The following is a 114,918-nucleotide window of genomic DNA, read 5'->3' on the forward strand; positions in this document are numbered from 1 at the left end:
ATTTAAAGAAAGCGTAACAGCTCACTGGTCTAAATAAGGGTCTTTGCGCCGAAAATGTAACGGGGCTGAAGCCATGCACCGAAGCTGAGGATTCCTCTTTGAGGAGTGGTAGCGGAGCGTTCCGTAAGCTGATGAAGGGAGACCCGTGAGGGCTCCTGGAGGTATCGGAAGTGCGAATGTTGACATGAGTAACGATAAAGAGGGTGAGAGACCCTCTCGCCGAAAGACCAAGGGTTCCTGCTTAAAGTTAATCTGAGCAGGGTTAGCCGGCCCCTAAGACGAGGCGGACACGCGTAGTCGATGGGAACCACGTTAATATTCGTGGGCCTGGTGGAAGTGACGGATCGCACAAGTTGTTCATTCTGATTGGATTGGATGGGCAGCGGAGCGGTTCCAGGAAATAGCTCCACCGTATAGACCGTACCCGAAACCGACACAGGTGGTCAGGTAGAGTATACCAAGGCGCTTGAGAGAACTATGTTGAAGGAACTCGGCAAATTGCACGCGTAACTTCGGAAGAAGCGTGACCCCATTTTACGCAAGTATGATGGGGTGGCACAGACCAGGGGGTAGCGACTGTTTATCAAAAACACAGGGCTCTGCGAAGTCGCAAGACGACGTATAGGGTCTGACGCCTGCCCGGTGCTGGAAGGTTAAGAGGAGAGGTGCAAGCTTTGAATCGAAGCCCCAGTAAACGGCGGCCGTAACTATAACGGTCCTAAGGTAGCGAAATTCCTTGTCGGGTAAGTTCCGACCTGCACGAATGGCGTAACGACTTCCCCGCTGTCTCCAACATAGACTCAGTGAAATTGAATTCCCCGTGAAGATGCGGGGTTCCTGCGGTCAGACGGAAAGACCCCGTGCACCTTTACTATAGCTTTACACTGGCATTCGTGTCGGCATGTGTAGGATAGGTGGTAGGCTTTGAAGCAGGGACGCCAGTTTCTGTGGAGCCATCCTTGAAATACCACCCTTATCGTCATGGATGTCTAACCGCGGCCCGTTATCCGGGTCCGGGACAGTGTATGGTGGGTAGTTTGACTGGGGCGGTCGCCTCCGAAAGAGTAACGGAGGCGCGCGATGGTGGGCTCAGACCGGTCGGAAATCGGTCGTCGAGTGCAATGGCATAAGCCCGCCTGACTGCGAGACTGACAAGTCGAGCAGAGACGAAAGTCGGTCATAGTGATCCGGTGGTCCCGCGTGGAAGGGCCATCGCTCAACGGATAAAAGGTACGCCGGGGATAACAGGCTGATGACCCCCAAGAGTCCATATCGACGGGGTTGTTTGGCACCTCGATGTCGGCTCATCGCATCCTGGGGCTGGAGCAGGTCCCAAGGGTTTGGCTGTTCGCCAATTAAAGCGGTACGTGAGCTGGGTTCAGAACGTCGTGAGACAGTTCGGTCCCTATCTGCCGTGGGTGTAGGAATATTGACAGGATCTGTCCCTAGTACGAGAGGACCGGGATGGACATATCTCTGGTGGACCTGTTGTCCTGCCAAGGGCATAGCAGGGTAGCTATATATGGACGGGATAACCGCTGAAGGCATCTAAGCGGGAAACCCACCTGGAAACGAGTGTTCCCTATCAGAGCCGTGGAAGACGACCACGTTGATAGGCCGGGTGTGGAAGTGCGGCAACGCATGAAGCTTACCGGTACTAATAGCTCGATTGGCTTGATCGTTCTCATTGACTATGCTCATCGCCCGGCGAATGCACCGCATTCGCCCGGTAGTTCGATGAGCCTGACCTTCTGTCCTCACGCGCCATAGGCGCTGCGGACGGCGCGCCGGACAACCGGCGACGCGCTTTGCGCTTGCGGAGCTTTGCTCCGACGGTGCCTCGCGAAAGGTAAGACGTGTTCAAAACCAATCACTGACGACTACTTATTAGTCGCTCAGTGAACCAGCTTCTCACACAAGTTGCGCTTCGCTGACCTGGTGGTTATGGCGGGGTGGCTGCACCCGTTCCCTTTCCGAACACGGCCGTGAAACGCCCCAGCGCCTATGGTACTTCGTCTTAAGACGCGGGAGAGTCGGTCGCTGCCAGGTCTGCTAAACGCAACTCGTGAAAACGCATGTGCCCGAAGCTGAACAAGCTTCGGAAAGCGACATGCGCAAAATCGACAACAATCTTCTCTGAACGAAACCAACGGCCCAAAGCCGATACAAAGGGCCGCTCACAAAGCGGCCTTTCGTCTTTAGCGCCCTATATCATGAACACGAGACAAATTGCTTCGCAATTTGCTCGGCAACAATCCGCAAAGCGCAAGCGCTTTGCGTAGCCGCGACAAATCCTACGGATTTGCGCAATCGGTCTTTTGCCAACAGGCAAAAGACCTGGACGGACGACACAAGTGTCGCCTGGATAACGCGGGGTGGAGCAGCCCGTTCGGCCTAAGATCGATCCACCGGATCGATCTCTTAACGGCCTCACCTCGTCAGGCTACGCCTGACATCGCTCCCGGGCACAACGTCCGGAATGAAATATCGCGGGGTGGAGCAGCCCGGTAGCTCGTCAGGCTCATAACCTGAAGGCCGCAGGTTCAAATCCTGCCCCCGCAACCAAGCTTTCCATGCGATCCCAAAGAGTCCCCACCGCGGGGCTTTTTGCGTTTCTGGGCTTCACCGCTGGCTGCCTGTCACAGGCCCTCGGAAAAATCGCAGCCAGACGGAATAAGTCGGCAGCTCTGTTGTCTACGTTCGTGAAACCGCTCTGCACAACAAGGAGCCCGCATGAACGTCTTTCCTCGAAAAAGATTCCTTCCGCTGTCAGCGTCGATCTTCGTGATCCTGTCCGTTTCCGCGTTGGCCGACGATTCGGCATCGCATCAACACATCACCTCCGCGGTGACCGACGAGACGCCGTTCCTGGCGGAAAACGATGCCGCCATGACGAAGATGATGAACGACATGGCGGTCAGGCCGACAGGTGACGTCAGCAGGGATTTCGTCGAGATGATGATCCCCCATCATCAGGGCGCGATCGATATGGCGCAGGCCTATCTGCGTTATGGCAGCAATGAGCAGCTCAAGCGCATTGCCCAGGAAATCATCGTCGATCAGCAGCAGGAAATCGCCGCGATGCGGCTGGCTCTCGGCGATCCGCTTCCGCCTTCGGAGCCGGCGCCGACACAAGTTTCCCCGCAGAACTCCGTCTCGTCCGGCGTCGGCATGTCGATGACGCCAACGATGGATCCGAACATGAGAATGGGTAACTGAAAGGACCCCGTCATGAAGTCTAGCTTTCTCGCCCTCAGCCTGTTTGCCGGCGCCATGCTGGCACCTTTAACAAGCTCTGCCGGCCAGGCGCCGGGTTCCGCCTCCGATCCGGATATCCCCGTCAGCAGCAAGGATCGCGTCTATGCGGCCGAACAATTCTCCAACACGGTGTCGGTCACCGATCCATCCACCAATAAACTGCTCGGCGTCATCCGTCTCGGGGATCCGCAACCCGGCAATCTGAGCCCGCTCTATCGGGGGCAGGTCCTGGTTCACGGTATGGGCTTTTCGCCTGATCACAAAACACTGGCTGTCGTTTCGATCGGCTCGAATTCGGTGACTTTCATCGACACAGCAACCAATGCCGTAAGGCATACCACCTATGTAGGCCGCTCGCCGCATGAAGCATTCTTTACGCCCGATGGCAACGAAGTCTGGGTCACGGTTCGCGGCGAGGATTACATTTCCGTCATCGATGCGCATACCTATGAAGAGAAGCTGCAGATCAAGGTGCCGGCCGGCCCGGGCATGCAGATTTTCTCACCGGATGGCAAATACGGCTACATCTGCTCCTCGTTCAACCCCGAGACCGTTGTCGTTTCCGTCGCCGATCACCAGATCGTCGGTCACATCAAGCAGGAAAGTCCCTTCTGCCCGAACATTGCGGCGACGCCTGATGGCAGGCAAGTCTGGCTCACTCTGAAGGATATCGGCAAGACGCAGGTCTTCGACGCGAAGGCACCCTTTGATCTCATCAAGACGATCGATACCGGGCCGATTACCAATCACGTCAACATCGTGCACAACGCCAATGGCGACTTTGCCTATGTCACCGTTGGTGGCCTCAACCAAGTGAAGGTATACCGCACGGACAATTTCGAACAGGTCGCAACGATATCAGTCGGCAATCTTCCGCACGGCGTCTGGCCGTCCGGCGATGGCACGCGCGTCTATGTAGGCCTCGAAAACGCCGATGCGCTCGCAGCGATCGACACGCTGACGAACAAGGTGATCGCCACGATACCGATCGGCCAGGCGCCGCAGGCCGTCAACTATGTCCCCAACGCAGTCCCCGAGGGCGATGGCATGCAGAACCTCCAACCGCTCGGCGTTGCCGGCCAGGCGGCGCATCTTGCCCTGCGCGCGCTCAAGGCAAAGCAGGGTGGTGTTGCTCCGACCAGTATCTCTCTCTTCGATCAGGGCCTGTCGCAAGTGCTGCAGGCATCGGTGACGGGGCTGGAGCCCAGGAAGCCTTACATTCTTGCGCTCTCCACGCGGGCTGATGGTTCGGGCGATCTTCAGCCGCTGGCTTCGTTCATGACGAACCCGGCCGGTTCGGCGATCGTCAACGCCGTCGGTCCCATCCGGCAGATCGTCCAGAGCAACGAGAAGGCCGAGCGCCGCTATCTTGTTGTCGCCGCAACGGACGAAAAGGGACCCGGTGAAGTCGTCCAGATCGAAGCGAAGTAAATCCCTTCCGCCCGCTGCCTGTGATAGGGTGGCGGGCGAAAGCTCCTGAAGGTAAGCCTCTCATGGGTGACATTCTGCAGCTTGTCGAACCGATGATACCGGCGCTCCGCCGCTATGCCCGCGGATTGCTGAAAGATGCGACGGCGGCAGACGATCTCGTCCAGGATTGTCTGGAGCGGGTTATCGCTCATTGGCACCATCGACGAAACGACGATCCGCGCACCTGGGTCTTCGCGATTCTTCATAATCTGGCTGTCAACCGGTTGAAACAGATGTCGCGTCGTGGCGAGCATCTGCCCTTTGAAAAGCTGGACGAAAGTGCCTTTGCCAGGCAGCCGACGCAGGAAGATAATCTGATGCGCCGCGATATAATTCAGGCGCTGGAGCAGCTTCCGGAAGAGCAGCGCAGCGTCCTGCTGCTGGTATCCGTTGAGGATCTGTCCTATTCGCAGACAGCGGCAGTCCTGGCGATCCCGATCGGCACCGTCATGTCGCGCCTGTCGCGGGCGCGCGAGCGGCTGCGGCAGATATTGGAGAATCCGGGGCAGACGGCACAGGGGCCAGTCTCCCATCTTCGGAGAGTAAAATGAGCGTAAAACCGATCACCGAGGATGATCTTCACGGTTTTGTGGACGGTGCGCTCGACGAGACGCGAGAAGTCGAGGTTTCGGTCTATCTCGAAACCCATCCCGAAATCGCCGCGCGAATCGACAGCTACGGCAGACAGCGGCTCGATTTAAGGGCCGTACTCAACCCCGTGGCAGAAGAACCGGTTCCAAGCCGCCTGAACCTGAGCCATCTGGTGGAGATGCGTAAGCAAAGCCGGCCACCCTTCTGGCGCATGGCCGCCGCTGCCGTCGTTCTTCTCGCCGCCGGCGGTTCGGGCGGCTGGATGCTGCATGGCATGTATAGGCAATCGAGTGAGGGCATGGTGGCGCTGGCCGATGAGGCAGTGGACAGCTTCGCGACCTATGCGCCCGACAGGACAAGACCCGTCGAGCTTCGCGCCGACAATACGGCCGAGCTCGTCGACTGGGCGACCGAGCGCATGGGCCGCAAACCGGTGCTGCCGGATCTTTCCAAGTCGGGCTATCGCCTGATGGGCGGCCGAATGATTTCGACATCACATGGCGCTGGGCTGATGCTGATGTATGACGATGACAGCGGCACACGTCTTGTCATGCTGACACGCCCGATGGTCGCCGATCAGAACAAACCCATGGCACCGCATGCGCAGGGCAAAGTCGAGGGGTGGAGCTGGGCATCCGGCGGCATGGGCTACAGCCTCGTCGGCGCCCTGCCGGCCGATACCTTGCATCCGTTAGCCGACGATATCAGACATCAGACCGAAACCGGTGCCTGAGTTCTGTCATGCCTGAAGCAGATCGCGAGAAAGTGCGCAGCGGTTGTCTAATCGCGTTTGGTTTTGCGATAACGACATGTGTCAAACAAAGACTTAGTGCATGCGTGGGCGGCGTTTCTCGCCGCCGCGCTTTAGAGGCAATCCCATCATGCCTTCGGGTATCTGTTCATCGGCTGCCGACGCTGCATTATGCAGGCGTAGACGCTCGAGCGCCATGCGAGCAAGCTGGGCATAGGGGATGGCGGCCGGATCGTCAGTGTGGATATCCTGGATCGCGGTCAGAACTGTCTCGGCTTCGGCGAGGCGGCGTGCGGCGATAAGGGCGACACCCTCCTTGTAACGGGCCTGCGCCACATGGGGCGCCTGGTCGCCGATGCGGCGGAAGGTCACGACTGCATTCTCATAAAGTTTCAGCGCCAGTTGTGTATCTCCAAGGCGAAGTGCAATCGGCAGCGGCTCGGCGGTGCGCTCCAGCAATGCCTGATAGGCGGTAAGGGCTTCGGTCAGCTTTCCCCGGTCGAAGAGCAGGTTGGCAAGGCCGAATTCGGCGCCGACATGACCCGGCGAGGATTGCAGGATCTGCGTGAAGACCGTTTCCGCTTTTGCCTTTTCGCCGTTTCGATACATTTCGAGCGCCCGCTCATAAACATATTTGACGCTGCGCGGATGCAGCACGCCGCCCAGATTGCGCCCGTCGCGTGTCCGGAAAAGTGTATAGCTGATCCGCCGCTCGTCAGCGCCGAAGACATATTTGTAGGGTTCGTTTCCGCGCAGGAAATCATAGAACTTGAAGCCGTCCTTGATCGCTCGGCGAATGCAATATCCATGCAGAACGAGGCCTGGAGACGGTGTCTTCCAGTTCTCGTCCCGGCCGGTTATATAGAAGAGGATCGTCTTTTTGGGCCGATCTACCATGTTGGCGAGAGCGCCGAGCGGCTGTTCGCGGAACCAGAAGACCGGGACATCGAGCGTGCCGCTCCTGAAGCAGTCCATCAGCATGTCACGCGTGGAATTGATCAGCCGCTCCGTCCGCTCCGGCCCTTTGCGCTTCGTCCATCGCGTGCGCCAGAAATCGAAGAGAATGGTGAGGTCCCGGTCAATAGTCTCGGGCGTTGCCATGGTCATCCGGTAGCCCTCATCGCCATCGAGCTTGCGCAGGAAGCGGCGCAGCTTCTGGCGTGTCTGGCTGCCCATCTTGCCGTCCAGATAGTCGTCCCAGCTTGCAGGCAGCGAGACGACCGGGCAGATCGTATTGTCGATATTGTCATGGCTGCTCGGCGCGTTGTCGCGAAACATGACGAGCGGCCCCTGCAGCGCCAGGATCATCTTCTCCCGCCGTTCCGGTGGCCCGCTGAAATGCTCCAGCCTGAGATGCGTCCAGTTCTGCTGTTTGAGGTAAGCGGCGAAGCCGGCGATAGCTTTTTGCTCGTAACCCGGCATGACGATGAGGCCTGTATAATCGGCCGAATAATTCCCGCCCATGACGATTTCATCGTAGAAAAGCCCGCTCTGCTCATCGAGTTTTGTGAGCAACCTCAGTGGCAAAAAGGCGACATAGGGAGCATCCGTCTCCCGCTGGCGCAGTGCGAGGACGAACCACCGGCCGCGGTGCCGCAGAAAGTCTCTCAGCCATGTCCAGGAAAGGAAATGTTGGGCGTCCGGATCGTCTCGATAGACTTGATCCCAGTTGTCGCGAACGGCGTCAAAACCGGCGACGGTATCAATGACATCGATGCGCATGCCCCCTCCCAATACGCCATACCTAATTCGGGAGATTCCAGTCTAATGAGAAACATGGATCTTCAAATAAACCGTCCGGGTGATTCCTTGAGACGAAATGGGATTAGCCCAAGGCAGCCGCTTTAGACAGGCAATGTTAGAGCGCTACAATGCGTGGGCTGGCATGGATGAAGGCCCACAGCGCCTTGCTGATATTGACGATCTCGGCAATCGATTTCTCCAGAAGCTCCATCTCTCGGTCATCCATCTGTTCGATCTTGCCGTAGCGGATTTCCTTGTCGTCCTCGACGAGGCGCATGAGTTGCGTGCTGGAGATTTCGCCCTTCTCGTCGAAGGAATAGATGCAGTGATTGTATTTGTTGCGCATCTTCGATTCCTTCTTCAGCCTGGACATGGCAGACAGAACCGCCTTGCGATCCGTGGCAGGCGTCGAAGAGAGCTTTGCGAGGCGCTCGACGAGATCTATGCGGGCGCGCGTCGTGTTGAGTGTCAGGAAGACCACGATCGCCGCCTCCTTCTCCACATTGAGAAGATGGGCGATAATATAGATCAGCAGGCTTTCTGTATTCGTCCAGACATAGTTTAACCGGCCAACACTCAATAAGACATCTGACATAGCCGGCATGCTAAAATCCCTCGGCTGAACGCTTATTATACATAGATCATATCAGATCATTTCTCTAAGTGCTTCGACCATTTGTACGCTTAACGCTCCTTGAATGCGCGTGACATGCTGTCGGCGATCGGCTTGCTCAGATATTCGAAGAAGGTGCGCTCCGAGGTCTGGAGCAGTACCTCCGCCGGCATGCCGGGAACCGGATGGAAGTTGTGAACGCGGGCAATTTCCGAGTCCGGGATCTGTACGCGCACGATGTACACGTCCTTCACGGACATGCCGGCATTTTCCTCAATGGAGTCGGCCGAAACATAGAAGACCTTGCCTTCCAGAACCGGCGTAGTGCGCCTGTTGAGGGCGGTCAGGCGGATTGCCGCCGTCTGCCCTTCGTGAAGCTGATCGATGGAGGTACGCAATACCTGCGCCTCCAGGATCAGCGGCACATGGGCCGGCAGGATTTCCATGATCGGTTTTCCGGTGGTGATGACGCCGCCGGCGGTGTGGTAGTAGGAGCGCACAACCGTACCAGTCACCGGCGAACGGATGACCGTACGCTCCAGAACGCCGGCAGCTTCGTGCAGCTGTTGACGCACGCTGTCGAGGTCGGATTCGGCGGTCTCCAGCGCGTCAAGCGCTGCCTGCTTGTTGGAGTTGACAGCGATGACCGCTTCCTGACGGAATTTGGCGATTTCCGCCTCGCTCTCGTTGAGCTCTCCGTTCAGGCGCGAAATATCGCCCATCGCATCGGCAATGGCGCGCTCGATGGCCAGAAGGTCGGTCTTGCGCATATAGCCGACCTTGACGAGCCGTGCCTTGGAATCCCGCTCGTCCGAGAGCAGCGCCAGTTGCCGTTCGAAGGACTCGCGCTGGCCCTTGTAGCCTTCGAAGCGGTATTCCAGCGATTTGATGTTCTTCTCGATGAGGTTGAGCTGCTCCTCGAGCTTGACCTGCTTGCTGTGGAAGACGACGTTTTGGCTCTGGATGATGGCGTTGATATCGGGGTCGCTCGCCTTTGCCATGACGATGTCAGGAAGCTTGAACTCACGCGATCCCTGTGCTTCGGCCCTGAGGCGTCCAACAACTGCCTCCAGACGCAGCCGCCTCAGCGTCAGCATTCGCTCGTTGGTCAAGGCGGCTGTTTGGTCGAGAGTCACCAGGACGTCGCCCTCCTTGACGATTTCACCTTCGCTGACGAGCATTTCCTTGATGATACCGCCTTCAAGGTGCTGGACGACCTTGTTGTTGCCGGTCGCCACGAAGCTGCCCTGGGCGATGATGGCGGAGGCAAGTGGCGCGGTTGCCCCCCAGTATCCGAAACCGCCGAACGAGCAGAAAAGGACCGTCAGGCCGACAAAGCTGTGCAAACGGATGGAGCGCGGCACGTCGCCATACCATTCGAGCTGCACCGGGCCGGTGGATTCCTGCTTCTTATTTCCCATGGCCGTTACCCTTCGACACGCGGTGTCTGCTGGCCGTTGCGGCCATTGCCCTTGGAGAGTGCCTGCAGGACTTCCATGCGTTCGCCGAACATGGCGACGGTGCCGTCCTTGAGGACCATGATCTTGTCCACGCATTGCAGAAGTGCCGGGCGCTGCGTGATCGTAACTGTCGTGATGCCCTGTTTCTTGGCGTGGATCAGCGCCTTTGCGAGAGCCGCTTCACCCTGTGCGTCAAGGTTGGAGTTGGGCTCGTCGAGCACCACGAATTTGGGATCCCCGAAGAACGCGCGCGCCAGCGCGATGCGCTGCTTCTGGCCACCCGAAAGCGGCGCACCATCGGCGGCGACGACGGTCTCATAACCCTGTGGGAAGCCGGCGATCAGCTCGTGCACGTCGGCAAGGACGGCTGCCTCATAGATCTGCCGGTCTTCGATGTCATCGCGCATGCGGCAGATATTGGCCTTGATCGTTCCGGGGAAGAGCTGAACGTCCTGCGGCAGATAGCCGATGCTTTCGCCGAACTGTCGCTGGTCCCAGTTGCGCAGATCCATGAGGTCGAGGCGCACATTGCCTGAGGTCGGCAGGATTGAGCCTACCAGCATCTTGCCGAGCGTCGTCTTGCCGGAACCGGAATTGCCGATGATCGCCAGCGATTCGCCTTTCCTCAGGGAGAAGGAGATGCCGTTCAGGATCACCTTCTTCTGTGGCGGCGGAACGAAGAGGATACGCTCCACATCGAGCCGACCTTCCGGATTGGGGAGGCGCAGGCGCGGGAAGTTGAGCGGCGAGGTGAGCAGCAGGTTCTTGATACGGCCATAGGCGGCAGCCGATCGGTTGAACTGGTGCCAGCCTTCGATTGCCCCTTCGATCGGCGCCAGCGCACGGCCGGAAATGATCGAAGCTGCAATGACCATGCCGCCGGTCAACTCTCCTGACAGCGACAGATGCGCGCCCCAGCCGAGAAGTCCGACCTGCGTGATCATACGGCAAGCCTTGGAAACGCCGGTGAAGATGATGTTTCGATCCTGCGCTTCGACGTGGGATTTCAGCGAGCCGGCGGTTTCCCGGCCCCACATCTTCACCGCCTCGGGGATCATCGCGAGCGCGTTGATGATCTGCGAATTGCGCGACATGGAATCGAGGTGGAAATTCGCGCGGCTGAGATAGCTGTTGGATTCGGCGAACTGTTTTGCCGTGAATTTCTGGTTCAGGTAGGCGATCAGGAACAGCACGGCGCAGCAGACCATGATGATGATGCCGAGATGCGGATGCACCAGATAGACGACGATCACGAAGAGCGGCATCAGCGGCGCATCGAGGAAGGCAATCAGCGTTCCTGACGTCAGGAAGCTGCGCAGAAGCTGAAGGTCCTGCAGGATCTGGTAATCCTTGCCGTTTCCATGCAGCGAGGCGCGGGCGGCCGCACTGAGGATCGGCGCGCCCAACTGGACTTCCAGTTCCACGGCAGTCCGCATCAGGATGAAGCGCCGGACGGAGTCCAGGAAAGCCTGTATGAGGACGGCTCCCAACACCACGATCGAAAGCATCACCAATGTGTCGATGGAACGGCTTGTCAGCACGCGGTCGGAAATCTGGAAGAGGTAGAGCGGTATCGCCAGCAGGAGCACGTTGATGGCGACGGTGAAGACCATCACGATTGCCAGGTTGCGCCTGATGACCGCGATGCCGCGCGCAAGGCTCAAGGCGAAATTTACCGGCTCGCTGCGTTTGTGGAAACCGTTGTTTCCGCCGCCGCCACTACCACCACCGCCGCCGAAATCCGGGTTCTTGCCGCCCCCGCCGCTGCCGGCACGCAGCCGGCGCTCATTTTCTTTCACCGGCCCAGTGTTGCCATCGATCGTCTTGGCGAAGGGAATATCCGGCTTGGCCTTGAACTCGTCGGTTTCACCGGGTGCACGCCGCGCCTCGATACCGGACGTTGCCCGCAGTTCTTCAGCCGGCTGCGGCTTTGTTTCCCGCCCTACGGCATGGACGGATATGTCGTCGCCGGAAAGCCGCCTCTCAGATCGTTCGGTCGGCATCACGGCTTGCACTTCATCCACTTTCTCTTCGGCAAAAGTCTCGCCAACCTCGACTTCATGGAGGTAGGAAGGCGCCTCCTGAGTCAGCTTGCGAAGATGGTCCACTGCATCGTCGATCGCTGAAACGCAGGCCTTGGTCAGAAAATCCTGCGGATTTGCGGCTGTCGAGGATGGCTTGTCGCCACGCAGGTCGAGCGCGCTGCCATTGGCGAAAATCTGTTTTGAGATTTGATTCATCGCGGTCTCTCCCAGGATACGCAGGTCACGCGACCACGGCTTGCATTACATCTGAGGGCTGGGTGGAGGACCATGAAAGGTCATGCCCGCCGATGATGCCATCGCCGCTGTCCGCGCCTTGGGGGCTATCGTCATCGAGAAAGGCGATGACCTCATTGGCAAGTCTCTCGCCAACCGTCTCGGGCTGGGTGGCATCGTGTTCTATGATCCCGCCCTGAATGAGAATGGCGTCGGAATAGAGCTGACCAGCAACATAGGTGGTACCACCAAAGCTGTCATAATCGACGATTTCAGCGATATTGGCGACGGTATTGCTGCCCGTATCGATCGTGACTACGGCGTCCTGGTTGTTCTTCAGAAGCTCGGCTGCGGCCCGGGTCACATCGTCGGAATCTCCAAGCACCGCGACCTGCTTGATGATCGTCATGTCGAAGAGATTGCCGGTGATGTAGAGAACATTCAGGCCGATATAGCCCTGGAAATTGGGATCGAAGGACAAGCCCTCGGGCATTGTCGGATCACGTTCCTGAATCCCCCTCTCCGCCTCGTGCATATAGTCGGGCATGGTCTCGAAACGATCATTGGCGCCGACATTATGGATCGCCGCAAGATTCCAGATGAGATTGTTGCCGGACTGGACAGTGGCACCATCGTCTACGTCGTCCTCGGCGCGGACCCAGTCGTTGTCGTAGAGAAGCGAAATCTGCGTGATGCTGTTGATATCGTAGACATTTCCGCCGACGATCACCAGATCGTACTGCAGCCCCATTTGGAAGAAGGACGAAAAATTCAGCGTCGTATTGCCGCCCGTCAGAACCGTCGTTTCCGAGCCGCTCGTCATGACGGTCATGTTGTCGTTGTCGCTGACGAAATGATACTGTTCGATCCAGTTTACAAAGGAGACGTCGCCCTCGATGACGCTGACCCGCCAGGCGTTCGGAAAGATGGGATCGCCGTCTGCATCGACCGCCGGTTGCGGCTGGTCGTGTTGGAAAGTGCTGCGTTCGAAGCCTGCAATATTGTAGGCGGCGACACCGGCACTCTCGGCCGCATCGGCTGAGGGATGGAATACCGAGGCGATGTCATCATTGTCGCTGTAGGCATAGACTTGGGTGATAGCGTCGATCTGGTGGTGGTCGCCCATGACGGCCGTCACGGAAGAGATCACCGTGGTGTTGATGACGGAAACGATGTTCGCGACGAGATTAGCGCCCGCGGTAACCTCCAGGCTGCTTGAGGCAGGATCGTGCTGCTCAACAGATGTCTGGGTTTCGTCGGGTGCTTCCGGTAGTTTGGCCAGCCCCCGGTCCGGCAGCAGATCAACCAGCGCCGGGACCTCGGAAACGAGCTTGCTGTTCATATAGGTTCCGGTGATCTCGTCACTCGCCAGCACGAAATTATGTGCCTGATCATTGGAGTTATCTGCGGGACTGTCTGCCGGCGTTTCGCCCGCTCCGACCGACGTCTGGCCGGAATCCTTCACCGCCCGGATATAGGCCTCCATATCATCGGCGATTTGCTTGACACCCTCGAAGCTGTCTGTCCGTTGCAGGCTGGCAAAGGGAGTGAAGATTTCTGTCTGGGCGCTGAACTCGGCCAGCCGTTCGGTGACGAAGCTCGTATCGCGCGGGGCGTGGTTGCCATCCGTCATGTCGAGATAATCGTCGTCAAAAAGAACGTTGATCTGCGTGGCATATCCGACCGCCGATCCGGGACCATTGAAAACGTCCAGCTTTTCCTCGGTCTCGACATCAATGTCCTGCGGACTGCCGAACCTCGGCAAAGGCACGTCGCGATGGGCGATTTCGGAGAGCTTCTCGATGCTCTCCTCGAAGGGGCGGCCAAACCGGCGGCCCCCGCCATAGACGATCTCATAGCTGACGCTTCTGTAATTGACGTCGGGATCGTAGTCTTTGAGCATGAGATCGGAGGCGAAGGTGGGCGTGGCGGCGACCAGATCGTCAAGCGTCGGATCATTTTCGGCAGGGCCTGTACCCTCCGTCAGTTCCGCGCGCAGCCTCATCTCTTCGGTCGTCGTTTCGAATATGCCGATGAAATGGGCGATGATCTCTGAGAATTTCTCAATTTGCATTGCCTTGGCCCTCCCTATCGAAGAGACGACCGGCCGCGCGGGATCTTTCTGTTAGAGCCGCACTGTTCGTCAATTCGCACGCAAGCATTCAAACTGCACCGACCAAAGCCGGTGCAGTCTTTTCTTGGCTTGGAGGTTAGTTTCCGCTGGTATCTTCGCCGACATCGGAGACATGCGAGTTGCCGCCAATGACGCTGGAGTCCACAGCATTGCTGAGCATGTTCGCGCCCTGGACGAGTTCCAGATGGAAGCCCGAGTTGGCGAGGATTGCGGAAGCATCTGCCGTCGAAGTGCCTGCGACGTCGTCGCCGGTCTTGAGGTCCCAGCCCTTGCCGTCCATATCGACACCGTCAGCACCATGGGCAGTGCCGGCATCCGCACTCAGGTGGTTCTGAGCATCGCTGTTGTTCTGCGCGATGTTCCAGGCCTGATCCTGGTCTGCGAGGTGGTTTGCCTGGACAGTGCTGAACACGGAGTCGGCGCCTCCGCCGGACAGTGAACCGTTGAGGATATTGTCGATATTGAGGGTGAAGGAGAAGTCATCCCCGATGTCAAAGGTAAGATCATGGCCGGCAACGCCGAGGTTTCCGAAGTCCTTGACATCATCGATGACGGCAAAATCCGTATCCGTCTTGTTGAAGCTGTCACTGGTGTTGAGGCTGTCGGTGGTCGTCTTGGTGTCGGTATCCGTGATCGTCTTGATATCAGTTTCGATATCCGTCTTCGTGTCGTTGTCGCTAATCGTTGTCGTATCGTTATCGCTGTAAGACTTGGAATCGTAGCTCCAGTCGTAGTCCGACTTCGTGGTAGTGGTTGTGTCATTGTCGTTGATAGTGGTCGTCTTGGTGTTCGTGTCGTCGTCGGACTTGTAGGACCAGTCGTATTCGTTGTCGCGGTTGTCGCCGTTGTCGGTCTTCACGTCGACGTCAGCCTTGACGTTGATATCTGTGCTGTTGTCGGTGTTGTCGCGATTGCCGCCGTTAGCGATTCCGCCGACGTAACCCGTTGAATCGTCGTCGATTTCTGTCGAGTTAATGGCGCTGGAAAGGCCGTCGGCCAAGGCGCCCACCTTCACGGTGTCGTCGTCGGAGCCCTGACCGGGCTTCGGATCATAGGGCATTTCAGTTCCTCCAGGAAAAAAACCGGAGCAGCTTTCGAAATCCCTCTCATCTCAAATGGGATTTTGCTCGCGCTTGCTCCGAGCGTTAACATCGGCAGATGTACTCGATACCTTGTCACCTGCAGTTTCATCGCGATTTGTTGGCCAAATTCTGTATTGGGATCGTGCCTATTCAGTACAAAGACGCACAGATCCATTCCCGGACTCGATGTGAGCGCGAGCAATGCAGTCGAACTTCTTTTTGAGTCCCCTCGGAAGAAGACCAAGTATCAAAAACACATGCCGATACTTGATTTTCACGTCGCCGCTTTGGCAACCATCAGAGATTGATGGAAAAAAATGGGTCCCGATAGATATCAATTCGGGCTAAGGCATCTGAAGCCGGTTCATTACTCCAGCTAAGCCAGTGCCGGATCGCAGGCCCGGTGAAAGCCATGTGCGTATTCGGGACAGCGCCCCATACCTCGGAATCGGGCGGGTTCGACTGATTGGGATAATCCAAAGTTAAGCTCGAAAGGTTCTCCGTCTTATTTTGAAATATCGTCTGCCCATTACCGCTTTGCTTTCGTATGTCTCGAACTAATACATGGTGCTTTATACCGTGATCTAGTTGAAATACCGCCCACTAGTATGTTTCTTGTCTGAAATGCAACCATAAAGTGGCAAAAATAAATATAACTTCGTGGCAACTAACCCATTTGGGCCATTTCTTTCCTTTGAAATCCATATTACCATAATTAAGAAATGCCTAAAAGATAAGGCGGCTACATGCCTAGGGGCAATGTTCGTCGGCATGTAATACCCGCCATCGCGCCAATGGGAGTAGATGCTCCGAGTTTGAGTATAGTGTAGCGCTAGGGGAGGCGTATATGTTCATGGTTGGGTCGGAAGTAGGAGATTCGGATCAGGCAAGAAGACTGGGTCCGAATGGAGAGACAATTCTGGTAATCGCCAAGGCGGACTTGTTCTCCGAATGCATGGTTGAAGCACTGGCGAAGAAATTCCCGAATTTCGATGTCATAAGCATACAAAGCGCGCAGTCCATATCCGAGAAGGATATTCACGACATGCGGCTTGTCCTGTTCTATCATGTCGCCGGCGCCGAGTTGCACGATGCGATGCAGACCGTTCGAGAAAACCGTCCGGACGCATCCATCGGCCTTGTCGTTGAAGCCATCGACATGATGGAGCCCTATATCAGCCGCCTTGTCGAGGCGCGCGTCATCGATGGCGTCCTGCCGCTCAATCTGCGCCTGGACGTTTTCATGGCGGCAATCGATCTGCTGATGAAGGGTGGCGAGCATTTTCCGTCCGCGCTTCTTGGCCGTCTGTCCAACCGGGCAACGACACAGCTCGAACCCTCGTTGTATCAGACGAAGTCCGTCGACGCAGCGCGTGCCAATGCGCTGAAGCTTCGCCGTAACAGCATGGCGACTCTGACGACGCGCGAGGTGCAGATTCTCGACCTGATCTGCAAGGGTACGCAGAACAAGATCATCGCCGATAAGCTTCACCTGTCCGAAAACACGGTGAAGGTCCACGTTCGTAATATCTATAAGAAGATGAATGTGAGAAATCGCACGGAAGCGGCCTCACGTTTCTTCAACGACACTTCGGACGGCGGTGATATCTCTGGCAAGTGGCCGCACTAGTACTACAGTTGCGGTTTACCGGAAATCATGATTCACTTCCCGCATTTGGCGGGAGGGAAGTTCAATGTCGGTTGCGGGTTGGTCCGGGTCGGTTCTGGCGTGGCATCGTGAGCTCGATGCCTTGAAGGTGCGGTTGGGCTCGGTCTTTGGTCGCCGAGAATTGCGCGCATCGTGCGGTGCCTTTCTGGATGGGTTGTTGTCGGGAGTAGAGCGCAAGACTGGCTGGCTGATGGCGGAACAGGCAGGACTGGAGCGCCCTTATCGGATGCAATCGCTGCTGGGGCGCAGCCATTGGGATGCTGACGCATTGCGCGATACGGTTCGCGCTTATGCAATAGAGTCTCTCGGTGACGCGGACGGCGTTCTTGTGGTCGATGAGACCGGCTTCCTGAAGAAAGGCGCCCATTCAGTCGGTGTCGCACGACAATATTCCGGCACGGCCGGCCGGATCGAGAACTGTCAGATCGGTGTTTTCCTTGCCTATGCAAGCCGCTACGGTCAGACCCTGATCGATCGGCAACTTTATCTACCGAAGGAGTGGGCCGAGGATGAAGCCCGCCGTGCTTCGGCTCATGTCCCCCAGTCCCAAGCCTTCGCGACCAAACCGGCCATTGCAGCCAAGCTCATTGCCGATGCGCTGGATGCCGGCGTGCCTTGTGCCTGGGTATTGGCGGATGCGCTTTATGGTTCGGATTCCAAGCTGCGCCGGATGCTGGAAAGCCGTGGCCAGCCTTATGTTCTGGCAGTGCGCTCCAATCATTGCCTGCGCTTTGTGCGTGAGCAAGGGATCGAGCAGACCGATCCCGAAACGATGGCTGATGAGTTGAAACCGGAGGTTTGGCAGAGCCATGCAGCAGGCGAAGGTGCCAAGGGTCTTCGGCTTTATGATTGGGCCCGTATTCCTCTCAGCTCTCGCCCGGATCCACAATGGGAGCGCTGGCTTCTGATCCGGCGCAGCCGACGCGAACCCGATGCGCGCGCCTATTACTTTGTCTTTGCGCCCGCCGGTACCGAATTGAGCGAATTGGCGGGCGCTGCCGGGCTGCGTTGGACCGTGGAAGAATGCTTCCAGCGTGCGAAGGACGATCTCGGCCTGGATCATTGCGAAGCGCGATCCTGGCATGCTTGGAAGCGGCACATGACGCTCGTCATGGCAGCCGCTGCATTCCTCGCCAAACTCGGCGCCGATCTACGCCGCACCGCTGCTGGCAAACCGAACGAAACGAGTCCAAACCCGCCAATCGCCGCCTGACCAACACCATGGCCTTCGTGCCCAGCGTCGCAGAGATCCGCTATCTGATCAAACGCCTCCTGCTACAGCCCCCGATTAGAGTTCGCCTCATCTTGGCATGGTCACTCTGGCGACGCAGGCATCAAGCATCCGCAATGCTTTCTCACTACAAAGCAAGGCATCAAACGCAACTGTAGTACTAGAGCGCCGTGCGTCCATTCGGACTCACAAAGAATACTCTAACTCTTTGAATCTACGCATCAGGCTTCCGAAAATCGATTCCGATTTTCGGGCCGATGCTGTAGGCCATCAATCCATCAGGGATGAGCGGGCGAAGCAACGCGATTTCTGGCCGAAGCCGCTCGGTGAGCAGATGTAGGGTGCAGAGCCGGGATATTCTCCGGCTTCGGCCCTTGTCGGAGCGGTAATCTTCGGTTTGGCACTATAGGCGAAGGCCTTCATCGCGTGCGGAACCCGCGCCACTACGACATTCTTCTCCGTACTTCCGACTGTGGTCGCATCGACGACCGCACAGGACATAGGCCCGATAGCCGCCAGAATAATCGTTGCTGCCAAAGCCAACGAATTAAGTCTGCATGGCGATGTGGCATGCACTTGGTCATGAGCTGTCATTAGGCACCCCCTTGGGCAATAGTGACGCGCCCTTACAAACCAGTAGCTGGCGGCTCCTTTGTATCAGCTCCGTGGCTGAGGTTAGGGCAGCCGAATGAAAAGCTTCGTAGAATAGTCCTTTAAAAAGGATTAATCAAAGGAACTCCAGGGTTTTCTATAGTAGCTATTTGGAATTGTACCTATGTTTTTAAATTGACCTTGGTTGATATTCTCCTATCATTTTGAACATGGCTGCAATATTCTGAAGAATAACCGGCATATTTATTCAATGGATACTACTTTATGTTGAAGATATCGAGACGGAAGAGAGAAAGCTAAAATATAGAAGGGTCTAGAAAGGCCACACCGCATGGGAAGGAGTTTGTAGTGCGTAGTTTCATTCCCACCGAAGCTTATCATGAACCTGCATCCGCATCGACATCATCACGGCCAAAGGCGGTACTGGTCAATGGAGGTGCTGGTTTCCTGGGGTCCCATCTTTGCGAACGGCTTCTCGAGCGTGGTCATCAGGTCATCTGTCTCGACAATTTCTACACTGGCCGCCGCGTCAATATCGAGCATCTGCAGCAGAACACCCATTTCCGGCTTCTCGAACATGACGTGCGGCAGCCCTATGATGTGGAAGCGTCCGTCATCTTCAACTTTGCTTCGCCAGCTTCGCCGCCGGATTATCAGCGCGATCCCGTCGGCACCTTGCTGACGAACGTGCTTGGAGCCGTCAATACGCTGGATGCGGCCCGCCGCATCGGTGCAACGGTCGTCCAGTCCTCGACGTCGGAAGTCTACGGGGATCCGCATCAGAATCCGCAACGCGAAACCTATTTCGGCAACGTCAACCCGATCGGTCCGCGCGGCTGCTACGACGAGGGCAAGCGGTCCGCCGAGACCCTGTTTTTCGATTATCACCGCAAGTATGGCGTCGATATCAAGGTTGGCCGGATCTTCAATACTTATGGTCCGCGCATGCGTCTCGATGACGGACGGGTCGTGTCCAACTTCATCGTTCAGGCGCTCTCCAACACCGACATAACGATCTACGGTGATGGCCGGCAGACCCGTTCCTTCTGCTATGTCGATGATCTCATCGACGGTTTCCTGCGTTTCGCCGATGCTGGCGAAAACTGCGTCGGTCCGATCAATCTCGGCAACCCAGCGGAGATCACCGTGCGGGATCTTGCCGAGATCATTCTCGATCTGACCAATTCACGCTCACGCCTCGTTTACCTGCCGGCCGTCGCGGACGATCCGCAGCAGCGCCGGCCGGATATTGCCCGAGCCACGGAAGATCTGAACTGGTGGCCGACGACGGAGCTGAAGACCGGGCTGAAGCGTACGATAGCCTATTTCGATGCGCTGCTCACCCACAGGCAAGTGGTGGAGGCCGTATGAGATGCCCCGCTACATCCTGGTTACGGGTGGCGCCGGCTTCATCGGCAGCCACATCTGCAAGGCACTTGCGCGCGCCGGTATGGTTCCGGTCACCTATGACAATCTCTCGACCGGACACATTGATAGTGTCCGGTGGGGGCCGCTGATCCAGGCGGATATCGCCGATGGTGCAAGGCTGCGACAGGTCATAGCGGAGTACGCGCCGGATTGTGTCATCCATTGCGGTGCCAACGCCTATGTCGGTGAATCCGTCGAAAAGCCGAGCATCTATTATCGCAACAACGTCATCGGCAGCCTGACGCTGCTGGACGCCTGCCTCGATCGCAATATCGACAGGATTGTTTTTTCCAGAAGTTGCGCGACCTACGGCATACCGGAGCTGCTGCCAATCAGCGAGAAAACGCCGCAACATCCGGTCAATCCCTATGGCAGAACCAAGCTGATCTTCGAAATGGCGCTGGAGGATTATGCCGCAGCCTACGGCATCCGCTTTGTCGCCCTTCGTTACTTCAATGCCGCCGGCGCCGATCCGGAGGGCCAGCTTGCTGAACGGCACTATCCCGAAACTCATCTGATCCCGCGTGCTCTTCTCGCTGCCAGCGGCCGGATCGGCAACCTCGACATTTTCGGCACGGATTATGAGACCGAAGACGGCACCTGCGTCAGGGATTACATCCATGTCAGCGATCTCTCGGAGGCGCATCTCGCCGCCGTTCGCCATCTCCTGGCCGGCGGCAACTCGCTGAGCATCAATCTGGGCTCCGGCCGCGGTACGTCGATCGGCGAGATCCTCGATGCCGTCAAACGAAAGACCGGCCACAAGGTGCCGGTGCGCTATCAGCCGCGCCGTGCAGGCGATCCGCCGGCTCTTTTTGCTGATACGAAAAAGGCCCGCTTGGCGCTGGATTTCACACCGGCGCCTTCGGATATCGATACGATCATCCGCACGGCCGGCCCGACTTTCGGACTGGAGGTGATCGCGTGAGCATCAGAGCCGAAACAGACCGCGTATATCGGTCTTCTGCCGCCAAGGCCGAGATGTTCGAGCCTGTCTTTTCCGGCTGGAATCGTGCTGCTTATGGGCTTGGCATCCTCTGCTGGCTGGCGGCGCTCGGCTATTTCTGGCTTTGGTGGGCTCAGCCCATCCACATCGTATCGTGGCCTACATTCCTCCTCGTCACTCTCATTCTTGCATGGGTCACGCTGCTGTCGGCCTACTTCATCCTGATCTTCCTGGATGCAAGACAGGTCAGATCATCTGCAGGCCTGCCGAAGGCCGCGTCGCGATGGTCGTCACCAAAGCGCCATCGGAACCTTTCACCGTCGTGCGCAAGTCGCTCCTTGCCATGCTCGATCAGAAAGACGTCGAGTTCGATGTCTGGCTCGCCGATGAAGATCCATCCGAAGAGACGAAGAGGTGGTGCGGGCAGCATGGCGTCATGATCTCCACACGCAAGAGCGTGAGCGAGTATCACCGCCCCGTCTGGCCGCGCCGCACGCGCTGCAAGGAAGGCAATCTCGCCTATTTCTATGATCACTTCGGCTATGAGCGCTATGACTTCGTCGCTCAGTTCGATGCCGATCATGTGCCTACGCCGACCTATCTTCGTGAAGTTTTGCGGCCTTTCCGCGATCCCGAAGTCGGCTATGTCTCGGCACCCAGCATCTGCGATGCCAATGCGTCCGAGAGCTGGGCTGCCCGCGGCGGGCTTTATGCGGAAGCGAGCCTGCATGGCTCGTTGCAGATAGGATATAACAATGGCTGGGCGCCGCTCTGCATCGGCTCCCATTATGCCGTGCGCACCGCCGCACTGCGGGAGCAAGCCGTGGATGGATACGGCTACGATGAAACAGAGCGATTTTCCGGAGTTTCAGGACGTCGTCTATTTCAATGACCGTGATGTACATGCCTGGCCGTTCGAGCTCGGGCGGCCCGATTGGAGGGTTATCGACGACGCAAGCAACTAGGCTTAGGTTACCGAAAAAGACAAGCCCGCCGATGGCGGGCCTCTGCTCCTTCATATGGGTTAGGGTTAACCCTTGATCGTTGCCTTACCCTCTTCGACGAGCTTGGCCGCGGCGTCGGCTACCGAAATGCGCTCGAAGGCGAGCTCGTCGCAAGTTGGACGAAGGACACGCTGGTCGAATTGGGTTGCGCCCATCGGCACCGGCGGCGGATATTCACCGACCTGATCCTTGAGCAGATTCACGTACTTGACCGTTTCCTGCTCGGTCGGATTGAGTTGTGGCAGGATGGCTTCGCGAACCGCCGGCGACATCGGCACCCCGCGTTCCACGCCGAGGATCTTGCCGGCTTCGAGATCGTTGACGAAGAAGCTGATGAACTTCGCGGCAGCTTCGCCCTGCTTGGTCGTGGCGCCCACGCTCCAGATCAGAGCCGGACGGTAGTAATGGCCTGATGGACCGCCCTTCTTCTCGCGCGGCAGCATGGTGATGCCGAGCTTGTTCTTGATGATCAGCTGGTAGCCGATCATCTGGTTGGAATAAGCCATGCCGATGACCGATTTGCCGAGGCCGAGGCAGTTGGTGTCGATGGTGTTCTGGTCGAGCGTCTGCACATCGGCGGCGACGGTACCGCCAGCCTTGCGCAGCTTTTCCCAATAATCGAACCATTCCTTGGCATCGTCGACCGTGAAGCCGAGGCCGACACCTTCCTTGGCGAAAACGCTTTTGCCGCGCTGGCGCAGCCAGGCATCGAACACGTAGTTGTAGCGTGCCGCATAGGGGCCGCCGCCCTTGCCCGAGGACTTGGCGAGTTCAACGGCGAGCTTGGCATACTCATCCCAGGTAAGATCGGGAGTCGGCAGAGGAATGCCTGCCTTTTCGAATTCGACAGTGTCGAAGAACATCGAGAAGGAGTTCAGGCCAAGGCCGACGCCATAAAGCTTGCCATCCACGGTGGTCAGTTTCAGCATGTCGGCGCCGAAGCTGTCGACCTTCAGTGCCGAGGGAACGAATTCATCGAGCGGCAGGCAGGCGCCGCGCTTGGAATAGTCGGAGATCGTACCCGGCTCGAGCTGGAAAACGTCGGCAATCGCGCGGCCGGCCATCTGCGTTGCAAGCTTCGTCCAGTAACCGTCGCCCGAAAGCGATTCACCGACGATGGTGACGCCAGGCGTCTTCGACTGATAGAGCTTGGCGACGTCGAGCGTGCGCTTGGCACGGTCGTTGGAGCCCCACCACATGGTGCGCAGCGAAGCGTCCTCGGCGAATGCGGGGATCGAGCTGCCGGCGCCGAAGGCGAGGCCGGCCGCGGCACCTGCGGTTCCCATCAAGAATGAACGGCGATTGACCTGCATGATTTCCTCCTAATGTCCAATGCCCGGTGCCATCCTCCAATGGTCTTTCCGAGCGCTCCGGCCGGTAGAGTACGCAAAAAATTTCTCTTTGCAAGAAATTATGATTATCTTGCAAATTTGCGTAATTTGCATAATCTCTGCCGCTATGAATGAGATCAAAATGACCGAGAGCAAAACCAGACGGCCGCGCCAGGCCGATATTGCCAGCCTGGCCGGGGTTTCCGTTTCCACGGTATCGCGGGTGCTCGCCAATGAGCCCGGTATCAGCGAAAGTGTGCGGCGGCACATATTGAAGGTCGCTGCCGAGCATGGCTATCCCGTGAAAGCCGCTTCGGAAAGTACTCCCGGCGGACTTGCTCTGATTGCAAGCGATGGGGCGACCGGCGGCCTCAGTGTCTTCTACGAGTCGATCGTCGAGGGCCTTCGTGCGGGTGCTGCCGATGCCGGCATGTCCTTCGAGGTGCGTCTCGTGCGGGAGGACCGCACGACTCCTGACGTGGTCGGCGAATATCTGCAGACGGCAGAAGCAGAAGGGCTTTTCCTCGTCGGCATCGATCCTAGTGATACGCTGCGGGCTTGGCTCGAAGCGACTGGGGTACCAACTGTTCTCGTCAACGGCACCGATCCGCGTCTGCGCCTCGATGGCGTGTCGCCCTCCAATTTCTTCGGTGCTTTCGAGGCGACAAGCCGGCTCACGAAAGCCGGCCATCGTCGCATTCTGCATCTGACCGGCTCGCATCGTCACACGATCCGCGAACGTGTGCGCGGCTTTGAAGCGGCGATTGCTGCGGTTCCTGGTGCCGAAGGCCGGCTCGTGCCGCTAACCTTCCAGGGTAGCGCCAGCCGCGAGGCGCATGAACGCACGGTCGCGATACTTGCGGAAGATCCAGGTTATACGGCCGCTTTCTGCATGAATGATTTCATCGCTGTCGGCGTTCTTGAAGCTGTCACCGAAGCAGGGCTTCGTGTTCCCGAGGATTTCGCGATCGTCGGTTTCGATGATCTTCCCTGCGCTGTGATGACCAATCCGCAGCTCTCGACCATGCGCGTCGATCGCGCCGCCCTCGGCCGCGAGGCCGTGTCCCTGATGATTTCCCGCTACCGCGACAGGACCGCGCCGGCCCGCCATATCTGCCAGGCGGTCGTTCCCGTTGCCGGAGGCACCGTTCCCGATACCGACAAGCTGTGAGTGATGCCGATGACCTATGATCCCGCCAGCGCCAACCCGCTTGCAGGCAACCCGCTGAAGACACGTACCGACATGATCCGTGCCGTCAACGATCTCTTCGATCCACTGCTGCCCTTCTTCTCCAATGGCAATGCTCGCGTCCGCCTCGATGGCACCGGCGCTCATTTCGACCGAGCCGCTGCCGACCTCGAAGGCTTCGCCCGTCCGCTCTGGGGGCTTGCTCCGCTTGGTGCCGGCAAGAATGATTTCGCCCATTGGCAGCGCTTTGCCGAAGGCTTGGCGAATGGCTGCGATCCCGCCCATCCCGAATATTGGGGCACGGTCAATGCCCGTGACCAGCGCATGGTGGAATTGGCCGCCCTTGGTTTTGCTCTGGCGCTGGTTCCCGAGAAGATCTGGGAGCCGCTCGACAAGCGCGCCCGCGACAATATCATCGCCTATTTCAAGCATGTCCGGCAGTTCGACTATGCCGACAACAACTGGAAATTCTTCCGCATCTTCGTCGATATCGCCCTCGATCGCCTCGGCGCCGATTTCGACCGCAGCCTGACGAAGCAATATCTTGAAGAACTGGAAGGTTTCTATATCGGCGATGGGTGGTATCGCGACGGCAATATCCGCCGCATCGACCATTACATTCCCTTCGCCATGCATTTCTACGGCCTGATCTATTCCAAGCTGGTCGATGACGACTATGCCAAGCGCTACCGCGAACGCGCCGTACTCTTCGCGAAAGATTTCCGCCACTGGTTTGCACCTGACGGTGCGACCATTCCCTTCGGCCGCAGCCTGACCTATCGTTTCGCCTGCGCCGGCTTCTGGTCGGCGCTTGCCTTTGCCGATCTCGAGGCTCTGCCGTGGGGCGAGGTCAAGCATCTCTGCCTCGAACATCTGCGCTGGTGGCGGGACAAGCCGATCACCGGCCACGATGGCGTGCTGACCATCGGCTTCGGTTATCCGAACTTGTTGATGTCGGAAAGTTACAACTCCGCCGGCTCGCCCTATTGGGCCTTCAAGGCCTTCTTGCCGCTCGCTATTCCGGAGGATCACCCCTTCTGGACCGCGGAAGAAAAGGTGCCCGATCAGGCGCCGGAAGTGGTTCCGCAGCGTCATCCGGGCATGGTGATGATGCGTGCCGGCAATGATGTCGTGGCGCTCTCTTCCGGCCAGGAAAACTTGCAGATGCGTTTCGGCACGGAGAAATACGCAAAATTTGCCTATTCGGCCCGCTACGGCTTCAGCGTCGAGGCCGACGAGCGCGCCTTCGCACTTGCTGCGTTCGACTCCGCACTCGCCACCAGCGACGACGGCCTGCACTACCGGGTCCGCGAAACGAATGAAGAGGCAAGGATCGCCGGCGATGTTCTCTATTCCCGCTGGTCGGCCTTCAAGGACGTTACGGTCGAAACCTGGCTCGTGCCGTCGGCTCCGTGGCATATCCGCGTTCACCGCATCAGGACGCCGCGCCCGCTGCAGACGGCCGAAGGCGGCTTCGCGATTGCCAGGCGCGATCTCGATGCCGATACGCTTTCTGCCGCGCAGGGCTCGGCCTACGCGATCGGCGAGGCGGATTTTTCCGGCATCGTTGACCTTGGTTCATCGATCAAGCGAAGCGGCCTTGCCCAGAAGGCGCTGCCGAATACCAACATGATCGTTTCCAAGACGCTCGTGCCGCAGCTGCGTGGTGAAATCCCTGCTGGGGAAACAGTCCTGATGACGGCTGTGGTCGCGCTGAACGATCCGGCGGCTGTTTCCGGCGCATGGACCGCGCCGCCGAAAGCGCCCGATATCGCCGTTCTGGAAAAGCTGGTCAAAGACAAGGGTGTCACCGTCAGCGCCATCGAAGCGCCGGGACATATGGCATGAACAAGCCAGCCATCGTCCTTGCCATGCAGCCCTCCCGCACGGAACATATCCTGCCGGAAAAGACCCTTCGCCGGCTGGATCGCATGGGACGTCTGCTCGATGCCGAACCGCTCCAGCGCTTCGATGATGAACGGGCAAAACGCCTGCTGTCCGAGGCGGAAATCCTGATCACCGGTTGGGGTGCGCCCTATGTCGGTCGCGAGGTTCTGGCACTTGCTCCAAAGCTGAAGCTCGTCGTTCATGCGGCAGGAACGGTAAAAGGCATCGTCGACCCCTGCATTTTTGAAGCCGGCATCGCGGTCAGCCATGCGGCCGAGGCCAATGCGGTGCCGGTCGCCGAATTCACGCTGGCCGCGATCATTTTCGCCGGCAAACATGTCTTCCGCTTTCGCGACCTCTATGTTGCCGACCGGCATCGCGACCGGACCTATCCCATGCAGCGCGAGGCCATCGGCAATTACTGCCGCACGGTCGGCATCATCGGTGCTTCACGTATCGGTCGCCGCGTCATCGATCTGTTGAAGCCTTTCGATTATCAGGTGCTGCTATCAGATCCGACCATCGACGCCGATCAGGCGCGCGGGATGGACGTTCAGAAGGTCGAGCTCGACGATCTCATGCGCCGGTCGGATATCGTTTCCGTCCATGCGCCTTCGCTGCCCTCCACCCATCATATGATCAATGCCACGAAGCTGGCGCTGATGAAGGACGGCGCCACGCTGATCAATACCGCGCGCGGTGCGTTGATCGATGAGGTTGCCTTGCTGGCTGTGCTGAAAACCGGTCGTATCGACGCCGTCATCGACGTGACCGATCCCGAAATACCGGGACCGAATTCGGCTTTCTATGATCTGCCCAACGTCTTCCTGACGCCGCATATTGCCGGTGCGGTCGGCCTGGAGCGCGCCCGTCTCGGTGAAATGGCAGCGGATGAGGCTGAACGCTTCGTCAAGGGCGAGCCACTGCTTCACGGGCTCACCCTCGAAAGCCTGGAAAATACTGCCTGAGGCCTCTTACGACGCCTTCAGGGAGTTCGGCGAACCGTCATTGGCAAGCTCCGGCATAAGGTCGGAAATGTTGACGACCTTGCCGCTGCGCGAGCTCGTCAGCGCTGCGATGCCGCAAAGCACGGACATGGCGCCGGCGCGCGTACCGGCCCGCTGCGCGAGTTTGTCCTGCATGTCGGGCTTGAAGATCATGTTGCGCATCCGGTCGTCGCCGCCATAGTGGCCGCCCGAGGAATGCGGCACCTTGATGCGTTCGACCGCTTCCTTGCCATGCGGGAAGTTGCGAATCAGCAGGATCGTGTCTTCCCTCGGCTCTTCCCAGGGCTGCGCCTCATACTGGCGGATCTCGATGCGACCTTTGGTGCCGTTGAAAGCCAGATGATGACCTTCGATCGGCTGGAACGTGTTCAGAGAATAGGAAACATGGACATTGTTGCGATAGCGGATGGAAACGGCCATCGTATCGGGAATGTCGATGTCTTCGCGGAAAACGCAGCCATCGCGGAAATAGCCATCGATCTTCGAGGGATCTTCATAGAGCGTGTCGAGGAAGGGATCCCCTTCGAGATCGAGATAGTAGTCGCAGTCCTGCGTGTGCGAACAGAGCTTGCAGCGCGGGCCGCGGAAGGGTCCCTTGCGGCCGTAATTCTGCAAGTCGGCAAAGGAGGTCACGGCGTCAGGATCGCTATCGAGGTACCAGTTCAAAAGGTCGAAATGATGCGTCGCCTTGTGAACGAAGAGACTGCCGGAATTTTCCGTATAGGCATGCCAGCGGCGGAAATAATCGGCGCCATGCTTGGTGTTGAGGTACCAATGGAAATCGACCGAGGTGACGCGGCCAATCTCGCCGGAATTCAGGAGTTCCTTGATCTTGGCTGCCGTTGGCGCATAGCGATAGTTGAAGGAAACGTCGACCCGGCGGCCGGTACGCTTTTCGGCATCCAGGATTCGGCGAATCTTTTCGACCGTAGTGGTCATCGGCTTCTCGGTGATCACGTCGATACCGGATTCCAAGGCACGCACGATGATATCGTCATGCGTGTGGTCGGGCGTGCAGACGATCACCAGATCCGGCTTCTGCTCCGTCAGCATCGCATCGATGTTTTCATAAAGCGGCGCATTGCTGCCGATCATGGTGCGGGCACGCTCGCCGCGCAGCGAATTCTTCTCGACGATCGCAGTCAGGTCGACATGCTCGCGCCAGCCAGCCAAGAGGTCCTTGCCCCACATTGTGGTGCCACGGTTACCGGTGCCGATCAGGGCAAAACGGCGCTTCTCCATCGAATGATTCCTCCTTCATACGTGATGAAACGGATTGGATTTAAAACTAGATCTGGCAGCAGTTCCTGAAGCGCTCGACGCAGGTGGCGATCACCTCGTCGGCGGGACGCTTCCACCAGTTCTCGGCAGAGAAGATTTCGACCTCCTGCGCGCCGAAGAAGCCGGCGGCCTCCACCATCCGTCTTATGCCTTTGAGATCGATCACGCCATCGCCCATCATGCCGCGGTCGAGCAGCATGTCCTTGGTCGGTGCCAGCCAGTCGCAGATATGGTGGGCAAAGATGCGGTTCATGCGTCCGGCGCGGGCCATCTGGTTGGCAAGATCGGGATCCCACCAGACGTGGTAGACATCGACGGCAACGCCGACATCCTCGCCGAGTTGCTCGCACATGTCGAGGGCCTGGCCAAGCGTGTTCACGCAGGCGCGATCGGCGGCATACATCGGATGCAGCGGCTCGATTGCGAGTTTCACGCCCGCAGCCTGTGCATGCGGCAGCACGGCAGCGATGCCGTCAAACACCATCTGTCGGGCAGCGGCGATATCCTTCGAACTGCCTGGCAGGCCGCCGACGACGAGCACCAGGCAATCAGCTGAAAACGCTGCCGCCTCATCGATGGCGCGCCTGTTGTCGTCGAGGTTCTTCTGCCAGTCGGCCTCGTTCGCGGCCGGAAAGAAACCGCCACGGCAAAACCCGGTCAGCCTGATGCCGTTCGACTTGACGATCCTCACTGCCTCGTCGAGACCGGCCTTGGCGACCTGATCGCGCCATGGCGCGATCGAGGTGATGCCATGTTTCAGGCAAATATCGACGGCTTCGGCAAAACCGCATTGCTCACGGATCGTCGCAAGGTTGATCGAAAGTCCTTCGACCTGCATGTCATTCTCCTCCCATTGCCGTGCCGGCGATCAGTGAACGCCGTTGACAGCAAGCACGTGTTTCATGCGCGCGGTTGCCATTTCCGGATCGGCGAGAACGCGGGCCTTGTCGGCCAGGCGGAAAAGCTCCGCCAGATGCGTCATAGAACGCGTGCTCTGCTGGCCGCCGATCATCGTGAAATGATCCTGCAGGCCGTTGAGATAGGCGAGGAAGACGACGCCGGTCTTGTAGAAGCGGGTGGGGGTCTTGAAGATGTGGCGCGACAGCGGAACGGTCGGCTCGAGCAGGTCGAAGAACTCGTGGTTGCTCTTGCGGCCGAGTGCCTCGAGCGCAGCGGAAGCCGCCGGTGCGATGGCGTCGAAAATGCCGAGCAGCGCGTCCGAATGTCCCTGCTCGTCGCCGGCGATCAGTTCGGCGTAGTTGAAGTCGTCGCCGGTATACATGCGCACGCCCTTCGGCAGTTGCCGGCGCATCGTCACTTCCTTCTCCTTGGAAAGAAGCGAGATTTTGATGCCGTCGACTTTGGCGGCATTGGCCTCAATCACCTGCAGGCAGGTTTCCATCGCCTTCAGGTGGTCGCCATTGCCCCAATAGCCGGCCAGTGCCGGGTCGAACATTTCGCCGAGCCAGTGGATGACGACGGGTTCCTTTACCTGGCGAAGGATGCGGTCATAGACCTTGATATAATCGTCCGGCCCCTTGGCTGCTGCAGCCAGGGCACGGCTTGCCATGAGGATGATGCGACCACCAGCGGCTTCCACCGTCTCGATCTGTTCCTCGTAAGCCCGGATGATCGTGTCGATCGTCACGCCGGGGCCGGGCGTCAGATGGTCGGTACCGGCGCCGCAGGCAATCAGCGCGTCCTTGCGGGAGGCGGCTTCACCAAGTGCGTGGCGGATAAGCTCGCGGGCCTCCGGCCAGCCAAGCCCCATGCCGCGCTGCGCCGTATCCATCGCTTCGGCAACGCCGAGACCGAGGTCCCAGAGGCGATGGCGGAAAGCGAGCGTGCGTTCCCAGTCGATCGCCGGGGTCAGCCAGGGATCGTTGTCGGCCAGCGGATCGGCGACGACATGGGCGGCGGCAAAGGCGATGCGCGGGAAGCTCTTAGCGTCCCGCTTCTTGAGTTCGATCGGCGTGCCGGTCGGCGTATAGGGGACGATCTTGCCGTCCAGGGGAAGATTGATCGTCGTCACGGCTCAGAACTCCAGCGTGGGAACGTCGAGCCAGCGGCGCTCGGCCCAGGATTTCAGGCCGAGTTCTGCAAGCTGTACGCCCTTGGCGCCGGCTTCCAGGCCATAGGGCCACGGAGCATCTTCGACGACGTGGCGAATGAACATTTCCCACTGTGCCTTGAAGCCATTGTCGAAGACCTGTGTTTCCGGCACTTCGTCCCAGGTCCTGTAGAAATCGATCGTCTGCGGTTGGTCGGGGTTCCAGACCGGCTTCGGCGTATTGACGCGATGCTGGCTCCAACACTTCGTCAGGCCGGCAACCGCCGAGCCATGCGTGCCGTCCACCTGGAAGGTCACGAGGTCGTCGCGGCGAACGCGTACGGCCCAAGATGAATTGACCTGCGCGATTGCGCCGCCTTCCAGCTCGAAGGTCGCATAGGCCGCATCATCGGTGTCGCAGTTGTAGGGCTTGCCCTGTTCATCGATACGGGTGGGAATATGGGTTGCACCCAGGCAGGAAACGGCCTTCACCTCACCGAAGAGATTATCGAGCACATAGCGCCAGTGGCACAGCATATCGAGGATGATGCCACCGCCATCGGCCTTGCGGTAGTTCCAGGACGGACGCTGGGCCGGAACGCCCCAGTCGCCTTCGAAGACCCAGTAGCCGAATTCTCCGCGCACCGAGAGGATCTTGCCGAAGAAGCCGGAATCACGCAGCAGCGCCAGCTTGCGCAGGCCGGGCAGGAAGAGCTTGTCCTGTACCACGCCGTGCTTGAGGCCGGAGGCGCGCGCCTTACGGGCTAGGTCGATCGCAACCTGCAGATCGTCGGAGATAGGCTTTTCGCAATAGACGTGCTTGCCGGCATCGAGCGCCTTGGAGAGCAGCTCTGCGCGCATCAGCGTCGTTCCGGCATCGAAGAAAATGGCGTCATCGGGATTGGCGAGTGCCGCGTCGAGATCGGTCGACCAGCGCTTGATGTTATGCTTGCGGGCAAGCTCCTCCATCTTTCCGCCGTTGCGGCCGACGATGATCGGATCGATTTCCAGTTTCTCGCCTGATTTCAGGGTAATGCCACCTTGATCGCGAAAGGCGAGGATCGAGCGAACGAGGTGCTGGTTGTAGCCCATACGGCCGGTAACGCCGTGCAAAATGATCCCCAAACGTGCCACTTTTTCCTCCCTGGAAGTTTTTATGCGTCGGGAGCGGGCAGTCAGGCCCGGTCCTCCCGAGCCGGTAACTAAACAGTTACTTGATGACAGAAGAGGAATATTGCTGTCAATAGCCAATTCGGTTTTTTGAAAATCAGCGCTTTATCGAAGCGAGCGTGACGTGAACGATATGTCGTTCCCATGCTTCGAGATTGGCAGGCGTGATGAGATCGCGGCCGAAGATCGTCGAGAGCGTGTACTGGTTGGACAGGTAGAAATAGCCGAGCGAGGCGATTGTCAGATAGACCTGCAGCGGGTCGGCGGTCTCTATGAAGACACCCGCTTTCTTACCTTCTTCCAGTACCTGCGAAAGCTCGCCGATCAGATGCGAATGCAATTCCTTGAGCCGCACAGACTGGCGCAGCCAGCGGGCGCGATGCAGGTTTTCCGTACCGAGCAGGCTGAGGAACTCCGGATGCTGCAGGAAGTAGCGCCAAGTGAAGAGGGCAAGTTCCCCAATGCCTTCCTCGGGGCTGCGAGTACCGATATTCAGCGCGCGCTCTGCGGTGCGGATGCTGACATAGGCCTCCTCCAGCACGCGCAGGTAGAGCTGCTCCTTGTCGCCGAAATAGTGGTAGAGCATGCGTTTGTTGGTACCGGCGCGCTCTGCGATGGAATCGACTCGCGCGCCGCCCATGCCGTTTTCGGCAAATTCCCGTGTGGCGGCCTCAAGAATGGCTGCGCGGGTGCGCTCCGGATCGCGTTGGGCGATTCGCTCAGCGGACGGACGCTTGGTCTTCTTTTTTGCGCTCTCCCCAGTGTCGTTCATGCGATTTCCTCTACTTCCCATGTTGCGCTCATAAGGCTTAAGCGGAAGAATGTAAAAAGCCGATTTGGTCAGAGAAACCGGGCCAGCAACACCGCTTGACAGCCCGGATGCTTTGAACATAACTTGTAACCAATTAGTTATTTGTTGCAAGGTGGCTAATTCGGAAGCGTGTGGAGGCGCTTCCTGTTGGGAGGAGGAAACCAATATGTCTTTTCGTGTAAGCAGACGTAATTTCATGGCGGGCGGAGCAACGCTCCTTTCGCTTTCGGCGCTTGGAAACAGCGCTTTTGCCCAGGAAAACCGCCTGCGCCTCATCTGGTGGGGCTCCCAGCCGCGCGCTGACCGCACCAACAAGGTCTCCGACCTTTTCAAGGCGCAGCACAGCGGCGTTTCGATCACCGGTGAATTCCTCGGATGGGCCGATTACTGGCCGCGCCTTGCCACACAGGTGGCCGGACGCAACGCCCCCGACGTCATTCAGATGGATTATCGCTACATCGTCGAATATGCCCGGCGTGGCGCTCTCGCTCCGCTGGAATCCTATATGCCCTCGAAGCTGCAGCTCGATGATTTCGACCCGGCGCAGATCGAAGGTGGTAAGGTCGATGGTCATTTCTATGGTGTCAGCCTCGGCGCAAACTCGGCGGCGACCGTCATCAACACAGTCGCCTTCAAGGAAGCCGGCATCGACGTGCCGACGAACAAGACGACCTGGGAAGAATTCGGCAAGATCGGCGCCGAAATCACCAAAGCCGGCAAGCGCAAGGGCTATTTCGGCTTTGCCGATGGCAGCGGCGGCGAGCCGCTCTTCGAAAACTATCTGCGCCAGCGCGGCAAGGCGCTGTACACGGCGGATTCGAAGATTGCTTTCACTGCCGAGGACGCTTCGGAATGGTTCGACATGTGGGCCAAATTCCGTGAAGCCGGCGCCTGCGTAACGCCCGACATTCAGGCGCTCTACAAGGATACGATCGATACCAGCCCGCTCACCGTCGGAAAGGCTGCCTGCGATTACGCCCACTCCAACCAGTTCGTTGGCTATCAGGCGATAGTCAAGGACAAACTGATGCTCAGCAACTACATGAGGATCAAGCCGGACTCGAAGGGTGGCCACTACCGCAAGCCTTCGATGTTCTTCTCGGTCTCCGCCCAGTCAAAGGTGATCGATCAGGCTGTCGATTACGTCAACTTCTTCGTCAAGAATCCCGATGCTGCCAAGATCCTCGACGTCGAACGCGGCATTCCGGAATCCAAGGCGATGCGTGAGGTCGTTGCCGGCACGCTCGACGAAACCGGTAAGGTCCCGCTCGAATATGTCAGCGGCCTTGGCGATCTCGCCGGCCCGCTTCCGCCCCCGCCGCCGACCGGCGCCGGCGAAGGCCAGGTCGTGCTGCGCACCATCTCTGAACAGGTCGCCTTTGGCCAGCTCAAGCCTGCCGATGCCGGCAAGCAACTCGTGGATGAAATCACGCGAATTCTCGCGCGGGGTTGATCTTATATGACAAATGCGATGCGCACGTCCGCAGGGACGGTAACAGTGGAAAGATATCAGGGAGTACGGGCTGACGGACGCTTCCGGCGCCTCTGGAATGCCAATGCTCCCGGCTATCTCTTTCTGCTTCCCTGGCTCATAGGTTTTTTTGGCCTGACACTCGGCCCGGCCCTGATTTCGCTCTATCTGTCCTTCACCGACTTCGACATGCTGAGGGCGCCGGGTTGGGTAGGAGCGGCAAATTATGTGCGCATCGCCACAGCCGATCCGAAATTCGCATCGGCCATGTCCGTCACATTGACCTATGTCGTGCTGTCGGTTCCCTTCAAGCTGACCTTCGCGCTGCTCGTCGCACTGGCCCTGAACCGAGGCCTGCGCGGCCTGCCGATCTACCGCGCGATCTTCTACCTTCCGTCGCTTCTCGGCGGCAGCGTGGCGATCGCCGTGCTGTGGCGCCAGCTTTTCGCCAGCGATGGCCTCGTCAACGCCGCACTCTCGCATTTCGGCATTGTCGGCCCGAGCTGGATTTCGCATCCGAGCTATTCGATCTATACGCTGGTAGCGCTCTCCGTCTGGCAGTTCGGCTCGCCGATGATCATTTTCCTGGCCGGTCTGCGCCAGATCCCTCAGGACATGTATGAGGCCGCAAGCCTCGACGGCGCCTCGAAACTCCGCCAGTTCTACAAGATCACGCTGCCGCTTCTGACACCGGTGATCTTCTTCAACGCCGTCGTCCAGACGATCGATGCCTTCAAGGCCTTTACGCCGGCTTTCATCATCTCCGGCGGCACAGGCGGCCCGATCAATTCGACGCTCTTCTACACGCTCTATCTCTATCAGGAAGCCTTCGGCAATTTCCGCATGGGCTATGCCTCGGCGCTCGCCTGGATCCTCGTGGTGATCATCGCGATCTTCACCGCCTTCTCCTTCCTGACCTCGCGCTACTGGGTGCATTACGATGACTGAGATGAACGCTTCCGTCACCGCGGCCCGGCCGCCATCGGACATCGCCAAACGCAGCCTGCCGGCTTCGATCATCATCCATGCGCTGCTGATCGCCGCCTCTCTGCTGATGCTCTATCCGCTGCTGTGGATGGTGTCCGCCTCGGTCAGGCCGGAAAACGAGATCTTCTCATCGACCTCGCTCATCCCGTCGGCCGTCGATTTCTCCTCCTATGTGCGCGGCTGGACCGGTCTCGACATCACCTTCGGCCGTTTCTTCTGGAATTCGCTCGTCATCTCGCTGCTGGTCGTGGCTGGCAATGTCATCGCCTGTTCGCTGACCGCCTTTGCCTTCGCGCGGCTGCGTTTTGCCGGCCGGAACTTCTGGTTCGCGATCATGCTCGGCACGCTGATGATCCCCTATCACGTGACGCTGATCCCGCAATATGTGCTCTTCCTCGATCTCGGCTGGGTCAACACCATCCTGCCGCTGGTCGTGCCGAAGTTCCTGGCAAGCGACGCCTTCTTCATCTTCCTCATGGTGCAGTTCTTCCGCGGCATCCCGCGTGAACTCGATGAGGCCGCGATGATGGACGGCTGCAGCGCCTGGCGCATCTATTGGAAGATCATGCTGCCGCTGTCGCTGCCGGTTCTGGCGACAGCCGCGATCTTCTCCTTCATCTGGACCTGGGACGATTTCTTCGGTCCGCTGATCTACCTCAACGACATGAACACCTACACGATCCAGCTCGGCCTGCGCACTTTCGTGGACTCCACCAGCGCATCGGATTGGGGCGGACTGTTCGCCATGTCGACGCTGACCCTGGTGCCCGTGTTCTTCTTCTTCCTGTTCTTCCAGCGCCTGCTGATCGAAGGCATCGCCACGACCGGCATGAAGCGTTGATGGATCGAGCAGGAAAGCCAGACAGGAAAGAATGACATGAGCATCAAGACAGTCGCGATCATCGGCTGCGGTATCGGCCGCTCCCATATCGTCGAGGGTTATCTGCCGCATCCGGACAAATTCAAGGTCACAGCGATCTGCGACCTGAACGAAGACCGCCTGAAGACGATTGGCGACGAATTCGGCATCGAACGGCGCACGACCTCTTTCGATGAGCTGCTTGCAGACGACAGCATCGACATCATCGATATCTGCACGCCGCCCGGCATCCATAAGGAGCAGGTGATCGCAGCACTTGCTGCCGGCAAGCATGTGGTCTGCGAGAAGCCGCTCACCGGTTCGCTCGCCGGAGCCGACGAAATCATCGGGGCCGAGAAGACCGCCAAGGGCACGTTGATGCCGATCTTCCAATATCGCTATGGCGACGGCGTCGAAAAGGCCAAGCGCATCATCGATGCCGGTCTTGCCGGCAGGTTCTACATGGGTTCGGTCGAAACTTTCTGGCGCCGCAAGCCGGAATATTATGCCGTTCCCTGGCGCGGCAAATGGGCAACCGAACTCGGCGGCGTGCTCGTCACTCACGCGCTCCATCTGCATGACATGCTCTTCTATCTCGCCGGCCCTGCCGTCCGCGTTTTCGGCCGCGTGGCGACCCGCGTCAACGAGATCGAGGTCGAAGACTGCGCCTCCGTCAGCCTGCAGATGCAGAACGGCGCCTTCGTCTCGCTGTCCTGCACGCTCGGTTCGCAGAACGAAATCAGCCGGCTCAGGCTGCATTTCGAGAACATCACCTTCGAAAGCAATCACGAGGCCTATGCGCCCGGCCAGGATCCCTGGCAGATCATCGCTGCCGACGATGAAGTACAGGCGAAGATCGATGCCGTCATCGCCGACTGGCAGCCCGTGCCGCTGCGTTTCAACACGCAGATGCTGCGCTTCCATGATTACCTGATGGGCACGGGTTCGCTTCCGGTGACAAGCGCAGATGCCCGGCGCGCGCTGGAACTGGTGACAGCCATCTACCAATCTTCCGATAGCGGCGCTGATGTCGCCTTGCCGATCGGTCCAGACAGCCCGAAATACGCCGATTGGCGTGCAAGAACCAGATAAGAGGGGATTTCGGAACATGGCAACGAGTGTCGTTCTTCAGAAAGTCGAGAAGCGCTATGGCCAGCTCGACGTCATCCACGGCATCGACCTGACGATCGATCCCGGCGAATTCGCCGTCTTCGTCGGCCCTTCGGGCTGTGGCAAGTCCACGCTGCTGCGCATGATCGCCGGCCTTGAGGAAATCTCCGGCGGCGCGCTGCTGCTCGACAATGAGCGCATGAACGAGGTGACGCCGGCCAAGCGCGGCATCGCCATGGTCTTCCAGTCCTACGCGCTCTATCCGCATATGTCGGTCTACAAGAACCTCGCCTTCGGCCTTGAAACCGCAGGTTACAAAAGGGCCGAGATCGAGCCGAAAGTGCGCCGCGCTGCGCAGATCCTGCAGATCGAGAAGCTGCTCGAGCGCAAGCCGAAGGCACTATCGGGTGGTCAGCGCCAGCGCGTTGCGATCGGCCGCGCCATCGTGCGCGAGCCGCGCATCTTCCTCTTCGACGAGCCTCTGTCCAATCTCGATGCCGAACTGCGCGTGCAGATGCGTGTCGAGATTTCCCGCCTGCACCGCAGCCTCGGCAACACGATGATCTACGTGACCCACGATCAGGTGGAGGCCATGACCATGGCCGACAAGATCGTCGTGCTGAATTCCGGCCGCATCGAACAGGTCGGCGCTCCGCTCGATCTCTACAACAATCCCGCCAACCGCTTCGTCGCCGGTTTTATCGGCAGCCCGAAGATGAACTTCCTTAATGCCAGGATCGAGAGCGTCACCGACACCGGCTCGACGCTCAATGTCTGCGGCAATTCCGTTCAGCTCGGCCGCCGGCTTGCTGGTCAGGCGGGTCAGGACGTTACTTTCGGTATTCGTCCCGAACATCTCTCTTTGGCGGAAGGCGGCACTGGGCTTTCGACCGTCAATGTCGATCTCGTCGAGAACCTCGGCGGCGCCACGATGCTTTACACCACGACGCCGGATAACCAGACGCTGACCATCGCGCTCGATGGTCAGCAGAAGGTCGAGCGCGGCACCAACGTGAAAGCCTCCTTCGATCCGGCCCGCTGTCATGTTTTTGATGCCGCTGGCAAGACAATCTGAATTGGCCGCAACTTGACAGCCGATCCCTCTCAAGCCCATCATTTCCCTGAGGGCTACGAGGGGGTTACGTGTGACGCCTGAAGAGAGGATTCATGCGCTTGGCATCTGGCAAGGCCCGATTGACATAGCCCCGATCACCGGCGGCATTACCAACCGCAATTATCTCGTGAAGGATGGCGCGCTTAGGCGGGTCGTTCGCCTCGGCGATGATATTCCGGTTCATCACATCAACAGGCAGAATGAGCTCGCGGCAAGCCGCGCTGCCCACGCGGCCGGGATTTCGCCCGCCGTGATCCATCACGTGCCGGGCGTGCTGGTTCTGGATTTTATAGATGCCGCGCCGCTTTCGCCTGACGATGTCAGAAAGCCGGAAACGCTTGTCCGTCTCATTCCGCTGATCCGCCGCTGCCACTACGATATGGCCCGCCATTTCCGTGGTCAGGCGATGATCTTCTGGGTTTTCCATGTAATCCGCGACTACATCGCGAACCTGAAGGCCGCAAACAGCCCGCACACACCTTTGCTGGACGATCTCCTGGAGAAAGCCGAGCGTCTCGAAGCAGCGGCCGGTCCCTTCGAAATCGCCTTCGGCCACAACGACCTGCTCGCTGCCAATTTCCTCGACGACGGCCGGCGGCTCTGGCTGATCGACTGGGATTACGCGGGCTTCAATACGCCGCTCTTCGATCTCGGCGGTCTCGCCTCCAACAACGAGTTTTCAGAGGAGGCGGAGCGCCTCATGCTGGAGACCTACTTCGACCAGCCCCTGACGGATGATCTCAGCGGCCGCTACCGGGCCATGAAATGCGCCTCGTTGCTGCGCGAGACCCTATGGAGCATGATTTCCGAGATCCATTCGACCATCGATTTCAACTACGCCGCCTACACGGCCGAAAACCTCGCCCGCTTCGAGCGCGCCTATCGGGCATTTGAACAGGATCATTGAATGACGAAGGAATTACCGAAGACGGCGAAAGCCGTGGTCATCGGCGGCGGCATCATCGGCTGCTCGACCGCCTATCATCTGGCGAAACTCGGCTGGACAGATACGGTGCTCCTGGAGCGCAAGAAATTGACGTCGGGCACCACATTCCATGCCGCTGGCCTCGTCGGCCAATTGCGCACCAGCGCCAACATCACCCAGCTTCTGGGATATTCCGTCGATCTCTACAAGAAGCTCGAAGCCGAAACCGGCCTCGGCACCGGCTGGAAGATGAATGGCGGTTTGCGGCTTGCCTGCAATGAGGAGCGCTGGACTGAGGTCAAGCGCCAGGCGACGACAGCCCAGTCCTTCGGCCTCGAAATGCATCTCCTGAACCCGCAGGAGGCCTTCGATCTCTGGCCTCTGATGACCACAGACGATCTCGTTGGTGCTGCCTTCCTTCCGACGGATGGGCAAGCCAATCCTTCTGACATCACTCAAGCGCTGGCAAAAGGCGCGCGCATGGCCGGCGTCTCGATCTTCGAAGATAGGGAAGTTCTCGATCTCGAAATCGACAAGGGCAGGATTCGCGCCGTCGTCACGGCGCAGGGCCGTATCGAATGCGAGCGCGTGGTGGTCTGCGCGGGACAGTGGACCCGCAGCTTCGCTGCCCGCTTTGGCGTCAACGTGCCGCTCGTCTCGGTCGAACACCAGTATATCATCACCGATTCCTTCGGTGTGCCGTCCAACCTTCCGACGCTGCGCGATCCCGATCGCCTCACCTACTACAAGGAAGAGGTCGGCGGCATGGTCATGGGCGGTTACGAGCCGAATCCAATTGCCTGGGCTCTGGACGGCATTCCCGATGGTTTTCACTACACGCTGCTCGACAGCAATTTCGACCATTTCGAGCAGATCATGGAACAGGCGCTCGGCCGCGTGCCGGCGCTGGAAAATGTCGGTATCAAACAGCTTCTGAACGGGCCGGAGAGTTTTACGCCCGACGGCAATTTCATCCTTGGTGAGGCACCGGAACTGAAGAATTTCTTCGTCGGCGCCGGTTTCAATGCTTTCGGCATTGCCTCGGCCGGCGGCGCCGGCATGGCGCTCGCTGAATGGGTGACCAAGGGCGAACCGCCCTATGATCTCTGGCCGGTCGATATCCGCCGGTTCGGCCGGCCGCATTTCGATACGGACTGGGTCCGTACTCGCACGCTGGAGGCCTATGGCAAGCATTACACCCTGGCCTTCCCCTTTGAGGAATATACAAGCGGCCGCCCGTGCCGGAAATCACCGCTCTATGACCGGCTGAAGGCGCAGGGTGCCTGTTTCGGCGAAAAGCTCGGCTGGGAGCGGCCGAACTGGTTTGCCGATCTCTTCGCCAATGAAGAGCCGAAGGACATTTATACCTATGCTCGCCAGAACTGGTTCGATGCCGTCGGCCGGGAACACAAGGCGGTGCGCGAAGCAGCCGTCATCTTCGATCAGACATCCTTCGCCAAATTCGTGCTGAAGGGCAGGGATGCTGAAACAGCCCTATCCTGGATTGCCGCCAACGATGTTGCAAAGCCCGTCGGTTCGCTGATCTACACGCAGATGCTCAACGACAAGGGCGGCATCGAATGCGACCTCACCTGCGCCCGCATCGCCGAAAACGAATATTACATCGTCACCGGCACCGGTTTTGCCACGCATGATTTCGACTGGATTTCGCGCAACATCCCCGATGGCCTCCACGCCGAACTCGTTGACGTTACCTCGGCCTATACCGTGCTCTCGCTGATGGGACCGAATTCCCGCGCGATCCTGCAAGAGGTCACGACCAGCGACGTCTCCAATGCCGCCTTCCCCTTCGGCCGGGTCAAAACCATCGGTATTGCCGGTTGCCCCGTGCGGGCTCTGCGTATCACCTATGTCGGCGAACTCGGCTATGAACTGCATGTGCCGATCGAATATGCCACCACCGTCTATGACGCGCTGATGGCGACGGACGGACGGTTCGGCCTTGTCAATGCCGGCTACCGCGCCATCGAAAGCTGCCGCCTGGAAAAAGGCTATCGCGCCTGGGGTTCCGATATCGGCCCGGACCATACGCCGGTTGAAGCCGGCCTTAGCTGGGCCGTGAAGATGCGGAAGAACACGCCTTTCAAGGGCCGTGAGGTGATCGAACGCCAGCTTGAAGGCGGCGTGAAGAAGATGCTCGTCTGCCTCGTGCCTGAAAATCCCGATATCGTGCTGCTGGGCCGCGAAACCATCTACCGCGACGGCAAGCGCGTCGGCTGGCTTTCCAGCGGCGGCTTCGGCTACACCATCGGCAAGCCGATTGGCTATGGCTATGTTCGTAACCCAGACGGCGTGACGGAGGATTTCGTTCTCTCCGGCACCTATGAGCTCGATGTTGCCTGTGAGCGTGTGCCTTGCAAGGTCAGCCTCAAGCCGCTTTACGATCCCGAGATGAAGCGGGTGAGAGCCTGAGCCTCGCGGCAGCCAAGGATGGATCAAGTCCAACGAAAGTGTGCGGCGGTTTTACGTCCGAAATTGCAGGCCCAGGGACTTGGACCTGATGAACCCCGCGACAAGCACGGGGATCATGACGAAAGGCATCAAAACAGCGGCAGCCTGTCGTCCTGGATCAGAATTTCCAGCTTGTTGGCCACGTCCTCAGTCCAGGCGATATTCCCGGTCAGTGCCTTTGGAAACAGCCCCGGAAGTTTGAACAGCGCTGCTGAAACAGCCCCGCCGTTGCGCGGCACATCCGCGATCAGTGCTGCAATCTCTCCCGCCCGTGGGTCGCGCAATTCGTAGCGTTCGCCATTGCGGTCGACGCCCGTTGCGTAACGCATCCAGGCGGCGACAGCGATCGCGTAGGTCTCCGCCTTGCCACCCTTTGCGAGCGCTTCGGTTGCCGGCTCCAGCAAGCGCTGCGGCAGTTTCTGTGTGCCATCCATGGCGATCTGATAGGTCCGGTGGGCGATCGCCTTGTTTGCAAAGCGTGCTATCAGCTCGTCCGCATAGGCGTCGAGATCGATACCGGGAACCGGGTCGAGCGTTGCCGCCGCCGCGTTCATATGCCGGCGGGCCAGCGCGGCAAGTCCGGCATCGTCCATCACGTCGCGGATAAATTCATAGCCTGCTGTATAGCCAAGATAGGCGAGCAGAGAATGCGCACCATTCAGCATCCGCAGCTTCATCTTTTCATAGGCAGAGACTTCCTCGACCATCAGCGCGCCACGCACCTTTTCCCAGGCTGGCCGCCCATTGGCGAAATGATCTTCGATCACCCATTGCGTGAAAGGCTCTGTCTCGATCGCCGCGAGGTCGGTGCGGCCCGTCAGCCGCTTGGCATCGGCATAGGTCGCATCGGTGCTTGCCGGCGTGATACGGTCGACCATCGTGGACGGGAAGGGCACGTTCGCTTCAATCCAGTCATGCAGGTCGGTATCGATGCGAGAGGTGAATTCCAGTACGAGACGCTTCAGTACTGCGCCGTTGCTCGGCAGGTTATCGCAGCTGAGCGGCGTAAAGGGTGCAATACCCTTCTGGCGCCGCCGCGCAAGGCCTTCCACCAGATAGCCGATAACGCCGCGCGGCGCGTGCCGGTTGGCAAGGTCGGCGACGATATCGGGATGCTTGAGGTCGAGCCCGCCCGTTGCCGGATCGAAACCGTAAGCTTTTTCGGTCACGGTCATGCTGACGATGCGGATATCAGGGTCTTCTAGCCGTGCCAGCAGGCCGGTCGGATCGCGTGGCGCCACATGCGCCCCAAGGATCGAGCCGATGACCTGCGCCGTTGTCCCCGACGTGTCGCGGATTAGCACCGTATAGAGCCCGTTCTGAGCGCTCAGATTGTCCGCAACATCAGGCGTGCGCAGGCTTGCCACCTCAATGCCCCAGTCGCCACCTGCAGCTGCGAGCGCGCCATCCGTGAAGGGCGCGAAATGAGCACGGAAGAAGGCGCCGGGGCCAAGATGCAGGATGCCGGCCTTCAGTGCATTCCGGTCATAGGCAGGAAGCTTCGCTGTCGGCGCAAGGCCGGTTATGGTCTGTAGTCTGTCGCTCACAGCTTGTAGGCCTTCTTCGCATTGTCATAGGAGAGTTCGCGCGTCACGATTTCGGCTTCCTTTTTGGAAATCCGGTGCTCGGCCGCAAGCTGCGCCAGGAAGCGGCAAATCTCGCGACGCCAGACATCGTGGCGGGCGGGGATCGACAGGAGCGCGCGCGTATCGTCGTTGAAGCCGGCGAGATTGGCGAAACCGGCTGTCTCCACCACTTGGTCGAGATAGCGGCGGATACCAAGCGGGCTGTCGTGAAACCACCAGGGCGGCCCGATCATCAGGCAGGCCCAATGGCCGGCCATCGGCGCAAGCTCGCGGGCATAGGTCGTCTCGTCGAGCGTGAAGAGCAGGATGCGCAGGCCAGGCGCATGGCCGTATTTCGACAGCAGGGCATTGAGGCCGCCGACCCAGTCGGTGCGCGTCGGAATATCGGCGCCCATATTCGGTCCACGGGTTTCGAAAAGCCCGCGGTCGGTGTTGCGGCGTGAACCGGCATGGATCTGCATCACCATGCCGTCTTCGGCGGAGAGGCCGGCCATTTCCGTCACCATCTGGCCCCGGAAAAGCTCTGCATCAGCAGCCGAAAGGGGTCCCTTCAGCGCCTTGTCGAGCAGCGCCTGCTTTTCGGTAAGCGGCAGATCGGCGGTAAAGGCGGTCGGTACGCCATGGTCGGTCGCCGTTGCGCCGAACTGGCGGAAATAGGCGCGCCGCTTACGATGTGCCTCGATGAGGCCGTCCCACTTGGTGATGTCGCAGCCGGTGATCTCACCGAACTTGATGAGATTGTCGCGGAAGCCGATGGCGTCGGGATCGGTGACGCTGTCAGGCCGGTAGGTGGTGCGCACTTTGCCGATCCAGCCGTCGGTCGCCATCTTCTGATGGTGAGGAAGCAGATCGAGCGCGCCTTCGGTTGTGGCGATCGTCTCGATGCCGAAGCGCTGATGCAGCGCCCGCGGCCGGAACTCCGGAAGTTTCAGCTGCGCATTGATATGATCGTAGAGCGCATCGGCATTCTCAGTCGTCAGCGGCTCTGTACAGCCGAGCACGGCCGACATGGCGTGATCGACCCAAAGGCTCGACGGCGTTCCGCGGAAAAGATGGTATTTGGCAGCGAAAGCCCGCCAGATATCCCGGCCGCTTGCCACCGGCTTGCCGTCAAGCCGTGGCACACCGAGCTCATCGAGTTTGGTGCCGGTGCTGTGCAGCATGCGGAAAAGATAGTGGTCGGGAATGACGAGCAGCGAAGCGGCGTCTTCGAAGGCCTTGTCGTCTGCGAACCAGGACGGTTCGGTATGCCCGTGAGGGCTGACGATCGGAAGGGCACGCACCGTCTCATAGAGATCGCGTGCTATTGTCCGCGTTGCCGGATCGGCGGGAAAGAGCCGGTCCGGATGAAGAAAGCCATTGCCTACATCCATCAGTTATCCTCCCTGATGGATAAGGGCCTACCCCACAAGACGGGATGCGGCAAGGGCTTTTGGTAACCAAGCGGTTCATTTCGGAATCGTTTTCGTGAGGCCTCGAAACCATTGACGCTTCGGCCTATTTGGGCTTTGGAAATGCCACCTGATTTCCCCGGAGAAAACCGATGTCCGACGAGGCAGCCCGCATCACGAAGCTGGAAGAAATGCTGGCCCATCAGGCAAAGACGATCGATGAGCTTTCCGATCAGCTTGCCGAACAATGGAAAGTCATGGAGCAGACGCGCGCCAAGCTCGATCGATTGACCGAGCGGTTCCTGAGCCTGGAGGAACAATCGCTGGAAGCCCCGGCGATCACCAAGCCGCCGCACTATTGAGCGGTTATGCCGCGCCTGAAGGCCGCCTGCAGCAGGAAAGCGGTTTCGCGGTTTCGCCCTTTGCGATATAGCCCGAAAAGACGAAGCTGAACGAGAGACATCCCATGGCGGCCACCATCCGTTATCACCAAGGCGATATTTCCGCGGCGGATGCCGCCCGTTACATTGGCGCGATCGCGATCGATACCGAAACGCTGGGCCTCGTGCCGCGCCGGGACCGCCTCTGCGTCGTCCAGCTTTCGCCGGGCGACGGCTCTGCCGATGTGATCCGCATAGCGGCCGGTCAGAAGCAAGCGCCGAACCTGACCGCGCTGCTTGCCGATCCGTCGCGCCAGAAGATCTTTCACTACGGCCGCTTCGATATCGCCGTGCTCTTCCATACATTCGGCGTCACCGCGACACCGGTCTTCTGCACGAAGATCGCCTCGCGCCTCATCCGTACCTACACGGATCGCCACGGTCTGAAGGATAATCTGAAGGAGATGCTCGACATCGATATCTCCAAGACGCAGCAGTCCTCCGACTGGGCTGCCGAAACGCTCTCGCAGGCGCAGCTCGAATATGCCGCCTCCGACGTGCTCTATCTGCACGCGCTGCGTGACAAGCTCAACGAACGCCTGATCCGCGATGGCCGTCTGGAGCACGCGACGGCCTGCTTCGAATTCCTGCCGACGCGCGCCAAGCTCGATCTTCTCGGCTGGGAAGAGGCAGATATCTTCGCCCACAGCTAAGGCGCATTTCATCCGACATACCAGCACGGCCACGGACATCGTCCGCGGCCGTTAGCTATTCGTTAAGACGTTTTCGTTAAGATTATTATTAATTTTTATGCACTCGACGGCACAAAAAGTGCCGATGCGGACAGGAGGATCTGCCGGGATGCAAGAGGCCGGATGAGCTCGGTCTCTTTGTAGAACCTGCTTTCATAGCCACTTTGCGAAAGGAGCGTGCCTGTGTTGTCTCCCATTCGTTCAGCGTCCAATGCAAGCCTTTCTTCTCAGGGTCAGACGGCGGCAATCGTTGCCGGCGGCCTCGGCCGTTCGGTGGTCGCCCCCACCCCGGTGAATGCAGTTGAAGCTGCCGACCTCAACGCCGCAATTGCCGGCAAGCTCAATATCCTGCTTATCGCCGCGCGCCAGCGCATGATTGAAGCACTTCTCGACATCATAAATGCGACGGGACGCACCATATCGCTGCAGCGAGGCAAAGGCGAATCCGATCAGGCCTTTGCCACCCGTGTCGCTGATGCCATCCGTCGCATGCCCGACGCCGAGATCGATGCGGTCGAGCGCCAGCTTTCCGATGACGGACATAGCCTGCCGCTGAGAATGATCGCCGCAGCCCTCAAGGATCCGACCGGGCCGGAGGCCACCCGTGTCATCGCCTATCTCGAGATTGTCAGCTACAAGGACAGGGATCTCGCGGCCCGCGCCGTTGTCCGCTCTTATCGCCAGAATGATGCTGCCCCGCTGCCCCGCACCGAGCCGCGGCCGGAAATCAAGCTTCAGGGAGAAAACCTGTCTGCGGCACGTCAGTTGGCAGCAAAACCCGTTGAAAGTGCGGCGATACCCGCTGCCGAAGAAATCGTTCCAGCCGAAACAGCTGTTGTCGTGACGACCGATCTAGCCGTTGAGGACCAGCAGGCTGGAAGGCAGCCCGCGACAGCGGCGCATGACGCTTCATCGCAGGCGACCACGCCGAGAGAGACAGAAGAAGTCCAGGTCGCATCGGTAAAGCGGGAAGTGGTCGAGCCGGAACAGGCTGGCCCAGCTCTCGAGCAGCAGACGATCTCTGCCAAGGCCGATCCGGTGATCCCGCGCAGCTGGACCGGCATTGCCAGCTCCATGACCGAACAGGTTTCGCAAATGATCGCAACGATCATCCGCGAGCAGGAGGCAACTGTCCTGTTGACGGATACGCCCGTCGAAGCTGCCGTCGAAATCGATGCTATGCTGGACGAGGCCGTCATCAGCGAGGCGACGGAGAGCCTGGTTCGCGCCACCCCAGAAGATGTGGTCGAGCCTGCATCTGCTCAGGCTACCCAGGCTTCTCGCCCGTCCCAGACGGAGATCGCGACAGCCGCCCAGACGGCGCGTCCTGCCAGGGACATTGCCGCTCAGCCGCAGCCGGTTCCTCTCCCGGTGATCGAGACACCCTCATACGTTCCGCTTGCGGCACGTATGCCGGACGGCCTGCCCTATGCCCAGACGCCGTACCAGTTCGCTCGCGACGAATACAAGGCAACCAAGGCTGATGAGCCGCCTCATCGCCAACATGAAAATGGCGGCTCTCAGGATCAGCAGCAACAGCAGCAGGCGCAATCCGGTCAGGACGAAGAGCAGCAGGCCGGCGAAGGAGACGCCCCGCGTGAAGAGCGGCGGCAGCCGAAAATGTTCGATCCCGATTCCTCTACGACGCCGGCAACCGTCGCCGATCCGGTCTATGCCCTCTATCAGCGCATGGTGGGCTGGGAATAATCCGAAGCACATTCTGCGGGTGCGCATAGCGGAATTGCGTGGGTACAAAGAACTCCAGACAATCTCCCAAACGAAAGAACCCGCCGGATCGCTCCGGCGGGTTCTTCATTTCTAAGGGATCAGCGAAGGATTATTCGCCGCCGCGGTTCTTGAGAGCCGCGCCGAGGATGTCGCCAAGCGACGCGCCCGAGTCGGACGAACCGAACTGAGCAACGGCTTCCTTCTCTTCCGCGATTTCCAGAGCCTTGATGGACAGCATGATCTTGCGGTCCTTCTTGGAGAAGTTCGTGACGCGGGCGTCGAACACCTGGCCGACCGAGAAGCGCTCAGGGCGCTGCTCGTCGCGGTCGCGGGCGAGGTCGGCGCGACGGATGAACGAAGTGATGTCCTCGTGGTTGACGAGCTTCACTTCGACGCCGCCGTCGTTAACAGCGATGACTTCGCAGGAAACGACTGCATTCTTGCGCAGGTCTCCGGAAGCAGCGGCTTCGCCGACTGCATCCTTGCCGAGCTGCTTGATGCCGAGCGAGATGCGTTCCTTTTCGACGTCCACGTCAAGAACGACAGCCTTGACGACGTCGCCCTTGTTGAACTCCTCGATGACCTGTTCGCCCGGACGGTTCCAGTCGAGGTCGGAGAGGTGAACCATGCCGTCGACATCGCCGTCGAGGCCGATGAACAGGCCGAATTCGGTCTTGTTCTTGACTTCGCCTTCGACTTCAGTGCCGGCCGGATGGCTGCGGGCGAATGCTGCCCAGGGGTTTTCCAGCGTCTGCTTGAGGCCGAGCGAAATACGGCGCTTGGACGGATCAACTTCGAGAACGACGACTTCGACTTCCTGGCTCGTGGACAGGATCTTGCCGGGGTGAACGTTCTTCTTGGTCCAGGACATTTCCGAGATGTGGATCAAGCCTTCGATGCCCGGCTCCAGCTCGACGAACGCACCGTAGTCGGTGATGTTCGTGACAGTACCGGAAATCTTCTTGCCTTCCGGATACTTGGCCTGGATGCCATCCCACGGATCGGACTCGAGCTGCTTCATGCCGAGCGAGATGCGGTGGGTTTCCTGGTTGATGCGGATGATCTGAACCTTGACCTGCTGGCCGATGTTCAGGATTTCCGACGGATGGTTCACGCGGCGCCATGCCATGTCGGTGACGTGCAGCAGGCCGTCAATGCCGCCGAGGTCAACGAACGCACCGTAGTCGGTGATATTCTTGACGACGCCGTCAACAACCTGGCCTTCTTCGAGGTTCTGCACGATTTCAGAACGCTGCTCGGCACGGGATTCTTCCAGAACCGTACGGCGCGAAACCACGATGTTGCCGCGACGCTTGTCCATCTTGAGGATTTCGAAGGGCTGCGGGTTGTGCATCAGCGGGGTGACGTCGCGGATCGGGCGGATATCGACCTGAGAGCGCGGCAGGAAGGCGATCGCACCGTCGAGGTCGACCGTGAAGCCGCCCTTGACCTGGTTGAAGATCACGCCTTCGACGCGCTCGCCAGCTTCGAATTTGGCTTCGAGCTTGATCCAGCTTTCTTCGCGGCGAGCCTTCTCGCGCGACAGAACTGCTTCGCCCAGCGCGTTTTCGATGCGCTCGACGTAAACTTCGACTTCGTCGCCGACCTTCAGCGAACCGTCCTTGGCACGTGCGCCGAATTCCTTGAGCGCGATGCGGCCTTCGACCTTCAGGCCGACGTCAACAACGGCGACATCCTTTTCGATGCCCGTGACGATACCCTTGGTAACATAGCCTTCGGCCAGATCGTTCTTGGCAAAGGACTCTTCGAGAAGGGCCGCGAAATCCTCGCGAGAGGGAGTTGCTACTGACATAAAATCTCCTGCGTGGCCTTCGATAGCGTTAAGGCTCACGTATGCGCCGGTTGGTTCGTGTTGAACGGGCCTGAACCCAGTCCGCCTTCTTTCACGAAGGCAATCCGGCGCTTGGACGGAATTTCAGGCTTCTTTTGCATTGCCTCCGCGCTTGAAGCACGGAAAGTCGCTCATTTTTAGGCATTTCGGCTCAAGGCAGCGTCGATGATCGACCTGGCAGCTTGAAACGCGGCCTCTATACTCATTTCCGACGTGTCAAGCAAGTGCGCATCATTAGCCGGTTTCATTGGGCTATCCGCCCGGTTCATGTCGCGATCGTCGCGCCGTTTCACGTCCTCGAAGATCGCGTCGAAATCCGCCGAGCCTCCCTTGCCGATAATCTCGTCGTAACGGCGCTTCGCACGGACTTCCGGCGATGCCGTTACATACAGCTTCACCGGTGCTGCAGGGCAGACGACGGTGCCGATATCGCGACCGTCGAGAACCGTCCCCGGCGGCCTCTCGGAAAACCGCCGCTGCGCCTCAACCAGCGCCCGGCGAACTGCCGGCATCACGGCAATCTTCGAGGCGGCTTCGCCGATCTCATGTCTCGACAATATATCGCGATCGAGCCCGGTCAGTTCAACCTCGCGCGCCATCTTTTCAGCGATCGTCTCGTCGTCGAGCGGCAGGCCGGCGTCGATGAGCGCCTTGGCGGCCGCCCGATAGGTGAGGCCGGTATCGAGGTGGTGGAAGCCGTATTGTTCGGCGATCCCTCGCGAAAGGGTGCCTTTGCCTGCCGCGGCAGGGCCGTCGATGGCGATGATGAAGCTGTCGCTCATGAAATCATTCCGTGCCGAGGCCGCCGTAGCGGCGCACCAGTTCCTGCATTTCGGCCTGCTCTGCCATCTCGGTGAGGCCTTTGGCAACACCCTCGCCGCAGCGTTCCTTCTCTGATGCGCCGGCATCGAGATGGAGCAGCACGGAGTTAACGACCAATTCGGAGGCGCCCGCCGTAATCAGCAGGCCAAGCGGGTACGCGCGCATCAGCGCGTGCTGCACATTGAGATCGTCTTCGCGGAAATGTGGCGGCTGGTACATGTCAGGCCTGCTCGATCCCTGCCCCCAGACCTTCCATCAGATCCATGAACTGCGGAAAGCTGGTTGCAATCATGCTGCTGTCATCGATGCCGACAGGATGCTCCGAAGCCAGTCCCATGACAAGGAAGCTCATGGCGATACGATGGTCGAGATGCGTGGTGACATGCTCGCCGGCAGCATTGCCGAGCCCCTTGCCATCCGGCTGGCCGGTAACGGAAAGCCAGTCATTGCCTTCCTCGCAATCGACGCCGTTGAGCTTCAGCCCGTCAGCGACGGCCGAGAGCCGGTCTGACTCCTTGACCCGCAGTTCCTGCAGACCGTTCATCACTGTTCGGCCCTTGGCAAAGGCGGCAGCGACGGCAAGTACCGGATATTCATCGATCATCGATGGTGCACGTTCTGCCGGCACGCTAATGCCCGTCAGTTCGGAGTGGCGCACGTGCAGATCCGCCACCTCCTCGCGGCCTGCAAGGCGCGGGTTGAGGATCTCGATACCGGCGCCCATCTCCCGCAGCGTCAGGACCAGTCCGGTTCTCATCGGGTTCATCAGCACATTGGAGACGATGATGTCCGAGCCCGGCACCAGCAAAGCCGCCACGAGTGGGAAAGCAGCGGAGGAGGGGTCGCCGGGCACGTCGACGATCTGGCCGGTCAGCCTGCCGCGGCCTTGCAGCCGGACCGTCCGCCTACCGCCCTTGTCGGTCTCGACCGACAGTTCCGCGCCGAAGCCGGCCAGCATCTTTTCCGTATGGTCGCGCGTAATCGCCGGCTCGATAACCGTCGTCACACCCGGTATATTGAGGCCGGCAAGCAGCATCGCTGACTTCACCTGCGCCGAGGCGACGGGCAGGATGTAGCGGATCGGGGCCGGCGTTTCCGGCCCGCGCAGCATGACCGGCAGGCGGTCGCCCTCCGCGGCCTTCACTTGCACGCCCATGCGGCGCAACGGATCGAGCACGCGGCTCATCGGCCGCCGAGAGAGCGAGGCGTCACCGGTGAAGACGGTGTCGAAATCATAGACGCCTGCAAGGCCCATGGTCAGGCGCGCGCCGGTGCCGGAATTGCCGAAATCGAGCGGAACCTCCGGCGCAAGCAATGCGCCGTTGCCTGTTCCGTTTATGATCCAAACGCCGCCTTCCCTGCGGATCACGGCACCCATAGCCTGCATCGCCTTCCCGGTATTCAGTACATCCTCGCCTTCGAGGAGCCCGGTAATGCGCGTTTCCCCCGATGCCAGCCCGCCGAGCATGAGTGCTCGATGCGAGATCGATTTGTCGCCGGGAATGCGAATGGTTCCGGAAAGCCCGGAGGATCTGCGGGCGCTGGCCGGCTTCAATGCAGAACCCTGCGACATGGGCTAGTCCCTTGCAAAGGCAATTTTCGGGCCGCTCACACCTCGGCGCCGGGATATTTTTCCGGCGGGCTTTGCGGCAATCGCGGCTGGTTAGCACAAACTTGCCGAGCGGTCATCCGGAATGCCGGACAAACGCCTGAAGTGCCCCATGAAGTTTAGCTTTGACACGGGAAGCCGTAGCGATTAAGGGGACCGGCTTATAAATTCCGAATAGAACGCCGGTTTGACGGCATTTGCCGAATCTCGCATTCGGCCATTCTCATGAGGCTTATAGTGGCGAAAGCGGAACTTGGAACCAAGCGCACCGATCCGGAAACCGGCAAGAAGTTCTACGACCTGAACCGGGACCCGATCGTCTCCCCTTACACCGGTAAATCCTACCCCCTGTCCTTCTTCGAAGAAACCTCGGCAATCGCCGAAGTTCAGGATGAGGACGAGGTTGCCGAAGTCGATACCGAAAACACCGAAGTCGAACTGGTTTCGCTCGAAGATGCCGAAGATGGCGCGTCTGGCGACGATATCCCTGACATGGGTGACGACGATGTCGAAATCGAAGGCGATGACGACGATACCTTCCTCGAAGCCGATGAAGATGACGAAGATGACGACATGAGCGACATCATCGGCGTCACCGGCGACGAAGACGAAGTCTGATCGAACGAATACCGGCCCGGATGACAAAAATTTTCCGGGCCGGATCTTTTAGGCTTGCCATCTGCGAAAACCGCAAGTAATAAGCCGCCACTCCAGAGGGAACGCCCTCCGGACCATCCCAGGACCGGCGCAGGCCGGGCCACCCTGATGGGGCTATAGCTCAGCTGGGAGAGCGCTTGCATGGCATGCAAGAGGTCAGCGGTTCGATCCCGCTTAGCTCCACCAAACCCTCCAATGCGGTTCAATAAACACCTCAGGTCAACATAACTGACATTTTTCGGTGATTCCTCCGTCGCCGCTTTGCCAGCGGCTGAAAGCGGGTTTTTATATTGGTCGTCGAAGTCAACCGATTCGACATTTCCCGGACCCGAAGCATGACACGAGCAAGACGCCGCCGCATCATCAGAACCCGTAGGACCGCGACTGGACTTGCGCTGGTCGGTGCGATTTCCTTTCTCGCCGGAATGACGGATGCGACCGGTTTGTTTCTGACCGGCGACTTCGTTTCCTTTATGACCGGCAATACGACGCGGGCGGCACTGGCGCTGAGCAGTGGCGATGTCAGGCACGCCGCCGTGCTGCTGTCTGCCATCATTGTCTTCGTGCTTGGCAATGCCGCCGGCATCGTCGTCGCCCACCGGGCCGAACGACGCATCTTCGTCGTGCTCTGCTGCGTCAGCCTCATGCTGGCGCTGGCCTCGATGATGACGCCGCAGGATCTGTTGATGACACGTTTCTATATGATCGTTCTCACAATGGGCATGGTGAATGCGGCGGTCGAGCATATAGAAGGACTGCCGATCGGCCTGACCTATGTGACCGGCGCGCTGTCGCGCTTCGGCCGCGGCATAGGCCGCTGGATCATCGGCGACCGGCGCCTCGACTGGACGATCCAGATCGTGCCGTGGGGCGGCATGGTGCTCGGCGCCATCAGCGGTGCCCTCATGACCCGTCTTGTGGGCGCGCAGGCGCTGTGGCTGGTCTCCATCTTCGCGATGGCGCTGGCGATTGTCGCCCTGTTTATTCCCCGCCCGCTGCAGCGGCGGTTCAATCAAAAGATCGCAGCTCCCCAACCACATCCTGTGCACACCAGGTAACGGCAATCATTGCAGTCGTTCTCGAATTGGATAGGAAGGCCAGACGCTATCAGGCGAGGAGTTGAACCTGTTCGTATTTTCGAAGCTCGTCTGGATCTTTGGCCGTACCTTGCCGGCCGCACCTCGGCACTCTTTCCGAGCTGAGGACTATTTCTTGGAGATGGTGACGAATTTCGTGCCGCGCACGCGGGTGGTGACGACACAGGGGTCGCCGCCGGTGCGATCGCAGAAGCGCGGACTCATTTTCATAGCGAGCACCATATTGCCAAAGCGCTGCACGAAGTCGTAGCCGAAGATCTGCGCGGTCGCGATCATGAAGTAGCCGCCTTCGGCCACTTGCAGATAGAAATTATAGGTGCAGCCGTCTTCATTGCACTGCGGACCCTTCTGGCCGTCGCAGGTGAGTTCGCCCTCGTTGACGACCGCGTCCATCAGCCCGTCATTGTTGATATCCTGGCGGATGAGGAAGCCGTCACCGAAGGATGCTTCCGTGCATTGTTCCTGGAAATGCTTCTTCTCGTAGATCTCCGGATCGGAGATCAGCGATTGCTGGGCGAAGGCCGCAACCGGCATGACCAGCAGCAAAACGACGTTCAGGAGTACGGGCAGCAGCTTCACGGCTTTCCTCTTTTGGATAAAGGCTCTCTGGCCTTTCATTCTCTATGCGCCGCCTTGCGCCGCCCTTGCCGCGATGATTCAGTGTGCTTCGTTCGCCGGTTTGGAGGCTTCGATGTCATTGCTCGTCTATCTCGATTATGCTGGCATTGCCCTCTTTGCCGCAACCGGCGCGCTGGCCGCCTCGCGCAAGCAACTCGATCTGATCGGCTTCCTGTTTTTCGCGATCGTAACGGGGACGGGCGGCGGCACGGTGCGCGATATAATTCTCGGCCGCGTGCCGGTCTTCTGGGTGTTGAACCCATTCTATATCGTCATCTGTTGCATCGCGGGTGTCGTCGTCTTCTTTACCGCCCATCTCCTGGAATCGCGCTATCGCCTGCTGATCTGGCTCGATGCGGTCGGCCTTGCCGCCTATTGCGTGCTTGGCGCCGCCAAAGGGCTGGCCGCCACCGGCTCGCCGACGATCGCCATTGTCACCGGCGCCCTGACGGCGACTTTCGGCGGCATTCTGCGCGATCTCCTGGCAAACGAACCATCCGTGCTGCTGCGCCCGGAAATCTACGTGACGGCGGCTCTGGTGGGATCCGGTGTCTTTACCAGCGTCAATGCGCTAGGCGCTGAGATATATATCGCGTCGGCCTGCGGGATCTTGGCAGCCTTTGCAGTGCGTGGCGGAGCCCTGTGGTTCGGCTGGACATTCCCGACCTACAAGCACCGACCCGGCCGGCATCCCGATGATGTAATGTGATATCAGATCTGCTTCTGCCGCAGGCGGATCACCACGTCGACATGAGCAATTTCCATGCCTTCGGGCGGGGGCGGCAGATTGTCGATGGTCAGATTGCTGATCGGAATATCGAGCACCTCGTTTTCGCCTTCGACAAAAAAGTGATGGTGGTCGGAGACATTGGTGTCGAAATAGGTCTTGGCGCTCTCGACGGCGAGGACACGGATCATGCCGGCTTCGGTGAACTGGTGCAGCGTATTGTAAACCGTCGCGAGCGAAACCGGTACGCCTGCAGCAACAGCCTCCTCGTGCAGTTCCTCGACGGTCAAATGCCGGTCCCCTTTGGCGAACAGGAGATCGCCAAGCGCAACGCGCTGGCGGGTGGGACGCAGGCCTGCGCTGCGCAGCCTTACCTCAATGGCGATCGGGGCTTCACCCGTCATTGACACCAACTCCGGTTATTCTGGCGAAAAGCAATCATGTTTGTTCAAAGCGATATAACTTTTGCGCAAAAGCCTTTCAATAGTTCAATGGGGACAAGAGCCTTCGAAAGGCCGCAAAAACAGGCTTTTCACGCAATTAGGTCTGGTCGCGGCCTTGGCCTTCCTGTATGCGACCACCAAATACTGGCTCAGGCCCGGTCCGGAACCAAGAAATGAAGCCGCCATGCTTGCGCTTCATTTTCTGGTGAACTTGGACTAAAGACACACATCCATCGCCAAGAACGCGGGGGGAAACAGAGATTTATGACGACCAGACAGTCCAGCTACTCGTACGAAGAACTTATCGCCTGCGCACATGGTGAGTTGTTCGGGCCTGGCAATGCGCAGCTGCCTTTGCCGCCCATGCTGATGGTTCATCGGATCACGGATATCTCTGAAACGGGCGGCGCCTTCGACAAGGGCTATCTGCGGGCCGAATACGATGTTCGCCCGGACGACTGGTATTTCCCCTGCCATTTCGAAGGCAATCCTATCATGCCCGGCTGCCTCGGCCTTGACGGCATGTGGCAGTTGACCGGCTTCTACCTGGGTTGGCTCGGTGAACAGGGCCGCGGCATGGCGCTCTCGACCGGCGAAGTGAAGTTCAAGGGCATGGTCCGCCCGCACACGAAGCTGATTGAATACGGTATCGACTTCAAGCGCGTCATGCGTGGCCGTCTGGTGCTTGGCACTGCCGATGGCTGGCTGAAGGCGGATGGCGAAACCATTTATCAGGCGACCGATCTTCGCGTCGGTCTCTCGAAAGACAAGACGGCCTGAAAACCGCATTTCGAGCGGCTTACGAAAACAACAAGGGTTTGATCAGATGAGACGGGTAGTTGTCACGGGTCTGGGTGTCGTGTCTTCGATCGGAAACGACGCGGCCGAAGTCACCGAATCCTTGCGGCAGGCAAAGTCGGGTATTTCTTTCTCCAGCGATTTCGCCGAACACGGCTTCAAGTGCCAGGTTTGGGGCAGTCCCAAGCTCGGCGCGGACAAGCTCGCCGAACTGGTCGATCGCCGTGCGATGCGCTTCCTGTCGCAGGGCGGTGCCTGGAACCACGTTGCCATGAAGCAGGCGATCGCCGATTCCGGTCTGGAAGACAAGGAATACAGCGAAAACGAGCGTGTCGGCATCATCATGGGCTCCGGCGGTCCGTCTACACGCACACTCATCGAGGCGGCCGAGATCACCGTCAAGAACAACAGTCCGAAGCGCATCGGTCCCTTCGCCGTACCGAAGGCTATGTCATCCACCGCTTCCGCAACGCTTGCCACCTGGTTCAAGATCCATGGTGTCAACTATTCGATCTCGTCTGCCTGCTCGACCTCCGCGCACTGCATCGGCAATGCCGTGGAAATGATCCAGTGGGGCAAGCAGGACATGATGTTTGCAGGCGGCCACGAAGACCTCGATTGGACGATGTCGAACCTCTTCGACGCGATGGGCGCTATGTCTTCCAAGTACAACGATACGCCGGACACGGCTTCGCGCGCCTATGATGTCAGCCGCGATGGTTTCGTCATTGCCGGCGGCGCAGGCGTGCTCATCCTTGAGGAGCTGGAACATGCCAAGGCGCGCGGGGCCAAGATCTATGCAGAAGTCGTCGGCTATGGCGCGACTTCCGATGGCTATGACATGGTCGCTCCCTCAGGCGAAGGCGCGATCCGCTGCATGCGTCAGGCGCTCGCCACGGTAAAGGGCGATATCGACTATATCAACACGCACGGCACCTCGACGCCGGTCGGCGACAGCAAGGAAATCGGTGCGATCCGCGAAGTCTTCGGCGACAAGCTCCCGCATATCCAGTCCACCAAGTCGCTGACGGGCCATTCGCTCGGTGCTGCCGGCGTGCAGGAATCGATTTATTCGCTGCTGATGATGCAGGAAGGCTTCATCGGCGAAAGCGCGCATATCAAGGAACTCGACCCGGAATTCGAAGGTGTGCCGATCGTTCGCAAGCGCATCGATAATGCCAAGATCGACCTTGCCCTCTCCAACTCCTTCGGCTTCGGCGGCACCAACGCCACGCTCGTGTTCCAGCGCTACAACGGATAATAACAATGACCGGAATTATGCAGGGTAAGCGCGGCCTCATCATGGGCGTCGCAAACAACCATTCGATCGCCTGGGGGATTTCAAAGGCGCTCGCTGCACAGGGCGCAGAACTCGCTTTTACCTTCCAGGGCGATGCCCTTGGAAAGCGCGTCAAGCCGCTTGCAGCCGAACTCGGTTCCGATTTTCTGCTGCCCTGCGATGTTGAAGACATCGCTTCGGTCGATACGGTCATCGACACGATCAAGGAACGCTGGGGCAAGCTCGATTTCATCGTCCACGCCATCGGCTTTTCCGATAAGAACGAGCTGAAGGGCCTCTACGCCGATACCACGCGCGAAAATTTCAGCCGCACCATGGTCATTTCCTGTTTCTCCTTCACGGAGATAGCCAAGCGCTGTGCACCGCTGATGGAAGATGGCGGCACGATGCTGACGCTGACCTATAACGGCTCCACGCGCGTCATCCCGAACTACAATGTCATGGGTGTCGCCAAGGCCGCTCTGGAGGCCTCCGTGCGCTATCTGGCCGCCGATTACGGTCCGCGTGGCATCCGCGTCAATGCCATTTCCGCAGGCCCGATCCGGACGCTTGCCGGCGCCGGCATTTCCGATGCACGCGCCATCCTGTCGTGGAACCAGCGCAATGCACCGCTGCGCAAGACCGTCACCATCGATCAGGTCGGCAGCTCCGCGCTGTATCTGCTTTCGGATCTCTCGACGGGCGTGACCGGCGAAATCCACTTCGTCGATGCCGGTTACAACATTACCTCCATGCCGACGCTGGAGACGCTGCGCAAGGCAGACGTCGAGTAAGGCCGGATAGGCTTCAAATGAAGAAGGCGGCCACGTGGCCGCCTTTTTCATTTCCGTGCCCACAACACCTTGAAGCGGGCATTGCGGCAGGTTTCGCCGCTATCCTTGAAATGTTCCGCAAGCACCGGTTCATAGGGCAGGCCACGATTGGCGACCAGCATCAGCCGCCCGCCGCCGCGCAATGCGGAAGCCGCGGTCCTGATCATTGCCTGGCCAAGCGAAGGCTCCGCCGCGTGACCTTCATGGAAGGGCGGGTTCATGATGACGAGATCGTATTTGTCCCGCACCTGCTCGCCTGCCAGATCGTGCCAGAAGAAGCGCACAGGCGCGCCTGGGCAGTTCTCCGCCAGATTGGCCTTGGCGGCCTCCAGGGCCTCGTAGTGGGCTTCGTAGAGGTCGAGGCGGGCAAGGTTCGGAGACTTCTGTGTCAGCTCGACGGAAAGATAGCCCCAGCCGGCGCCGAAATCGGCCGCATCGCCGGTAAAATCGGTCGGCAGGCGTGAGGCGAGAAGCTGTGAACCGGCATCGAGCCGATCATGCGAGAACATGCCGGGCGAGGCGATGAAGCGGCCTTCGACGCGCACAGGCGATTTTCCGAATTTCAAAACGATCTCGCTGACATCGGCCGGCCGCCCGAACCAGAAGGCGACGCCATGATATTTCGGCATGTGTTCGGTATCGAGGCCGAAGCCTTCCACACGCTTGCGCAGCGGCTGGATACCGTCTTCCTTGCCACCGGCGACAAGGATCAGGCCGCCGGCCTTCACGCTGGAAAGGGCAGCGGCGATATTTGCCTCGTTCTCGCCCTTGTGTTTGGTACAGAGCACCAGCGCGGCATCATAGTCCTCACCCTCGATCTCCGGCTTGGCCTCAATGCGCTGCGCCAGAAGCTGCCTGTAGAGCGGTTTGAAGCCCTGTACGGCATCCAGGGATGCGGCAAAGCCCTCGGGCAGCGCAAAGCCTGCCTCTGCGCCGAGGAAGAGCACACGCTTGCCTTCGCCGGGCGAAGCTAGCGTTTCGCTGACAAAGGGATGGAAGAGGGTTTTAAGCGTTTCGCGGCTCATGATCTGGTCCCGTCATCTGGAGCAATTCCAGGAAAAGTGCGCAGCGGTTCTCCGTCCGCAATTGCGCAAAGGTCGAATACAAAAAGGGCGCGGAAATAGTCCCGCGCCCGGATATCAGAGGGGAAGACGCGGCTTATTCGGCCGCTTCTTCCTTCTTCTTGTCGCCCTTTTCGGCGGCCGGGATTTCCTGCCCGGTTGCCTGATCGACGACCTTCATGGACAGGCGAACCTTGCCGCGCTCATCGAAGCCGAGCAGCTTGACCCAGACCTTGTCGCCTTCCTTGACGACATCCTGGGTCTTGGCGACACGTTCGGAAGCAAGCTGCGAGATATGGACGAGACCGTCGCGGGCGCCGAAGAAGTTGACGAAGGCGCCGAAGTCGGCGGTCTTGACAACAGTGCCTTCGTAGATCTGGCCAATTTCCGGCTCGGCGACGATCGAGTGGATCCACTTGCGGGCCGCTTCGATTTCCTTGCCCGAGGAGGAGGCGATCTTGACGGTGCCGTCATCCTCGATGTTGATCTTCGCGCCGGTCTTTTCGACGATTTCGCGGATGACCTTGCCGCCGGAGCCGATGACTTCGCGGATCTTGTCGACCGGAATGTTCATGACTTCGATGCGCGGTGCGAATTCACCGAGCTGGCCGCGGCTTTCGGTGATGGCCTTCGCCATTTCGCCGAGAATGTGGGCGCGACCGCCCTGGGCCTGGCCAAGGGCGACCTTCATGATCTCTTCGGTGATACCGGCGATCTTGATGTCCATCTGCAGCGAGGTGATACCGTCGGCAGTACCTGCGACCTTGAAGTCCATGTCGCCGAGGTGATCTTCGTCACCGAGAATGTCGGAAAGGACGGCGAAGCGATCGCCTTCCAGGATCAGACCCATGGCGATGCCGGCGACCGGCTTCGCGAGCGGTACACCTGCATCCATCAGCGCCAGCGAGGTGCCGCAGACGGTGGCCATCGAGGACGAGCCGTTCGACTCGGTAATCTCGGAGACGACGCGCAGCGTGTAGGGGAACTGTTCGGCCGACGGCAGCATCGGACGGATGGCGCGCCATGCGAGCTTGCCATGACCGATTTCACGGCGACCCGGGGAACCCATACGGCCGGTTTCGCCAACCGAGTAGGGAGGGAAGTTGTAATGGAGCAGGAAACGCTCCTTGTACATGCCCGTCAGGGAATCGACATACTGCTCGTCTTCGCCGGTGCCGAGGGTGGCAACCACGATCGCCTGCGTTTCACCGCGGGTGAAGAGCGCCGAACCGTGCGTGCGTGGCAGAAGACCGACTTCCGAAACAATCGGACGAACGGTTTCGAGGTCGCGACCGTCGATGCGGCTCTTGGTGTCGAGAATGTTCCAGCGGACGATCTTGGCCTGCAGGTGCTTGAAGATCGCGCCGACTTCTTCGGCGGTGTAGCGGGCTTCGCCTTCTTCGGGGAGGAAGTGCGCCTTCACCTTGGCCTTCACAGCGTCGACGGCGGCGTAGCGGTCGGCCTTCTGGGTGATCTTGTAGGCTTCGCGAAGTTCACCTTCGGCAAGGCCGAGCATTTCGGATTCGAGAGCGGAGTAGTCTTCCGGCTGGAAGTCACGCGGCTCCTTGGCGGCAACTTCCGCGAGCTTGATGATCGCGTCGAGAACCGGCTGGAAGCCCTTGTGGCCGAACATGACGGCGCCGAGCATGACGTCTTCCGGAAGTTCCTTGGCTTCGGATTCAACCATCAGAACGGCATCGTAGGTGCCGGCAACGACGAGGTCGAGGCTCGATTCATCCATCTCGTCGAGATGCGGGTTGAGAACGTATTCGCCATTGATGTAGCCGACGCGTGCGCCGCCGACCGGACCCATGAAGGGAACGCCGGAAAGCGTCAAAGCAGCGGAGGTCGCGACCATGGACAGGATGTCTGGGTTGTTCTCGAGGTCGTGCTGGATGACGGTGACAACGACCTGCGTGTCGTTCTTGTAACCCTCCGGGAAGAGCGGGCGGATCGGGCGGTCGATCAGGCGGGAAACGAGGGTTTCGTTTTCGCTCGGACGGCCTTCGCGCTTGAAGTAGCCGCCGGGGATCTTGCCGGCCGCATAGGTCTTTTCCTGATAATTGACCGTAAGCGGGAAGAAGTCCTGGCCGGGCTTCGGAGCCTTGGCGGAAACGACGGTCGCGAGAACGACGGTTTCGCCATAAGTGGCGAGTACGGCGCCGTCAGCCTGACGGGCGATCTTTCCGGTCTCGAGCTTGAGAGGGCGGCCTGCCCACTCGATTTCTACTTTATGTGTATCGAACATGTCTTGTCCTTCAATGCGGCCAGTGCGCCTTCTCCATCAGGAGCAGCGCAGGTCGTCCGCAATCAGTGTGACGTATCACGGGCAAGACAACGGGAAGCTTCGGGCGGACGATTTCCTTGGGAAACCGGGCCAAAGCTCTTGCGAAACTCTGGCCGAAAGCATCCGGCAATCCTGCCCCATGACAGGTCAACGGTTGGTCTGGCAGAACCGGCCCATCCGGGTCTGCCGTATTTCCATCACGCAGATAGCGCGCGCCTGGAAAATGTCAGCGGGAGACACACTCCCGAAAAAACATCCGGCGGGCAAAGAGCTTCGCCCGCCGGATAATCATTAGCGGCGGATACCCAAGCCGGTAATCAGCTTGGTGTAGCGGCCTTCGTCCTTCTTCTTGAGGTAGTCAAGAAGCGAGCGGCGGCTGGAAACGAGCGTCAGCAGACCACGGCGGGAATGGTTATCCTTCTTGTGGTCCTTGAAGTGTTCGGTCAGGTTGTTGATGCGCTCGGTGAGGATCGCAACCTGTACTTCCGGAGAACCGGTATCGCCTTCGGCGGTCGCATATTCCTTGATCAGCGCAGCCTTGCGCTCAGCAGTGATCGACATCGGACAATCCTTTCTATGAGAGGAGTTTAAGTCGCCAAAAGCCGGGATGTCGTCCAGCCTTGGCCGCGAATGCAATTGGGGATAGCCCCAATGCTGGCGCTGCCTATAAACCAAATAAGCAGCGATGGAAAGAGGGGTCTCCTGTAGCGGCTTCAGCGGCCCGCCATGGCATCCCGGATCATGGTGCCATATCCCTCGGGATCCTGCAGCATGGCGAAATGGCTGGCGTCCTTCAGGATGACGAGCTTTGCGCCGGGAATTTCCTTCGCCATGAACTCCGTGTGGTCGAGCTTTACGGCCTCGTCATGATCGCCGATCGCGAGCGTGACCGGTACTGTGATCTTTCCAAGATCGGCTGTCGTCCAGGCGGGCTGTGTCGCCCACATCTGCGAGATCTGGGTGACGAAGGCGTCGTATTCGTTCGGCGTCGGCGACAGCTTCCTGTAATATTCGCCGGCGACATTGATGTAGTCGTTGAAGGTCTTGTTGCTCATGACGTCGGACTTCACGCCGTCGGTGGTCACGTTTGCCGCCTGGGCGATGACGCGCGTGAGTTTCTCCGGATATTTCATTGCCATGTCGATGCCGATGATGCCGCCGTCCGACCAGCCGACCAGCGTCACCTTGCCGATTTTCAGATAGTCGAGAAGTGCTGCATAATCCGATGTCATCAGGTCATAGCCGAACGGCTGCTTGCTGCGCGTGGAGCGCCCGTGCCCGCGGCTGTCGGCAACGATGACGAGGTGATCTCTAGCGAAATCGGCGACCTGATGGCCCCAGACATCGGCATTTCCAAGCCCTCCATGAATGAAGAGGATTGGGTCGCCCTCGCCGTATTCGGCGTAATACATCTTGATGTCGTTGACATCGGCCATGCCGCTCGCTTTCGGCGCCGGCATGGGAGGAAAGGCCGGAAGTTCGGCCCAGCGCTCGGCAGATTGAACGCCGGCAGCCGTCAGAAGCAGTGAAAAGAACGTCAGTATTCCGATTGCAATTCTGCGCATATTCTTCCCCTTCAACGGGCCGTTACGGCCCGCGGAAAAACATATTGCATTGCTGTCTTCTGACAATTGCCATTGTTCCTGCAACAGCCGGACGGCCTAGGCAAAAACGCGCTTCGGCCGGAATTCGCCCTGTCCGATCTCGCCGATCGCGATTAGCCTGCCGCGTGCCGTCGCATAGGCTTCGCTTTCGGCAACCGGTGCATCGCGGCCCCGCACCAGGATCGGATTGCCCATCTTCAGCCGGTGCGCTTGGTCATCGCTGATAACAAGGTGTGGCAAGGCCGATAGCGCTTCGCAGGTATCGATCAGCAGGGCGTCGAGCGCGGCAAGACGCTCATCGATGTCTTCGATCTCTTCAAGCGCGGTGAGTTTTGCAAGCGGCACCATCGTCTCCTCGGCGAAAGGTGCTACGAAGGTACGGCGCAGGCCGGAAATATGACCGTAGCAGCCGAGTTCGCGGCCAAAATCGCGGGCAAGCGCCCGCACATAGGTACCCTTGCCGCATTCCACCTCGAAATGCGCCGTATTGGCATCCGGGCAGGCGAGAAGCGTCAGACGATGGACCTCGACTTCGCGCGAAGGGATCTCGACCGCCTCGCCGTCGCGCGCCAGATCGTAGGCGCGCTCGCCCGCGATCTTAATGGCGGAAAACTGCGGCGGAACCTGGCTGATCGTGCCGATATAGGCAGGCAGGATGTCGCGGATCTGCTGCTCGCTCGGGCGCTTGTCGGAGCTCTGCGTAACCTCGCCCTCGAGGTCGTCGGTCGCCCGCTCCTCGCCCCAACTGACAGTGAATTCATAGATCTTGCGGCCGTCCATCACATAGGGAACGGTCTTTGTGGCATCGCCGAGCGCGATCGGCAGCATGCCCGAAGCAAGCGGGTCGAGCGTACCGGCATGGCCGCATTTCTGCGCCTTGAAGAGCCACTTGATCTTGGAAACGGCTTCCGTCGAGCCGAAATCCATCGGCTTGTCGAGGATCAGCCAGCCGGAAATCGGGCGGCCCTTGGGTTTGCGTGGTTTGGACATCGGTGTCTTCTGTTATTCGTCGTCATTGTCGAGATCGCGGCTCACCTCGGGCGAGCGCAGCAGGTCATCGATCTTCTTGTAGTTATCGAAGCTGGTATCGTCGCGGAAGCGCACTTCCGGCATGTATTTCATCTGCCGCAGCTGCGGGCCGAGCCGGCCGCGGATGAACTTCGCGTTGCGGTTCAGCGCATCGATGACGATCGTGTGGTCGGAAACGCCGAGCGGCGTCACAAAGGCCGTTGCGATCTTCAGGTCGGGCGACATGCGCACTTCGGAGATCGAAATTACGGTCGCTTCGATGATGTCGTCGCGGACTTCGCCACGCTGCAGCACCTGAGTGATCGCTGCGCGAACCTGCTCGCCGACGCGCAGCATGCGCTGCGATGGTGCCGAGGTTGTGGGTCTTGTTGCCATTGTTCTTTATCCCAAAAGGATCGGGCGCCGGACTGGATCATCCGGCGCCCGCCCAAGATTTCAATCGTGGCCCGATCAGAGCGTGCGTGTGATGTGCTCGACGCGGAAGCACTCGATGACGTCGCCGACACGCATATCTTCGTAGTTCTCGAAGGCCATGCCGCACTCCTGACCCATCGGCACTTCGGCGACTTCGTCCTTAAAGCGCTTGAGTGTCTTGAGCTTGCCTTCGTGCACGACGACGTTGTCGCGGATGAGGCGAACGCCCGCGCCACGCTCGACCTTGCCTTCGACGACGCGGCAACCCGCGACCTTGCCGACCTTGGTAATGTTGAACACCTCCAGGATCTCGGCATTGCCGATGAAGGTCTCGCGGCGCTCCGGCGAAAGAAGACCCGACATCGCTGCCTTCACGTCATCCACGAGGTCGTAGATGATGTTGTAGTAGCGGATCTCGATCCCCTCGCGCTCGGCGAACTGGCGTGCCTGCGTATTTGCACGAACGTTGAAGCCGATGATGGCAGCGCTCGATGCTTCTGCAAGCGAGATGTCGGACTCGGTGATGCCACCGGCGCCCGAATGAACGATGCGAGCACGAACTTCGTCGGTGCCGAGCTTTTCCAGCGCGCCGGCAATGGCTTCGATTGAGCCCTGCACGTCGCCCTTGATCACCAGCGGGAATTCCTTGACGCCCGTGGCCTGTAGCTGCGTCATCATCTGTTCCAGCGAACCGCGCTGTCCCGACAGGCGGGCAGCCGCCTTGTCGCGGGCAAGACGCTGACGATATTCCGAGATTTCGCGGGCGCGGCTTTCGTTCTCGACGACCGCAAACTTGTCGCCTGCCTGCGGCGTGCCGGAAAGACCGAGAACTTCGACCGGGGTCGCCGGACCGGCTTCCTTCACATGGTCGCCCTTGTCCGTCACGAGGGCGCGCACGCGGCCCCAGACGTCGCCGGCAACGATGATCTGGCCCGGACGCAGCGTGCCCTTCTGGACAAGCACCGTCGCAACCGCACCGCGACCGCGGTCGAGCTGGGCTTCGATAACCGTGCCTTCCGCTGTCCGGTTCGGATTGGCCTTGAGGTCGAGAATTTCGGCCTGCAGCAGGATCGCCTCGAGCAGCTTGTCGAGGTTCTTGCCGGTCTTGGCCGAAACTTCGACGTCGAGCACTTCACCGCCCATGGACTCCACGAAGACTTCGTGCTGCAGAAGCTGGTTGCGAACCTTCTGCGGATCGGCCTCGTGCTTGTCGACCTTGTTGATCGCCACGATGATCGGAACACCGGCCGCCTTGGCGTGGTTGATCGATTCGATCGTTTGCGGCATCACACTGTCGTCAGCCGCGACCACCAGGATCGCGATGTCGGTAGCCTGCGCACCGCGGGCACGCATCGCCGTAAAGGCGGCGTGGCCGGGAGTGTCGATGAAGGTGATCTTCTGGCCGTTCTGCTCCACCTGATAGGCGCCGATATGCTGCGTGATGCCACCGGCTTCGCCGGAGACCACGTTGGCATGGCGGATGGCGTCGAGCAGCGAGGTCTTGCCGTGGTCGACGTGGCCCATGATGGTGACGACAGGTGGGCGCGAAACCAGTTCGTCCTGTTCGTCGGACACGTTGAAGATGCCGAGTTCGACGTCGGATTCGGATACACGCCTGACCGTATGACCGAATTCGCCGGCGATGAGTTCAGCGAGGTCGGCGTCGATGACGTCGCCCGGCTTCATCATCTGGCCTTCCTTCATCAGGTACTTGATGACGTCAACGGCACGTTCCGACATGCGTTGCGACAGTTCCTGGATGGTGATGGTTTCGGGCAGAACAACTTCGCGGGAGATCTTCTCGCGCGTTTCCTGCATCTGGCTGCGGCGGAATTTTTCCTGCCGGCGGCGCATGGCCGAAAGCGAACGCCCGCGTGCGTTGCCGTCGTCGTCGACGTCTGCAGTCGTCACGGTCAGCTTGCCGCGGCGGCGGTCTTCCTCACTCTTCGGGCGGGTTGTCACGGGCTTTGCGGGCTCCGGACGAACCGGGCGGCCGCGGACCGGACCGCCGCGCGAAGCACCGCGTTCCTCGTCTTCGCCGTCAGTCCGGCGACCACGAACGCCTGCCGGTGCACCTGGCGCAGGCCGGGCGGTTGAGGGCGACGGAGCGGTTTCCGGACGGCGAGCGGCCGGTGCGGATGCAGGTTGCTGCGGACGCGGAGTTTCAACTCGTGCTTCCGCCGCAGGAGCGGCAGGTACCGGTGCTTCGGCCACGGCCGTTGCTGCAGCCTCGGCCTGGCGTGCAGCCTCTTCGGCAGCGCGCAGCTTGGCCTCTTCCGCTTCGGCAGCCTGACGTGCTGCCTCTTCGACGGCGCGGCGCTCTTCTTCCTCGGCGCGACGGATGGCGTCCTGTGCGTCACGGACCTGCGCTTCGGCAAGCGCGCGGCGGCGGGCGTCCATTTCCTCAGGCGAAAGATGGTTCAGCACCACGGGGCGCGGACGATCCTGCTGGCGCGGCGGCTGGTAGGATTGCTGCGGACGCTGGTTGGTCTGCTGCGGGCGCTGGTTGTTCTGGCCGCCGGGTTGTTGAATACGCGGGGCCGGAGCCGGCTGCTGCGGGCGAGCCTGCAAGGGCGCCGGCGCCGGTTCGGGCGCGCGCACCGGAGCTGCGGGAGCAGGCGTCATCGGCTTTTCGTCTTCAGGGCGCATCGGGCGCCGTTTGCGGGTCTCGACGACGACCGCCTTGGTGCGACCGCGACCCATATCCTGGCGAACGGTACCCTGGCTCATCCCTGATGGTTTCAAGGTGAGGGTCTTCTTCCCCGTTACGCTGAGTGTCTTGTCGTCGTTGCTATCGGTCATTCGTTCCCGTTCCTTCGGACAGGGAACGATGAAGCCATCAGACCCTGTCAATCACATACAATCGGTCAATGATATTGGGGCCGGCTTCCGCCGGTGACCGCATCATTGTTTTTGCTGGCCAGCGCCGCCCGGTGCCCGGGACTGACCGCCGTTACGGTACTGTTCGAGCATCTTTGCGCGCTTCACTACACCTTCACCTGCCTGCCCTGCAAGCACTGCGGCATGGATAAAAGCATTATGGCCCATCACCCCTTCCATTTCGCTCTCCGAGAAGAGACGGAAAGAAGGTATTTCTTCCTCGGTTTCCATTCCGAGGTGCCAGGCCTTGCGGGCCTGGTCGATTTTTCTCACGCCATCGGCGGCCGCATCCGTCGAATGGAACACCGCAAGCGCAGCCCCGCTGCGGATCGCGGCATCCACCTTGGCCGAGCCGGTGACGAGCTGGCCCGCCTTGCGCGCCATGTTCATCATCTGCAGGAGCTGCTGTAGAAACAGCCACTCCACGCGTTCGCCGAGGTCATCGGCTGCCTTCACATCGGCCTTGAGCGCGCGGGCAAAGAGCTTCTTCGCCACCGCTCTCTCGACCAGCGACCGGTCGATCTTCACCCAGCAGCCGCGTCCCGGCAGCTCGCGCTTCAGGTCGGGCACCACCGTCCCGTCAGGGGCGGCCACGAAGCGGATCAGCTCATCCGGCGATCCGCTTTCGCGTGTTGCGATGCACATGCGGCCGTTCACGTCGTAACCTTCGAGATCATCGTCCTCAGGAGATGTGTCCGGCATCACCGTCATTATGCGTCCTGCTCGGCAGCGGCATCGGCTTCAACAGCCTCCGCGTCCTTCGCAAGGTCTTCCTCGGTGATCCAGCCGGCGAGCAGGCGGGCCTGCACGACCATCTGTTCGGCTTCGACACGCGAAATGTCGAACTTCGAGAACAGACCCTCGAACTTCTTCGTCTCGCCATTCTTGCGTTCGGTCCAGCCCACGAGATCGTCGGCTGCACAGCCTGCGAAGTCCTCGATCGTCTTGATGCCGTCCTCGCCGAGCGCGACCATCATCTGGGCGGTCATGCCGTCGATCTGGCGCAGCTCGTCGGAAACGCCGAGAGCCTTGCGCTTCTCGTCCATTTCCGCCTCGAGCTTCTCGAGAAATTCGCGGGCGCGGGTCTGGATTTCCTGCGCCGTGTCTTCATCGAAGCCGTCGATCGAGGAGATTTCGTCGAGATCGACGTAAGCCAGTTCCTCGACGGCGGCGAAACCTTCCGAAGCCAAGACCTGGCCGACCATCTCGTCGACGTCGAGCGCGTCCATGAAAAGATTAGTGCGCTCGTTGAATTCCTTCTGACGGCGCTCGGACTCTTCGGCTTCCGTCATGATGTCAATGTCCCAGCCCGTCAGCTGCGAAGCGAGGCGGACGTTCTGGCCGCGACGGCCGATGGCGAGCGAGAGCTGCTCGTCCGGAACAACCACTTCGATGCGTTCCGCATCTTCATCGAGAACGACCTTGGCGACTTCAGCCGGCTGCAGGGCGTTGACGACAAAGGTCGCCGGGTCCTGCGACCAGGGAATGATGTCGATCTTCTCGCCCTGAAGTTCTCCAACGACGGCCTGGACGCGCGAACCGCGCATACCGACGCAGGCGCCGACCGGATCGATCGACGAGTCGTTCGAGATTACGGCGATCTTGGCGCGGGAACCCGGGTCGCGGGCAACCGACTTCACCTGGATGATGCCGTCGTAAATTTCCGGTACTTCCATGGTGAAGAGCTTCACCATGAACTGCGGATGCGTACGCGACAGGAAAATCTGCGGACCGCGCTGCTCGCGACGGACATCATATACATATGCACGAACACGATCGCCATAGCGAACGTTCTCGCGCGGGATCATTTCGTCACGGCGGATGATGCCTTCGCCGCGGCCGAGGTCGACGATGACGTTGCCGTATTCGACGCGCTTGACCGTGCCGTTGACGATTTCGCCGACGCGATCCTTGAATTCGTCGAACTGGCGGTCACGCTCGGCTTCGCGCACCTTCTGCACGATCACCTGCTTGGCCGACTGTGCGGCGATACGGCCGAAATCCATCGGCGGCAGCGGATCAGCGATGAAGTCGCCGATAGCGGCGTCCGGGTTGCGATCGCGGGCCAGTTCCAGCGGGATCTGCGTGGAATAGTCTTCGGCCTTCTCGACGACTTCGAGCAGGCGCTGCAGACGGATTTCACCGGTCTTCGGGTTGATGTCGGCGCGGATATTGGATTCGGTACCGTAACGGGAACGCGCCGCCTTCTGGATGGCATCGGCCATCGCGGCAAGCACGATCTCGCGGTCGATGACCTTTTCGCGCGCCACTGCATCTGCGATCTGCAGAAGTTCGAGCCGGTTTGCACTGACTGCCATTGTTCTGTTTCTCCGTCCTTGACTACCCGGGTTCCCGTCCCTGGAGCTTACGTTGATCGGTTATTCTTCGTCGTCCGCTTCGTTCTGGTTCGCAGCCTGTGCTTTAGCCAGCTTGTCGGCGCGCAGTGCATCGCGGATCAGATCGTCGGTCAGAATGAGTTTGGCATCGCTGAGCGCCGTGAAGGGGATGGTGACCTTCTGCTCTTCGCCGTACGCAACCTGATCGCGTTCGATCACGAACCCATCGGCGTCCGCTTCGACGATCTTGCCGCGGAAGCGTTTGCGATTGCCGATCATGATCGACGTTTCGCACTTCACGAGATGGCCTTGCCAGCGGACGAAATCAGACTTCCGCACCAGAGGGCGGTCGATGCCCGGCGAAGACACTTCGAGATGATACTCTTTATCGATCGGATCTTCCACATCGAGCACAGGAGAAATCGCCATGGAGACCTGCTCGCAGTCCTCGACGGTCATCGTGCCATCGTTCTTCTCGGCCATGACCTGCATCGTCATGCCATTCTGATTGAGCATGCGGACGCGAATGAGGCGGAAACCGATGTCGACGAGCACGGGTTCGATAATGTCGGCAAGACGCTGGTCAAGCCCAGTCTCGGTGATCAGCCGTGGCTCATGTTGATTGTCTGCGTTTGTCAGATCCGACAAGCGGTGCGCTCCCTGCGATTTCTGGCATTCGGGGTGATCGCGCTAATAAAAAAGAGCGGGTCCTTGCGGCCCACTCTTCATCGTACGATCAAGAATTTGAGTGCCATATAGTCCTGTTTTTTAGAAATTGCAAGGTCGGAGGCGATTCCACCTCTTCCGCTCCCGCAAGTGCGAGCTAACCTATGGCGAGCATTTGTCTTCCGCTTATATTGCTATCGAAGCATGACGATAAAAGCGGGGGAACGTGGCCTATACATCATCGACATTTGCGCCATTGCGGCATGAGACCTACCGCACCATCTGGTTTGCGAGCCTCGCCTCGAATTTCGGCGGCCTGATCCAGGCCGTCGGTGCCGCCTGGATGATGACGGCCATCACTTCGTCCGAGGACATGGTTGCGCTGGTCCAGACCTCGACGGCGCTGCCGATCATGTTATTCTCGCTGATCTCGGGTGCTCTCGCCGACAATTATGATCGGCGCCGGATCATGCTGACGGCGCAATCCGCGATGCTCGTGGTCTCGATCCTGTTGACGGCCTGCGCTATCCTCGGCTGGGTTACACCCGGATTGCTTCTCTTCTTCACGTTTCTCATCGGCTGCGGTACGGCGCTCAACAATCCCTCCTGGCAGGCCTCGGTTGGCGACATGGTGCCGCGTGCCGATTTGCCGGACGCGGTCACGCTGAACAGTATGGGTTTCAATATAACCCGCAGCGTCGGTCCGGCAATCGGCGGCGCCATCGTTGCGGCGGCCGGTGCAGCCGCGGCCTTTGCAGTGAACGCTTTGAGCTACGTTGCGCTCCTCTATGTGCTGTTCCGCTGGCGGCCAAGCACGCCTGCTTCGACACTGCCGCGCGAAACACTCGGCAGCGCCATTTTTGCGGGCATGCGCTATGTCTCCATGTCGCCCAACCTCGAAAAGATCCTCCTGAGAGGGCTGCTATTCGGTATCGGCGCGAGTTCCATCCAGGCACTGCTGCCGGTCGTCGCGCTCGAACTCGTCTCCGGCGGGCCGCTGACCTATGGTTTCATGCTCGGCGCCTTCGGCATTGGCGCGATCGGCGGTGCCATCCTGAGCACCAGGCTGCGCGAGATGTTCTCCAGCGAGACGATCATCCGCTTGGCCTTTTCAGGCTTTGCATTCAGCGCTGTGATCGCAGCTCTCAGCCCAAGTGCCGTGCTCACCTCGGTCGGGCTGATTGTGGCCGGTGCCTGCTGGGTTTCGGCACTTTCGCTCTTCAACATCATCGTCCAGCTTTCGACGCCGCGCTGGGTGGTCGGCCGCGCTTTGTCGCTTTACCAGACCGTCACCTTCGGCGGCATTGCCGGCGGAAGCTGGCTCTGGGGTGTTGCCGCCGATCGGTATGGTCTTTCGAACGCCCTGCTGATGTCGGCTGCGGTCCTGCTGTTTGGAGTCCTGATCGGCCTGCGCTTTTCCATGCCGGCTTTCGCCTCGCTCAATCTCGATCCGTTGAACCGCTTCATCGAGCCGGCTCTCGGCCTCGATATCACGCCCCGCAGCGGCCCGATCGTCATTCAAGTATATTACCAGATTGCCGATGACGACTTGGCCGAATTCATGACGCTGATGGAAGAGCGCCGCCGCATCCGTATCCGCGACGGCGCCCGCAACTGGGCGCTGATGCGCGATCTTGAAAATCCTGGTCTCTGGACGGAGACCTATCACACGCCGACCTGGGTCGAATATATCAGGCACAATCAGCGCCGCACACAGGCCGATGCCGAAAATACTGACCGGCTTCGCGCTTTGCACCGCGGCGACGGGCTGCCGCATGTTCATCGCATGATCGAGCGACAGGCCATACCGCCGGTCGATGACGTCTTTCACAAGGCGCCGATCGATCTGCACCATTGAGGTTGAGCATGCACGCCTTCCGAAGTGCACGCGCGTAGAGTCTCCGTTTCTATGAGAAGCTCGGCTTCGTGGCCAGCACGGGGACTGGAGCGTAACCTGTAAAGCGCTGCCAGAACGTCATTCTGCTGCCTATTTCAGCTTGCCTTTCATCGATGCCTCGGGAAAGCAGGTCGGCTCCATGCCGTTCTTTTCCTGCCACTGGCCGATAGAGCGACGCGTCTTATAGCCCGGCAACCCGTCCGATCCGCCGACATCGTATCCCTGCCGCTCAAGCGCCTTCTGCATCGTGGCGACATCCGAGCGCAGCATCTTGCCGACATCGCCCCATTTTCCCTGGAAGGCGCCGGAGCCGAGGGCGATGCGGTCGGCAAGGTTGCCTATATAGAGGGCATAGAGGTCGGAGTTGTTATATTCCTTGATGATGTAAAAGTTTGGCGTGACGATGAATTCCGGCCCGTCGCGCCCGGCTGGCACCAGCATCATGCCCTGTGCCTTCAACTCTGCGGATGGAAAGCCCTTGCCGGAAATACGTTTGATGCCGAGTGACGCCCAGTGGGAGAGCGGCTTGGCAAGATCAGGCCCTTCCTGTGCGCAGGAGACGGCTTGCGGGATCGTCACCTCGACCCCCCAGTCGCGGTCACGCTGCCAGCCCTTTTTCGCGAGGAAATTGGCAATCGAAGCGAGCGTATCGGGAACCGAGGTCCAGATGTTGCGATGTCCGTCACCATCGAAATCGACGGCATATTTCAGATAGCTCGTCGGCATGAATTGCGGCTGGCCAAGCGCGCCCGCCGACGATCCCTTGAAGTCTGCAGGGGTCACGTCGCCGCCGTCGAGAATATGCAGCGCGGCGATCAGCTCCATGCGGAACATGTCCTTGCGCGTCGACATGAAGGCCTTAGTCGCTAAAATCTCGACGGCGGAATTTGGGATCTTCGCCACGCCGAAGCCCGTCTCGCGTCCCCATATCGCCAGCACGATCGACCCCGGCACGCCATAGGTCTTTTCAATGCGGCGGAGCGTCGAGGCATATTGCGAAGCAAAACCGCGCCCGGTCATCGCGAGCCGCTTCAACCGATCCTCGTTGAAATAGGGGGCAGGGGAGGAAAATTCGGCCTGGGTCTGCTTCTGCTCCTTTGGCGGCGGAAAGCCGGGAGGGGCGAGATCGGTCAAAGTCCAGTTCAGTTCGACGCCGGCAAAAGCGGCGCGGAAGGTTTTTTCTGATATGCCGTTCTTCTTCGCGTCCGGCCAGAGATCGGTTTGAATCCATTTTTCGAACTGCACTTCGACATCAGCTTTCGAAGGTGCTGCGGAAACTGAGGTGGAAAGCGCCAACAAGGCGGCGCCTGTCAGAAGAAGCCGGCCGAAGAAACCCGTCGTCATATATCCCCCTAGATTGCCGTGCGCGCTCGAAGTGCCGCCGACAGCGTACCCTCGTCGAGATAGTCGAGCTCACCCCCCACGGGCACGCCATGCGCCAGCCGTGTGATCTTCACGTTGAGATCGGCAAGCTGGTCGGTGATGTAGTGCGCCGTCGTCTGTCCCTCGACAGTCGCATTCACAGCGATAATGATTTCCTTGACGCCCCCCTCGCCGACGCGATTGATCAACCCACGGATATTAAGGTCGTCGGGCCCCACGCCATCGAGCGGCGAGAGCGTGCCACCGAGTACGTGATAGGCGGCGTTCAGTGCGCCGGCGCGCTCCAGCGCCCAGAGGTCGGAGACATCCTCGACGACGATGATGACGGATTGGTCGCGCTGCGCATCGGTGCAGACGGTGCAGGGATCGACGGTATCGACATTGCCGCAGCGCGAGCAGATCTTGACCTTGTCATAGGCCTCACCCATCGCATGCGACAGAGGACCGAGAAGCTGGTCTTTCTTCTTGATCAGATGCAGTGCCGCCCGCCGCGCCGAACGCGGCCCGAGGCCCGGCACTTTCGCCAGAAGCTGGATCAGTTTTTCAATTTCGGGGCCGGTGACTCGCTTTGCCATGCGCCGTTCTTAACTGATATGGAACGAAAACGGAATCGCCGAAGGATCGCTGCGCCCATGAAAATCCTTGCCGTCTGTCGCGGCGCAGCCGGGAGGCTGCCTGGAAAAACCTACAAAACCGGTATTTTCAAGCATGCCGTCAGCGGCGGTGTCATGGTCGATGCCGAAGGTCTCCTCGGCGATGCCATCTGCAATAGGAAACATCACGGCGGCATCGATCAGGCCGTCTATTTGGAGGGTTTGATCAGCCTCGACTGGTGGGCGAAGGAATTCGGACATCCCGTCGAGCCCGGCACCTTCGGTGAAAACCTTGTCATTGAGGGGTTGGACAACCGAGATGTCGCCGTTGGCGACCGGTTTATCGCCGGCGAACTGATCCTTGAAGTGACGTCCTGCCGCATTCCCTGCGCCACCTTCGCAGCAAGGATGAACGATCCGAAATTCGTCAAGCGCTATACCAAGGCGGCGCGTCCCGGCATCTATTGCCGCGTGATATCAAATGGGATCGTGGAAGCCGGAATGCCGGTGGAGTATGAGCCATTTCCGGGCGACCCAGTCACGATGCCGGAAATGATGGAAACCTTCGGACGCCGGCTTTCAACCGCAGACCGCGAGCGCTATCTGGCAGCGCCCGTTCATTACAAGCTGCGAGCTGAGCTGGAAGCACAGCAATAGTTCAGCGCACAGCGATCGTGACGGCGGCCCCCGCCATCGTTCCGGCACTCACTCGGTTGGCGATCCGCACCGCACGCCGGCTCTTCAGGAAGCCACGCGCCTTTGCGGCAAGGAACATCCAGCTGAAATCGACGACGGCCAGAACGACGAACAGCGTGACGACGAGTTCGGCCCAGCCTGCGAGCGAGACCGAGGGGATATCGATGATCGACGGCAGAAGTGCCACGTAGAACATCATGATCTTCGGATTGCCGAGCGCAATCGCTAGGCCGGTGAAAAACATCCGGCCACGCGAACGTTCCTGCGGCAACTCTTCTTCCTCGACCTCGGCCTTGGCAACCCACATACGCCAGGCGAGATAGAGGAGATAAAGCACGCCCAGCCATTTGATGACGACGAAGACGTGGTAGAAGCTTTCGGCGATCGCCGACAGGCCGGCAATGGCGCAGGTCAGCCAGATCGCATCCCCGGCCCACATGCCAAACAGGAAAGGCAGCACGTCACGCGCGCCTTTCGAGATGACGCGGGCGACCAGCGCCGCAACGCTCGGCCCCGGTGTCCCCGCGGCAATGAATAGAGCGCCGGCAAAAACCAGCAACGTCGTCAACGTCATCATCTCCCGTCTCCTCTTCCGGGGTCAGTCGGGTACCGGACCCGTCGACGAAATCAGAACGGCAGCTTGAAACCGGGCGGAATCGGCAGGCCGGCGGTCAGCGCCTTGGTCTTTTCGGCGGCGATGGCTTCCGCCTTGTCCTTGGCATCCTTGTGAGCGGCAACGATCAGGTCTTCGAGGATTTCGACGTCGTCTTCCTTGAAGAGCGAAGGATCGATCTTCAGGCTCTTCAGTTCGCCCTTGCCGGAGATGATGACGGTGACGAGCCCGCCGCCTGCCTTGCCTTCGGCCGTCAGCTCGGCGATTTCCGCCTGCATCTGCTCCATCTTGGCCTGCATTTCCTTGACTTTGCCCATCATGCCCATGATGTCGCGCATCGTCTTCTCCTTCTTGAAATCAGAATTCTATATCGTCGCCGGGCAGGATATCGCCCTCTTCGGATTCGGCGGTGGCAGGCGGCTTGACCTCCTCCGCTTCCTCTTCCGGTGTCGGCGCCCGCACGCGCACGTCGATGATCTTGGCGCCCGGAAACTGGGCGAGGATTGCAGCGACATCAGGATCCTGACGGGCATCGCTGACGCGCTGTTCCTGCGCCTTGGCTTCTGCCTCCACCATCGTCGGTCCGCCTTCCTCGCGGCTGGTGCTGACGATCCAGTGGATTCCGGTCCATTCCTTGAGCTTGACCGCAAGCTCGTTGAGCAATGTGCCTGGTGCGCCTTCGGTGAGGTTTACGTCCAGTCGACCGGGCTCGATGCGGACCGGGCGCACGAAGTTGCGCACCAATGCCTTCAGCTTGACGTCACGTTTTTCGGCAGCGAGGTCGACGATATCGCTGATCGAATTGACCGGTACGAGCGGCTTCGGCGCTTCCGCGGGCTTCGTCTCGACCCGGCCGATGTTCTGCGGCTCCGGATTGGGCACGGCACGCAACATGGCGGTCGGTCCCGATGGTTGCGGCCGCGGAGCAGGTTCCGGAGCCCGCGCCTGCACGTTTGTCTGATAGGGAACGCGCGTGCCGCCGCCATTGCCCGAAGGCACGGGCGAGAGCGGTCGTGACGCACCGCCTTCATTGGAAAATTCCGCTAGCCGCCGCGCCGCGTCTTCCGGTGCTGGCAGATGCGCCGCATGCGCCAGCCGGATCAACACCATCTCGGCGGCGCCTGCCGTGCGAGAAGAGTTTTCGGTTTCCGGAATGCCCTTCAGCAGCATCTGCCAGATGCGCGAGAGCGTGGTGACGGCAACTCCTTGCGCGAATTCCGCTGCCTTGGTGCGTTCGACTTCGCTGAGCGAGGGGTCGTTTGCCGCATCAGGCACATATTTCAGCCGCGTCACCAGATGCGTGAAATCGGCGAGATCCGTCAGCACCACGACCGGGTTGGCCCCGGCCTCGTACTGGCTCTGGAACTCATTGAGCGCGCTTGCGACATCGCCGCGTACGATATGCTGGAAGAGATCGACGATGCGGGCACGGTCGGCGAGGCCCAGCATGCCGCGCACGGCTTCTGCCTGCACCACGCCGCCGCCATGGGCGATCGCCTGGTCCATCAGCGACAGGCCGTCGCGGGCCGAACCTTCCGCAGCGCGCGCGATCATCGCCAGCGCATCCGGCTCCGCCTCTATGCCTTCCTTGGCAGCGATCGTCGAAAACAGGCCGACGAGATCGGACGCGCTGATACGGCGCAGGTCGAAGCGCTGGCAGCGCGAGAGAACGGTGATCGGAACCTTGCGGATTTCCGTCGTCGCGAAAATGAACTTCACATGCTCCGGCGGCTCTTCGAGCGTCTTCAAGAGCCCGTTGAAGGCTGCCGTCGAAAGCATGTGCACTTCGTCGATGATATAGACTTTGAAGCGCGCCGAAACTGGCCGGTAGCGCACCTGCTCGATGATCTCTCTGATGTCGTCGATGCCGGTATGCGAGGCGGCGTCCATCTCGATCACGTCGACATGGCGGCCTTCCATGATCGCCTGGCAATGTTCGCCGGGCACACGAAGATCGATCGTCGGCTTGTCGATATCGGCCGTCTTGTAGTTCAGCGCCCGCGCGAGGATGCGCGCTGTCGTCGTCTTGCCCACACCGCGAACGCCGGTCAGCATATAGGCCTGCGCAATGCGGCCCGTCTCGAAGGCGTTGGTGAGCGTGCGGACCATCGGCTCCTGGCCGACCATCAGGTCCGTGAAATCCTTGGGGCGGTATTTGCGTGCCAGCACCCGGTATCCGGTGCCCGTCGAGGCGGCATCTTGTGATTGTCGCTCGGTGTCGCTCATCGCCCTGCTTGTGCCCGGAAATGTCGGGCTTCTTGGAAGAGAAGGTGGGAGGCTGGCACGATGACCCGTGCCGGGCTCGTTAGGGCTGCTTCCTTCCGGACCTGACCCGGTTGGCGAGTGGCTCGTCCACCACCAACCTCCCGGATGCACATATCGGCAAAAACGTCATCAAAAGCAAGCCAAGCTCCAAAAAAACTGCTAGTCCATTGGAAAACATGAGGAGAATGCCCTTGAGCGATTTCGTGCTCGACCCCAGGCTCGAAAACGACAGCACCAGCATCATGGTGATCGGCCTGTGCGATGTCAGGCTGTCGAAGGATGCTCGCTGGCCCTGGCTGATCCTGGTACCGCGTCGGGCAGAGATCACGGAGATCTTCGAGCTGACCCCGCTCGATCAGGTGCTGCTCACTTTTGAGATCGAGCTCGTCTCTGCTGCGCTCAAGAAGGTCGCCGGTGCGACAAAAATCAATGTCGGGGCACTTGGCAATATCGTCCGCCAGCTTCATGTTCATATCATTGCGCGTTCCGAAGGTGATGCGAACTGGCCGGGGCCTGTCTGGGGTTTTGGCAAGGTCGAGCCTTACGAGGACGGAACAAGAAACGAATTCATAGCAAAGCTGCGGGAAGCCCTTTCACCATGAGTCATTCGCTTTTCGATTCGGATGTGCCGCATCCGGAACCCAGCAATCTCACCGCCTTTGCCGCCAACGACCTGAACCGAGACAGCGAACATCGCGACGAGGGCTCGGTCGAGAAGGCGCTCGCCCGCGAAGGCACGCATATTTTCGCCTTCGCCAAGGACAAGCTGGTTTTGAAGCATGACGGCCAGGTGCTCGATCCGCTCTTCGCCCGTTATGAGCTGCAGGAGTTGAAGCCGAACTGGGACGAGACCGTGCTGCTCGGCTATCGCAAGACCGGTGAGCCGCGCCTTGCCGTGCCGGTGGATGTCGATGTCGAGGACATGGCGAGTCAGTACAAGCCGGTCGACGGCCGCTCGCTCTTCCGCGACGAACTGGTCGATGAGATATTGCTTGGCGAGTTCGCACAGGCTGCGAGCCTTATCCGCTGGAACAGCGACAACCGTTTCTGTGGCCGCTGCGGTTCGGGGATGGAAATCCACATCGGCGGCTACAAGCGCGTCTGTACCGCTTGCGAGCACGTGATCTTCCCGCGCACCGACCCCGTGGTCATCATGCTGACGATCGATGAGGAGCGCGATCTCTGCCTGCTCGGCCGCAGCCCGCATTTCGCGCCGGGCATGTATTCCTGTCTGGCGGGTTTCCTGGAGCCCGGCGAGACCATCGAAAATGCCGTTCGTCGCGAAACCCTGGAGGAGTCCGGTATCAAGACCGGCCGCATCCGCTATCATGCCTCACAGCCCTGGCCGATGCCGCACTCGCTGATGATCGGCTGCTATGCCGAGGCGAAGTCGCGCGAGATCCACCGCGACGAAGCCGAACTCGAGGATTGCCGCTGGTTCACCCGCGATGAAACCATCGAAATGCTGGAACGCCCAGGCGTCAACGGCAAGGCGCCGCCGCCGAAGGGTGCGATCGCCCATCGCCTGATGCGCGACTGGGTGGAGTGGAAACGCTGAGCAGGCGCAGGAAAGGTGCGGATGATCGTCACCCAGCCCAGCCGGTCTGCATGAGGGCATAATCATGGTCGCCCGCTCCGAACGGCTGCTGAACCTCCTTCAGACGCTCCGGCGCTACCGGCGGCCGGTTACCGGCACTGTGCTCGCCGAGGAAACCGGTGTCAGCCTGCGCACCCTCTACCGCGATATTGCCAGCCTTCAGGCGCAAGGCGCCATGATCGAGGGCGAGGCCGGCATAGGCTATGTGCTGAAACCCGGTTTCATGCTGCCGCCGATGATGTTTTCCGAGGAAGAGCTGGAAGCACTGGTGCTTGGCTCCCGTTGGGTAGCTCGCGCCGCCGAACCGCGTCTCGCTAGTGCCGGTGCCGACGCTCTGGCAAAGATCGCCGCCGTGCTGCCGCCCGACCTACGCGATATGGTCGATTCCGCCACACTTTTTGTCGGCCGCAAACGACAGGATGAGGACAAGGCAGATGTCTCGGCCATCCGCAAGGCGATCCGTCTGGAGCGTATCCTAGAACTGCATTATGGAGACGAACAGGGACGTATCTCCCGCCGCCGTATCTGGCCCTTCGCGCTCGGCTATTTCGAGCATGTGCGCATCATCATGGCCTGGTGCGAACTGCGTCAGGATTTCCGTCATTTCCGCACCGATCGCATCATCGATATGACGATCCACGACACGCGTTATCCGCGCCGCCGCACTGTGCTTCTGAAGGAATGGCGGGACACGCAGGATACTCCGATCGAGCACTAACGCTACTGCCATAAACTGTCAGCAGGAAGCGCTATTATCAGTACCAGTCCAGCAGGAAAGGAGTACTGATCATGGGAATGTCTCAAGTTGTTCAATATGCCGGCCGTCGTACTTCCGCCGAAGCCGGAAAGACCCTTCGCTCTCGTCTGGTGCGCCTGTTTGCGGATCGGTTCGCAGCGCCGTCGTTGCGCCGTCCGCGGCTTGATCTCGAAACCATGCCGTCATGGCGCAAGCGCGATCTCGGACTAATGGACGGTCAGGACTGGCGTGTTGGCGATGATCTCTTCCGCTGAGACCGTACGCCGGCACTATCGATATTCTTCCCGGTAACGAAGCGGCGCTCCAGCAGCGCCGTCATAGGAGAGCTGCTGCCACAAATTGACAGCAGCAGCTTTCGGCCGGGCATCTTTCAACCCCAATGGAGAGCCGAAATGGCCAGCCCCAATCTCATTATCCTCTATGTCAAGGATCCCGTCGAAAGCGCCGCCTTCTACCGCAATATCCTGAGCCGTGAGCCGGCCGTGGAAACGCCGAATTTCGTCGCCTTCCCGCTCGATGGCGGCTTCACCCTCGGCCTCTGGCGCCGTAGCAAGGTCGAGCCTCAACCGTCTGCCATCGGCAATCGTGGCGAGGTTGCCTTCATGGTTGATGGCGAAAACGCCGTCGCCAGGCATTACGAAGACTGGCGCAATCGCGGCTTGCCCGTCGCCCAGGAATTGACCGAACTCGACTTCGGTCCGACCTTCGTCGTGCTGGATCCGGATGGGCACCGGTTGCGTGTTTGTGAGCCGGATAAATAAATAGTGGATCATGCTTGAAAAACCTCTCCGGCCTCTGCGCCGGAGAGGTTTTGTTGCGTTGCTGGCCGCAGCGCCTAAAGAAGTCCCCGCATCGGATGGCCCTTGTAGACACCGAGGATGCGGACCTTCTCGGAGAAGAAGCGCAGTTCTTCCAAGGCCCGGCGTACATTCGCGTCGTTCGGATGGCCCTCGATGTCGGCATAAAACTGCGTCGCTACAAATTTGCCGCCGAGCTGGTAGCTTTCGAGCTTCGTCATGTTGATGTTGTTTGTCGCAAAACCGCCGAGCGCCTTGTAGAGGGCGGCCGGAATGTTGCGGACGTTGAAGACGAAGGTGGTGACGATCTTCTCGTCGCTGGCCGAGCGTTCTGCCCATTCCTCATCGCGCGACAGCACGACGAAGCGCGTCACGTTGTTTTCCGTGTCCTCGACATTCTCGGCGATGATATCGAGACCGTAGAGATCGGCGGCAAGGCGTGGCGCAAGCGCCGCCATGGAGCGGTCGCCGGTTTCCTTGACGAGCTTGGCAGCCCCTGCCGTATCGCCGGCGATCACGGGCTTCCAGCCATTGGCGCGAACGATTTTGCGGCATTGGCCAAGTGCGTGGATATGGCTGTGCACGGTGCGGATCTCGTCCTTCGTCACACCCGGCAGTACCATCAACTGGAAGCGGATCGGCATGAAATATTCGCCGATGATGTGCAGGCGTGATTCCGGCAGCAGGTGGTGGATGTCGGCAACGCGGCCCGCGATTGTGTTTTCGATCGGGATCATGCCGATATCGGCATCACCATTGTCGACCGCCGTGAAGGCATCCTCGAAGGTCTGGCAGGGCAGCGGCTCCATGGTCGGAAACATGTCGCGGCTCGCCATGTCGGAATTGGCGCCGAAGTCGCCCTGGAAGGCGATCCTGTTGGTTTTGATGTTCATGAAGAAAATCCGTCAGTTGGCCTTCGCGGACAGAATGCGCCGCGCCTTTTCGAGGTCGGCTGGAGTATCGACACCGAGCGGAACGGTGTCAACGATCTCGACATCGATGCGCATGCCGGCTTCGAGTGCCCGCAACTGCTCCAGTGATTCGCGCTTTTCGAGCGGCGATGGACCAAGCGAGACGAAACGCTCGAGTGCGCTACGTCGGTAGGCGTAGAGCCCGATATGGTGATAGAGAGGCCCTACGCCGTAAGGCGCGGTCGTGCGGGTGAAGTAGAGCGCACGCAGACGGCTGTCGGACAGCGGTGAACCGACGATTTTCACAATCTGCGGCGCAGTCTTGTCTTCTTCGTTATCGATTTCGGTCGTCAGCGTTCCAATATCGACAGCCTCGTTCTCAAGAGGACGCAAAGCTGCACGCACCGTTTCCGGCTCGATCGTCGGCAGGTCACCTTGGACGTTCACGACGATTTTGACTTTCCCGTCTGGATCGACCTTGTTCAGCGCCTCAAAAATGCGGTCAGAGCCAGACTGATGGTCTTGGCGTGTCATGACCACTTCAAAGCCCGCCGCGGCAACGGTATCGAAAACCTGCTGGTCGTCGACGGCAACAACCACCCGGCCGATCGCCGCTTCCTGTGCCCGTTTCGCCACCTGTACGATCATTGGCAAACCGCAAATATCGGCCAGCGGCTTGCCCGGAAGGCGGGTGGAGGCCATGCGCGCTGGGATCAGCACCAGCACGTCATCTAATTTTGAATCAGTCATTGTTCAGGCCTTCTAATCCGGGCTGGAAAGTGGCAAAAAGTCTCACGCACAAGACCATTTAGACAGTTGCAACGAATAGCCAAAAGACATAGGTTCCGCGCAATTTCAAGATGGTCCGGTTTCTGGTCTGCCGGCTGCAAGGGGAGCATTGCAGATGAATTCATACGTCAATACGGCCGTGGGGGCACTGCTGGGAACGATCTTCGTTCTGATGTCGGTCTCCATCGCGTCCGAGGGGATCTTCCATTCCGAAGCGCCGGAGAAGGAAGGTTTTGCCATCGTTGCCGAGGAAGCACCCGCCGCCGGCGGCGAAGGCGCACCTGCCGCTGCTGCCGTTCCGATCGCAAAGCTTCTTGCCAGCGCCGATGCCAAGGCCGGCGAAACCGTATTCAAGAAGTGTCAGGCCTGTCATGACGGCACCAAAGGCGGACCGAACAAAGTCGGTCCGAACCTCTTTGGTGTCGTAGATCGCCCCATCGCCTCGCATGAAGGCTTTGCATATTCTTCTGCCATGAAGGATTTCTCCAAGGGTGGCAGCGAACATTGGACCTTCGAGAACCTCAACAAATTCCTGCTGGCGCCGAAGAAGGACGTTCCAGGCACTGCCATGGGCTTTGCTGGTCTGCCCAAGGATCAGGATCGCGCCAACGTCATCCTCTATCTGCACACGCTGGCAGATTCACCGGCTCCGCTGCCGGATCCGAATGCTCCGACTGCAACGCAGTAAGAACGACGAGTTTTTTTCGAGAAGAAGCCCGGTCAAAAGCCGGGCTTTTTGCTGCCTCAGGCGCCGAGAACATAGGCCCAGAAGGAAACGGTGATGGCGCCGAGCGCTGTGGTCACCGTGATCGTCGACGCGGCAAGGCTGTGGCCGACGCCAAAGCGGTTGGCGATCAGCCAGGCATTCACCCCTGTCGGCACCGACGAGGTCAGCACCAGTGCCGCCGCCCATTCGTTGCTGAGGCCGAAAAGATGGCTTGCTGCCCACACACAGCCGGGCAGCAGCAGCAGCTTGAAGGCTGAGGTTGCGCTGGCGATCCCAACATTGCCGGAGACTCCGTATTTCCGCAGCGCCATACCGAGCGAAATCAGCGCCGCCGGACCGGCCGTGCCGGCGATCTGCCCCACGACGGAGCTGATCGTTGCCGGCATGGTCAGGCCTGACACGTGAAAGACGGCACCTGCTGCAATGCCGATAACGAGCGGATTGTGCAGCAGATTCAAGCCGATTTGTTTCAATACCAGAGTAATGCTTCGGTCGCTCTTGCCGGAAATCTTGCGTTCGGCATGTTCCATCATGATGGTGCCGGCCACCATCATGATCGGCAGATGCACGGCAAGCAGGATGGAAAGGGCGACAAGCCCTTCGCTGCCCACGGTGCGCTCGACCAGCGGCAGGCCGATGAAGATATTGTTGGCGAAGGCCGAGGATACGCCGGCGAGCACGCCGATTCGCTCGTCGCGCCCGAAGAAACGCGTGGCGACGATGTGCCCGGCCGTCCATGTCACCGCGACGCCGGAGAAATAGACGATCCAGAGCCGGAAAGGCGATGCGCCATGGAAATCGGCTTCGGCGATGGTGCGGAAAAGCAGTAGGGGCACGGCGATCTTGAAGACGAACTCGCTCAAGCCATCGCCGACATTTGTGGTCAGCACCCCGACGCGGACGATCAGCCAGCCGATGAGAATGAGAAGGAAGATCGGAAGAACGTCGAAGATGATGGCTGACATAAACTGCTGCTCGGCGAGGATTGCAGAGGTCTAGCAGCAAATTGCCAGCCATGACAAATGCCATGGGCGCAATATCTTTCGCGCTGCAACAAAAAAACGGGCCGAGCCCGCTTTTCCGCATCCGGACCTTGCCGGATAGCCGGTAGCGATGCTGCCAGTTCATCCGTGGTCAGCGTCGTCCCGGTATGACTGAAGGGATCATCCCTCCCATATCGGCCATACGAGATACCTGCATGCCGGTTTTGCCAACACTGTTTTTAGGCGGGCAAGGTGACAGCGGCATGACGGATAAACGGCAATTTTACGAAGACTTAGAGCGTGATCTGCTCTTTATCCTTTCAATGCCGGCAAATTTCGCTAAGACCGACTACCGGCTATCACAAATCCGGGACTTCCCATTTCATGACAAAATTCGATGTTCTGACAGTCGGCAACGCAATCGTCGATATCATCGCCCGTTGCGACGACCAGTTCCTCATTGACAACAAGATCACCAAGGCGGCGATGAATCTCATCGATGCCGACCGTGCCGAACTGCTCTATTCCCGCATGGGTCCGGCGCTTGAAGCGTCCGGCGGCAGCGCCGGCAATACGGCCGCCGGCGTTGCAAGCCTCGGCGGCAAGGCCGCGTATTTCGGCAAGGTCGCGGAAGATCAGCTCGGCGAGATCTTCGCGCATGATATCCGTGCCCAGGGCGTCCATTACCGGACTAGGGCCAAGGGCACGTTCCCCCCGACCGCGCGTTCGATGATCTTCGTCACCGATGACGGCGAACGCTCGATGAACACCTATCTCGGCGCCTGCGTCGAACTCGGGCCTGAAGATGTCGAAGCAGATGTCGTGGCCGATGCCAAGGTGACCTATTTCGAAGGTTATCTTTGGGATCCGCCGCGCGCCAAGGAGGCGATCCTTGATTGCGCCCGCATCGCCCATGAGAACGGCCGCGAAATGTCGATGACGCTCTCCGACAGCTTCTGCGTCGATCGTTATCGCGGTGAGTTCCTGGATCTCATGCGGTCGGGCAAAGTCGATATCGTCTTCGCCAATCGTCAGGAAGTGCTGTCGCTTTACGAGACCGACGATTTCGAAGAAGCGCTGAACAAGATCGCCAAGGATTGCAGGATCGCCGCCGTGACCATGAGCGAGAACGGTGCCGTGATCCTGAAGGGCAACGAGCGCCATTACGTGGATGCGATCAAGATCAACGAAGTCGTCGACACGACCGGCGCCGGCGACCTCTTCGCCTCGGGCTTCCTCTACGGCTACACCCAAGGCCGCACCCTGGAAGATTGCGGCAAGCTCGGCTGCCTTGCCGCCGGCATCGTAATCCAGCAGATCGGCCCGCGGCCGATGAGGTCGCTGTCCGAAGCCGCAAAGGAGGCAGGCCTTATTTAAAAGCCTCGCCCGGATAGGCACCCCAGATTTCCGACTGCGCCACCCAGCCCTCGGCGCCGTCGGTCTTTGCGAAGCACCACTCTCCGCTGCATTCACCGATCGTGATCATCACGCCGGGCTCCAACTTGGCGACGATGCTGGAAGACGGCTGCGCTTCGCGGCGGAGGTTGACATAGACGCTCTTGCCCTTGCCCTTCATCCACGGCGCGGCGATAGCGGCGCGCTGGCCTGACAGCAGCGACTGATTGACCCAGCCCTCGGTGCCGTCGGCATCGCGGATACGGCGCCAGTTGTCATATTCCTGGATGATTTCGACCGGCAACCCAGACTTCAGATAGAGCCAGGAAACGGCGTAATCCGTTCCCGGGCCGATACGCAGGTTGACGCGCTTGGACTTCAGCGTCACGAATCGCGGCAGCGGCAGGCCGCTCGGCCCCTTGGCCGCCTGGGCTTGGGCAAATTCGATGCTGCTTGCCGACACGGCAATGGCAATCGCCAGGACGAGGCAGGACTTCAGAACAGTGCGACGCATGGAAGCTTCCATTGGCTCGAATTCGAAGCAGGCCTTGCCTGCTCGTTTTCCGGGATTCCCCGATCGCCTCGCGAGTTTTGTTTGTCTTCGCGTGCGGGTCTGGTAGAAAATGCCCGGAACGGGGAAATGATCGCCCAACTTGGTTAAAGACCTCTGAACAAGGCACCGCAAGCCGCTATGACGACGAAGAAAAAACCCAAGGTCTACATAACCCGCAAGCTGCCCGATGTCGTCGAAACCCGCATGCGCGAGCTCTTCGATGCCCAGTTGAATATCGATGACACGCCGCGATCCACCGTCGAACTTGCTGAAGCCGTCAAGAACTGTGACGTGCTCGTTCCGACCGTAACGGACCGGATCGACGCAGCCCTCATCGATCAGGCCGGGCCGCAGATGAAGCTGATCGCCAGCTTTTCGAACGGTACCGATCATATCGATGTCGAAGCCGCCGCCCGCAAGGGCATCACCGTCACCAATACGCCGAATGTGCTGACCGAGGACACTGCCGACATGACCATGGCGCTGATCCTCGCCGTGCCGCGCCGGATTGGCGAGGGTGCGCGCGTGCTGACCGACAGGCCCGGCGAATGGGCCGGCTGGTCTCCCACCTGGATGCTCGGCCGTCGCATGCATGGAAAGCGCATCGGCATCGTTGGCATGGGCCGTATCGGCACGGCTGTTGCGCGACGCGCCAGGGCCTTCGGCCTGTCGATCCATTATCATAACCGTAAGCGCGTCAATCCAGCGACGGAGGACGAATTGGAGGCGACCTATTGGGAAAGCCTCGATCAGATGCTCGCTCGCGTCGACATCGTCTCGGTCAATTGCCCCTCGACACCAGCGACCTTCCATCTGCTCTCGGCACGACGCCTGGCGTTGCTGCAGCCGACCGCCTATCTCGTCAACACCGCCCGCGGTGACGTGATCGACGAGGCGGCTCTCATCAAATGCCTGCGAGAAGGAAAGATCGCCGGCGCCGGCCTCGATGTTTTCGAAAACGAACCTGTCGTCAATCCGAAGCTGGTGAAGCTCGCCAACGAGGGCAAGGTCGTGCTGTTGCCACATATGAGTTCGGCGACGATCGAGGGACGTGCGGAAATGGGCGACAAGGTCATCATCAACATCCGCGCCTTCATGGACGGTCACCGGCCGCCGAACCGGGTGCTGCCCGGACGGTGAGGCCTCCCACCTCAGCCGGCAAGCGCTTTCCGCATCTCGATAAATGTCACGCGCGTGAAGCCAGGATGGGACTTCTCTGCGGTCTTGACAAAGCCCCAGGCGGCGAAGGTCGAGTGATTGCCGACGAGTTCTATCCGCGTCTCGAGCCTTAATGCCGAAAGGCCGAGATCGCACGCCGTCTTCTCGGCGATATCAAGCAGGCGACGGCCGACGCCTTTGCCTTGTGCCGATGGCAGAACCGCAAGCTTTCCGACATAGAGGCAGTCCGTCTCCGGGCGCAGGAAAATGCATCCGGCAAGCCGTCCGTCATTCTCCACGGTATAAGCAATTTCCACCCTTGTTTTCTCCACCAGCGATTCCACCGTCAGGCGGATTGCGGAAGAGGGCGGATCGATGCGGCCTTCCATATAGGCGAAGGATGCGAGAACGAGATCAAGCAGCTCATTCCAGCGGGCAAAGCCCTCATCGATGCGAAAAGGCGTCATGCGGTCTTGCTCTGCCTCGCGCGCCGGCGCTTGTAGCGGATCGTATCGAAACGGGCCGATAGCGCATCATAGAGCAGCAGCCGGCCGATCAGCGGTTCACCTGCACCGGTAATGAGCTTGATCGCCTCCATGGCCATCAGCGTGCCGATAACGCCCGTGAGTGCACCGATGATCCCGGCTTCCGCGCAGGCTGGGATCAGTCCGGTCGGTGGTGCTTCGGGAAAAAGGTCGCGATAGCCGGGATTGGCCGTACCGTCTTCGGCAGTCTCATAGGGTTTCAGCACGGTCAGCGATCCGTCGAAGCGGCCGACTGCACCGGTGACGAGCGGGATGTGCGCTTCCTCGGCTGCATCGGCAGCCGCATATCGTGTGTCGAAATTATCGGAGCCGTCGATCAAGAGATCGAAGCCCGAAAGGTGTCGGCGCGCAACGTCTGCCGAAAAGCGCTCGGTGAACCGGATGATCTTGATATGCGGGTTCAGTCGCGTAATCGCTTGCGCTGCACTCTCCGTCTTCAGCTCGCCGATCGTGCCGGAATCGTGGATAACCTGCCGCTGCAGATTGGAAAGGGAAACGCGGTCGTCATCGGCAATACCAAGCGTGCCGACGCCTGCGGCGGCCAGATATTGCAGGATCGGCGCACCAAGCCCTCCGGCGCCGATCACCAGCACGCGCGCGGCCTTCAGCTTCTGCTGACCCGCGCCACCGATTTCCGGCAGCAGGATATGACGATGATAACGCGCAATTTCGTCCGGGCCGAGAGGTTCCATAGGTCTGATGCTATCACGCCCCGAACCGGCAGGAGAAGCGCTATCGCTCATTCGAAAACCCTTCCGTCGGCAACCGTGAAAAACTGTGCCCGCTCGCCAAGTGCCGCAAACATCTGATGGTCCGTTCCTGTCATGAAGGCCTGGCCGCCGAGCCCGTCTATGAGGTCGAACAATGCAGCACGGCGCCCCTCGTCGAGATGGGCGGCGATCTCGTCCAAGAGCAGAACCGGCGCATGGCCCGTGAGATTGCCGACGAGCCGCGCATGGGCAAGCACAAGGCCCACCAGCAGGGCCTTTTGCTCACCGGTCGAGCAGCGCGCTGCTCCCATCTGCTTCTCGCGATGATGCACGATGAGATCGGCGCGATGCGGCCCCTCCAGTGTGCGTCCGGCGCCGGCATCGCGATAACGGTTGGCGGCGAGCGTTGACGCATATTCGTCTTCCAAGTCGACCGAAGGCCTGGAGAACTGGCCGTCCATAAAGCCCGAGAGCTGCAGCGATGCTGACGGGAAGGGGGAGGTCTCGCGGCATTCTTCGATCAGCCGCGTCAGCAGGCCGAGCATTTCCTGCCGCGCGAGCGCCATGGCGATGCCGAGGCTTGCCATCTGCTCCTCGATACCGGAAAGCCAGGACGGATCGAAACGGCCTTCGTCGAGCAACTTGTTGCGGCTGCGCATGGCACGTTCGAAATCGCTCGCCCGCTTGCCATGTTCAGGGTCGAGCGACAGCACCAGCCGGTCGAGGAACCGCCGGCGGTCGGACGAGCCGCCGGTAAAGAGCCCATCCATGGTCGGAGTCAGCCAGAGTACGCGCAAATGGTCCGTCAGCTCGTCGATCGTTTTCGCGGTCGTTCCATTGATGCGCAGCCGGCGCGTGGTCGTCTCGTCGCTGGCATCGATCCCGGTGCCGATCTCGACATCGCCTTCCATGCCATCGAGTTCGGCAAAGATAGAAAACCCACCCGTCGCATGCACGCGGGTGATGTCGCCATAGGCGGCGCGGCGCAGCCCGCGTCCGGGCGAGAGGAAGGAGACAGCCTCCATGAGGTTGGTCTTGCCGGCGCCGTTGTCACCGGTCAGCACCACATGCCGCCCGTCGAGCGAAAGCGAGGCCGATGCGTAATTGCGAAAATCGGTCAGCTTCAGGCGGGAAAGGGAAACCTTGTGCGGCATCGGATATCCGGAATCATTAGCGCTGACAGCTAAGCCGAAGCCGCACGGATATCAAGGCTGAGAGCTGCTTATGTCTCTAATGCCTGCGAGGGACGGGAGCCTCCAGCTGCGCTTCGGCCTCTGCAATCGCCTTTTCGATCCAGTAGAGAAGATCCGGCCGGTTTTCTATCGAGCCGCGCAAGGATTTCAACGAGTCGAGGATCATCGTCAGCCTCTGGCGGCGCATATCGATGACGATACTGTCGGCATCAGATTTCCCGGTGGGAGAGGATATCATCGCAGTATTCGAAGCCTCATGTCGGATGCGTCTTAGGGGGTCGGCGCGACTAACTATCGCCGATGCAATGAAGTCAACTAAAGGGTGTTCAATTTTTTGCGATATCGCCGTCAAGTGATCAAATGAGGAGTAAAGGTTGTATAATGTTCAATGAGACAACTGTTTAGGCGGTATAATGCCAAAAAAAGTCGGTTGAAATTTGCAACTTCCGGGTTGAGATATTCAGCTGACGCTATATGGTAAATAAAGGGTTTATCGGGAGAGAATGCTGCAGTGCCAGATCCGGTTGATATCATTGTCGGTCGCAACGTGAGACAACTTCGCGCTCGCCGACGTGTTTCTCAACTGGAACTCGGTGAAGCGCTGGGCCTTACATTCCAGCAGATTCAGAAATACGAGAAGGGGACGAACCGCGTCTCTGCCAGCAAGCTGCATCAGATAGCGGTCTTCCTTGGAGTGGATATTTCCGAGCTTTTCGAAGGTGCCGGCATTTCCCAGTTCACCAATCGTGTTGAGCTGAGCCCCGAGGCTTATGAGCTGGCGGTCAGCTATGACAGGTTGAGTTCGTCTGCGGGCAAGCAGGCAGTCAAGACGATCCTCAATCTCATGAGCGGTCAGGCAACCGAAAACGCTGCCTGAAGCGTTCCAAGCATCCTTGAAACTATCGAGATTCAGTGAAGCTCGCGCTCGTGCAGCGCAACGAGCAGGGCATCCTGTGTCTGATGGCCGGCATGATAAAGGTCGATCGCGATGCTGGCGATCGAAAGGCCCTGCTGGCTGCGGAGCTTGATATTGCGTTCGGCGCACCACGTATAGAGCGCACCTGCCAGCGCATCGACATCTTCGGACAGGCAGTTGGAAAAGTTCGTTGCCGACATGGATATACCCTCTGTTAGTCCCGGACTACGGGCCAAAGACAGTATGGATTTCAGGAACTTGCAAGCATCATCCGGTCTCTGCGTTAACACAAGACATCTGTGTGCCGGCCTGCGTCCCGGCCTGATACATGTGTCCCGGCTTGGGGCGCGCACGAAAAAGCCGGAGGCGGAACCCTCCGGCTTTTGTAACCTTGAAAGATATCGAGATCAGCCCTCGAAGAATTCCTTCATCCGGGCAAAGAAGCCCGTCGATTCCGGATTGTTCTCCTTGGAGGAGAGTTGCTCGAATTCCTGCAGAAGCTCGCGCTGGCGCTTGGAAAGCTTCTGCGGCGTCTCGATCTGGATCTGGATGTAGAGGTCGCCTGTCTGGCTGGAACGCAGCACCGGCATGCCCTTGCCTTTCAGGCGGAATTGTTTGCCCGCCTGCGTACCCTCGGGAACGGTGACACGCGACTTGGTGCTGTCGAGCGTTGCCACATCGAAGGTGCCGCCGAGCGCTGCCGTCGTCATGGAGATCGGCACGGCGCAATAGAGATCGGCTCCGTCGCGCTGATAGAACTCATGCGGCTTCACCGACAGGAAGATATAGAGATCGCCCGCCGGGCCGCCGCGCATGCCGGCTTCGCCTTCGCCCTGCAGGCGAATGCGGGTGCCGTCCTCGATGCCGGCAGGGATGTTGACCGAAAGCGAACGCTCTTCGGTCACACGGCCCTGGCCGTGGCACTTGGGGCACGGATCGGGAATGATCTGACCGCGACCATGGCATGTCGGGCAGGTACGTTCGATCGAAAAGAACCCCTGTGCTGCGCGCACGCGGCCCGAACCCTGGCAGGTGCCGCAGGTCTTTGGTTGCGTGCCGGGCTTCGCGCCGGAGCCGGAACAGACGTCGCAGGTAATCGACGTCGGAACGCGGATCTGCGCCGTCTTGCCGGAGTAAGCCTCTTCCAGCGAGATTTCCATATTGTAGCGAAGGTCGGCGCCGCGTTCGCGGCCGCCCGAAGAGCGTTGCCGTCCACGGCCGCCGCCCATCATCTCGCCGAAAATATCCTCGAAGATGTCGGAGAAACCGCCACCTGCAAATCCGCCGCCGCCGGGACCACCCATGCCGCCATGCTCGAAGGCCGCATGGCCGTAACGGTCGTAGGCAGCGCGCTTCTGCGGGTCCTTCAGCGTTTCGTAGGCTTCATTGATTTCCTTGAACTTGCGTTCGGCGTCTTTGTCATCCGGGTTCTTGTCCGGATGGTATTTCATTGCCAGCTTGCGGAAGGCGCTCTTCAGCTCTTTTTCATCCGCCGTCTTGGCTACACCCAGAGTTTCGTAAAAGTCCGCTTTTGCCAATTTAAGCCCCGGAAATGGATTTCCGGCTGCCATGGTGAGCAGCCGGATGTCTATCGTCTAGCAAAGGCCGCCAGCCCACGATTACGCGGACTTCTTGCGGTCGTCGTCCTTGACTTCTTCGTAGTCGGCATCGACGACATTGTCATCCTCAGCCGAAGCGTCGGTAGTGCCGCCTTCGGCCTGCTGGGCTTCATAGATCGCCTGGCCGAGCTTCATGGACACTTCCATGAGCGTCTGGGTCTTGGCCTTGATGTCTTCGGCGTCGGTTTCGGTTGCTTCGGTCGCGGACTTCAGAGCGGCAATCGCGTCGGAGATTGCAGTGCGGTCGGCTTCGGAAACCTTGTCGCCGTAATCCTTGAGCGACTTCTCGGTGGAATGGATCAGGCTTTCGGCCTGGTTCTTGGCTTCCACGCCTTCGCGACGCTTCTTGTCCTCGGCGGCATGCGATTCGGCATCCTTGACCATCTTTTCGATGTCGGCGTCGGAAAGACCACCGGAAGCCTGGATGCGGATCTGCTGTTCCTTACCGGTGCCCTTGTCCTTGGCCGAAACCTGCACGATGCCGTTCGCGTCGATATCGAAGGTGACTTCGATCTGCGGAACGCCGCGCGGTGCCGGCGGCAGGCCAACGAGGTCGAACTGGCCGAGCAGCTTGTTGTCGGCAGCCATTTCACGCTCGCCCTGCGAGACGCGGATGGTGACGGCCTGCTGGTTGTCGTCGGCAGTCGAGAAGGTCTGGCTCTTCTTCGTCGGGATCGTCGTGTTGCGTTCGATCAGACGGGTGAAGACACCTCCGAGCGTTTCGATGCCGAGAGACAGCGGGGTCACGTCGAGAAGCAGAACGTCCTTGACGTCGCCCTGCAGAACGCCGGCCTGGATGGCTGCGCCGAGAGCAACGACTTCATCCGGGTTGACGCCCTTGTGCGGTTCCTTGCCGAACAGCTGCTTGACGACTTCCTGGACCTTCGGCATGCGGCTCATACCACCGACGAGAACGACTTCGTCGATCTCGGCTGCAGTGACGCCGGCATCCTTGAGGGCTGCCTTGCACGGAGCGATGGTGCGCTGAACGAGATCGTCGACCAGGCTTTCGAGCTTGGCGCGGGTCAGTTTCAGGGTCAGGTGCTTCGGACCGGAAGCGTCAGCCGTGATGAACGGCAGGTTGATTTCGGTCTGTTGCGAAGAGGACAGCTCGATCTTTGCCTTTTCGGCAGCTTCCTTGAGGCGCTGCAGGGCGAGCTTGTCGTTCTTCAGGTCGATGCCGTTGTCCTTCTTGAACTCGGCAACGAGATATTCGACGAGGCGCATGTCGAAGTCTTCACCGCCGAGGAAAGTATCGCCGTTGGTTGACTTCACTTCGAAGACGCCGTCACCGATCTCGAGGATCGAGATATCGAAGGTACCGCCGCCAAGGTCGTAAACGGCGATCGTCTTGCCGTCCTTCTTGTCGAGGCCGTAGGCGAGCGCTGCAGCGGTAGGTTCGTTGATGATGCGCAGCACTTCAAGACCGGCGATCTTGCCGGCATCCTTGGTTGCCTGACGCTGCGCGTCGTTGAAGTAGGCGGGAACGGTGATGACGGCCTTTTCGACCTTTTCACCGAGATAGGACTCGGCGGTTTCCTTCATCTTCTGAAGGATCATCGCGGAAATCTGTGCGGGCGAGTAGCCCTTGCCGTTGGCTTCGACCCAGGCGTCGCCATTGTCACCTTTGACGATGGTGAAGGGAACGAGGTGCTTGTCCTTCTCGACGGTCGGATCTTCGTAACGGCGGCCGATGAGGCGCTTTACGGCGAAGAGTGTGTTCGTGGGGTTGGTGACCGCCTGGCGCTTTGCCGGCTGGCCGACGAGGCGTTCGCCGTCATCGGAAAATGCCACCATGGAAGGGGTCGTACGCGCGCCTTCCGCGTTCTCTATGACCTTTGCGTCTTTGCCGTCCATGACTGCGACGCAGGAATTTGTCGTTCCAAGGTCGATACCAATTACTTTTGCCATGTCATTCTCTCCTTGAAGCAAGCTGTCGGAACCCCGGTAAGGCATTTCCCTGACAGCCCCTTACGGGATGGGTCTACTAAGATTACGCAATCGTGATTGCGGTGATGCGGCGTATATAAGGAGCGGATTTCTGGACTGCAAGGCGAGAAATGACCCGGAATCCAGCAAAACGAATGTGTTGCATTCAATTTTTACAGTAGCCGGAAAAGGGTCTGCTTTGCACCGTCGAACCACGCAAATCTTGCATGCCGAGCCTTGCGCAGGACGTGCTCCCGAAAGGCCTTCATATCCCGTTCCAATACTGTCTACTGCCCCATGATGAGATCGAGCAGGGTCGTGCGTCGCGGCTGCGCCCCTGACGTTGCTTGCGGTCCGCCCACATCACCGGGCGGCACCATGTCGTCGTAACCGCCGTCGGCAACATCGGCGGACGGCACAGGTCCGCCATTCACCGGCGTCACCGCCCGCGACTGTCCGGGCGCCGGCGGATAACGGTTCAGGTCGGCATTCCCACCAAAAACGCCGGAAATGATGCTGCCGACCGTCGAAGGCTGCTCGGGAGCCGGCTGAGCCTGCGCCATCGGCTGGCCGTTGCCGAGGTCGGTGCCAGAGTCGGGGAGTGTCTGGCCCATGCCGAAGAGCGGCGCTGGAGAAAGCCCCTTATGCGCGGCGACCATGAATTCCTTCCAGGCTTTGGCCGGAAGCCCTCCGCCGGTTACCTTCTTCATCGGCTTGCCGTCGTCATTGCCGAACCATACGCCTGTCGTCAGGTTGCTGGTGAAGCCGACGAACAATGCGTCGCGTGAGTTTTGCGTCGTGCCGGTCTTGCCGGCCGCCTGCCAGCCGGGAAGCTTGGCGCTCGAGCCTGTGCCGCCGTTGATGACGCCCATCATCATCATGTTCATTTCGGCGACGATCTGCTCGGATAACACGCGGGGCGGATTGTCGTAGGTGTTCTCGTAAAGCACCTTGCCATCAGTGGTGGTCACCCGGCGGATCACATGCGGCGTCGCTTTGTAGCCACCGTTCATGAAGGCGGCATAGGAGGATGTCAGCTCCATGAGCGACACTTCCGAGGTGCCGAGTGCGATAGAGGCATTGGGCTGTAGGTCTGATTCGATGCCGAGACGATGGGCGAGCTTGATCACCTGATCCGGCCCGTCATACATCACGAGCTGGGCGGCCACCGTGTTCAGTGACTTGGCGAGCGCGGTGCGGAGCGTCACTTCGCCGTTGTATTTCTTCTCGTAATTTTCAGGCGTCCAGTCGCCGATGCGGATCGGCGCGTCGTTGAAGACGGAATCCGGCGTCAGGCCTTTTTCAAGTGCGGCGGCATAAACGAATGGTTTGAAGGAGGAGCCTGGCTGGCGTTTGGCCTTGACGGCGCGGTTGAACTGGCTCGTCGCATAATCCCTGCCGCCGACAAGCGCCCGGATCGCGCCCGTGCCGTCGATCGAGACGAGAGCTGCCTGCGACGCATCGAACTTGCCGCCCTCTTTGTCGAGCACGTCGACCAGCGACTGCTCGGCTTTCTTTTCGAGCGTCTTGTCGATGGTCGTGTCGACGATGACGTCTTCCTTCACGTCGCCGACCAGCCCCTGCAGCTCGTCCATCACCATATCGGCGACGTATTGCCCGGCGCCCGACCAATAGCTTCGGGCAGAAGCCGGCGTCTGTGACATCGCCGTCTTGATTTCGTCCGCGCTGATATATCCCTGATCGCGCATCGCCCGCAGCACGACCTGCGCGCGGGCGTTTGCCGCCTCCGCATCGCGTGCCGGGGAAAGTCGCGATGGTGCCTTCACGAGACCCGCAAGCAGTGCAGCTTCGCCGAGGTTCACGTCGCGCGCCGACTTGTTGAAATAGCGGCGGGCCGCCGCTTCAACGCCATAGGCATTCGAGCCGAAATAGACACGGTTCAGATACATCGCAAGGATCTGGTCCTTGGTGTATTTCTGCTCCAGCCAGAAGGAGAGCAGCACTTCCTGCACCTTGCGCTCCAGCGTGCGGTCGGGCGAGAGGAACAGGTTCTTGGCAAGCTGCTGCGTCAGCGTTGAGCCGCCCTGGATCGGCTGGCCCGTCAAGTTGTTGATGAAGGCGCGCGCAAGTCCGAACGGATCGACGCCGAAATGCGAATAGAAACGACGGTCCTCGATGGCGATGACGGCTTCCGGAATATAGGGCGACATGTTCTCCAGCGAGAGTGCTTCGCCGCCGGTCGCGCCGCGATTGGCGATCACGCTGCCGTCCACGGCGGTGATCTTGACGTTGGGCGGCCGCTCTGGGATTGCCCAGGTGCTGGCGCTCGGCATGCGCGAACCATAATAGAACACGAGCCCGGCAACACCGATGCCGGCCCAGATGCCAAGCACGATGCACCAGTACACGACCCTGCGCAGGAATGCGAACAGGCCGCCGCCTTCGCGTTTCCGAGGCTCGGGACGGCGCTTCGCCGATGCGCGGCGGGGGGCGGGAGATTTTGATGTACGTTTGGAGCCGTGCCGCCCGTCGATGCGGTCGTCGGCATCGAGCGCGAATTCGTCATCCTCCTCACGGCGCCCACGGCCGTTGAAGGACGGTTCGATCCTGTCGTCTGATCTGCGTCTGGCTACCATCGTGGAGCGGTTGACCCTTGTTATAAGACCGCGCCCCAGAGCAACGGTTTTATTCGACTGAACTGTAAATGCGGTGAATTAACGGGCTGTTAAGAACAACACCAATACGGCCAAGTACCCCGCCTGGCTGTTTTTTCTCCGTTAACCAGCCGCGAGTTCCCGCATGGCCGCAATTCGTTGAGACCGTGACAAAACCGACACATATCGCCACGACGTCCGCCCGTCCCGGAAGCGGACGCGCTCCACGCAGCGGCGAGCCGGCTGAAGATCTCCTTGGCTCCTATGCGGAGATGCGCGACCTGCTGGCTATCCAGCGTCGCACATCTTCTGGCTGGTGAGGGAACCAATAGGCTTCGCGGTAGTTTTATCAGAAGCGGGACATACCCCTCACGTCCCGCTCAGATCGGCCGTCTCCCCTCAACACGCGCCGATCAATATCAGGCCCGGCGTATCACGAGATACGTCGGGTCCTTTTCTCTAGGGACGATAGGGGCCGCGATCGCGATAATAATAGTCCGGCCCGCGGCGCCAGCGGTCGCGATCATGATAGAAATCGCGGTTGCGGTAGTAGCGGTCCCAATATGGGCCGACGCTGAATGTCACTGTCGGGATACCGAGCGGACGGTAATATTGCGGGCCGACATAGATCCGACGCCGCTCATAGGTCGCCTGGACATATCGGCCGGAAACCCAGCCGCGGCCTCCATAGAATTCCACATCGCACCAGGGCGTATCGGCAAGGCAGCCGCGGATTTGCAGCGGCGTGCCGTTTGGAATGACGGCGACGGCAGGATAGCGCGTGCTCGGGCCGGCACGCATGTTCACGTTCGCAGTCGAAATGCCCTGCGCCGCTTCGGCAATGGCAGGCGCCAGCAGCAAGAGACCACCCGCGACAATTTTCAGAAGAATATGTTTCACCTTTTACTCCTCGCGATGAACGACGGACGCCGGGCGTCGGGAGCGACATTTCCCCGGCGGGGCAAAGATAGAGCGCCTGCGGCGCAGGTCACGCAGCGCAGGTTTCACTTTGTCTTTCAAAGGCTTATAGGGGCGTTCGGATGAACGAAGCTTGAACGGCGGTCAAGCTTTTATTCGGGGCCTTGAAATGTAAAAGGCGGCTTCCGATATAAGGTTCAAGAAATCGCAGCCCGGAAATGTTGTGCGCCCTGTCGGTGATACCGTTTCCGAGATCTGGTTGGATGGATCGTTTACCGGTCGTTAATCCTTCAGGATCACTCTGGCTGTGCATTATCTGCTTCTCCTTTGACCACGGATGTACTGGCACTGAGATGAGGCGGATAACGGAAGGCCGGTTCGAACCGGCCTTTTTGTTGGCAGATTTCGGATGGCGTGCCGCGCGAGAGCGCGGGCACGCCTTTTTCGTTTCAGGCCTTCAGTGCAGTCAGGATACGCACCCAGGAGCGGATGCCCTTGTGGTAGGAGGCAAGCTCGTATTTCTCGTTAGGCGAATGGATGCGGTCGTCGGAGAGACCGAAGCCGACGAGCAGGGATTCCATGCCGAGCATCTTCTGGAAATCGCCGACGATCGGGATCGAGCCGCCCATGCCGATGACGACGGCAGGCTTCGGCCATTCATCCGAAAGCGCGGTCCGCGCCTTGGTCAGAACAGGCGAGTCATAGGAAAGATGGATGGCCGGCGAGGCGCCATGCGGATGGAACTCGACCGAGCAGTCGGCCGGGATCTTCGAGCGAACGTAATTGCGGAAGCTTTCGCGGATCGCTGCCGGATCCTGTGTGCCGACGAGGCGGAAGGAAACCTTCGCCGATGCCTTGGCGGCAATCACGGTCTTGAAACCTTCGCCGGTATAGCCGCCCCAGATGCCGTTGAGCTCGGCCGTCGGCCGAGCCCATGTGAGTTCCAGGACCGAGCGGCCCTTTTCGCCCGAGGGGATGGAGAGGCCGACTTCGCCGAGGAAGCTTTCGGCCGACTTGCCGAGCGCTTCCCAGGATGCCTTGATATTGGAGGGTGTTTCTTCGACGCCGTTGTAGAAACCGTCGAGCGTGATGCGTCCGGTCTCGTCATGCAGGCCGGCAAGTGCTTCCACGAGAATATGGATCGGATTGGCGGCAGCACCGCCGAAAAGGCCGGAATGCAGGTCGCGGTCGGCAGCCGTCACCACGACTTCCTCGCCGACAAGACCACGAAGGGCAGCCGCGATTGCCGGTGTATCGCGATCCCACATGCTGGTGTCGCAGACGAGGGCATAGTCGGCCTTGAGTTCGGCAGCATTGGCTTCGAGGAACGGCTTCAGCGACGGCGAGCCGGATTCTTCCTCGCCCTCGAAAAGTATGGTGACGCGGCAGGGAAGGGCGCCATTGATTTCCTTGTAGGCGCGGCAGGCTTCGACGAAAGTCATCAGCTGACCCTTGTCGTCGGCAGTACCGCGGCCGGTCAGGATCTTGCGGCCATTGCCGGCGTCCTTGACGGCGGGATCGAAAGGATCGTTTTCCCATAGCTCGATCGGATCGACCGGCTGCACGTCATAGTGACCGTAGAACAAGACGTGGGGCGCATCAGCCGAGGCGCCTTCATGATGGGCGACCACCATCGGATGGCCGGGCGTGTCGCGAACCGAGGCGTCAAAGCCCAGTGTCCTCAGATAGGCGGTGAGCCACTCGGCTGCCTTGCGGCATTCGGCCTTGTAGGCCGGATCGGTCGAGATCGACTTGATGCGCAACAGCTCAAACAGCTTTTCAAGGCTTGAATCGAGATTCTGGTCCGCACGCGCAAGGATAGGATTTAGTTCGGTCATTTCCGACTCCTTCTGGAATTCCGCCGGACGATAGACCCAATTGGCTGTGGTTTCGAGCGTCAAATTTCAGGGTGTTATGTTGGCGCTAAATGCTACAATAAATGCAGTGGTGGCGCCTAATGGCGGCTGGTTATCGCAGCGGTGAGGGTCTGCCTCGTCGGCAGCCTGACGACCATGCTCCTTCTCTTCCGTGCCCAGGAATGCGATGTCGGCCAGCGAGAGTGGTCACCGGGAAATGCTGCTGATTGCCAAGGATGAGAGACAGATCCGTGTCGAGGTCGCCACACGGCCGATCGTTTATCGCGGACGCCATTGCGATGTTCTCGTCGTTCGTGACTCGCTCAGCGCACGCGCACCGAAGAGAGGATCGAGCATCTCGCCAATCACGATGTTTCGACAGGCGCCGCAGGTCGCTGAGCTGGAGTTGGCGCAGATTGCAGACATGCCGAGGCGAAGGTAATAAAGCGCAGCCGCCGCCCAGGGCGATTCAGAGTGCCTTTGCGTTGTTGATGAGGCGCCGGATATATTCCAGCATCAGCTCCCGTTCGAAGGCCCGGAAGCCCTTGAATAGGGCAAGATCGGCCTCGCGCGCCGTGTCGATGGCTTCCGTTTCCATTGCCTTGGCTTTCTCGCTTAGGAAGATCAGCTGGGCGCGCTTGTCGGTGGGGTGAGGGCGACGCTCGATCAGCCCGTCACGCGCCATGCGCGAGAGCGTGTTGGCCATCGTCGCCTGCTCGATATCGACGCGCTCCAGAAGCTGCTTCTGGGTCAGCCCGTCTTCGGCCCAAAGCTCCAGAAGTATCGGGAACTGGCCGGGAGAAAAGCCGAGCCCTGCCGCGCGCTGATGCAGCGAGCGGGCAAAACCCTTGGCCAGCTGGCTGGCAAGGTAGGCGCCGGATTCCATTCGATTAAATCCCATGATTGTAAGTTAGGCTCAAAATCGTGCAGTAGACAATGCAACAAATCGCATGCGATCCATCAAAACATAGGAACGAAGCTCTTAATTTTTGAGTGCTGCAGCGAATGGCCGAAAAACTAAGCCGCCACGGCCTGGAGGAAGGCCATGGCGGCTTGAAAATGAGGACAAAGGCCCGGAGAGGGGGATGAGGCCTTTGTCCAAGCCTGACGCGGGCGGGGGACAAGCCGGCTATCAGACCCGCGGCGCGATCAAACGCCGGTAAGCCAGATTTGTGATTGAAATTGTGGTTTTTCAAGGGAAAGGGAAAAAACCGCCTATTACAAATTGGTAACAGTTTGGTGAGGCGGAATCTTTTTGCACAACCAAGTTTATATGGACCTCGAAGAACCGCCGCGCTATCCATGCTGCCATGAAAAAAGGCGATCATCTCTTCCTTGTCGACGGTTCGGGCTTCATCTTCCGGGCCTTTCATGCATTGCCCCCGCTGACGCGCAAATCCGATGGCCTGCCGGTCGGCGCCGTCTCGGGTTTCTGCAACATGCTTTGGAAGCTGCTGAGGGATGCACGCAGCACCGATGTGGCCGCCACGCCGACTCATCTCGCCGTAATTTTCGACTATTCGTCGAAGACCTTCCGCAAGGATCTCTATGACGCCTATAAGGCGAACCGTTCGGCACCGCCCGAAGAGCTGGTGCCGCAGTTCGGCCTGATCCGCGAGGCGACGCGCGCCTTCAATCTTCCCTGCATCGAGACGGAAGGTTTCGAAGCCGACGATATCATCGCCACCTATGCCCGCCAGGCCGAAGCCGTCGGCGCCGACGTGACGATCGTCTCCTCCGACAAGGATTTGATGCAGCTCGTCACGACCAATGTCCACATGTATGACAGCATGAAGGACAAGCAGATCAGCATCCCCGATGTCATCGAGAAATGGGGTGTGCCGCCGGAAAAGATGATCGACCTGCAGGCCATGACCGGCGATTCCGTCGACAATGTTCCGGGCATTCCGGGCATCGGTCCCAAGACGGCCGCCCAGCTTCTCGCCGAATATGGCGATCTCGATACCCTTCTCGAGCGTGCCCACGAGATCAAGCAGGAAAAGCGTCGCCAGACGATTCTCGAAAACATCGACAAGGCGAAGCTTTCCCGCGAGTTGGTGCGCCTGCGCACCGACGTGCCGCTGGAGCTTGGCCTCGACGCGCTCATCCTGGAGCCGCAGAACGGCCCCAAGCTGATCGGCTTCCTGAAGACCATGGAGTTCACGACGCTGACGCGCCGTGTCGCGGAAGTCTGCAATTGCGATGCCAGCGAGATCGAGCCTGCTTTCGTGAAGATCGAATGGGGTGCGGAAGCGCATGGCCCGGATCTCGATGCAGCCGAGCCGGAGCCTGTCGCGGGCACTATCCCTGACGTAGGTGGCGAGGCCGTCGCGGTTCCGCCGCGTGCAAAGGCGAAAACTGCGGTCGAAGGCACGTTTGCGCCGGCCGATCTTGCCAAGGCGCGGGCAGAGGCTTTTGCGACCCTGCCGTTTGACCATTCCTCCTATGTGACGATCCGCGACCTAGCGACCCTCGATCGGTGGATCGCCGACGCGCGGGACACCGGCCTCGTCGCCTTCGATACGGAAACGACCTCGCTCGATGCCATGCAGGCCGAGCTCGTCGGCTTCTCCCTGGCGATTGCCGATAATGCGACAGACCCAACCGGCACACGCATCCGCGCCGCCTACGTGCCGATCAGCCACAAGACGGGCGTCGGTGACCTGCTCGGCGGTGGGCTCGCGGAAAACCAGATCCCGATGCGCGACGCGCTATTGCGGCTGAAGGCGCTGCTGGAGGATGAATCGATCCTCAAGGTGGCGCAGAACTTGAAATACGACTACCTGCTGATGAAGCGCTACGGCATCGAGACGAAGAGTTTCGACGATACGATGCTGATATCCTATGTGCTCGATGCCGGCACGGGCGCGCACGGCATGGACCCCTTGTCTGAAAAATTCCTCGGACACACACCGATCGCCTACAAGGATGTTGCCGGCTCCGGCAAGTCCAACGTCACTTTCGACCTCGTGGATATCGAGCGCGCGACCCACTACGCCGCAGAAGACGCCGACGTGACGCTGCGCCTCTGGATGGTGCTGAAGCCGCGCCTTGCCGCTACTCAGCTTACGCGCGTCTATGAGCGTCTGGAACGTCCGCTCGTGCCTGTTCTGGCGCGCATGGAAGAACGTGGCATCACGGTCGACCGCCAGATCCTGTCGCGCCTGTCGGGCGAACTGGCTCAGGGGGCAGCCAGGTTCGAGGATGAAATCTATCAGCTTGCCGGCGAGAGGTTCAATATCGGCTCTCCTAAGCAGCTTGGCGACATTCTGTTCGGCAAGATGGGCCTTGCCGGCGGCAGCAAGACCAAGACCGGCCAGTGGTCGACCTCGGCAAGCGTGCTGGAAGACCTGGCGGCGGCCGGCTTCGAGCTGCCGCGCAAGATCGTCGACTGGCGCCAGCTCACCAAGCTGAAGTCCACCTACACGGATGCGCTTCCGGGTTACATCCATCCGGAAACGAAGCGGGTGCACACCTCCTATTCACTGGCATCGACGACGACAGGCCGCCTTTCCTCCTCGGAGCCGAACCTTCAGAACATTCCAGTCCGCACCGCCGAAGGCCGCAAGATTCGCACCGCCTTCATTTCATCGCCCGGCCACAAGCTGATCTCGGCCGACTACAGCCAGATCGAGCTGCGCGTGCTCGCCCATGTCGCTGAGATCCCGCAGCTCGTGCGCGCTTTCGAAGACGGCATCGACATCCACGCCATGACCGCCTCCGAAATGTTCGGCGTTCCCGTCGAGGGCATGCCGGCCGAGGTGCGCCGCCGCGCCAAGGCGATCAACTTCGGCATTATCTACGGCATTTCCGCCTTCGGTCTCGCCAACCAGCTTTCCATCGAGCGCTCGGAAGCCGGCGACTATATCAAGAAGTATTTCGAGCGTTTCCCCGGCATTCGCGATTACATGGAAAGCCGCAAGCAGATGGCCCGCGACAAGGGCTATGTCGAGACGATCTTCGGCCGCCGAATCAATTATCCGGAAATCCGCTCGTCCAATCCTTCGGTCCGCGCCTTCAACGAACGTGCTGCCATCAACGCACCGATCCAGGGTTCGGCCGCTGACGTCATCCGCCGCGCTATGATCAAGATCGAGCCGGCGCTCGCCGAGGCAGGCCTTGCCGATCGGGTGCGCATGCTCTTGCAGGTGCACGATGAATTGATCTTCGAGGTCGAAGACGAGGATGTTGAAAAGGCGATGCCAACAATCGTTTCGGTGATGGAAAATGCCACCTCGCCGGCCCTTGAAATGCGCGTACCGCTTCGGGTCGACGCACGCGCCGCCACCAATTGGGACGAGGCGCATTAAGGCATGTCGCGCAAAACTGCGCAGCGGTTTTGCGGCAACGGCATGCGAAAACGAAAGCCGAAGTGCGGCAAGCGGATCTGAAAGATCGCGCCGCGCTTTAGGCGCTTCGTCAGATTACCCCAAAGATTTTTCCTGAAGACTCAAATCTCTGAAACCAATGGAGTTTCCTCTTTTTGGCCGTCCCGCAACGGAACGGCTGGAAGGAACTTATTAACCTTCATTTCCTATCCGGAAGGATGTCCGAATTTACCAAGCGTGAGTGAGTAGCTGTCGCATGCGTTTTCCCAGAACCAATTTGACGGATGCCGGAGATTTCTCGTCCGGACTGGAAGCTGAACATCCCGTGGAAAATGCCCCCGTGGAATATGAAGGCGAAAAGCCGGTGCCGCCGCTTTGGCAGAGCAATTTCTCGCTCGCCCCGAACGTCCGCTTCACCCGCACACCGGAAACGCTGATCAGCAAGCGCCGCGCCCCAGAAGAGCCTGTTCGCGAGGAGATCGTCGTCGTTGCTCCTCCTGTGCCGCAACCTGCGCCCCCACCGCAATCCCCGGCCGCACAGCAACCAGTGCCGATGCGAGGGCCGATCACGGTCAACGTGCCCTTCGATATCTATCTTCCGGAAGTGGTCGAGCCGGTCATCGACCAGCAGACGGAAGCACAGCCGCAGCCGGTTACCGCCGCATCCGTGGAAACCACGCTGCGCGCCGCATCGGAGCTTTCCTCGATCTCGGATTTCGCTTTCTGGGAAGTCATGGCTTTTGAGGAGACGGACGCCGAGCCGTCACGTGCGCCAATGATCAACCTGTCGCAGGCCGAACCCGAAACGATCACCTCGCGCTTCCGCATCATGGAATGGCGTCCCGGCCGGCATAATCCTGCACCGGTAACACCACGCGCTGCCCCGCCCTCCGCCGCTGCACCCGTCCGGGCGGCTCGTCCTCCGGCAGCCGCAGCACCCCTGAGTCGGCCGCCGGCCCGCCCTCCGCTTGCCGGGACTGCTGTCGTCCAGCCACCCGTTGCTGCGCAGCCAGCCGCGCAATCGCCCTTTACCCAGGCCGCGCCGGTCATCCAGCCGACGCAGCCGCAGTCCGAAGTGCTGCCCGTGGCGCGCGTCGAAATCGCCGCCGCTGCCCCGTCGCCGCTTCGTCCGGCCCGCATGATCGTCGAAAAAGTCGATGCATCCGGCTACGAATTCCCGCCGCGCGCCCTGCTGCAGGAGCCGCCGGAGCGGCTTGGCGAGATCATGTCGCAGGAAACGCTGGAGCAGAATGCCGGCCTTCTCGAAAGCGTGCTGGAGGATTTCGGCGTCAAGGGCGAGATCATCCATGTCCGCCCTGGTCCTGTCGTCACACTCTATGAATTCGAGCCGGCGCCCGGCGTAAAATCATCCCGCGTCATCGGCCTTGCCGATGATATTGCCCGATCCATGTCGGCACTGTCTGCCCGTGTGGCTGTCGTTCCCGGCCGCAACGTCATCGGCATCGAACTGCCGAATGCGACGCGTGAAACCGTCTATTTCCGCGAGATGATCGAAAGCGACGATTTCGACAAGAGCGGCTACAAGCTGGCGCTCGGACTCGGCAAGACGATCGGCGGCGAACCCGTGATCGCCGAACTCGCGAAGATGCCGCATCTGCTCGTTGCCGGCACGACCGGCTCGGGCAAGTCCGTTGCCATCAACACCATGATCCTGTCGCTGCTCTACCGCATGACGCCGGAACAGTGCCGCCTGATCATGGTCGATCCCAAGATGCTGGAACTCTCCGTCTATGACGGCATCCCGCACCTGCTGACGCCCGTCGTCACCGACCCCAAGAAGGCTGTCATGGCGCTGAAATGGGCGGTGCGCGAGATGGAGGAGCGCTATCGCAAGATGTCGCGCCTCGGCGTCCGCAATATCGACGGCTATAACGGCCGCGTCTCCCTGGCCCGTGAAAAGGGCGAGACCATCCATATCATGGTCCAGGTCGGCTTCGACCGGCAGACCGGTGCGCCGATCGAGGAGCAGCAGGAACTGGATCTCGCGCCGATGCCGTATATCGTCGTCATCGTCGACGAAATGGCCGACCTGATGATGGTCGCCGGCAAGGAGATCGAAGGCGCAATCCAGCGTCTCGCACAGATGGCGCGTGCTGCCGGCATCCATCTCATCATGGCAACCCAGCGCCCGTCAGTCGATGTCATCACCGGCACGATCAAGGCGAACTTCCCGACCCGCATTTCCTTCCAGGTGACTTCGAAGATCGACAGCCGCACGATCCTCGGCGAGCAGGGCGCCGAACAGCTGCTCGGCCAGGGCGACATGCTGCATATGCAGGGCGGCGGCCGCATTGCTCGTGTCCACGGCCCCTTCGTTTCCGACGCGGAAGTCGAGAAGGTCGTGGCACATCTGAAGACGCAGGGCCGGCCGGAATATCTTGATACCGTCACGGCCGGCGAGGACGATGAAGCCGAGGATGAAGAGGACGGCGCGGTCTTCGACAAGAGCGCCATGGGCGCTGAGGATGGCGACGAGCTTTACCAGCAGGCCGTCAAGGTCGTCATGCGCGACAAGAAGTGCTCGACCTCCTACATCCAGCGCCGTCTCGGCATCGGCTATAACCGTGCCGCCTCGCTGGTCGAGCGCATGGAGAAGGAAGGGCTGGTTGGCCCGGCAAACCACGTCGGCAAACGTGAAATCGTCTCAGGCCGCGGCGATAACGAATAATCCGAGCGCGGCTGGTTACTGCTCCTCAGAAGCCAGCCGCAGCGTCTCCAACACGAAGTCGCGCTTGCCTCCGGTATAATAATCCCAATCGTCATTTGCCTCGCCCATGAGCTTCAGCTTGAGGGCGGCATAGGCGTTCGCTCTTTCTGGATGGGAGCGGAGATAATCCCGAAAAGCGATCCGGTCTCGCAGCACGGCATTGTCCGCCGAGCAGAGATAGAGCCGGGCGCCGTGTGAGCCTTTGCCGCTGGTGAAGGTCCAGGTCTGTTGCTGGTATTTGTCGCCGTGAAAGGTGAAGGCGCCAAGCGATTGCGCACGCTCGATCGCCTCGGGAAGGGCATCCGCGCTCGCAAAGGCGGCGTGCAGGTCGATCTTTGGCTTGGCGGCCAGTCCGGGGACGGATGTGCTGCCGACGTGATGAAAGACGGGATGGAGACCGGCGAACAACGGCTCGAGCTCACCGACGATCCGACGGAAGAGAGACGGCCATTCCGGGTCATAGTCGACGACGCGAATGGCCATTCTCATATCCTTATCTTGTTCAGGCGATTTCCTTCAGGAAGCCGTCCAGGAGATCGATCATCTTGCGCTCGGCCTCCTCAAGCGAATCGCTATTGTCCAATTCCACGACATCATAATCGCCACGCACTGTCAGCGGGCCGCGAGCAAGACGGGCCATGATATCCTCATGCGTCTCGCGGCCACGAGCCTCCAGGCGGCCGGCCAGCACTTCCGGGCGGGCCGTCACATTGATGACCTTCAGCCGCGGGAAGGCGGCCTGGAAACGGTGTAGCGCCGAACGCGAACCGTTCGCAACGACAATGTGGCCCCTGGCGAGCGAGACGGAAACTTCTGCCGGAATGGCGTATTTGAGACCATGCGCCTCCCACCACACGGCAAAGGCGCCGGACTGCTCCATCGATGCGAATCCCGCATCCGAAACGGCGAGGTGATCCTCTCCGCCGGCATCACCTTCACGAGTGATGACGCGGCGGGCAAAATGCACGTCCTCCCGGCGATCGAAATGCCGGGCCGCAAGGTTCATCAGCGTGTCCTTGCCGGCCCCGCTCGGACCGACGACGACGACCATGATGCCGCGTTCGGCACCGGCGCCCGGATGGGGCTCGTGTGACATCATCATGCGACACGGCGTCCTTCGCGCCAGACGGAACGCGTCACCGGCACGCCATGCGAACGGTGAACGCGGACGAGATCGGCACGTAGGCCGGTTTCGATGCGGCCGCGATCGTTGAGACCGACGGTGCGTGCTGGTGTGGCCGTGACCATCGCGATCGCCTTCGACAAGGTAATGCCCTCAACCTCGTCGGCAAGAATGAAGGGCGCATGCAGCAGGCTAAGCGGCACATAGTCGGACGAAAGCACGTCGAGAACGCCGAGCTGCGCCAGATCACGCGCGGCGATATTGCCGGAATGCGATTTGCCGCGCACGATGTTCGGTGCGCCCATCAGAACGCTCATGCCGTTTTCATGCGACAACCGGGCTGCGTCAATGCTGGTCGGGAATTCGGCCAGGCGAACGCCGTTTTCGATCGCCTCATCGACATGGGCAGGTGTGGCATCGTCATGGCTTGCGACGGTGATGCCGCGTTCGGCGCAGACCTTGGAGATTGCGTCCCGATTGGGCGTTGAATTACGATCGGACTCGGCGATGCGTCTGGCGCAGAAACGGGCGAACTCCTCGTCCGTGAGACCGCGCTTCTTCTGATAATAAAAGATGTACTGGTCCATTGTCTGGAACTGGCGCTGGCCGGGCGCATGGTCCATCAGCGAAACGAGACGGACATAGGGATCGTTCTCGAAATCGGCGAAGTGCTGCAGCACATTGTCGGCTGAAACCTCGCAACGCAGATGGATGAGGTGTTCGGCGCGCAGGCGCCCTTCCTTCTCGGCGGACTGGATGGCATCGGCCATCTCGCGCATCTCGCCGTGCTCGAAACCGCCGTCTTCGTCAGCGCCCATGCGCAGGCAGTCGAAGACCGTGGTGATGCCTGAGGTGACGATCTGCGCATCGTGGGCCTGGATGGCCGCCGTCTTGTTCCAGCGGATGCCAGGACGCGGTGAATAGTGGCCTTCCAGATGGTCCGTATGCAGCTCGACGAGGCCGGGAATGATGTAATCGCCCTCGAAATCCTCGCCGGCTAATGAACTGCCTTCCGAAATATCGGCGATCCTGCCGTCACGGATCAGGATAGACCCCGAAAGGATATCGTTCTGGAGAACGATACGGGCGTTTGAAAGAACGGTTTCTTTGCTCATATCAGAAAATCTTTCAGCTTCTGGCGCCAGCAAGAGGCAGCCATGTGTGGACTTTGAAAGGCGCGCCGCGCACCTCTTCGCTAAAGACGGCAAGGCCGGAAATGTGAAGCGGCCTGCCGGTGAAAGCTGAGAAACGCTCCGTCAGGATCGCTTTCATCACTTCCGCGCGCTCTTCCGGCACCTGGCCGGTCAGCGTCATATGGAAGCCGAAGTCATCCATGACATATGGATAGCCCCAGCGCATGAGATTATTGCGCTGGCTCTCGGAGAGTCGTTCCGGTTTGCGCCTGATAATATCGGCCTCGGAGAGTGCTGCCCGGAATGGCTCGAAAGACTTTACCACCTTTGCCGCGAAATCCTGAAGCGGTTGGTGCAACGAACCCGGCACAAGCGCGAAGAAGCGACCAAGCTGGCCGAGCACCAGTTCCGGGATGTCGAAGGCCGGCGTGTTGGCGACGAAATCTTCGACAACCGTCATCAGATCCTTTTCGGTCACGGAGGAGGCAAGCTCGAAAGGCGCCTTGATCGTCGCATGGAAGCCATAGCGGCGCGGATCGGCCGTCAGTTCGAATTGTTCGTGTGCCGGCAGCGTCTCGTATTCGGGTGCAGGATAGGTCTCGCCGGTAAAGGCATTGCGGCCGAGCCAGACAGAGGCAGCATCCGTCAGGGAATGATCCTTAGACGGCGAAAAATAGAGAGCGTAGCGCAAGGCTTTTATCCTGGAGATCGTCCGAACGGGGAGCGCAATGTGCATTGATTTGGCGGCGAACCGCAAGCACGCTCCGGCTAAAAGATTTCCATGACAGAATGATGATGACGGCAGGCCGTCATCATCTTTTGATCGGGCTTAGCGGCCCGCCTTGGTGCCCATCAGACGATGGCGCAGCGCATTCGATGCGGTATCGAACAGGAAGACGACGATCAGGATCAGGATGACCATGTATGCGACGTTTTCCCAATTGGAATTGGTGCGCATGGCTTCCCAGAGCTTGAGACCGATACCGCCGGCGCCAACGGCGCCGATGATCGTCGCGCCGCGTACGTTCGATTCCCACTGGTAGAGCGTTTGGCTGACGATGACGGGAACGATCTGCGGCATGATGCCGTAGCGATGCACCAGCACGGTCGAGGCGCCTGTCGACTTCACGCCTTCGCGCGGTTTGTTGTCGATATTCTCGAGACCTTCCGAGTAGAGCTTGCCGAGCGTGCCGGTCTCCGTGAGGAAGATGGCGCCGGAACCGGCAAGAGGGCCGGGGCCGAAGGCGCGCGTCAGGAACAGCGCCCAGATCAGCATGTCGACCGAACGGAGGAAGTCGAAGAAGCGCTTCAGGGCCTGGTTCAGAAACCTGTTTGGCGTGATGTTGCGCGCTGCCATGAAGGCGAGCGGGAAGGCTGCGAGCGAACCGAGCAACGTGCCGAGGAAAGCCATCACGATGGTCTGGAAGAGCTTGGTCCAGACATCGCCATGCTGCCATTCGCTGTTGTTCCAGATATTGTCGAAAGCGAGCGACAGGTTCGACTGATCGGGATGGATCCGCGGGCCGGAGAGGATGAGACTGATGACCTCGCTTGCCTGCTTGTCGAAGAAGGGCGACTGAGTATCGAAGACGAAGTTCGCCCAGCCGATAAATCGCTTGCGCACCTTCACACGGTCGACGGAAATGCTGACATCCCCTGCAAAACCAAGATTGGCGAGCACGTTGTCATCATAGACCGTCATCCAGCCCGGAACCGGACCGACGACTTTCGGTGCGCCGCTGGAAACATCGACCGGCACTGTCATGCCATGGGCAACGATCGTCGTCTGGCTCTTGCTGACCGTCACCGTGCGGCCGCTGCCGCTGACGAGGACCGTGATGCTGCCATCTGTGTTGGTTTTCAGCCAATCCGGATGCGGATCGTCGCCAAGCGGTGAGAAGCGCGGATAGCGCGTCTGGATCGTGCCATCGTCCTGGATACGGAATTCCGGCTGTACGTCATAGCTGATCCACTGGCTCATATAGATGCCGAAGCGTTCCCAGTGAGCTTCCGCGACGAGCTTCGGCAGATCGAAGAACCAGACGGCATAGATGCCGTAGAGGATTGTTGCGAGGACGATGAGGAGACCGCCGAAACGCTGGCGGAAGGACCGGTGGAAATATTCCGGATAGCGCGTTTCGATCTCATGCATGCGGTTTGCGTCGATGACCGTCATGGCAGCCTCAATGTTGCAGGAGGAAGGCGTGTTCGCCGACGAGACGGCGGCGCAGCCAGGCGGAGAATTGGTCGACCGCGACGATCGTCACGAAGAGCAGCAGCACGAGCGCCACGGTCTTCGCGCCGAAACCGCGGGAAATGGAAAGCTTGAGTTCTTCACCGATACCGCCGCCGCCGACGGCGCCGATGATGGTCGATGCACGTACGTTGATCTCGAGGCGCAGCAGCGCATAGGAAGCATAGTTCGGCATGACCTGCGGCAGGGCGGCGAAACGCACGCGCTCCAGCCAGTTCGCGCCGACGGCCCGCATGCCTTCGTCCGGTTTCATGTCGATATTCTCGGCGACTTCATAGAAGAGCTTGCCGAGCGCGCCGATCGTATGGAGCGTGATCGCGATGATTGCTGCCACCGGTCCGATCGAGAGGATCGCCGAAAACAGGCCGGCGATGACGATCTCCGGGAAGGCGCGCAGGAATTCCATGATGCGCTTGGTAAAGATGCGCAGCGGCCAGTTCTTCGTCAGATTGCGTGCAGCAAAGAAGCTGAGCGGAACGGCGAAGATGAAGGCGATGATGGTCGAGACGAGCGCGATATTGATCGTGATGATCATCAGCTCGAAATATTCCGGAATGTAGAAGCTGCCCCAGACATAGACACGGCCATTGGCGAAGTTGAATTCCTCGCCGCCCTTGTCATTCGGGCTCGCAATATCGAAAAGCGCGCGCCAGACATCGGCCCAGTCTTTCGGGATGAGCCAGCTCAGGAAGTCGAAGAGGTGCGGCAGGCGGTCGAAGAAATGACCGGCATTGCTCTCGTCGGCAAAGCGAACGGAGCTTACAAAGGCGACGATGAGGATCACCAGGCCAAGGGCGGTGTAGAAACGCCTCCTGGCGATCATCCTGTCCCAGGCAGTGGCGATTTCCTTCGTGCTCTGCATTGGCACATGCTGCGTATCGGCAATAGTCATGAACGCCTCGCCTGGTCACAAGAAAAAAGGGCGGCCGTTGCCGGCCGCCCCGCATACGGATGGCGCAATCAGCCGCCGATCGTCGCGCGACGGGTTTCGATCACCGCGTTGTAAAACTCAGGCGTTACCTTGACGTAGCCGGCATAGTCGCCGCCTTCGATCGCTTCAAAGCAGCTCTTGTCCTTCTCGGGCAGAGCCATGAAGAAGTCGGTGAGCTTTGCCTTCCATTCGTCGCCAAGCTTGTTGCTGACGACGAGCGGGCCGTTCGGGATCAGCGGGGACTGCCACAACTGCACGATGTCGCTCATGTTCAGAGCGCCCTTGTCGACCATCTTGCGGAGGTTGCCGGAGCTGTATCCATCCTTGAAGTCGCCAACGCCGGACGCCCAGGTCACACCGACATCAACCTTCTTGTCGAGGACTGCGAGGACGTTGTTTTCGTGGCCGCCGTTGAAGGAGGTCGAGCTGTAGAACTCCTCAACCGGCATGCCGAGGTCCTTCGGCAGCGTGACCTTTGGAACGAGGTAACCCGAGGTGGAGTCCGGATCGGCATAGCCGAGCTTCTTGCCCTTGGTGTCGGCAAGTGTCTTGAAACCGGAATCCTTACGAGCGACCAGAACCGAGTAGTAACCCGTTGCGCCGTCGGTCTGCTTGGTGGTGAGGATCGGCGTGACGGCCTTTTCGTCCTTGATGAAGGTCGCAGCGTAGCCGGAAGCGCCGAGTTCGGCGAAGTCGAGTGTGCCGCCGAGCAGGCCCTGGATAACGCCGTCATAGTCGGCAGCCGGGAAGAGCGAAACCTTCTCGAAGCCGAACTCCTTCTTCAGGTCATCCTGAAGGCAGGCATAGTTGCGCAACCGGTCCGCTTCGTTCTCTCCACCGAGGATGCCGACGCGGAATTCCTTGAGATCAGCGGCATTGGCAGCGCCGGCTGCGAGCGACAGGATCGCCGTAGCCGCAAAAAGTGCTTTCTTCAACATGGGTTCTCTCCAGAATGACCGGGGGTCCGGTCGTTTTTGTTACGAAGAAATGTGCCCTTGACGCGGGCGTTCGATCGCGGCCGCCCCTCTCACAGACCGGCCAGCGCCAGCGGTTGATTGCCGGCGGATTGGTTTTCGGCTCCTTCCGGAGCCATGTTGATTGCGGTCGAGGTCATCGTTTCGTCGATGCCCGCACCGTCCTTGTCCGTGCCGTAGATTTCTTTCACGGCCTCGGCGGTCAGCTCGGAGGGCTTTCCGTCGAAAACGACGCGGCCGCCTGCCATGCCGACGATGCGTTCGCAGTAGTTGCGGGCCGTATCGAGCGTGTGCAGGTTGGTGATGACGGTAATGCCTTCGCGCTCGTTGATGTCGCGGAGCGCATCCATGACGATCTTGGCGTTCAGCGGGTCGAGCGAGGCGATTGGCTCATCGGCTAGAACCATCTTCGGGTTCTGCATCAGCGCTCGGGCAATCGCCACGCGCTGCTGCTGACCGCCCGAAAGCGTGCCGGCAGCCTGCAGCGCCGTCTGCTCGATGCCGAGGCGTTCCAATGCAGCAATCGCGTGGATGCGTTCTTCGCGGCTGAAGACGTTGAGCAGGCTAAGGATCGTCGAGCGGTGGTTCAGGCGGCCGAGCATGACGTTGGTGAGCACGTCGAGGCGCGGCACGAGGTTGAACTGCTGGAAGATCATGGCGCAGTCGCGCTGCCAGTTGCGCAGTGCCTGGCCGCGAAGGCCGGAAACCTCGACACCACCGAAATGGATGGTGCCGGAGGAGGGTTCCTGCAGTCGGTTGATCATGCGCAGGAGCGTGGACTTGCCGGCGCCGGAACGGCCGATGATGCCGACCATCTGACCCTGAGGAATGTCCAGCGTTACGGAGTCGACAGCGAGCTTTTTTCCGAACCGGCGTGTGACATTCTTCAGCTCGAACATCATGCTCTTCCCTCGCATTGCAGGCTTGCTTCTGGGATCGCATTAGTCCCGCTTCATGAACCTCGCATGTCAGTTTTGTGTAAGTCCTGTCACAAACCCTGCGCTGCAGCATTCTGCTCAGCCGCCGTATCGGGAGAGGAAGTCTTCGGCGCCAAGTGCCCGGAAATCAGGCAATGCATCGCGCAGCCGGTCGTGTTCCCAGTCCCACCAAGCAAGCCCATCCATGCGCTCGCCGATCTCCTTCGGAAATCGCTCGCGGATGAGCTTGGCCGGCACGCCGCCGACGATCGTGTAGGGAGCGACATCCTTCGAGACGACTGCGCCTGCACCGATCACGGCCCCGTTGCCGACAGTCACGCCGGGCAGGATC

At 59.8% G+C, this 114,918-nt stretch carries 100 protein-coding genes, 2 tRNA genes, 2 rRNA genes, 1 other RNA gene and 4 pseudogenes (2 of these 109 only partly in view); 48 read left to right on the top strand and 61 right to left on the bottom strand.

The genetic code is table 11. The features are described from left to right. The 7 genes from ACK9YZ_RS21095 to ACK9YZ_RS21125 form a co-directional block, all read left to right on the top strand. Positions 1-1,682, top strand: a 23S ribosomal RNA gene (locus ACK9YZ_RS21095) (it extends 1,205 nt beyond the left edge of the window). Between the two features lie 252 nt (positions 1,683-1,934). Next, positions 1,935-2,049: ribosomal RNA gene (rrf, locus tag ACK9YZ_RS21100) — 5S ribosomal RNA — on the top strand. A 439-nt stretch (positions 2,050-2,488) separates the two neighbouring features. Then, positions 2,489-2,565: transfer RNA gene (locus tag ACK9YZ_RS21105), tRNA-Met, on the top strand. A 168-nt stretch (positions 2,566-2,733) separates the two neighbouring features. Continuing rightward, complete coding sequence (locus tag ACK9YZ_RS21110; protein WP_216756444.1) at positions 2,734-3,219, top strand: DUF305 domain-containing protein; 486 nt, start codon at positions 2,734-2,736, stop codon at positions 3,217-3,219. A gap of 12 nt (positions 3,220-3,231) precedes the next feature. After that, entirely contained in the window at positions 3,232-4,689 is a 1,458-nt protein-coding gene (locus tag ACK9YZ_RS21115; RefSeq protein WP_416065058.1) for a YncE family protein, read from the top strand. Positions 4,690-4,751: 62 nt separating this feature from the next. Beyond that, positions 4,752-5,279, top strand: a complete 528-nt coding sequence (locus ACK9YZ_RS21120; RefSeq protein ID WP_216756446.1) for an RNA polymerase sigma factor — start codon at positions 4,752-4,754, stop codon at positions 5,277-5,279. Next, on the top strand, positions 5,276-6,052 hold the full coding sequence (locus ACK9YZ_RS21125) for an anti-sigma factor family protein (RefSeq protein ID WP_416065059.1): 777 nt from the start codon (positions 5,276-5,278) through the stop codon (positions 6,050-6,052). Before ACK9YZ_RS21120 ends, ACK9YZ_RS21125 begins: the two co-directional genes overlap by 4 nt. Positions 6,053-6,145: 93 nt before the next feature. Here ACK9YZ_RS21125 and ACK9YZ_RS21130 read toward each other — a convergent pair whose 3' ends face one another. From ACK9YZ_RS21130 to ACK9YZ_RS21155, 6 genes are all read right to left on the bottom strand, one after another. Beyond that, positions 6,146-7,792, bottom strand: a complete 1,647-nt coding sequence (locus ACK9YZ_RS21130) for a GNAT family N-acetyltransferase (protein ID WP_416065060.1) — start codon at positions 7,790-7,792, stop codon at positions 6,146-6,148. Positions 7,793-7,928: 136 nt separating this feature from the next. Then, the gene (locus ACK9YZ_RS21135) at positions 7,929-8,417 is read right to left on the bottom strand and encodes a hypothetical protein (protein ID WP_216756449.1); all 489 of its coding nucleotides are present in this window, start codon (positions 8,415-8,417) and stop codon (positions 7,929-7,931) included. Positions 8,418-8,497: 80 nt separating this feature from the next. Next, the gene (locus tag ACK9YZ_RS21140) at positions 8,498-9,847 is read right to left on the bottom strand and encodes an HlyD family type I secretion periplasmic adaptor subunit (protein ID WP_216756450.1); all 1,350 of its coding nucleotides are present in this window, start codon (positions 9,845-9,847) and stop codon (positions 8,498-8,500) included. Positions 9,848-9,852: 5 nt separating this feature from the next. Continuing rightward, entirely contained in the window at positions 9,853-12,126 is a 2,274-nt protein-coding gene (locus ACK9YZ_RS21145; protein ID WP_416065061.1) for a type I secretion system permease/ATPase, read from the bottom strand. Between the two features lie 25 nt (positions 12,127-12,151). Continuing rightward, positions 12,152-14,218 (bottom strand): hypothetical protein, encoded by a 2,067-nt coding sequence (locus tag ACK9YZ_RS21150; protein ID WP_416065062.1) that lies wholly within the window; start codon positions 14,216-14,218, stop codon positions 12,152-12,154. A 136-nt stretch (positions 14,219-14,354) separates the two neighbouring features. Beyond that, positions 14,355-15,338, bottom strand: a complete 984-nt coding sequence (locus ACK9YZ_RS21155; protein ID WP_416065063.1) for a fibrinogen-binding protein — start codon at positions 15,336-15,338, stop codon at positions 14,355-14,357. Between the two features lie 869 nt (positions 15,339-16,207). Between ACK9YZ_RS21155 and ACK9YZ_RS21160 the strand changes: the two genes are divergently transcribed. After that, positions 16,208-16,990, top strand: a complete 783-nt coding sequence (locus ACK9YZ_RS21160; RefSeq protein ID WP_416065064.1) for a helix-turn-helix transcriptional regulator — start codon at positions 16,208-16,210, stop codon at positions 16,988-16,990. A 64-nt stretch (positions 16,991-17,054) separates the two neighbouring features. Then, a complete protein-coding gene (locus tag ACK9YZ_RS21165; RefSeq protein WP_216755744.1) occupies positions 17,055-18,242 on the top strand; it encodes an IS701 family transposase in 1,188 nt (395 codons plus the stop codon). 288 nt (positions 18,243-18,530) lie between these two features. On the opposite strand, the gene ACK9YZ_RS21170 is transcribed toward ACK9YZ_RS21165, so the two are convergent. After that, entirely contained in the window at positions 18,531-18,803 is a 273-nt protein-coding gene (locus tag ACK9YZ_RS21170) for a hypothetical protein (protein ID WP_416065065.1), read from the bottom strand. A gap of 417 nt (positions 18,804-19,220) precedes the next feature. Between ACK9YZ_RS21170 and ACK9YZ_RS21175 the strand changes: the two genes are divergently transcribed. The 4 genes and pseudogenes from ACK9YZ_RS21175 to ACK9YZ_RS21190 form a co-directional block, all read left to right on the top strand. Continuing rightward, on the top strand, positions 19,221-20,243 hold the full coding sequence (locus ACK9YZ_RS21175; protein WP_416065066.1) for a UDP-glucuronic acid decarboxylase family protein: 1,023 nt from the start codon (positions 19,221-19,223) through the stop codon (positions 20,241-20,243). A gap of 1 nt (position 20,244) precedes the next feature. Next, positions 20,245-21,228, top strand: a complete 984-nt coding sequence (galE, locus tag ACK9YZ_RS21180; protein ID WP_416065067.1) for a UDP-glucose 4-epimerase GalE — start codon at positions 20,245-20,247, stop codon at positions 21,226-21,228. Positions 21,229-21,281: 53 nt separating this feature from the next. Further along, positions 21,282-22,108, top strand: a pseudogene (locus ACK9YZ_RS21185) (N-acetylglucosaminyltransferase); the annotation flags it as partial. Further along, positions 22,065-22,211: pseudogene (locus ACK9YZ_RS21190) on the top strand (glycosyl hydrolase family 5); the annotation flags it as partial. The pseudogenes ACK9YZ_RS21185 and ACK9YZ_RS21190, both read left to right, overlap by 44 nt. Before the next feature lie 65 nt (positions 22,212-22,276). Here ACK9YZ_RS21190 and ACK9YZ_RS21195 read toward each other — a convergent pair. Then, positions 22,277-23,563: an ABC transporter substrate-binding protein gene (locus ACK9YZ_RS21195; protein ID WP_416065068.1), complete on the bottom strand. Its 1,287-nt coding sequence runs from the start codon at positions 23,561-23,563 to the stop codon at positions 22,277-22,279. A 160-nt stretch (positions 23,564-23,723) separates the two neighbouring features. Between ACK9YZ_RS21195 and ACK9YZ_RS21200 the strand changes: the two genes are divergently transcribed. Genes ACK9YZ_RS21200 through ACK9YZ_RS21210 form a run of 3 tightly spaced genes read left to right on the top strand, consistent with a single transcriptional unit; the run spans position 23,724 to position 27,625 of the window. Then, positions 23,724-24,752, top strand: a complete 1,029-nt coding sequence (locus ACK9YZ_RS21200) for a LacI family DNA-binding transcriptional regulator (protein ID WP_416065069.1) — start codon at positions 23,724-23,726, stop codon at positions 24,750-24,752. A 9-nt stretch (positions 24,753-24,761) separates the two neighbouring features. Further along, entirely contained in the window at positions 24,762-26,618 is a 1,857-nt protein-coding gene (locus tag ACK9YZ_RS21205) for a DUF2264 domain-containing protein (protein WP_416065070.1), read from the top strand. After that, a complete protein-coding gene (locus ACK9YZ_RS21210; RefSeq protein WP_216756460.1) occupies positions 26,615-27,625 on the top strand; it encodes a hydroxyacid dehydrogenase in 1,011 nt (336 codons plus the stop codon). Before ACK9YZ_RS21205 ends, ACK9YZ_RS21210 begins: the two co-directional genes overlap by 4 nt. A gap of 6 nt (positions 27,626-27,631) precedes the next feature. Here the strand turns inward: ACK9YZ_RS21210 and ACK9YZ_RS21215 are convergent, their stop codons facing one another. The 5 genes from ACK9YZ_RS21215 to ACK9YZ_RS21235 form a co-directional block, all read right to left on the bottom strand. Further along, positions 27,632-28,906 (bottom strand): Gfo/Idh/MocA family protein, encoded by a 1,275-nt coding sequence (locus tag ACK9YZ_RS21215; protein WP_416065071.1) that lies wholly within the window; start codon positions 28,904-28,906, stop codon positions 27,632-27,634. A gap of 46 nt (positions 28,907-28,952) precedes the next feature. Continuing rightward, the gene (locus ACK9YZ_RS21220) at positions 28,953-29,783 is read right to left on the bottom strand and encodes a sugar phosphate isomerase/epimerase family protein (protein ID WP_416065072.1); all 831 of its coding nucleotides are present in this window, start codon (positions 29,781-29,783) and stop codon (positions 28,953-28,955) included. 30 nt (positions 29,784-29,813) lie between these two features. Further along, on the bottom strand, positions 29,814-30,977 hold the full coding sequence (locus ACK9YZ_RS21225; protein WP_416065073.1) for a dihydrodipicolinate synthase family protein: 1,164 nt from the start codon (positions 30,975-30,977) through the stop codon (positions 29,814-29,816). A gap of 3 nt (positions 30,978-30,980) precedes the next feature. After that, positions 30,981-32,129 (bottom strand): Gfo/Idh/MocA family protein, encoded by a 1,149-nt coding sequence (locus ACK9YZ_RS21230; RefSeq protein WP_416065074.1) that lies wholly within the window; start codon positions 32,127-32,129, stop codon positions 30,981-30,983. Positions 32,130-32,262: 133 nt separating this feature from the next. Then, a complete protein-coding gene (locus ACK9YZ_RS21235) occupies positions 32,263-32,937 on the bottom strand; it encodes a TetR/AcrR family transcriptional regulator (RefSeq protein WP_216756465.1) in 675 nt (224 codons plus the stop codon). A gap of 205 nt (positions 32,938-33,142) precedes the next feature. On the opposite strand from ACK9YZ_RS21235, the gene ACK9YZ_RS21240 reads away from it, so the two are divergent. The 7 genes from ACK9YZ_RS21240 (at position 33,143) to ACK9YZ_RS21270 (ending at position 41,875) form a co-directional block, all read left to right on the top strand. Next, a complete protein-coding gene (locus tag ACK9YZ_RS21240) occupies positions 33,143-34,429 on the top strand; it encodes an ABC transporter substrate-binding protein (RefSeq protein WP_216756466.1) in 1,287 nt (428 codons plus the stop codon). Positions 34,430-34,435: 6 nt separating this feature from the next. Further along, positions 34,436-35,395 (top strand): carbohydrate ABC transporter permease, encoded by a 960-nt coding sequence (locus ACK9YZ_RS21245; protein ID WP_416065075.1) that lies wholly within the window; start codon positions 34,436-34,438, stop codon positions 35,393-35,395. Beyond that, the gene (locus tag ACK9YZ_RS21250; protein WP_416065076.1) at positions 35,388-36,275 is read left to right on the top strand and encodes a carbohydrate ABC transporter permease; all 888 of its coding nucleotides are present in this window, start codon (positions 35,388-35,390) and stop codon (positions 36,273-36,275) included. The genes ACK9YZ_RS21245 and ACK9YZ_RS21250 overlap by 8 nt, the downstream gene beginning before the upstream one ends. Positions 36,276-36,311: 36 nt before the next feature. After that, positions 36,312-37,385, top strand: a complete 1,074-nt coding sequence (locus tag ACK9YZ_RS21255) for a Gfo/Idh/MocA family protein (RefSeq protein ID WP_416065077.1) — start codon at positions 36,312-36,314, stop codon at positions 37,383-37,385. A 16-nt stretch (positions 37,386-37,401) separates the two neighbouring features. Continuing rightward, positions 37,402-38,478 (top strand): ABC transporter ATP-binding protein, encoded by a 1,077-nt coding sequence (locus ACK9YZ_RS21260; protein ID WP_216756469.1) that lies wholly within the window; start codon positions 37,402-37,404, stop codon positions 38,476-38,478. A 70-nt stretch (positions 38,479-38,548) separates the two neighbouring features. After that, on the top strand, positions 38,549-39,424 hold the full coding sequence (locus ACK9YZ_RS21265) for a choline/ethanolamine kinase family protein (RefSeq protein ID WP_416065078.1): 876 nt from the start codon (positions 38,549-38,551) through the stop codon (positions 39,422-39,424). Then, a complete protein-coding gene (locus ACK9YZ_RS21270) occupies positions 39,425-41,875 on the top strand; it encodes a GcvT family protein (protein ID WP_416065079.1) in 2,451 nt (816 codons plus the stop codon). A gap of 128 nt (positions 41,876-42,003) precedes the next feature. Here the strand turns inward: ACK9YZ_RS21270 and ACK9YZ_RS21275 are convergent, their stop codons facing one another. Both ACK9YZ_RS21275 and uxaC read right to left on the bottom strand, forming a co-directional pair. After that, positions 42,004-43,461: a mannitol dehydrogenase family protein gene (locus ACK9YZ_RS21275; protein WP_216756472.1), complete on the bottom strand. Its 1,458-nt coding sequence runs from the start codon at positions 43,459-43,461 to the stop codon at positions 42,004-42,006. Beyond that, positions 43,458-44,873 carry a glucuronate isomerase gene (gene uxaC / locus ACK9YZ_RS21280; protein WP_416065080.1) on the bottom strand — a complete coding sequence of 472 codons (1,416 nt, stop codon included), beginning with the start codon at positions 44,871-44,873 and terminating at the stop codon, positions 43,458-43,460. Before uxaC ends, ACK9YZ_RS21275 begins: the two co-directional genes overlap by 4 nt. 170 nt (positions 44,874-45,043) lie before the next feature. On the opposite strand from uxaC, the gene ACK9YZ_RS21285 reads away from it, so the two are divergent. The 3 genes from ACK9YZ_RS21285 (at position 45,044) to ACK9YZ_RS21295 (ending at position 47,730) form a co-directional block, all read left to right on the top strand. Next, entirely contained in the window at positions 45,044-45,253 is a 210-nt protein-coding gene (locus ACK9YZ_RS21285; protein ID WP_112542868.1) for a SlyX family protein, read from the top strand. Positions 45,254-45,357: 104 nt separating this feature from the next. Beyond that, positions 45,358-45,984, top strand: coding sequence for a ribonuclease D (locus ACK9YZ_RS21290; protein WP_216756474.1), 627 nt, complete (start codon positions 45,358-45,360; stop codon positions 45,982-45,984). A 222-nt stretch (positions 45,985-46,206) separates the two neighbouring features. Then, on the top strand, positions 46,207-47,730 hold the full coding sequence (locus ACK9YZ_RS21295; RefSeq protein WP_416065081.1) for a hypothetical protein: 1,524 nt from the start codon (positions 46,207-46,209) through the stop codon (positions 47,728-47,730). A gap of 130 nt (positions 47,731-47,860) precedes the next feature. Here the strand turns inward: ACK9YZ_RS21295 and rpsA are convergent, their stop codons facing one another. The 4 genes and pseudogenes from rpsA to aroA all read right to left on the bottom strand — a co-directional run bounded on the left by rpsA (position 47,861) and on the right by aroA (position 51,998). After that, on the bottom strand, positions 47,861-49,564 hold the full coding sequence (rpsA, locus tag ACK9YZ_RS21300) for a 30S ribosomal protein S1 (RefSeq protein WP_028757934.1): 1,704 nt from the start codon (positions 49,562-49,564) through the stop codon (positions 47,861-47,863). Between the two features lie 176 nt (positions 49,565-49,740). After that, the gene (cmk, locus tag ACK9YZ_RS21305; RefSeq protein WP_416065082.1) at positions 49,741-50,385 is read right to left on the bottom strand and encodes a (d)CMP kinase; all 645 of its coding nucleotides are present in this window, start codon (positions 50,383-50,385) and stop codon (positions 49,741-49,743) included. 106 nt (positions 50,386-50,491) lie between these two features. Next, positions 50,492-50,644: pseudogene (locus ACK9YZ_RS21310) on the bottom strand (FMN-binding negative transcriptional regulator); the annotation flags it as partial. A gap of 1 nt (position 50,645) precedes the next feature. Further along, on the bottom strand, positions 50,646-51,998 hold the full coding sequence (gene aroA / locus ACK9YZ_RS21315) for a 3-phosphoshikimate 1-carboxyvinyltransferase (protein WP_416065083.1): 1,353 nt from the start codon (positions 51,996-51,998) through the stop codon (positions 50,646-50,648). 273 nt (positions 51,999-52,271) lie between these two features. Here aroA and ACK9YZ_RS21320 point away from each other — a divergent pair, with 273 nt between their 5' ends. The 3 genes from ACK9YZ_RS21320 (at position 52,272) to ACK9YZ_RS21330 (ending at position 53,749) form a co-directional block, all read left to right on the top strand. After that, a complete protein-coding gene (locus ACK9YZ_RS21320; RefSeq protein ID WP_216756478.1) occupies positions 52,272-52,652 on the top strand; it encodes a TIGR02300 family protein in 381 nt (126 codons plus the stop codon). Between the two features lie 149 nt (positions 52,653-52,801). Beyond that, a tRNA-Ala gene (locus tag ACK9YZ_RS21325) sits at positions 52,802-52,877 on the top strand. A gap of 149 nt (positions 52,878-53,026) precedes the next feature. Further along, positions 53,027-53,749 (top strand): YoaK family protein, encoded by a 723-nt coding sequence (locus ACK9YZ_RS21330; RefSeq protein ID WP_416065084.1) that lies wholly within the window; start codon positions 53,027-53,029, stop codon positions 53,747-53,749. A gap of 147 nt (positions 53,750-53,896) precedes the next feature. Here the strand turns inward: ACK9YZ_RS21330 and ACK9YZ_RS21335 are convergent, their stop codons facing one another. Next, on the bottom strand, positions 53,897-54,406 hold the full coding sequence (locus tag ACK9YZ_RS21335) for a hypothetical protein (RefSeq protein ID WP_416065085.1): 510 nt from the start codon (positions 54,404-54,406) through the stop codon (positions 53,897-53,899). 73 nt (positions 54,407-54,479) lie between these two features. Here ACK9YZ_RS21335 and ACK9YZ_RS21340 point away from each other — a divergent pair, with 73 nt between their 5' ends. Then, positions 54,480-55,115: a trimeric intracellular cation channel family protein gene (locus ACK9YZ_RS21340; protein WP_416065086.1), complete on the top strand. Its 636-nt coding sequence runs from the start codon at positions 54,480-54,482 to the stop codon at positions 55,113-55,115. A gap of 2 nt (positions 55,116-55,117) precedes the next feature. Here the strand turns inward: ACK9YZ_RS21340 and irrA are convergent, their stop codons facing one another. Further along, the gene (irrA, locus tag ACK9YZ_RS21345; RefSeq protein WP_183727435.1) at positions 55,118-55,537 is read right to left on the bottom strand and encodes an iron response transcriptional regulator IrrA; all 420 of its coding nucleotides are present in this window, start codon (positions 55,535-55,537) and stop codon (positions 55,118-55,120) included. A 303-nt stretch (positions 55,538-55,840) separates the two neighbouring features. On the opposite strand from irrA, the gene fabA reads away from it, so the two are divergent. From fabA to fabI, 3 genes are read left to right on the top strand one after another with little or no spacing between them, the layout of a single operon-like run. After that, positions 55,841-56,356: a 3-hydroxyacyl-[acyl-carrier-protein] dehydratase FabA gene (gene fabA / locus ACK9YZ_RS21350; protein WP_007814145.1), complete on the top strand. Its 516-nt coding sequence runs from the start codon at positions 55,841-55,843 to the stop codon at positions 56,354-56,356. A gap of 46 nt (positions 56,357-56,402) precedes the next feature. Next, a complete protein-coding gene (gene fabB, locus ACK9YZ_RS21355; protein WP_216756481.1) occupies positions 56,403-57,635 on the top strand; it encodes a beta-ketoacyl-ACP synthase I in 1,233 nt (410 codons plus the stop codon). Between the two features lie 5 nt (positions 57,636-57,640). Next, the gene (gene fabI, locus ACK9YZ_RS21360) at positions 57,641-58,447 is read left to right on the top strand and encodes an enoyl-ACP reductase FabI (RefSeq protein WP_183727439.1); all 807 of its coding nucleotides are present in this window, start codon (positions 57,641-57,643) and stop codon (positions 58,445-58,447) included. Between the two features lie 47 nt (positions 58,448-58,494). On the opposite strand, the gene ACK9YZ_RS21365 is transcribed toward fabI, so the two are convergent. The 10 genes from ACK9YZ_RS21365 to rimP all read right to left on the bottom strand — a co-directional run bounded on the left by ACK9YZ_RS21365 (position 58,495) and on the right by rimP (position 70,745). Further along, positions 58,495-59,511 carry a methyltransferase gene (locus tag ACK9YZ_RS21365; RefSeq protein WP_416065087.1) on the bottom strand — a complete coding sequence of 339 codons (1,017 nt, stop codon included), beginning with the start codon at positions 59,509-59,511 and terminating at the stop codon, positions 58,495-58,497. Between the two features lie 133 nt (positions 59,512-59,644). Further along, a complete protein-coding gene (pnp, locus tag ACK9YZ_RS21370; protein ID WP_183727443.1) occupies positions 59,645-61,795 on the bottom strand; it encodes a polyribonucleotide nucleotidyltransferase in 2,151 nt (716 codons plus the stop codon). Between the two features lie 330 nt (positions 61,796-62,125). After that, positions 62,126-62,395, bottom strand: a complete 270-nt coding sequence (rpsO, locus tag ACK9YZ_RS21375) for a 30S ribosomal protein S15 (RefSeq protein ID WP_113428004.1) — start codon at positions 62,393-62,395, stop codon at positions 62,126-62,128. Positions 62,396-62,547: 152 nt separating this feature from the next. Beyond that, entirely contained in the window at positions 62,548-63,399 is an 852-nt protein-coding gene (locus tag ACK9YZ_RS21380; protein WP_416065088.1) for an alpha/beta fold hydrolase, read from the bottom strand. Positions 63,400-63,495: 96 nt separating this feature from the next. Then, entirely contained in the window at positions 63,496-64,428 is a 933-nt protein-coding gene (truB, locus tag ACK9YZ_RS21385) for a tRNA pseudouridine(55) synthase TruB (RefSeq protein ID WP_216756485.1), read from the bottom strand. 12 nt (positions 64,429-64,440) lie between these two features. After that, positions 64,441-64,842 (bottom strand): 30S ribosome-binding factor RbfA, encoded by a 402-nt coding sequence (gene rbfA, locus ACK9YZ_RS21390; protein WP_216756486.1) that lies wholly within the window; start codon positions 64,840-64,842, stop codon positions 64,441-64,443. Positions 64,843-64,917: 75 nt separating this feature from the next. Then, complete coding sequence (gene infB, locus ACK9YZ_RS21395; RefSeq protein ID WP_416065089.1) at positions 64,918-67,683, bottom strand: translation initiation factor IF-2; 2,766 nt, start codon at positions 67,681-67,683, stop codon at positions 64,918-64,920. Between the two features lie 102 nt (positions 67,684-67,785). Beyond that, on the bottom strand, positions 67,786-68,472 hold the full coding sequence (locus tag ACK9YZ_RS21400; RefSeq protein ID WP_216756488.1) for an RNA-binding protein: 687 nt from the start codon (positions 68,470-68,472) through the stop codon (positions 67,786-67,788). Beyond that, entirely contained in the window at positions 68,472-70,079 is a 1,608-nt protein-coding gene (nusA, locus tag ACK9YZ_RS21405) for a transcription termination factor NusA (protein ID WP_216756489.1), read from the bottom strand. Before nusA ends, ACK9YZ_RS21400 begins: the two co-directional genes overlap by 1 nt. 60 nt (positions 70,080-70,139) lie before the next feature. Continuing rightward, a complete protein-coding gene (gene rimP, locus ACK9YZ_RS21410; protein WP_216756490.1) occupies positions 70,140-70,745 on the bottom strand; it encodes a ribosome maturation factor RimP in 606 nt (201 codons plus the stop codon). A 244-nt stretch (positions 70,746-70,989) separates the two neighbouring features. On the opposite strand from rimP, the gene ACK9YZ_RS21415 reads away from it, so the two are divergent. Beyond that, on the top strand, positions 70,990-72,621 hold the full coding sequence (locus ACK9YZ_RS21415; RefSeq protein WP_416065090.1) for an MFS transporter: 1,632 nt from the start codon (positions 70,990-70,992) through the stop codon (positions 72,619-72,621). 129 nt (positions 72,622-72,750) lie between these two features. Here ACK9YZ_RS21415 and ACK9YZ_RS21420 read toward each other — a convergent pair whose 3' ends face one another. Together ACK9YZ_RS21420 and recR are read right to left on the bottom strand one after the other, a co-directional pair. Then, a complete protein-coding gene (locus tag ACK9YZ_RS21420; protein WP_416065091.1) occupies positions 72,751-74,004 on the bottom strand; it encodes a lytic murein transglycosylase in 1,254 nt (417 codons plus the stop codon). A gap of 8 nt (positions 74,005-74,012) precedes the next feature. Next, complete coding sequence (recR, locus tag ACK9YZ_RS21425) at positions 74,013-74,618, bottom strand: recombination mediator RecR (protein ID WP_112564905.1); 606 nt, start codon at positions 74,616-74,618, stop codon at positions 74,013-74,015. A gap of 57 nt (positions 74,619-74,675) precedes the next feature. Here recR and ACK9YZ_RS21430 point away from each other — a divergent pair, with 57 nt between their 5' ends. Next, positions 74,676-75,293, top strand: coding sequence for an MOSC domain-containing protein (locus ACK9YZ_RS21430; RefSeq protein WP_416065092.1), 618 nt, complete (start codon positions 74,676-74,678; stop codon positions 75,291-75,293). Between the two features lies 1 nt (position 75,294). On the opposite strand, the gene ACK9YZ_RS21435 is transcribed toward ACK9YZ_RS21430, so the two are convergent. The 4 genes from ACK9YZ_RS21435 to ffs form a co-directional block, all read right to left on the bottom strand. After that, complete coding sequence (locus ACK9YZ_RS21435) at positions 75,295-75,906, bottom strand: LysE family translocator (RefSeq protein ID WP_216758957.1); 612 nt, start codon at positions 75,904-75,906, stop codon at positions 75,295-75,297. Between the two features lie 53 nt (positions 75,907-75,959). Continuing rightward, on the bottom strand, positions 75,960-76,283 hold the full coding sequence (locus tag ACK9YZ_RS21440; protein ID WP_007813855.1) for a YbaB/EbfC family nucleoid-associated protein: 324 nt from the start codon (positions 76,281-76,283) through the stop codon (positions 75,960-75,962). A 19-nt stretch (positions 76,284-76,302) separates the two neighbouring features. Then, the gene (locus ACK9YZ_RS21445; RefSeq protein WP_416065093.1) at positions 76,303-78,171 is read right to left on the bottom strand and encodes a DNA polymerase III subunit gamma/tau; all 1,869 of its coding nucleotides are present in this window, start codon (positions 78,169-78,171) and stop codon (positions 76,303-76,305) included. A 44-nt stretch (positions 78,172-78,215) separates the two neighbouring features. Then, positions 78,216-78,312: signal recognition particle sRNA small type (gene ffs, locus ACK9YZ_RS21450), an RNA gene on the bottom strand. A gap of 89 nt (positions 78,313-78,401) precedes the next feature. Between ffs and ACK9YZ_RS21455 the strand changes: the two genes are divergently transcribed. The 5 genes from ACK9YZ_RS21455 (at position 78,402) to ACK9YZ_RS21475 (ending at position 81,325) form a co-directional block, all read left to right on the top strand. After that, complete coding sequence (locus ACK9YZ_RS21455; RefSeq protein ID WP_416065094.1) at positions 78,402-78,812, top strand: HIT domain-containing protein; 411 nt, start codon at positions 78,402-78,404, stop codon at positions 78,810-78,812. Then, positions 78,809-79,768 carry an NAD(+) diphosphatase gene (gene nudC / locus ACK9YZ_RS21460; protein ID WP_216756497.1) on the top strand — a complete coding sequence of 320 codons (960 nt, stop codon included), beginning with the start codon at positions 78,809-78,811 and terminating at the stop codon, positions 79,766-79,768. Before ACK9YZ_RS21455 ends, nudC begins: the two co-directional genes overlap by 4 nt. 61 nt (positions 79,769-79,829) lie before the next feature. Continuing rightward, positions 79,830-80,525 carry a helix-turn-helix transcriptional regulator gene (locus tag ACK9YZ_RS21465; RefSeq protein WP_216758958.1) on the top strand — a complete coding sequence of 232 codons (696 nt, stop codon included), beginning with the start codon at positions 79,830-79,832 and terminating at the stop codon, positions 80,523-80,525. A gap of 71 nt (positions 80,526-80,596) precedes the next feature. Further along, a complete protein-coding gene (locus ACK9YZ_RS21470; RefSeq protein ID WP_416065095.1) occupies positions 80,597-80,818 on the top strand; it encodes a hypothetical protein in 222 nt (73 codons plus the stop codon). Between the two features lie 138 nt (positions 80,819-80,956). After that, positions 80,957-81,325 carry a VOC family protein gene (locus ACK9YZ_RS21475; protein WP_216756499.1) on the top strand — a complete coding sequence of 123 codons (369 nt, stop codon included), beginning with the start codon at positions 80,957-80,959 and terminating at the stop codon, positions 81,323-81,325. 74 nt (positions 81,326-81,399) lie between these two features. Here ACK9YZ_RS21475 and ACK9YZ_RS21480 read toward each other — a convergent pair whose 3' ends face one another. Both ACK9YZ_RS21480 and ACK9YZ_RS21485 read right to left on the bottom strand, forming a co-directional pair. Further along, the gene (locus ACK9YZ_RS21480) at positions 81,400-82,254 is read right to left on the bottom strand and encodes a prephenate dehydratase (protein WP_183727476.1); all 855 of its coding nucleotides are present in this window, start codon (positions 82,252-82,254) and stop codon (positions 81,400-81,402) included. Between the two features lie 12 nt (positions 82,255-82,266). Next, positions 82,267-83,022 carry a 3-deoxy-manno-octulosonate cytidylyltransferase gene (locus ACK9YZ_RS21485; protein WP_416065096.1) on the bottom strand — a complete coding sequence of 252 codons (756 nt, stop codon included), beginning with the start codon at positions 83,020-83,022 and terminating at the stop codon, positions 82,267-82,269. A gap of 154 nt (positions 83,023-83,176) precedes the next feature. Here ACK9YZ_RS21485 and ACK9YZ_RS21490 point away from each other — a divergent pair, with 154 nt between their 5' ends. Beyond that, positions 83,177-83,749, top strand: a complete 573-nt coding sequence (locus tag ACK9YZ_RS21490) for a c-type cytochrome (protein ID WP_416065097.1) — start codon at positions 83,177-83,179, stop codon at positions 83,747-83,749. A gap of 56 nt (positions 83,750-83,805) precedes the next feature. Here ACK9YZ_RS21490 and ACK9YZ_RS21495 read toward each other — a convergent pair whose 3' ends face one another. After that, the gene (locus tag ACK9YZ_RS21495) at positions 83,806-84,753 is read right to left on the bottom strand and encodes an AEC family transporter (RefSeq protein WP_216756504.1); all 948 of its coding nucleotides are present in this window, start codon (positions 84,751-84,753) and stop codon (positions 83,806-83,808) included. A 402-nt stretch (positions 84,754-85,155) separates the two neighbouring features. Here ACK9YZ_RS21495 and ACK9YZ_RS21500 point away from each other — a divergent pair, with 402 nt between their 5' ends. Then, a complete protein-coding gene (locus ACK9YZ_RS21500) occupies positions 85,156-86,148 on the top strand; it encodes an adenosine kinase (RefSeq protein ID WP_216756505.1) in 993 nt (330 codons plus the stop codon). Here the strand turns inward: ACK9YZ_RS21500 and ACK9YZ_RS21505 are convergent. Beyond that, entirely contained in the window at positions 86,141-86,680 is a 540-nt protein-coding gene (locus ACK9YZ_RS21505; protein ID WP_416065098.1) for an SH3 domain-containing protein, read from the bottom strand. The two genes, ACK9YZ_RS21500 and ACK9YZ_RS21505, sit on opposite strands and share 8 nt — an antisense overlap. Positions 86,681-86,857: 177 nt before the next feature. On the opposite strand from ACK9YZ_RS21505, the gene ACK9YZ_RS21510 reads away from it, so the two are divergent. Beyond that, complete coding sequence (locus ACK9YZ_RS21510) at positions 86,858-87,859, top strand: 2-hydroxyacid dehydrogenase (protein WP_416065099.1); 1,002 nt, start codon at positions 86,858-86,860, stop codon at positions 87,857-87,859. 11 nt (positions 87,860-87,870) lie between these two features. Here the strand turns inward: ACK9YZ_RS21510 and ACK9YZ_RS21515 are convergent, their stop codons facing one another. The 4 genes from ACK9YZ_RS21515 to ACK9YZ_RS21530 form a co-directional block, all read right to left on the bottom strand. Next, positions 87,871-88,344, bottom strand: a complete 474-nt coding sequence (locus ACK9YZ_RS21515) for a GNAT family N-acetyltransferase (protein ID WP_416065100.1) — start codon at positions 88,342-88,344, stop codon at positions 87,871-87,873. Continuing rightward, positions 88,341-89,165, bottom strand: coding sequence for a molybdopterin-synthase adenylyltransferase MoeB (locus ACK9YZ_RS21520; protein WP_216756512.1), 825 nt, complete (start codon positions 89,163-89,165; stop codon positions 88,341-88,343). Before ACK9YZ_RS21520 ends, ACK9YZ_RS21515 begins: the two co-directional genes overlap by 4 nt. Continuing rightward, positions 89,162-90,286 carry a DNA replication/repair protein RecF gene (gene recF, locus ACK9YZ_RS21525; protein WP_216756514.1) on the bottom strand — a complete coding sequence of 375 codons (1,125 nt, stop codon included), beginning with the start codon at positions 90,284-90,286 and terminating at the stop codon, positions 89,162-89,164. Before recF ends, ACK9YZ_RS21520 begins: the two co-directional genes overlap by 4 nt. Before the next feature lie 76 nt (positions 90,287-90,362). Beyond that, positions 90,363-90,563 carry a hypothetical protein gene (locus ACK9YZ_RS21530; RefSeq protein WP_216756515.1) on the bottom strand — a complete coding sequence of 67 codons (201 nt, stop codon included), beginning with the start codon at positions 90,561-90,563 and terminating at the stop codon, positions 90,363-90,365. 273 nt (positions 90,564-90,836) lie between these two features. On the opposite strand from ACK9YZ_RS21530, the gene ACK9YZ_RS21535 reads away from it, so the two are divergent. Next, positions 90,837-91,202, top strand: a complete 366-nt coding sequence (locus ACK9YZ_RS21535) for a helix-turn-helix domain-containing protein (RefSeq protein ID WP_216756516.1) — start codon at positions 90,837-90,839, stop codon at positions 91,200-91,202. Between the two features lie 32 nt (positions 91,203-91,234). Here the strand turns inward: ACK9YZ_RS21535 and ACK9YZ_RS21540 are convergent, their stop codons facing one another. The 4 genes from ACK9YZ_RS21540 to ACK9YZ_RS21555 all read right to left on the bottom strand — a co-directional run bounded on the left by ACK9YZ_RS21540 (position 91,235) and on the right by ACK9YZ_RS21555 (position 97,386). Then, positions 91,235-91,441, bottom strand: a complete 207-nt coding sequence (locus ACK9YZ_RS21540) for a hypothetical protein (protein ID WP_183727500.1) — start codon at positions 91,439-91,441, stop codon at positions 91,235-91,237. A gap of 207 nt (positions 91,442-91,648) precedes the next feature. Then, a complete protein-coding gene (gene dnaJ / locus ACK9YZ_RS21545) occupies positions 91,649-92,779 on the bottom strand; it encodes a molecular chaperone DnaJ (RefSeq protein ID WP_216756518.1) in 1,131 nt (376 codons plus the stop codon). 81 nt (positions 92,780-92,860) lie between these two features. Continuing rightward, positions 92,861-94,771: a molecular chaperone DnaK gene (gene dnaK, locus ACK9YZ_RS21550; protein WP_416065101.1), complete on the bottom strand. Its 1,911-nt coding sequence runs from the start codon at positions 94,769-94,771 to the stop codon at positions 92,861-92,863. A gap of 305 nt (positions 94,772-95,076) precedes the next feature. Continuing rightward, positions 95,077-97,386, bottom strand: coding sequence for a transglycosylase domain-containing protein (locus tag ACK9YZ_RS21555; protein ID WP_416065102.1), 2,310 nt, complete (start codon positions 97,384-97,386; stop codon positions 95,077-95,079). A 185-nt stretch (positions 97,387-97,571) separates the two neighbouring features. Here ACK9YZ_RS21555 and ACK9YZ_RS21560 point away from each other — a divergent pair, with 185 nt between their 5' ends. After that, positions 97,572-97,724 carry a hypothetical protein gene (locus tag ACK9YZ_RS21560; protein ID WP_416065103.1) on the top strand — a complete coding sequence of 51 codons (153 nt, stop codon included), beginning with the start codon at positions 97,572-97,574 and terminating at the stop codon, positions 97,722-97,724. Positions 97,725-97,881: 157 nt separating this feature from the next. Here ACK9YZ_RS21560 and ACK9YZ_RS21565 read toward each other — a convergent pair. Both ACK9YZ_RS21565 and ACK9YZ_RS21570 read right to left on the bottom strand, forming a co-directional pair. Next, a pseudogene (locus ACK9YZ_RS21565) lies at positions 97,882-98,304 on the bottom strand (SH3 domain-containing protein); the annotation flags it as partial. Between the two features lie 467 nt (positions 98,305-98,771). Continuing rightward, complete coding sequence (locus ACK9YZ_RS21570) at positions 98,772-100,160, bottom strand: dipeptidase (protein ID WP_416065104.1); 1,389 nt, start codon at positions 100,158-100,160, stop codon at positions 98,772-98,774. A gap of 205 nt (positions 100,161-100,365) precedes the next feature. Between ACK9YZ_RS21570 and ACK9YZ_RS21575 the strand changes: the two genes are divergently transcribed. Then, on the top strand, positions 100,366-100,620 hold the full coding sequence (locus tag ACK9YZ_RS21575; protein ID WP_416065105.1) for a hypothetical protein: 255 nt from the start codon (positions 100,366-100,368) through the stop codon (positions 100,618-100,620). Positions 100,621-100,647: 27 nt separating this feature from the next. Here the strand turns inward: ACK9YZ_RS21575 and ACK9YZ_RS21580 are convergent, their stop codons facing one another. Further along, positions 100,648-101,064, bottom strand: coding sequence for a MarR family winged helix-turn-helix transcriptional regulator (locus tag ACK9YZ_RS21580; RefSeq protein WP_216756525.1), 417 nt, complete (start codon positions 101,062-101,064; stop codon positions 100,648-100,650). A gap of 424 nt (positions 101,065-101,488) precedes the next feature. On the opposite strand from ACK9YZ_RS21580, the gene polA reads away from it, so the two are divergent. Further along, on the top strand, positions 101,489-104,488 hold the full coding sequence (gene polA / locus ACK9YZ_RS21585; protein WP_416065106.1) for a DNA polymerase I: 3,000 nt from the start codon (positions 101,489-101,491) through the stop codon (positions 104,486-104,488). A gap of 274 nt (positions 104,489-104,762) precedes the next feature. Further along, on the top strand, positions 104,763-107,195 hold the full coding sequence (locus tag ACK9YZ_RS21590; RefSeq protein ID WP_416065107.1) for a DNA translocase FtsK: 2,433 nt from the start codon (positions 104,763-104,765) through the stop codon (positions 107,193-107,195). Positions 107,196-107,210: 15 nt separating this feature from the next. Here ACK9YZ_RS21590 and ACK9YZ_RS21595 read toward each other — a convergent pair whose 3' ends face one another. The 9 genes from ACK9YZ_RS21595 to ACK9YZ_RS21635 form a co-directional block, all read right to left on the bottom strand. Continuing rightward, positions 107,211-107,717 carry a GrpB family protein gene (locus ACK9YZ_RS21595; protein WP_416065108.1) on the bottom strand — a complete coding sequence of 169 codons (507 nt, stop codon included), beginning with the start codon at positions 107,715-107,717 and terminating at the stop codon, positions 107,211-107,213. A gap of 19 nt (positions 107,718-107,736) precedes the next feature. Next, complete coding sequence (gene phnN / locus ACK9YZ_RS21600) at positions 107,737-108,333, bottom strand: phosphonate metabolism protein/1,5-bisphosphokinase (PRPP-forming) PhnN (RefSeq protein WP_216758959.1); 597 nt, start codon at positions 108,331-108,333, stop codon at positions 107,737-107,739. After that, positions 108,333-109,472: an alpha-D-ribose 1-methylphosphonate 5-triphosphate diphosphatase gene (locus ACK9YZ_RS21605; RefSeq protein ID WP_416065109.1), complete on the bottom strand. Its 1,140-nt coding sequence runs from the start codon at positions 109,470-109,472 to the stop codon at positions 108,333-108,335. Before ACK9YZ_RS21605 ends, phnN begins: the two co-directional genes overlap by 1 nt. 13 nt (positions 109,473-109,485) lie before the next feature. Then, complete coding sequence (locus tag ACK9YZ_RS21610; protein WP_216756533.1) at positions 109,486-110,181, bottom strand: DUF1045 domain-containing protein; 696 nt, start codon at positions 110,179-110,181, stop codon at positions 109,486-109,488. Between the two features lie 138 nt (positions 110,182-110,319). Next, positions 110,320-111,666, bottom strand: a complete 1,347-nt coding sequence (phnE, locus tag ACK9YZ_RS21615) for a phosphonate ABC transporter, permease protein PhnE (protein ID WP_416065110.1) — start codon at positions 111,664-111,666, stop codon at positions 110,320-110,322. A 7-nt stretch (positions 111,667-111,673) separates the two neighbouring features. Beyond that, positions 111,674-112,636 carry a phosphonate ABC transporter, permease protein PhnE gene (gene phnE, locus ACK9YZ_RS21620; protein ID WP_416065111.1) on the bottom strand — a complete coding sequence of 321 codons (963 nt, stop codon included), beginning with the start codon at positions 112,634-112,636 and terminating at the stop codon, positions 111,674-111,676. Between the two features lie 68 nt (positions 112,637-112,704). Beyond that, positions 112,705-113,613, bottom strand: a complete 909-nt coding sequence (phnD, locus tag ACK9YZ_RS21625; RefSeq protein ID WP_416065112.1) for a phosphonate ABC transporter substrate-binding protein — start codon at positions 113,611-113,613, stop codon at positions 112,705-112,707. 89 nt (positions 113,614-113,702) lie between these two features. Continuing rightward, entirely contained in the window at positions 113,703-114,548 is an 846-nt protein-coding gene (phnC, locus tag ACK9YZ_RS21630) for a phosphonate ABC transporter ATP-binding protein (RefSeq protein ID WP_416066787.1), read from the bottom strand. Positions 114,549-114,665: 117 nt separating this feature from the next. Continuing rightward, positions 114,666-114,918 carry the 3' end of a DapH/DapD/GlmU-related protein gene (locus ACK9YZ_RS21635; protein WP_216756538.1) on the bottom strand. 365 nt of this gene lie beyond the right edge of the window, so only the last 253 of its 618 coding nucleotides appear in the window; its start codon lies beyond the right edge, outside the window — the gene reads right to left on this strand; its stop codon occupies positions 114,666-114,668.

Origin of the sequence: Rhizobium sp. ZK1 (genome assembly GCF_047782645.1) — a bacterium.
Taxonomy (GTDB): Bacteria; Pseudomonadota; Alphaproteobacteria; order Rhizobiales; family Rhizobiaceae; genus Rhizobium.

Coding starts and splice junctions, on each gene's coding strand:
- polA (WP_416065106.1), top strand. CDS start 101,489: ATGAAAAAAGGCGATCATCTCTTCCTTGTCGACGGTTCGGGCTTCATC.
- ACK9YZ_RS21135 (WP_216756449.1), bottom strand. CDS start 8,417: ATGCCGGCTATGTCAGATGTCTTATTGAGTGTTGGCCGGTTAAACTAT.
- infB (WP_416065089.1), bottom strand. CDS start 67,683: ATGACCGATAGCAACGACGACAAGACACTCAGCGTAACGGGGAAGAAG.
- ACK9YZ_RS21110 (WP_216756444.1), top strand. CDS start 2,734: ATGAACGTCTTTCCTCGAAAAAGATTCCTTCCGCTGTCAGCGTCGATC.
- ACK9YZ_RS21555 (WP_416065102.1), bottom strand. CDS start 97,386: ATGGTAGCCAGACGCAGATCAGACGACAGGATCGAACCGTCCTTCAAC.
- ACK9YZ_RS21155 (WP_416065063.1), bottom strand. CDS start 15,338: ATGCCCTATGATCCGAAGCCCGGTCAGGGCTCCGACGACGACACCGTG.
- ACK9YZ_RS21595 (WP_416065108.1), bottom strand. CDS start 107,717: ATGGCCATTCGCGTCGTCGACTATGACCCGGAATGGCCGTCTCTCTTC.
- ACK9YZ_RS21580 (WP_216756525.1), bottom strand. CDS start 101,064: ATGGAATCCGGCGCCTACCTTGCCAGCCAGCTGGCCAAGGGTTTTGCC.
- nusA (WP_216756489.1), bottom strand. CDS start 70,079: ATGGCAGTCAGTGCAAACCGGCTCGAACTTCTGCAGATCGCAGATGCA.
- pnp (WP_183727443.1), bottom strand. CDS start 61,795: ATGTTCGATACACATAAAGTAGAAATCGAGTGGGCAGGCCGCCCTCTC.
- fabB (WP_216756481.1), top strand. CDS start 56,403: ATGAGACGGGTAGTTGTCACGGGTCTGGGTGTCGTGTCTTCGATCGGA.
- ACK9YZ_RS21235 (WP_216756465.1), bottom strand. CDS start 32,937: ATGAACGACACTGGGGAGAGCGCAAAAAAGAAGACCAAGCGTCCGTCC.
- ACK9YZ_RS21130 (WP_416065060.1), bottom strand. CDS start 7,792: ATGCGCATCGATGTCATTGATACCGTCGCCGGTTTTGACGCCGTTCGC.
- irrA (WP_183727435.1), bottom strand. CDS start 55,537: ATGACGGGTGAAGCCCCGATCGCCATTGAGGTAAGGCTGCGCAGCGCA.
- ACK9YZ_RS21490 (WP_416065097.1), top strand. CDS start 83,177: ATGAATTCATACGTCAATACGGCCGTGGGGGCACTGCTGGGAACGATC.
- ACK9YZ_RS21575 (WP_416065105.1), top strand. CDS start 100,366: ATGTCGGCCAGCGAGAGTGGTCACCGGGAAATGCTGCTGATTGCCAAG.
- phnD (WP_416065112.1), bottom strand. CDS start 113,613: ATGTTGAAGAAAGCACTTTTTGCGGCTACGGCGATCCTGTCGCTCGCA.
- phnN (WP_216758959.1), bottom strand. CDS start 108,333: ATGATGTCACACGAGCCCCATCCGGGCGCCGGTGCCGAACGCGGCATC.
- ACK9YZ_RS21270 (WP_416065079.1), top strand. CDS start 39,425: ATGACGAAGGAATTACCGAAGACGGCGAAAGCCGTGGTCATCGGCGGC.
- ACK9YZ_RS21530 (WP_216756515.1), bottom strand. CDS start 90,563: ATGATATCCTCTCCCACCGGGAAATCTGATGCCGACAGTATCGTCATC.
- ACK9YZ_RS21220 (WP_416065072.1), bottom strand. CDS start 29,783: ATGCAGGTCGAAGGACTTTCGATCAACCTTGCGACGATCCGTGAGCAA.
- ACK9YZ_RS21590 (WP_416065107.1), top strand. CDS start 104,763: ATGCGTTTTCCCAGAACCAATTTGACGGATGCCGGAGATTTCTCGTCC.
- ACK9YZ_RS21120 (WP_216756446.1), top strand. CDS start 4,752: ATGGGTGACATTCTGCAGCTTGTCGAACCGATGATACCGGCGCTCCGC.
- ACK9YZ_RS21245 (WP_416065075.1), top strand. CDS start 34,436: ATGACAAATGCGATGCGCACGTCCGCAGGGACGGTAACAGTGGAAAGA.
- ACK9YZ_RS21260 (WP_216756469.1), top strand. CDS start 37,402: ATGGCAACGAGTGTCGTTCTTCAGAAAGTCGAGAAGCGCTATGGCCAG.
- ACK9YZ_RS21160 (WP_416065064.1), top strand. CDS start 16,208: ATGTTCATGGTTGGGTCGGAAGTAGGAGATTCGGATCAGGCAAGAAGA.
- ACK9YZ_RS21240 (WP_216756466.1), top strand. CDS start 33,143: ATGTCTTTTCGTGTAAGCAGACGTAATTTCATGGCGGGCGGAGCAACG.
- ACK9YZ_RS21485 (WP_416065096.1), bottom strand. CDS start 83,022: ATGACTGATTCAAAATTAGATGACGTGCTGGTGCTGATCCCAGCGCGC.
- ACK9YZ_RS21470 (WP_416065095.1), top strand. CDS start 80,597: ATGGGAATGTCTCAAGTTGTTCAATATGCCGGCCGTCGTACTTCCGCC.
- ACK9YZ_RS21250 (WP_416065076.1), top strand. CDS start 35,388: ATGACTGAGATGAACGCTTCCGTCACCGCGGCCCGGCCGCCATCGGAC.
- ACK9YZ_RS21125 (WP_416065059.1), top strand. CDS start 5,276: ATGAGCGTAAAACCGATCACCGAGGATGATCTTCACGGTTTTGTGGAC.
- phnE (WP_416065111.1), bottom strand. CDS start 112,636: ATGACTATTGCCGATACGCAGCATGTGCCAATGCAGAGCACGAAGGAA.
- truB (WP_216756485.1), bottom strand. CDS start 64,428: ATGTCCAAACCACGCAAACCCAAGGGCCGCCCGATTTCCGGCTGGCTG.
- ACK9YZ_RS21440 (WP_007813855.1), bottom strand. CDS start 76,283: ATGCGCGACATCATGGGCATGATGGGCAAAGTCAAGGAAATGCAGGCC.
- ACK9YZ_RS21500 (WP_216756505.1), top strand. CDS start 85,156: ATGACAAAATTCGATGTTCTGACAGTCGGCAACGCAATCGTCGATATC.
- ACK9YZ_RS21210 (WP_216756460.1), top strand. CDS start 26,615: ATGAACAAGCCAGCCATCGTCCTTGCCATGCAGCCCTCCCGCACGGAA.
- ACK9YZ_RS21330 (WP_416065084.1), top strand. CDS start 53,027: ATGACACGAGCAAGACGCCGCCGCATCATCAGAACCCGTAGGACCGCG.
- phnE (WP_416065110.1), bottom strand. CDS start 111,666: ATGACGGTCATCGACGCAAACCGCATGCATGAGATCGAAACGCGCTAT.
- nudC (WP_216756497.1), top strand. CDS start 78,809: ATGAGTCATTCGCTTTTCGATTCGGATGTGCCGCATCCGGAACCCAGC.
- ACK9YZ_RS21205 (WP_416065070.1), top strand. CDS start 24,762: ATGACCTATGATCCCGCCAGCGCCAACCCGCTTGCAGGCAACCCGCTG.
- ACK9YZ_RS21140 (WP_216756450.1), bottom strand. CDS start 9,847: ATGGGAAATAAGAAGCAGGAATCCACCGGCCCGGTGCAGCTCGAATGG.
- fabA (WP_007814145.1), top strand. CDS start 55,841: ATGACGACCAGACAGTCCAGCTACTCGTACGAAGAACTTATCGCCTGC.
- fabI (WP_183727439.1), top strand. CDS start 57,641: ATGACCGGAATTATGCAGGGTAAGCGCGGCCTCATCATGGGCGTCGCA.
- ACK9YZ_RS21290 (WP_216756474.1), top strand. CDS start 45,358: ATGGCGGCCACCATCCGTTATCACCAAGGCGATATTTCCGCGGCGGAT.
- ACK9YZ_RS21215 (WP_416065071.1), bottom strand. CDS start 28,906: ATGGAGAAGCGCCGTTTTGCCCTGATCGGCACCGGTAACCGTGGCACC.
- ACK9YZ_RS21145 (WP_416065061.1), bottom strand. CDS start 12,126: ATGAATCAAATCTCAAAACAGATTTTCGCCAATGGCAGCGCGCTCGAC.
- recF (WP_216756514.1), bottom strand. CDS start 90,286: ATGCCGCACAAGGTTTCCCTTTCCCGCCTGAAGCTGACCGATTTTCGC.
- ACK9YZ_RS21285 (WP_112542868.1), top strand. CDS start 45,044: ATGTCCGACGAGGCAGCCCGCATCACGAAGCTGGAAGAAATGCTGGCC.
- ACK9YZ_RS21400 (WP_216756488.1), bottom strand. CDS start 68,472: ATGACGGTGATGCCGGACACATCTCCTGAGGACGATGATCTCGAAGGT.
- ACK9YZ_RS21365 (WP_416065087.1), bottom strand. CDS start 59,511: ATGAGCCGCGAAACGCTTAAAACCCTCTTCCATCCCTTTGTCAGCGAA.
- ACK9YZ_RS21255 (WP_416065077.1), top strand. CDS start 36,312: ATGAGCATCAAGACAGTCGCGATCATCGGCTGCGGTATCGGCCGCTCC.
- uxaC (WP_416065080.1), bottom strand. CDS start 44,873: ATGGATGTAGGCAATGGCTTTCTTCATCCGGACCGGCTCTTTCCCGCC.
- ACK9YZ_RS21165 (WP_216755744.1), top strand. CDS start 17,055: ATGTCGGTTGCGGGTTGGTCCGGGTCGGTTCTGGCGTGGCATCGTGAG.
- ACK9YZ_RS21570 (WP_416065104.1), bottom strand. CDS start 100,160: ATGACCGAACTAAATCCTATCCTTGCGCGTGCGGACCAGAATCTCGAT.
- rpsA (WP_028757934.1), bottom strand. CDS start 49,564: ATGTCAGTAGCAACTCCCTCTCGCGAGGATTTCGCGGCCCTTCTCGAA.
- ACK9YZ_RS21430 (WP_416065092.1), top strand. CDS start 74,676: ATGAAAATCCTTGCCGTCTGTCGCGGCGCAGCCGGGAGGCTGCCTGGA.
- ACK9YZ_RS21115 (WP_416065058.1), top strand. CDS start 3,232: ATGAAGTCTAGCTTTCTCGCCCTCAGCCTGTTTGCCGGCGCCATGCTG.
- recR (WP_112564905.1), bottom strand. CDS start 74,618: ATGGCAAAGCGAGTCACCGGCCCCGAAATTGAAAAACTGATCCAGCTT.
- ACK9YZ_RS21605 (WP_416065109.1), bottom strand. CDS start 109,472: ATGAGCAAAGAAACCGTTCTTTCAAACGCCCGTATCGTTCTCCAGAAC.
- ACK9YZ_RS21475 (WP_216756499.1), top strand. CDS start 80,957: ATGGCCAGCCCCAATCTCATTATCCTCTATGTCAAGGATCCCGTCGAA.
- phnC (WP_416066787.1), bottom strand. CDS start 114,548: ATGTTCGAGCTGAAGAATGTCACACGCCGGTTCGGAAAAAAGCTCGCT.
- galE (WP_416065067.1), top strand. CDS start 20,245: ATGCCCCGCTACATCCTGGTTACGGGTGGCGCCGGCTTCATCGGCAGC.
- ACK9YZ_RS21340 (WP_416065086.1), top strand. CDS start 54,480: ATGTCATTGCTCGTCTATCTCGATTATGCTGGCATTGCCCTCTTTGCC.
- ACK9YZ_RS21150 (WP_416065062.1), bottom strand. CDS start 14,218: ATGCAAATTGAGAAATTCTCAGAGATCATCGCCCATTTCATCGGCATA.
- cmk (WP_416065082.1), bottom strand. CDS start 50,385: ATGAGCGACAGCTTCATCATCGCCATCGACGGCCCTGCCGCGGCAGGC.
- ACK9YZ_RS21195 (WP_416065068.1), bottom strand. CDS start 23,563: ATGCAGGTCAATCGCCGTTCATTCTTGATGGGAACCGCAGGTGCCGCG.
- dnaK (WP_416065101.1), bottom strand. CDS start 94,771: ATGGCAAAAGTAATTGGTATCGACCTTGGAACGACAAATTCCTGCGTC.
- ACK9YZ_RS21540 (WP_183727500.1), bottom strand. CDS start 91,441: ATGTCGGCAACGAACTTTTCCAACTGCCTGTCCGAAGATGTCGATGCG.
- ACK9YZ_RS21505 (WP_416065098.1), bottom strand. CDS start 86,680: ATGCGTCGCACTGTTCTGAAGTCCTGCCTCGTCCTGGCGATTGCCATT.
- ACK9YZ_RS21335 (WP_416065085.1), bottom strand. CDS start 54,406: ATGAAAGGCCAGAGAGCCTTTATCCAAAAGAGGAAAGCCGTGAAGCTG.
- rbfA (WP_216756486.1), bottom strand. CDS start 64,842: ATGGCAACAAGACCCACAACCTCGGCACCATCGCAGCGCATGCTGCGC.
- ACK9YZ_RS21520 (WP_216756512.1), bottom strand. CDS start 89,165: ATGAGCGATAGCGCTTCTCCTGCCGGTTCGGGGCGTGATAGCATCAGA.
- aroA (WP_416065083.1), bottom strand. CDS start 51,998: ATGTCGCAGGGTTCTGCATTGAAGCCGGCCAGCGCCCGCAGATCCTCC.
- ACK9YZ_RS21480 (WP_183727476.1), bottom strand. CDS start 82,254: ATGAACATCAAAACCAACAGGATCGCCTTCCAGGGCGACTTCGGCGCC.
- ACK9YZ_RS21515 (WP_416065100.1), bottom strand. CDS start 88,344: ATGACGCCTTTTCGCATCGATGAGGGCTTTGCCCGCTGGAATGAGCTG.
- ACK9YZ_RS21495 (WP_216756504.1), bottom strand. CDS start 84,753: ATGTCAGCCATCATCTTCGACGTTCTTCCGATCTTCCTTCTCATTCTC.
- ACK9YZ_RS21200 (WP_416065069.1), top strand. CDS start 23,724: ATGACCGAGAGCAAAACCAGACGGCCGCGCCAGGCCGATATTGCCAGC.
- ACK9YZ_RS21420 (WP_416065091.1), bottom strand. CDS start 74,004: ATGACGACGGGTTTCTTCGGCCGGCTTCTTCTGACAGGCGCCGCCTTG.
- rpsO (WP_113428004.1), bottom strand. CDS start 62,395: ATGTCGATCACTGCTGAGCGCAAGGCTGCGCTGATCAAGGAATATGCG.
- ACK9YZ_RS21435 (WP_216758957.1), bottom strand. CDS start 75,906: ATGACGTTGACGACGTTGCTGGTTTTTGCCGGCGCTCTATTCATTGCC.
- ACK9YZ_RS21380 (WP_416065088.1), bottom strand. CDS start 63,399: ATGCGCAGAATTGCAATCGGAATACTGACGTTCTTTTCACTGCTTCTG.
- ACK9YZ_RS21510 (WP_416065099.1), top strand. CDS start 86,858: ATGACGACGAAGAAAAAACCCAAGGTCTACATAACCCGCAAGCTGCCC.
- ACK9YZ_RS21445 (WP_416065093.1), bottom strand. CDS start 78,171: ATGAGCGACACCGAGCGACAATCACAAGATGCCGCCTCGACGGGCACC.